This window comes from Exiguobacterium sp. SL-10 (assembly GCF_004337025.1).
GTDB lineage: Bacteria > Bacillota > Bacilli > Exiguobacteriales > Exiguobacteriaceae > Exiguobacterium.
In genome coordinates this window covers 113,131-216,935 of the sequence record NZ_SJUP01000005.1, presented here as the reverse complement: position 1 = coordinate 216,935, position 103,805 = coordinate 113,131, and the positions used below count along the sequence as shown (strand labels likewise).

117 protein-coding genes, 8 tRNA genes, 2 rRNA genes and 2 riboswitches (1 of these 129 running past the window's edge) are annotated in these 103,805 nt (G+C 51.1%); of the genes, 89 read left to right on the top strand and 38 right to left on the bottom strand.

Annotation, left to right across the window (positions count from 1 at the left end; genetic code table 11):
- From EVJ33_RS08245 to EVJ33_RS08115, 28 genes are all read left to right on the top strand, one after another.
- A 23S ribosomal RNA gene (locus EVJ33_RS08245) occupies positions 1-121 on the top strand; the annotation flags it as partial.
- A gap of 95 nt (positions 122-216) precedes the next feature.
- Positions 217-332, top strand: a 5S ribosomal RNA gene (rrf, locus tag EVJ33_RS08240).
- Positions 333-340: 8 nt separating this feature from the next.
- Positions 341-415, top strand: a tRNA-Asn gene (locus tag EVJ33_RS08235).
- A 5-nt stretch (positions 416-420) separates the two neighbouring features.
- A tRNA-Glu gene (locus tag EVJ33_RS08230) sits at positions 421-495 on the top strand.
- 3 nt (positions 496-498) lie between these two features.
- Positions 499-574 (top strand) — tRNA-Val (locus EVJ33_RS08225).
- Between the two features lie 28 nt (positions 575-602).
- Positions 603-675: transfer RNA gene (locus EVJ33_RS08220), tRNA-Thr, on the top strand.
- Between the two features lie 6 nt (positions 676-681).
- Positions 682-765, top strand: a tRNA-Tyr gene (locus EVJ33_RS08215).
- A 5-nt stretch (positions 766-770) separates the two neighbouring features.
- Positions 771-843 (top strand) — tRNA-Lys (locus EVJ33_RS08210).
- 8 nt (positions 844-851) lie between these two features.
- Positions 852-926 (top strand) — tRNA-Gly (locus EVJ33_RS08205).
- Between the two features lie 16 nt (positions 927-942).
- Positions 943-1,018 (top strand) — tRNA-Ala (locus EVJ33_RS08200).
- A gap of 199 nt (positions 1,019-1,217) precedes the next feature.
- Positions 1,218-2,120: an arginase gene (gene rocF / locus EVJ33_RS08195; protein WP_131436168.1), complete on the top strand. Its 903-nt coding sequence runs from the start codon at positions 1,218-1,220 to the stop codon at positions 2,118-2,120.
- A 137-nt stretch (positions 2,121-2,257) separates the two neighbouring features.
- Positions 2,258-2,833 (top strand): RNA polymerase sigma factor SigW, encoded by a 576-nt coding sequence (gene sigW, locus EVJ33_RS08190; protein ID WP_131436167.1) that lies wholly within the window; start codon positions 2,258-2,260, stop codon positions 2,831-2,833.
- Positions 2,830-3,465: a bactofilin family protein gene (locus EVJ33_RS08185; protein ID WP_131436165.1), complete on the top strand. Its 636-nt coding sequence runs from the start codon at positions 2,830-2,832 to the stop codon at positions 3,463-3,465. Before sigW ends, EVJ33_RS08185 begins: the two co-directional genes overlap by 4 nt.
- A gap of 135 nt (positions 3,466-3,600) precedes the next feature.
- The gene (cdaA, locus tag EVJ33_RS08180; RefSeq protein ID WP_024372448.1) at positions 3,601-4,461 is read left to right on the top strand and encodes a diadenylate cyclase CdaA; all 861 of its coding nucleotides are present in this window, start codon (positions 3,601-3,603) and stop codon (positions 4,459-4,461) included.
- Positions 4,462-5,742 (top strand): CdaR family protein, encoded by a 1,281-nt coding sequence (locus tag EVJ33_RS08175; protein ID WP_131436163.1) that lies wholly within the window; start codon positions 4,462-4,464, stop codon positions 5,740-5,742.
- Positions 5,743-5,777: 35 nt separating this feature from the next.
- Positions 5,778-7,136, top strand: coding sequence for a phosphoglucosamine mutase (glmM, locus tag EVJ33_RS08170; protein ID WP_131436161.1), 1,359 nt, complete (start codon positions 5,778-5,780; stop codon positions 7,134-7,136).
- Positions 7,137-7,495: 359 nt separating this feature from the next.
- Positions 7,496-9,292: a glutamine--fructose-6-phosphate transaminase (isomerizing) gene (glmS, locus tag EVJ33_RS08165; RefSeq protein ID WP_131436159.1), complete on the top strand. Its 1,797-nt coding sequence runs from the start codon at positions 7,496-7,498 to the stop codon at positions 9,290-9,292.
- Between the two features lie 187 nt (positions 9,293-9,479).
- On the top strand, positions 9,480-9,959 hold the full coding sequence (locus tag EVJ33_RS08160) for a DUF2975 domain-containing protein (protein WP_131436157.1): 480 nt from the start codon (positions 9,480-9,482) through the stop codon (positions 9,957-9,959).
- A 10-nt stretch (positions 9,960-9,969) separates the two neighbouring features.
- A complete protein-coding gene (locus EVJ33_RS08155) occupies positions 9,970-10,176 on the top strand; it encodes a helix-turn-helix domain-containing protein (protein WP_029594441.1) in 207 nt (68 codons plus the stop codon).
- A 96-nt stretch (positions 10,177-10,272) separates the two neighbouring features.
- Positions 10,273-10,959, top strand: a complete 687-nt coding sequence (locus tag EVJ33_RS08150; protein ID WP_131436155.1) for a DUF975 family protein — start codon at positions 10,273-10,275, stop codon at positions 10,957-10,959.
- A gap of 67 nt (positions 10,960-11,026) precedes the next feature.
- The gene (locus EVJ33_RS08145) at positions 11,027-11,959 is read left to right on the top strand and encodes an NAD(P)/FAD-dependent oxidoreductase (protein ID WP_236634572.1); all 933 of its coding nucleotides are present in this window, start codon (positions 11,027-11,029) and stop codon (positions 11,957-11,959) included.
- Between the two features lie 72 nt (positions 11,960-12,031).
- Complete coding sequence (locus tag EVJ33_RS15600; protein WP_236634571.1) at positions 12,032-12,124, top strand: YfbM family protein; 93 nt, start codon at positions 12,032-12,034, stop codon at positions 12,122-12,124.
- A complete protein-coding gene (locus EVJ33_RS08140; protein ID WP_161566916.1) occupies positions 12,112-12,615 on the top strand; it encodes a GNAT family N-acetyltransferase in 504 nt (167 codons plus the stop codon). The genes EVJ33_RS15600 and EVJ33_RS08140 overlap by 13 nt, the downstream gene beginning before the upstream one ends.
- 86 nt (positions 12,616-12,701) lie before the next feature.
- Complete coding sequence (locus tag EVJ33_RS08135) at positions 12,702-13,145, top strand: MarR family winged helix-turn-helix transcriptional regulator (protein WP_131436149.1); 444 nt, start codon at positions 12,702-12,704, stop codon at positions 13,143-13,145.
- Between the two features lie 3 nt (positions 13,146-13,148).
- Entirely contained in the window at positions 13,149-15,809 is a 2,661-nt protein-coding gene (locus tag EVJ33_RS08130) for an MMPL family transporter (protein ID WP_131436147.1), read from the top strand.
- A gap of 151 nt (positions 15,810-15,960) precedes the next feature.
- Positions 15,961-17,418: a methyl-accepting chemotaxis protein gene (locus EVJ33_RS08125; protein WP_131436145.1), complete on the top strand. Its 1,458-nt coding sequence runs from the start codon at positions 15,961-15,963 to the stop codon at positions 17,416-17,418.
- 102 nt (positions 17,419-17,520) lie between these two features.
- Complete coding sequence (locus tag EVJ33_RS08120; protein WP_131436143.1) at positions 17,521-17,805, top strand: putative quinol monooxygenase; 285 nt, start codon at positions 17,521-17,523, stop codon at positions 17,803-17,805.
- A 14-nt stretch (positions 17,806-17,819) separates the two neighbouring features.
- Positions 17,820-18,704, top strand: a complete 885-nt coding sequence (locus EVJ33_RS08115; RefSeq protein WP_131436141.1) for a VOC family protein — start codon at positions 17,820-17,822, stop codon at positions 18,702-18,704.
- Between the two features lie 20 nt (positions 18,705-18,724).
- Here the strand turns inward: EVJ33_RS08115 and EVJ33_RS08110 are convergent, their stop codons facing one another.
- The 7 genes from EVJ33_RS08110 to EVJ33_RS08080 all read right to left on the bottom strand — a co-directional run bounded on the left by EVJ33_RS08110 (position 18,725) and on the right by EVJ33_RS08080 (position 24,424).
- Positions 18,725-20,554, bottom strand: a complete 1,830-nt coding sequence (locus tag EVJ33_RS08110) for an LTA synthase family protein (protein WP_131436140.1) — start codon at positions 20,552-20,554, stop codon at positions 18,725-18,727.
- Between the two features lie 112 nt (positions 20,555-20,666).
- Entirely contained in the window at positions 20,667-21,065 is a 399-nt protein-coding gene (locus tag EVJ33_RS08105; RefSeq protein ID WP_131436138.1) for a VOC family protein, read from the bottom strand.
- A 412-nt stretch (positions 21,066-21,477) separates the two neighbouring features.
- Positions 21,478-21,744, bottom strand: a complete 267-nt coding sequence (locus tag EVJ33_RS08100; RefSeq protein ID WP_131436136.1) for a hypothetical protein — start codon at positions 21,742-21,744, stop codon at positions 21,478-21,480.
- A gap of 64 nt (positions 21,745-21,808) precedes the next feature.
- Positions 21,809-22,297: an energy coupling factor transporter S component ThiW gene (thiW, locus tag EVJ33_RS08095; RefSeq protein WP_131436134.1), complete on the bottom strand. Its 489-nt coding sequence runs from the start codon at positions 22,295-22,297 to the stop codon at positions 21,809-21,811.
- Between the two features lie 64 nt (positions 22,298-22,361).
- Positions 22,362-22,460, bottom strand: a riboswitch (TPP riboswitch).
- A 24-nt stretch (positions 22,461-22,484) separates the two neighbouring features.
- A complete protein-coding gene (locus tag EVJ33_RS08090) occupies positions 22,485-22,805 on the bottom strand; it encodes a hypothetical protein (protein ID WP_131436132.1) in 321 nt (106 codons plus the stop codon).
- Between the two features lie 87 nt (positions 22,806-22,892).
- Positions 22,893-23,639 carry a hypothetical protein gene (locus EVJ33_RS08085; RefSeq protein WP_131436130.1) on the bottom strand — a complete coding sequence of 249 codons (747 nt, stop codon included), beginning with the start codon at positions 23,637-23,639 and terminating at the stop codon, positions 22,893-22,895.
- A gap of 92 nt (positions 23,640-23,731) precedes the next feature.
- Positions 23,732-24,424: a hypothetical protein gene (locus EVJ33_RS08080; RefSeq protein WP_131436128.1), complete on the bottom strand. Its 693-nt coding sequence runs from the start codon at positions 24,422-24,424 to the stop codon at positions 23,732-23,734.
- A gap of 97 nt (positions 24,425-24,521) precedes the next feature.
- On the opposite strand from EVJ33_RS08080, the gene EVJ33_RS08075 reads away from it, so the two are divergent.
- From EVJ33_RS08075 to EVJ33_RS08030, 10 genes are all read left to right on the top strand, one after another.
- On the top strand, positions 24,522-25,442 hold the full coding sequence (locus tag EVJ33_RS08075) for an AAA family ATPase (protein ID WP_131436126.1): 921 nt from the start codon (positions 24,522-24,524) through the stop codon (positions 25,440-25,442).
- 2 nt (positions 25,443-25,444) lie between these two features.
- Positions 25,445-26,497: a DUF58 domain-containing protein gene (locus EVJ33_RS08070; RefSeq protein ID WP_131436124.1), complete on the top strand. Its 1,053-nt coding sequence runs from the start codon at positions 25,445-25,447 to the stop codon at positions 26,495-26,497.
- A gap of 68 nt (positions 26,498-26,565) precedes the next feature.
- Entirely contained in the window at positions 26,566-27,105 is a 540-nt protein-coding gene (locus EVJ33_RS08065; RefSeq protein WP_131436122.1) for a ribonuclease FAU-1 family protein, read from the top strand.
- Between the two features lie 49 nt (positions 27,106-27,154).
- Positions 27,155-28,282 (top strand): tetratricopeptide repeat protein, encoded by a 1,128-nt coding sequence (locus EVJ33_RS08060; protein ID WP_131436120.1) that lies wholly within the window; start codon positions 27,155-27,157, stop codon positions 28,280-28,282.
- 135 nt (positions 28,283-28,417) lie between these two features.
- Positions 28,418-28,849 carry a MarR family winged helix-turn-helix transcriptional regulator gene (locus tag EVJ33_RS08055; protein ID WP_131436118.1) on the top strand — a complete coding sequence of 144 codons (432 nt, stop codon included), beginning with the start codon at positions 28,418-28,420 and terminating at the stop codon, positions 28,847-28,849.
- A gap of 40 nt (positions 28,850-28,889) precedes the next feature.
- On the top strand, positions 28,890-29,882 hold the full coding sequence (locus EVJ33_RS08050) for a ring-cleaving dioxygenase (RefSeq protein ID WP_131436116.1): 993 nt from the start codon (positions 28,890-28,892) through the stop codon (positions 29,880-29,882).
- Positions 29,879-30,508, top strand: a complete 630-nt coding sequence (locus tag EVJ33_RS08045; RefSeq protein ID WP_131436114.1) for an NADPH-dependent FMN reductase — start codon at positions 29,879-29,881, stop codon at positions 30,506-30,508. The genes EVJ33_RS08050 and EVJ33_RS08045 overlap by 4 nt, the downstream gene beginning before the upstream one ends.
- 88 nt (positions 30,509-30,596) lie before the next feature.
- Positions 30,597-31,064, top strand: coding sequence for a hypothetical protein (locus EVJ33_RS08040; RefSeq protein WP_131436113.1), 468 nt, complete (start codon positions 30,597-30,599; stop codon positions 31,062-31,064).
- A 69-nt stretch (positions 31,065-31,133) separates the two neighbouring features.
- Complete coding sequence (locus EVJ33_RS08035; protein ID WP_131436111.1) at positions 31,134-32,201, top strand: saccharopine dehydrogenase family protein; 1,068 nt, start codon at positions 31,134-31,136, stop codon at positions 32,199-32,201.
- A 66-nt stretch (positions 32,202-32,267) separates the two neighbouring features.
- A complete protein-coding gene (locus tag EVJ33_RS08030; protein WP_131436109.1) occupies positions 32,268-33,065 on the top strand; it encodes a GNAT family N-acetyltransferase in 798 nt (265 codons plus the stop codon).
- A 31-nt stretch (positions 33,066-33,096) separates the two neighbouring features.
- On the opposite strand, the gene EVJ33_RS08025 is transcribed toward EVJ33_RS08030, so the two are convergent.
- Both EVJ33_RS08025 and EVJ33_RS08020 read right to left on the bottom strand, forming a co-directional pair.
- A complete protein-coding gene (locus tag EVJ33_RS08025; RefSeq protein ID WP_131436107.1) occupies positions 33,097-33,882 on the bottom strand; it encodes an SDR family oxidoreductase in 786 nt (261 codons plus the stop codon).
- 85 nt (positions 33,883-33,967) lie between these two features.
- Positions 33,968-34,282, bottom strand: a complete 315-nt coding sequence (locus EVJ33_RS08020; protein WP_131436105.1) for a hypothetical protein — start codon at positions 34,280-34,282, stop codon at positions 33,968-33,970.
- A 147-nt stretch (positions 34,283-34,429) separates the two neighbouring features.
- Here EVJ33_RS08020 and EVJ33_RS08015 point away from each other — a divergent pair, with 147 nt between their 5' ends.
- The 3 genes from EVJ33_RS08015 to EVJ33_RS08005 all read left to right on the top strand — a co-directional run bounded on the left by EVJ33_RS08015 (position 34,430) and on the right by EVJ33_RS08005 (position 36,531).
- A complete protein-coding gene (locus EVJ33_RS08015; protein ID WP_131436103.1) occupies positions 34,430-34,735 on the top strand; it encodes a hypothetical protein in 306 nt (101 codons plus the stop codon).
- Between the two features lie 66 nt (positions 34,736-34,801).
- Positions 34,802-35,815 carry a S66 family peptidase gene (locus tag EVJ33_RS08010; protein ID WP_236634570.1) on the top strand — a complete coding sequence of 338 codons (1,014 nt, stop codon included), beginning with the start codon at positions 34,802-34,804 and terminating at the stop codon, positions 35,813-35,815.
- 128 nt (positions 35,816-35,943) lie between these two features.
- On the top strand, positions 35,944-36,531 hold the full coding sequence (locus tag EVJ33_RS08005; protein WP_131436097.1) for a GNAT family N-acetyltransferase: 588 nt from the start codon (positions 35,944-35,946) through the stop codon (positions 36,529-36,531).
- On the opposite strand, the gene EVJ33_RS08000 is transcribed toward EVJ33_RS08005, so the two are convergent.
- On the bottom strand, positions 36,512-36,976 hold the full coding sequence (locus tag EVJ33_RS08000; RefSeq protein ID WP_131436095.1) for a GNAT family N-acetyltransferase: 465 nt from the start codon (positions 36,974-36,976) through the stop codon (positions 36,512-36,514). The two genes, EVJ33_RS08005 and EVJ33_RS08000, sit on opposite strands and share 20 nt — an antisense overlap.
- Before the next feature lie 70 nt (positions 36,977-37,046).
- Here EVJ33_RS08000 and EVJ33_RS07995 point away from each other — a divergent pair, with 70 nt between their 5' ends.
- From EVJ33_RS07995 to EVJ33_RS07985, 3 genes are all read left to right on the top strand, one after another.
- Positions 37,047-37,847 carry a GNAT family N-acetyltransferase gene (locus EVJ33_RS07995; protein WP_131436093.1) on the top strand — a complete coding sequence of 267 codons (801 nt, stop codon included), beginning with the start codon at positions 37,047-37,049 and terminating at the stop codon, positions 37,845-37,847.
- The gene (locus EVJ33_RS07990; RefSeq protein ID WP_131436091.1) at positions 37,847-38,026 is read left to right on the top strand and encodes a hypothetical protein; all 180 of its coding nucleotides are present in this window, start codon (positions 37,847-37,849) and stop codon (positions 38,024-38,026) included. Before EVJ33_RS07995 ends, EVJ33_RS07990 begins: the two co-directional genes overlap by 1 nt.
- Before the next feature lie 180 nt (positions 38,027-38,206).
- Complete coding sequence (locus tag EVJ33_RS07985) at positions 38,207-39,199, top strand: peptidoglycan DD-metalloendopeptidase family protein (protein ID WP_131436089.1); 993 nt, start codon at positions 38,207-38,209, stop codon at positions 39,197-39,199.
- Between the two features lie 39 nt (positions 39,200-39,238).
- Here EVJ33_RS07985 and EVJ33_RS07980 read toward each other — a convergent pair whose 3' ends face one another.
- Positions 39,239-39,706 carry a helix-turn-helix transcriptional regulator gene (locus tag EVJ33_RS07980; RefSeq protein WP_131436086.1) on the bottom strand — a complete coding sequence of 156 codons (468 nt, stop codon included), beginning with the start codon at positions 39,704-39,706 and terminating at the stop codon, positions 39,239-39,241.
- 138 nt (positions 39,707-39,844) lie between these two features.
- Complete coding sequence (locus EVJ33_RS07975; RefSeq protein WP_131436085.1) at positions 39,845-40,387, bottom strand: TraR/DksA C4-type zinc finger protein; 543 nt, start codon at positions 40,385-40,387, stop codon at positions 39,845-39,847.
- A 154-nt stretch (positions 40,388-40,541) separates the two neighbouring features.
- Here EVJ33_RS07975 and EVJ33_RS07970 point away from each other — a divergent pair, with 154 nt between their 5' ends.
- The 4 genes from EVJ33_RS07970 to EVJ33_RS07955 all read left to right on the top strand — a co-directional run bounded on the left by EVJ33_RS07970 (position 40,542) and on the right by EVJ33_RS07955 (position 42,275).
- Positions 40,542-41,066: a GrpB family protein gene (locus EVJ33_RS07970; RefSeq protein ID WP_131436083.1), complete on the top strand. Its 525-nt coding sequence runs from the start codon at positions 40,542-40,544 to the stop codon at positions 41,064-41,066.
- A gap of 56 nt (positions 41,067-41,122) precedes the next feature.
- Positions 41,123-41,443, top strand: a complete 321-nt coding sequence (locus tag EVJ33_RS07965) for a hypothetical protein (protein WP_131436081.1) — start codon at positions 41,123-41,125, stop codon at positions 41,441-41,443.
- Positions 41,440-41,904: a GNAT family N-acetyltransferase gene (locus EVJ33_RS07960; protein ID WP_131436079.1), complete on the top strand. Its 465-nt coding sequence runs from the start codon at positions 41,440-41,442 to the stop codon at positions 41,902-41,904. Before EVJ33_RS07965 ends, EVJ33_RS07960 begins: the two co-directional genes overlap by 4 nt.
- Before the next feature lie 68 nt (positions 41,905-41,972).
- Entirely contained in the window at positions 41,973-42,275 is a 303-nt protein-coding gene (locus tag EVJ33_RS07955) for a hypothetical protein (protein WP_131436077.1), read from the top strand.
- Between the two features lie 24 nt (positions 42,276-42,299).
- Here the strand turns inward: EVJ33_RS07955 and EVJ33_RS07950 are convergent, their stop codons facing one another.
- The 3 genes from EVJ33_RS07950 to EVJ33_RS07940 form a co-directional block, all read right to left on the bottom strand.
- Entirely contained in the window at positions 42,300-43,157 is an 858-nt protein-coding gene (locus EVJ33_RS07950; protein ID WP_131436075.1) for a pirin family protein, read from the bottom strand.
- Positions 43,158-43,291: 134 nt separating this feature from the next.
- On the bottom strand, positions 43,292-44,554 hold the full coding sequence (locus EVJ33_RS07945) for a hypothetical protein (RefSeq protein WP_236634569.1): 1,263 nt from the start codon (positions 44,552-44,554) through the stop codon (positions 43,292-43,294).
- 287 nt (positions 44,555-44,841) lie between these two features.
- Positions 44,842-45,738 (bottom strand): aldo/keto reductase, encoded by an 897-nt coding sequence (locus EVJ33_RS07940; protein ID WP_131436073.1) that lies wholly within the window; start codon positions 45,736-45,738, stop codon positions 44,842-44,844.
- 153 nt (positions 45,739-45,891) lie between these two features.
- Here EVJ33_RS07940 and EVJ33_RS07935 point away from each other — a divergent pair, with 153 nt between their 5' ends.
- The 4 genes from EVJ33_RS07935 (at position 45,892) to EVJ33_RS07920 (ending at position 47,948) form a co-directional block, all read left to right on the top strand.
- Complete coding sequence (locus tag EVJ33_RS07935; RefSeq protein WP_131436071.1) at positions 45,892-46,503, top strand: protein kinase family protein; 612 nt, start codon at positions 45,892-45,894, stop codon at positions 46,501-46,503.
- 83 nt (positions 46,504-46,586) lie between these two features.
- On the top strand, positions 46,587-46,916 hold the full coding sequence (locus EVJ33_RS07930) for a four-helix bundle copper-binding protein (protein ID WP_131436069.1): 330 nt from the start codon (positions 46,587-46,589) through the stop codon (positions 46,914-46,916).
- A 114-nt stretch (positions 46,917-47,030) separates the two neighbouring features.
- Positions 47,031-47,543: a GNAT family N-acetyltransferase gene (locus tag EVJ33_RS07925; RefSeq protein ID WP_131436067.1), complete on the top strand. Its 513-nt coding sequence runs from the start codon at positions 47,031-47,033 to the stop codon at positions 47,541-47,543.
- A 66-nt stretch (positions 47,544-47,609) separates the two neighbouring features.
- The gene (locus tag EVJ33_RS07920) at positions 47,610-47,948 is read left to right on the top strand and encodes a zinc ribbon domain-containing protein YjdM (RefSeq protein WP_131436065.1); all 339 of its coding nucleotides are present in this window, start codon (positions 47,610-47,612) and stop codon (positions 47,946-47,948) included.
- Between the two features lie 41 nt (positions 47,949-47,989).
- On the opposite strand, the gene EVJ33_RS07915 is transcribed toward EVJ33_RS07920, so the two are convergent.
- Positions 47,990-49,447, bottom strand: coding sequence for an aldehyde dehydrogenase family protein (locus EVJ33_RS07915; protein ID WP_131436063.1), 1,458 nt, complete (start codon positions 49,445-49,447; stop codon positions 47,990-47,992).
- Positions 49,448-49,615: 168 nt separating this feature from the next.
- Here EVJ33_RS07915 and EVJ33_RS07910 point away from each other — a divergent pair, with 168 nt between their 5' ends.
- The 3 genes from EVJ33_RS07910 (at position 49,616) to EVJ33_RS07900 (ending at position 51,816) form a co-directional block, all read left to right on the top strand.
- A complete protein-coding gene (locus tag EVJ33_RS07910) occupies positions 49,616-49,969 on the top strand; it encodes a PadR family transcriptional regulator (RefSeq protein ID WP_131436061.1) in 354 nt (117 codons plus the stop codon).
- Positions 49,944-50,699, top strand: coding sequence for an HAAS domain-containing protein (locus tag EVJ33_RS07905; protein ID WP_131436059.1), 756 nt, complete (start codon positions 49,944-49,946; stop codon positions 50,697-50,699). Before EVJ33_RS07910 ends, EVJ33_RS07905 begins: the two co-directional genes overlap by 26 nt.
- Before the next feature lie 172 nt (positions 50,700-50,871).
- Complete coding sequence (locus EVJ33_RS07900; RefSeq protein WP_131436057.1) at positions 50,872-51,816, top strand: alpha/beta hydrolase; 945 nt, start codon at positions 50,872-50,874, stop codon at positions 51,814-51,816.
- A 12-nt stretch (positions 51,817-51,828) separates the two neighbouring features.
- On the opposite strand, the gene EVJ33_RS07895 is transcribed toward EVJ33_RS07900, so the two are convergent.
- Positions 51,829-52,671: a GNAT family N-acetyltransferase gene (locus tag EVJ33_RS07895; protein WP_161566915.1), complete on the bottom strand. Its 843-nt coding sequence runs from the start codon at positions 52,669-52,671 to the stop codon at positions 51,829-51,831.
- Positions 52,672-52,744: 73 nt separating this feature from the next.
- Here EVJ33_RS07895 and EVJ33_RS07890 point away from each other — a divergent pair, with 73 nt between their 5' ends.
- Complete coding sequence (locus EVJ33_RS07890; protein WP_131436053.1) at positions 52,745-53,455, top strand: YjjG family noncanonical pyrimidine nucleotidase; 711 nt, start codon at positions 52,745-52,747, stop codon at positions 53,453-53,455.
- Here EVJ33_RS07890 and EVJ33_RS07885 read toward each other — a convergent pair.
- Positions 53,426-53,872 (bottom strand): NUDIX hydrolase, encoded by a 447-nt coding sequence (locus EVJ33_RS07885; protein WP_131436051.1) that lies wholly within the window; start codon positions 53,870-53,872, stop codon positions 53,426-53,428. The two genes, EVJ33_RS07890 and EVJ33_RS07885, sit on opposite strands and share 30 nt — an antisense overlap.
- A gap of 53 nt (positions 53,873-53,925) precedes the next feature.
- Here EVJ33_RS07885 and EVJ33_RS07880 point away from each other — a divergent pair, with 53 nt between their 5' ends.
- Genes EVJ33_RS07880 through EVJ33_RS15530 form a run of 3 tightly spaced genes read left to right on the top strand, consistent with a single transcriptional unit; the run spans position 53,926 to position 55,565 of the window.
- Positions 53,926-54,528: a pentapeptide repeat-containing protein gene (locus tag EVJ33_RS07880; RefSeq protein ID WP_131436049.1), complete on the top strand. Its 603-nt coding sequence runs from the start codon at positions 53,926-53,928 to the stop codon at positions 54,526-54,528.
- Positions 54,525-55,364 (top strand): aminoglycoside 6-adenylyltransferase, encoded by an 840-nt coding sequence (locus tag EVJ33_RS07875; protein ID WP_131436047.1) that lies wholly within the window; start codon positions 54,525-54,527, stop codon positions 55,362-55,364. The genes EVJ33_RS07880 and EVJ33_RS07875 overlap by 4 nt, the downstream gene beginning before the upstream one ends.
- Positions 55,365-55,412: 48 nt before the next feature.
- Complete coding sequence (locus tag EVJ33_RS15530) at positions 55,413-55,565, top strand: hypothetical protein (RefSeq protein WP_201739680.1); 153 nt, start codon at positions 55,413-55,415, stop codon at positions 55,563-55,565.
- A gap of 14 nt (positions 55,566-55,579) precedes the next feature.
- Here the strand turns inward: EVJ33_RS15530 and EVJ33_RS07870 are convergent, their stop codons facing one another.
- On the bottom strand, positions 55,580-55,981 hold the full coding sequence (locus EVJ33_RS07870; RefSeq protein ID WP_131436045.1) for an ion channel: 402 nt from the start codon (positions 55,979-55,981) through the stop codon (positions 55,580-55,582).
- A gap of 104 nt (positions 55,982-56,085) precedes the next feature.
- Here EVJ33_RS07870 and EVJ33_RS07865 point away from each other — a divergent pair, with 104 nt between their 5' ends.
- The 14 genes from EVJ33_RS07865 to EVJ33_RS07800 all read left to right on the top strand — a co-directional run bounded on the left by EVJ33_RS07865 (position 56,086) and on the right by EVJ33_RS07800 (position 70,396).
- Positions 56,086-56,913 (top strand): glycoside hydrolase family 191 protein, encoded by an 828-nt coding sequence (locus EVJ33_RS07865; RefSeq protein ID WP_131436043.1) that lies wholly within the window; start codon positions 56,086-56,088, stop codon positions 56,911-56,913.
- A 114-nt stretch (positions 56,914-57,027) separates the two neighbouring features.
- Positions 57,028-58,248, top strand: a complete 1,221-nt coding sequence (locus tag EVJ33_RS07860) for a GAF domain-containing protein (protein ID WP_131436041.1) — start codon at positions 57,028-57,030, stop codon at positions 58,246-58,248.
- A 4-nt stretch (positions 58,249-58,252) separates the two neighbouring features.
- Positions 58,253-59,191, top strand: a complete 939-nt coding sequence (locus EVJ33_RS07855) for a tetratricopeptide repeat protein (protein WP_131436039.1) — start codon at positions 58,253-58,255, stop codon at positions 59,189-59,191.
- Positions 59,173-61,020: a DUF2194 domain-containing protein gene (locus EVJ33_RS07850; protein WP_131436037.1), complete on the top strand. Its 1,848-nt coding sequence runs from the start codon at positions 59,173-59,175 to the stop codon at positions 61,018-61,020. The genes EVJ33_RS07855 and EVJ33_RS07850 overlap by 19 nt, the downstream gene beginning before the upstream one ends.
- Complete coding sequence (pelF, locus tag EVJ33_RS07845) at positions 61,017-62,435, top strand: GT4 family glycosyltransferase PelF (RefSeq protein ID WP_131436035.1); 1,419 nt, start codon at positions 61,017-61,019, stop codon at positions 62,433-62,435. The genes EVJ33_RS07850 and pelF overlap by 4 nt, the downstream gene beginning before the upstream one ends.
- On the top strand, positions 62,416-63,864 hold the full coding sequence (pelG, locus tag EVJ33_RS07840) for an exopolysaccharide Pel transporter PelG (protein ID WP_131436033.1): 1,449 nt from the start codon (positions 62,416-62,418) through the stop codon (positions 63,862-63,864). Before pelF ends, pelG begins: the two co-directional genes overlap by 20 nt.
- A gap of 61 nt (positions 63,865-63,925) precedes the next feature.
- Positions 63,926-64,030, top strand: a riboswitch (TPP riboswitch).
- A gap of 82 nt (positions 64,031-64,112) precedes the next feature.
- On the top strand, positions 64,113-64,787 hold the full coding sequence (gene tenA, locus EVJ33_RS07835; protein WP_131436031.1) for a thiaminase II: 675 nt from the start codon (positions 64,113-64,115) through the stop codon (positions 64,785-64,787).
- The gene (thiM, locus tag EVJ33_RS07830; protein ID WP_330857565.1) at positions 64,757-65,572 is read left to right on the top strand and encodes a hydroxyethylthiazole kinase; all 816 of its coding nucleotides are present in this window, start codon (positions 64,757-64,759) and stop codon (positions 65,570-65,572) included. Before tenA ends, thiM begins: the two co-directional genes overlap by 31 nt.
- On the top strand, positions 65,572-66,408 hold the full coding sequence (gene thiD / locus EVJ33_RS07825; protein ID WP_131436029.1) for a bifunctional hydroxymethylpyrimidine kinase/phosphomethylpyrimidine kinase: 837 nt from the start codon (positions 65,572-65,574) through the stop codon (positions 66,406-66,408). The genes thiM and thiD overlap by 1 nt, the downstream gene beginning before the upstream one ends.
- Positions 66,380-67,018, top strand: a complete 639-nt coding sequence (gene thiE, locus EVJ33_RS07820) for a thiamine phosphate synthase (protein WP_131436027.1) — start codon at positions 66,380-66,382, stop codon at positions 67,016-67,018. Before thiD ends, thiE begins: the two co-directional genes overlap by 29 nt.
- A gap of 23 nt (positions 67,019-67,041) precedes the next feature.
- Positions 67,042-67,677, top strand: coding sequence for an SDR family oxidoreductase (locus EVJ33_RS07815; protein WP_131436025.1), 636 nt, complete (start codon positions 67,042-67,044; stop codon positions 67,675-67,677).
- 133 nt (positions 67,678-67,810) lie between these two features.
- The gene (locus EVJ33_RS07810) at positions 67,811-69,376 is read left to right on the top strand and encodes a GGDEF domain-containing protein (RefSeq protein WP_131436023.1); all 1,566 of its coding nucleotides are present in this window, start codon (positions 67,811-67,813) and stop codon (positions 69,374-69,376) included.
- Positions 69,377-69,421: 45 nt separating this feature from the next.
- Positions 69,422-69,871 carry an OsmC family protein gene (locus EVJ33_RS07805; RefSeq protein WP_131436021.1) on the top strand — a complete coding sequence of 150 codons (450 nt, stop codon included), beginning with the start codon at positions 69,422-69,424 and terminating at the stop codon, positions 69,869-69,871.
- An 87-nt stretch (positions 69,872-69,958) separates the two neighbouring features.
- Positions 69,959-70,396, top strand: coding sequence for a GNAT family N-acetyltransferase (locus EVJ33_RS07800; protein ID WP_131436019.1), 438 nt, complete (start codon positions 69,959-69,961; stop codon positions 70,394-70,396).
- Here EVJ33_RS07800 and EVJ33_RS07795 read toward each other — a convergent pair whose 3' ends face one another.
- Positions 70,397-70,843, bottom strand: coding sequence for a DUF4385 domain-containing protein (locus tag EVJ33_RS07795; RefSeq protein ID WP_131436017.1), 447 nt, complete (start codon positions 70,841-70,843; stop codon positions 70,397-70,399).
- Between the two features lie 67 nt (positions 70,844-70,910).
- Between EVJ33_RS07795 and EVJ33_RS07790 the strand changes: the two genes are divergently transcribed.
- The 8 genes from EVJ33_RS07790 (at position 70,911) to EVJ33_RS07755 (ending at position 78,435) form a co-directional block, all read left to right on the top strand.
- Positions 70,911-71,465 carry a GNAT family N-acetyltransferase gene (locus tag EVJ33_RS07790; protein ID WP_131436015.1) on the top strand — a complete coding sequence of 185 codons (555 nt, stop codon included), beginning with the start codon at positions 70,911-70,913 and terminating at the stop codon, positions 71,463-71,465.
- Between the two features lie 97 nt (positions 71,466-71,562).
- Positions 71,563-72,546 carry a LacI family DNA-binding transcriptional regulator gene (locus EVJ33_RS07785; RefSeq protein WP_131436013.1) on the top strand — a complete coding sequence of 328 codons (984 nt, stop codon included), beginning with the start codon at positions 71,563-71,565 and terminating at the stop codon, positions 72,544-72,546.
- On the top strand, positions 72,543-73,427 hold the full coding sequence (gene rbsK / locus EVJ33_RS07780; protein WP_131436011.1) for a ribokinase: 885 nt from the start codon (positions 72,543-72,545) through the stop codon (positions 73,425-73,427). The genes EVJ33_RS07785 and rbsK overlap by 4 nt, the downstream gene beginning before the upstream one ends.
- Positions 73,427-73,816 (top strand): D-ribose pyranase, encoded by a 390-nt coding sequence (gene rbsD / locus EVJ33_RS07775; RefSeq protein WP_131436009.1) that lies wholly within the window; start codon positions 73,427-73,429, stop codon positions 73,814-73,816. The genes rbsK and rbsD overlap by 1 nt, the downstream gene beginning before the upstream one ends.
- 11 nt (positions 73,817-73,827) lie before the next feature.
- Positions 73,828-75,306: a sugar ABC transporter ATP-binding protein gene (locus EVJ33_RS07770; RefSeq protein ID WP_131436007.1), complete on the top strand. Its 1,479-nt coding sequence runs from the start codon at positions 73,828-73,830 to the stop codon at positions 75,304-75,306.
- A gap of 1 nt (position 75,307) precedes the next feature.
- Positions 75,308-76,273 (top strand): ABC transporter permease subunit, encoded by a 966-nt coding sequence (locus EVJ33_RS07765; RefSeq protein ID WP_131436005.1) that lies wholly within the window; start codon positions 75,308-75,310, stop codon positions 76,271-76,273.
- A 22-nt stretch (positions 76,274-76,295) separates the two neighbouring features.
- A complete protein-coding gene (gene rbsB, locus EVJ33_RS07760) occupies positions 76,296-77,207 on the top strand; it encodes a ribose ABC transporter substrate-binding protein RbsB (protein WP_131436003.1) in 912 nt (303 codons plus the stop codon).
- A 187-nt stretch (positions 77,208-77,394) separates the two neighbouring features.
- Entirely contained in the window at positions 77,395-78,435 is a 1,041-nt protein-coding gene (locus EVJ33_RS07755) for a type I phosphomannose isomerase catalytic subunit (protein WP_131436001.1), read from the top strand.
- Here EVJ33_RS07755 and EVJ33_RS07750 read toward each other — a convergent pair.
- Positions 78,356-79,693 carry a sugar phosphate nucleotidyltransferase gene (locus EVJ33_RS07750; RefSeq protein WP_161566914.1) on the bottom strand — a complete coding sequence of 446 codons (1,338 nt, stop codon included), beginning with the start codon at positions 79,691-79,693 and terminating at the stop codon, positions 78,356-78,358. The two genes, EVJ33_RS07755 and EVJ33_RS07750, sit on opposite strands and share 80 nt — an antisense overlap.
- Positions 79,694-79,737: 44 nt before the next feature.
- On the opposite strand from EVJ33_RS07750, the gene EVJ33_RS07745 reads away from it, so the two are divergent.
- Positions 79,738-80,340, top strand: coding sequence for a response regulator (locus EVJ33_RS07745; protein ID WP_161566913.1), 603 nt, complete (start codon positions 79,738-79,740; stop codon positions 80,338-80,340).
- On the opposite strand, the gene EVJ33_RS07740 is transcribed toward EVJ33_RS07745, so the two are convergent.
- Genes EVJ33_RS07740 through EVJ33_RS07730 form a run of 3 tightly spaced genes read right to left on the bottom strand, consistent with a single transcriptional unit; the run spans position 80,294 to position 83,498 of the window.
- A complete protein-coding gene (locus EVJ33_RS07740) occupies positions 80,294-81,172 on the bottom strand; it encodes a glycosyltransferase family 2 protein (protein ID WP_236634574.1) in 879 nt (292 codons plus the stop codon). The two genes, EVJ33_RS07745 and EVJ33_RS07740, sit on opposite strands and share 47 nt — an antisense overlap.
- A gap of 11 nt (positions 81,173-81,183) precedes the next feature.
- Entirely contained in the window at positions 81,184-82,323 is a 1,140-nt protein-coding gene (locus EVJ33_RS07735; RefSeq protein ID WP_131435994.1) for a glycosyltransferase family 4 protein, read from the bottom strand.
- Positions 82,320-83,498 carry a lipopolysaccharide biosynthesis protein gene (locus EVJ33_RS07730; protein ID WP_330857567.1) on the bottom strand — a complete coding sequence of 393 codons (1,179 nt, stop codon included), beginning with the start codon at positions 83,496-83,498 and terminating at the stop codon, positions 82,320-82,322. The genes EVJ33_RS07735 and EVJ33_RS07730 overlap by 4 nt, the downstream gene beginning before the upstream one ends.
- A 57-nt stretch (positions 83,499-83,555) precedes the next feature.
- On the opposite strand from EVJ33_RS07730, the gene EVJ33_RS07725 reads away from it, so the two are divergent.
- Complete coding sequence (locus EVJ33_RS07725) at positions 83,556-84,713, top strand: glycosyltransferase (RefSeq protein WP_131435990.1); 1,158 nt, start codon at positions 83,556-83,558, stop codon at positions 84,711-84,713.
- A gap of 115 nt (positions 84,714-84,828) precedes the next feature.
- Here the strand turns inward: EVJ33_RS07725 and EVJ33_RS07720 are convergent, their stop codons facing one another.
- The 5 genes from EVJ33_RS07720 to EVJ33_RS07700 form a co-directional block, all read right to left on the bottom strand.
- Complete coding sequence (locus tag EVJ33_RS07720; protein ID WP_131435988.1) at positions 84,829-89,265, bottom strand: hypothetical protein; 4,437 nt, start codon at positions 89,263-89,265, stop codon at positions 84,829-84,831.
- Between the two features lie 99 nt (positions 89,266-89,364).
- Complete coding sequence (kynB, locus tag EVJ33_RS07715; RefSeq protein WP_131435986.1) at positions 89,365-89,988, bottom strand: arylformamidase; 624 nt, start codon at positions 89,986-89,988, stop codon at positions 89,365-89,367.
- 14 nt (positions 89,989-90,002) lie between these two features.
- Positions 90,003-90,842, bottom strand: coding sequence for a tryptophan 2,3-dioxygenase (gene kynA / locus EVJ33_RS07710; protein WP_131435984.1), 840 nt, complete (start codon positions 90,840-90,842; stop codon positions 90,003-90,005).
- 11 nt (positions 90,843-90,853) lie between these two features.
- Entirely contained in the window at positions 90,854-92,131 is a 1,278-nt protein-coding gene (gene kynU / locus EVJ33_RS07705; RefSeq protein WP_131435982.1) for a kynureninase, read from the bottom strand.
- 121 nt (positions 92,132-92,252) lie between these two features.
- On the bottom strand, positions 92,253-93,767 hold the full coding sequence (locus EVJ33_RS07700) for a glycine betaine uptake BCCT transporter (RefSeq protein ID WP_131435980.1): 1,515 nt from the start codon (positions 93,765-93,767) through the stop codon (positions 92,253-92,255).
- A 162-nt stretch (positions 93,768-93,929) separates the two neighbouring features.
- Between EVJ33_RS07700 and EVJ33_RS07695 the strand changes: the two genes are divergently transcribed.
- Positions 93,930-94,787, top strand: coding sequence for an HAD family hydrolase (locus tag EVJ33_RS07695; protein ID WP_236634567.1), 858 nt, complete (start codon positions 93,930-93,932; stop codon positions 94,785-94,787).
- Positions 94,788-95,343: 556 nt separating this feature from the next.
- On the opposite strand, the gene EVJ33_RS07690 is transcribed toward EVJ33_RS07695, so the two are convergent.
- Positions 95,344-95,676, bottom strand: a complete 333-nt coding sequence (locus tag EVJ33_RS07690) for a hypothetical protein (RefSeq protein WP_131435978.1) — start codon at positions 95,674-95,676, stop codon at positions 95,344-95,346.
- Between the two features lie 95 nt (positions 95,677-95,771).
- Here EVJ33_RS07690 and EVJ33_RS15525 point away from each other — a divergent pair, with 95 nt between their 5' ends.
- Positions 95,772-95,933 (top strand): hypothetical protein, encoded by a 162-nt coding sequence (locus EVJ33_RS15525; protein WP_201739678.1) that lies wholly within the window; start codon positions 95,772-95,774, stop codon positions 95,931-95,933.
- Positions 95,934-95,951: 18 nt separating this feature from the next.
- Here EVJ33_RS15525 and abc-f read toward each other — a convergent pair whose 3' ends face one another.
- A complete protein-coding gene (gene abc-f / locus EVJ33_RS07685; protein ID WP_131435976.1) occupies positions 95,952-97,799 on the bottom strand; it encodes a ribosomal protection-like ABC-F family protein in 1,848 nt (615 codons plus the stop codon).
- Between the two features lie 332 nt (positions 97,800-98,131).
- Between abc-f and EVJ33_RS07680 the strand changes: the two genes are divergently transcribed.
- On the top strand, positions 98,132-99,049 hold the full coding sequence (locus tag EVJ33_RS07680) for a DMT family transporter (RefSeq protein WP_131435974.1): 918 nt from the start codon (positions 98,132-98,134) through the stop codon (positions 99,047-99,049).
- 37 nt (positions 99,050-99,086) lie between these two features.
- On the opposite strand, the gene EVJ33_RS07675 is transcribed toward EVJ33_RS07680, so the two are convergent.
- From EVJ33_RS07675 to EVJ33_RS15430, 5 genes are all read right to left on the bottom strand, one after another.
- Positions 99,087-99,272, bottom strand: a complete 186-nt coding sequence (locus tag EVJ33_RS07675; protein ID WP_131435971.1) for a hypothetical protein — start codon at positions 99,270-99,272, stop codon at positions 99,087-99,089.
- Positions 99,273-99,287: 15 nt separating this feature from the next.
- Complete coding sequence (locus EVJ33_RS07670) at positions 99,288-100,199, bottom strand: Gfo/Idh/MocA family protein (protein ID WP_131435969.1); 912 nt, start codon at positions 100,197-100,199, stop codon at positions 99,288-99,290.
- Between the two features lie 83 nt (positions 100,200-100,282).
- Positions 100,283-100,996 (bottom strand): anti-sigma factor, encoded by a 714-nt coding sequence (locus EVJ33_RS07665; RefSeq protein ID WP_131435967.1) that lies wholly within the window; start codon positions 100,994-100,996, stop codon positions 100,283-100,285.
- Positions 100,993-101,553, bottom strand: a complete 561-nt coding sequence (locus tag EVJ33_RS07660) for an RNA polymerase sigma factor (protein WP_131435965.1) — start codon at positions 101,551-101,553, stop codon at positions 100,993-100,995. The genes EVJ33_RS07665 and EVJ33_RS07660 overlap by 4 nt, the downstream gene beginning before the upstream one ends.
- A gap of 114 nt (positions 101,554-101,667) precedes the next feature.
- Positions 101,668-101,919 carry a hypothetical protein gene (locus EVJ33_RS15430; RefSeq protein ID WP_161566912.1) on the bottom strand — a complete coding sequence of 84 codons (252 nt, stop codon included), beginning with the start codon at positions 101,917-101,919 and terminating at the stop codon, positions 101,668-101,670.
- A gap of 62 nt (positions 101,920-101,981) precedes the next feature.
- On the opposite strand from EVJ33_RS15430, the gene EVJ33_RS07655 reads away from it, so the two are divergent.
- On the top strand, positions 101,982-102,770 hold the full coding sequence (locus EVJ33_RS07655; RefSeq protein WP_161566911.1) for an HAD-IIB family hydrolase: 789 nt from the start codon (positions 101,982-101,984) through the stop codon (positions 102,768-102,770).
- A 6-nt stretch (positions 102,771-102,776) separates the two neighbouring features.
- Here the strand turns inward: EVJ33_RS07655 and EVJ33_RS07650 are convergent, their stop codons facing one another.
- Both EVJ33_RS07650 and EVJ33_RS07645 read right to left on the bottom strand, forming a co-directional pair.
- Positions 102,777-103,049, bottom strand: coding sequence for an RNA polymerase sigma factor (locus tag EVJ33_RS07650; RefSeq protein WP_131435961.1), 273 nt, complete (start codon positions 103,047-103,049; stop codon positions 102,777-102,779).
- A gap of 165 nt (positions 103,050-103,214) precedes the next feature.
- Complete coding sequence (locus tag EVJ33_RS07645; protein ID WP_236634566.1) at positions 103,215-103,430, bottom strand: hypothetical protein; 216 nt, start codon at positions 103,428-103,430, stop codon at positions 103,215-103,217.
- Between the two features lie 128 nt (positions 103,431-103,558).
- Between EVJ33_RS07645 and EVJ33_RS07640 the strand changes: the two genes are divergently transcribed.
- Positions 103,559-103,792, top strand: a complete 234-nt coding sequence (locus tag EVJ33_RS07640) for a hypothetical protein (protein ID WP_131435959.1) — start codon at positions 103,559-103,561, stop codon at positions 103,790-103,792.
- A protein-coding gene (locus EVJ33_RS07635; protein WP_236634565.1) for a helix-hairpin-helix domain-containing protein crosses the window boundary here: on the top strand, positions 103,785-103,805 show its 5' portion. It continues 183 nt past the right edge of the window; only the first 21 of its 204 coding nucleotides appear in the window; the start codon lies at positions 103,785-103,787; its stop codon lies beyond the right edge, outside the window. The genes EVJ33_RS07640 and EVJ33_RS07635 overlap by 8 nt, the downstream gene beginning before the upstream one ends.

The window sequence follows — 103,805 nt, the reverse complement described above, 5'->3', positions numbered from 1 at the left end:
TGAGATTTCCCTTTGAGCAATCAAGAAAGACCCCTCAGAGACGATGAGGTAGATAGGTCATGGGTGGAAGCACGGCGACGTGTGGAGCTGAATGATACTAATCGGTCGAGGCTTTGATCTAGTCTAAGGTTTGTGTGAATTGATGAGTCTTCAGTTTTCAGGGAACAATCCTGAAATGAATTGACATGCCCTCAGGGCGATGTTAATATTCTTTTGTCTGGTGGCGATAGCGAAGCGGCCACACCCGTTCCCATGCCGAACACGGAAGTTAAGCGCTTCAGCGCCGAAAGTAGTTGGGGGTCTCCCCCTGTGAGGATAGGACGCTGCCAGGCAAAATCGTTCCGCAATAGCTCAGTGGTAGAGCAACCGGCTGTTAACCGGTAGGTCGTAGGTTCAAATCCTACTTGCGGAGCCAATTAAGGCCCGTTGGTCAAGCGGTTAAGACACCGCCCTTTCACGGCGGTAACACGGGTTCGAATCCCGTACGGGTCACCATTCGGAGGATTAGCTCAGCTGGGAGAGCACCTGCCTTACAAGCAGGGGGTCGGCGGTTCGATCCCGTCATCCTCCACCATTTAATTTTAATTCATCAAACCATATATGCCGGTGTAGCTCAGTTGGTAGAGCATCTGACTTGTAATCAGAGGGTCGAGGGTTCGAATCCTTTCGCCGGCACTCCTTGGGGGGGTAGCGAAGTGGCTAAACGCGGCGGACTGTAAATCCGCTCCCTCGGGTTCGGCGGTTCGAATCCGCCCCCCCCCACCAGGTTTGAGCCATTAGCTCAGTTGGTAGAGCATCTGACTTTTAATCAGAGGGTCGCAGGTTCGAGCCCTGCATGGCTCATTTTTTATGCGGAAGTAGTTCAGTGGTAGAATACGACCTTGCCAAGGTCGGGGTCGCGGGTTCGAATCCCGTCTTCCGCTCCATATTATTCCCTTTAATGGGGCCTTAGCTCAGCTGGGAGAGCGCCTGCCTTGCACGCAGGAGGTCAGCGGTTCGATCCCGCTAGGCTCCACCATTTGTTTTTTTCTTAAGTTACTTACGACTTAAGTTTTTTTTTGCCTAAATCCATGAACCATTCACTTGAGAGTACAGAGAAAGGCAGCCTGCCACCATTCAGGCTGCCTTTTTGTATGTTTATTCATCATTGTGTGAAGTTGAACCACGAGTTTGGTAGCGTTTACAATGAAAGTATAAACGTTCAAGGGGGAATGGGGATGAATTGGTCATATATTGAAGTGCCGCTACGCTATGGACAGGGGAAACATGGTGTAGAGCAAGGTCCATCAAAATTACGGACACTCGGATTGGAAACACTATTGCCAACGGAAACGAAGCAACAGACGATTCGTGTTTTACCTGAATCTGAAATGATTAACAGCGAAGAGCACTTGAAACGGGTGGATGGAGTCTTATACACGGTTCAAGAACTCGCTGAGGTCGTCGATGCAGAAATTCAAGCGAAGCGATTCCCGTTGATTGTTGGGGGCGATCACAGCATGGCGATTGGGACGCTCGCCGGTCTTGCCAAAACAGGTCCATACGGCGTGATTTGGGTCGATGCGCATGCTGATTTAAACACAGGTGAAACATCTCCATCGGGCAATATTCACGGTATGCCGCTTGCCGCCGCTATGGGGATGGGGGATATCCGTTTGACGGAGGTCGGCGGACGTGAACCGAAACTTACGCCTGAGCACTTGGTCTATATGGCACTTCGAGACATCGATGAGGGTGAGATTCGAGAGATCAATCGACTCGGCATTAAAGTGATCACGGTCGAAGAAATTCGAACGCGGGGCGTCGATGTCATGATGAAAGAGGCACTCGCTTATTTGCGCGCACGTGTCGATCGTTTCTACCTCAGCTTCGATATGGACAGTTTGGACGCGCAACTCGTCCCAGGTACCGGCACGCCGGTCGAGCAAGGTCTTACGGCCGCGGAAGGGAAAGCGATTTTGGCCGAAGCGATGAAGGCAGACGATTTGATAGCGATTGAGCTAGTTGAATTGAACCCAGCGCTTGACCATGATGATACGACGGCCCAGTTGGCGTTCGAGTTGTGCGAGACAATTTTGAAATCCAAAGAAAACCTGTTATTGGAAAGTGAAACTGTCTGATGACCTTACAGTTTCCAAGTCCCTTTGTTACAATGGACTTGGAAACTTTTTTTGTTGTCATATTTTTTGAAACCTACATAGAAATTGATTCGTATAGAAAGATGACCGCATAGGTTGCGGAGAGGGGAAGTGGATTGATGGAACGGCTGACCACCCGTTTAGTAGACGAATTGAGGTCGGGGAATCATGATTCGTTTGCTGAGCTGGTAGAACTGTACAAGGATGGTGTCTTTGCTATCGCTTATAAGATATTGTATGATCGTGGCGAAGCAGAAGATGCTGCCCAGGAGACGTTCATTCGGGCGTATACCCGAATTGATACGTACGATCCGCAGTACAAGTTCAAGACGTGGCTCTATCGCATTGCGACGAACGTCGCAATCGATCGTCTCAGAAAGCGAAAGCCGGAATATTCGATGGATGCCGAGATTGCGGGCACCGACGGCTTGACCTATCAGGACCATTTGGCTGATGAAGCACCCCAACCCGATGCCCAAGTCGTTCATCGCGAAATTCGAGGCGAGATGCATGAAGCGATTAAGCAGTTGCCCGATAAGTATCGGATTCCGCTTCTGCTGAAATACGTGGATGATTTATCGCTGAAAGAAATCAGTGTCATGATCGATATGCCGGTCGCTACGGTTAAAACAAGGATCTTCCGGGGAAGAGAAATGTTAAAGACAATCTTTCAAAACAGGGAGGGGTTCAATTGACTCCTGAAGAAAAAGTACAACAATATTTGGAAGATGGCATCCTGCCCGAAGAATCTGACGAACTACGTCATTTGTTGGAGGACGACGACTTATATGAAGCGTACCTTCAATACGAACGAATAGATGCCGAACTGAAGGCTTTACCACGGCCGAAATTATCCGATGATTTTACAGCCCGTGTGATGGCGTCCTTACCGGAAGCGAAAGCACGGGTAGAGGTCACACCGGTGACTCGATTTGAAGACAAAGTCCGGACAAAACAGAGACCACAATCCAAATGGATGACTTGGTTCCGTAAGCATCCAGGACTGATGGCAGCAGCCTTATTCTTCAGTTTGATGTCGAGTGCGACACTCGGCCTATGGAATGAGTCGACAGAGACGATGACGTACACGAAAGTGCCGGGCATCGTTGTCACGTCAAACGAGGTCGTTATCCCAGAAGGCGTTACCGTCGATCGAGATATCACGGTCCAAGGCGGTGACCTTCGAATTGAAGGGACGGTCAATGGAAACGCGACGGCTGTAAATGGCCGGGCTTATCTAGCTAGCGCTGGAGAAGTAACGGGAGAACTCGAGCAGATCGATCGGATGTTTGAGTGGATGTGGTATTCGTTCAAACAAATCTTCTAACGGAGACGCCGGAGACGGCGTCTTTTTGTGTTCGTTTCAATCTGGTTTCGTTTTATCGTCTAGCGATGCGTGGTTTCGGAAATGTGATATAATGTAATTTGCACGAATTGGCTAGGTAGTTGAGGAGGGGAGCATTTGCCGCTACTTGAACAAGTATCATTCTTATCATTTTTTAGTCTTTCAGAGAACGTACATTGGTACGATTATTTGAATGACGTTTTAGATATTGTCGTCGTCACGTATGTCATCTATAAATTGATGATGATTGTACGTGGGACAAAAGCGGTCCAATTGATTAAAGGGATTTCCATTATTCTTGTCAGCTGGTTCCTCAGCGGGTTCTTTGGGTTGAAGACATTACAGTTCTTATTGAATCAAGTCATCACATATGGACTACTCGGAATCATTATCATCTTCCAACCAGAACTTCGACGAGGACTCGAGCATTTAGGACGAACGAGCAATTTGTTTGGCCGGACAAGCACGAGCGATGAGGATAAGCAACGTCAAATGATTGAAGCGATCGTCAGTTCAGCGCAATATATGTCAAAACGTCGCATCGGCGCATTAATTGCGATTGAACGCGATACAGGCTTGAATGAGTATGTCGAGACCGGTATTCGCATGGATTCACATATTACATCACAACTGATCATCAACCTGTTCATTCCGAACACCCCCCTGCACGATGGGGCGATGATTATTCAAGATGGGAAAATTGCGGCAGCGGCTTGTTATTTGCCGTTGTCCGAGAGCCCGCACATCGATAAAGCGTTAGGAACACGACACAGGGCTGCGATTGGCGTCAGTGAAGTGACCGATAGCGTGACCCTCACCGTCTCTGAAGAAACAGGTGCCGTGTCGCTCGCGATCGCGGGTCGTCTGTATCGAGAGTTGGATGAGGAGGCACTTCGCAATAAATTGATCCAAGAACTCGTTATTGAAGAAAAAGAGACGACGCTCTCGTTCTTTAATAAAAAAGGGGGGGACAAGTAAGTGATTGATCAGTGGTTACAACATAAATGGTTTCTCCGCATCATCGCACTTGCTTTAGCCATCCTGCTTTATTTCATGGTCGCCGAGACGAGCTCGTCGACGAACTCCACGAATGCCCTCCCGATTGTCGGACAAAGTTCGATGTCGCTCGACGTACCGGTCGAAGTGTTCTTCGATGAGGTGCAGTACGTGGCTTATAACGTTCCGGAAGAAATGAACGTTGAACTTCAAGGACCATCTAGCAGTTTAACGATGACGAAGTTGGTGAAAGATTATCAAGTCTTCGTCGATTTGACGAATCTAGGGACCGGATTCCATCGCGTTCCGGTCGAGGCGCGCGGCTTTGGCGGCGACGTCAACGTCAAGCTTGAGCGGGATACGGTAGAAATCTACATCGACCGCAAACAAACAATTGAAGTGCCGGTATCCGTCAACCTATTGAACAAAGACCAGTTGCCGGACGGGAAAGTTGTCGGTGACGCCGAAATCGAACCGGCGACGGTGAAAGTCTCGGGCGGTGCGAGTCGGATTCAAAACGTCAAAGAGATCACGTTGAACGTCGATGTCACCAATCAAAGTCAAACGTTCACGCGAGAATTGACGCCGACGATTTTAGATGCGAACGGCAATCCGCTCAACGTGACCGTCGAACCGAATATCATCAGTGTGACGGTTCCTGTCTACGAACAGAGCGCGGTCTTCCCGATTGAAGCGGTCACGTCCGGGGATGTGGCTGAAGATTATAGGCTTGTCGATACGTTGCTGGACGAGATGGAAGTCCGTGTCTTTGCGCCACAAGACGTGCTCGATACGATTGAAACCGTTGAGACAGAACCAATCGATGTGGACGGCATCGACAAGACCGGAAAAGTGACCGCCACTCTCGTTTTGCCGGAAGGCGCCTCGTCGCTTGAGACGAAGCAAGTGGAAGTCCAATTGCTCGTCCGGGCTGCAGATGAGTCGAGAGACGATACGAGCGAGTTGACGGAACGGGTTCGTTTGACAATACCTGTGACCGTGCGAGGATATGACCGGACGAACTTTACGCTCCAAGCACCCGAAGTGATTGGAGTGACGCTGTCCGGGAAACGGTCACTCTTAGAGAACATCACGTCGAACAGCGTGAGTGTGACCTTAGATTTGACTGGGCTCCCGAGCGGATTGCATGGGGTCGACGTCGATTATGAAGTACCTAAAGGTGTGACCGTCGTCTCACCGAAGACAATCGACATCGAGTTAACGAGTGTCGATGAACAAACCGAAACGTCCTCGATTCAATGAGGCGTTCAATCATACAAAAGTGAGGAATTGAATTTATGGGTAAATATTTTGGAACTGATGGAGTCCGCGGTGTCGCGAACTCAGAATTGACAGCAGAATTAGCATATCGTTTAGGTCGTGCGGGCGGCTACGTGTTATCGAAACACTTGCCAGCCGGCGAACAACCAAAAGTCTTGATTGGCCGTGATACACGCATTTCAGGTCATATGCTTGAAGGTGCGCTCATCGCGGGTCTCCTATCAATCGGAGCCGAAGTGATGCGTCTCGGTGTCATTTCAACCCCAGGTGTCGCTTATTTGACGAAGTCGCTCGATGCGACGGCTGGTGTCATGATCTCGGCGTCGCACAACCCGGTCGCAGATAACGGCATCAAGTTCTTCGGTAGCGACGGCTTCAAACTCGACGACGCGACCGAAGCGGAAATCGAAGCGATTTTGGATGCGGCAGAAGACACGTTGCCACGCCCAGTCGGAAAAGACCTCGGCTTCGTCTCGGATTACTATGAAGGTGCTCAAAAATACCTTCAATTATTAAAACAGACGGTCGACGAAGATTTCGATGGTCTCCATATCGCCCTCGACTGCGCCCATGGTGCGACGAGTGGATTGGCAGCCCGTTTATTTGCGGACCTCGAAGCGAACGTCTCGACGATCGGCAACTCGCCTAACGGCTTGAACATTAACGAAGGTGTCGGTTCGACTCACCCTGAGCACTTGGCACAATTCGTTCGTGAAAAAGGAGCGGACATGGGTCTCGCCTTTGACGGCGACGGCGACCGCTTGATTGCGATCGATGAGAACGGTGATATCGTCGACGGCGATAAAATCATGTACATCTGCGGGAAGTACTTGAGCGAGAAAGGCCGTCTCAAAGACAACACGATCGTCGCGACGGTCATGAGTAACCTCGGTTTCCATAAAGCCGTTGAAGATGCAGGCATGACGGCGCTCCAGACGGCGGTCGGTGACCGTTATGTCGTCGAAGAGATGAAGAAACACAACTACACACTCGGTGGCGAGCAGTCGGGTCACCTCATCTTCCTCGACCACTCGACGACAGGAGACGGCATGCTATCTGGCGTCCAACTCGCTCAAATCGTGAAGACGACAGGCCGCAAGTTGTCAGAACTCGCAGCTGAGATGCCGGTCTACCCACAAAAACTCGTCAACATCCGTGTCACGGACAAAAACGAGGCGATGAACGGCGACCGTGTCCTCGCGACGATTCAAGAAGCGGAAGCCGAAATGAACGGCAACGGCCGTATCCTCGTCCGCGCTTCTGGTACGGAGCCGCTCGTGCGTGTCATGGCGGAAGCACCGACATCGGAAGAATGTGACCGTTATGTTGAACGAATCGCACAAGTTGTCCGCGAAGATTACGGCGTAGAAGGATAATTCTGTCGAAATAGGGAATAAAACAAGGGAATCCGTCCTCGGGTTCCCTTTTTGTTTCCGTTTTGTCACTGTGAAATTATGTGATTTTCTTGACGAATGGAGGTGTGATTTGTACTATTAAGAGCGTGCCCTTAGAAACGGAAGGACACCCAGTACGAACCAAGCGCCAGAACTCTTCGGAGTTGACGAGGTTGGAGGTTATCGAGTTTTCGGCGGATGCCTCCTAGTCGCCTGTCACGACTACAAGCAAACCCTCAAAACGCCCGGGCGACCGGACGGCCAAAGGGGAGCGCGTTGACAGATCTTAGAAAAAGCCCGTTTCCTTTTTCGAGAAATCGAAGATAAAGGGAGAATTTTGTATGTGTGGAATTGTAGGAATGATTGGGAACACCGGAGCGAAGGAAATCCTTCTCAAAGGTCTTGAAAAACTTGAGTACCGTGGTTATGATTCGGCAGGTCTTGCTTTGATGCACGATAACGTGAACGTGCATAAAGAAGTCGGCCGGATTGCTGCGCTACGCGAAGTCGTCCCAGCAGAAGTAGACGGATTGATTGGAATCGGTCACACACGATGGGCCACACACGGTGTGCCAAGCGTCCCGAACGCCCACCCGCACCAGAGCACGACGGGCCGCTTCACGCTCGTCCACAACGGTGTCATCGAGAACGACGAGCAGATCAAGGCGACGCTCGACGTGCCGTTCCTCTCGGAGACGGACACGGAAGTCATCGTCCAGTTGATGGAGAAGAACTTCGTCGAACTCGGCGACGTCGAGGCGGCGTTCCGCAAGACGTTGTCTGAGCTCCACGGCTCGTATGCGATTGCGATGATCGACTCAGAGGACCAAGAGCGCCTCTACATCGGTAAGAACAAGTCACCACTCCTCGTCGGACTCGGCGACGGTACGTTCAACGTCGTGGCGTCGGACGCGATGGCGATGCTCCAAGTGACGGACCAGTACCTCGAGCTCCACGACGGCGAGATCGTCATCTTGACGCGCGAATCGGCGACGATCAAGACGCTCGACGGCGAGATCCTCGAACGTGCCCCGTACACGGCCGAGATCGATGCGTCAGACATCGAGAAGGGCACGTACGCGCACTACATGTTGAAGGAGATGGACGAGCAACCGGCCGTCATCCGTAACATCATCCAACACTACCAGAACGAAGCCGGTGACATCGAGCTCACAGAAGGCGTGCGCTCGCTCGTCTCGGAAGCCGACCGCATCTACATCGTCGCTTGCGGTACGAGCTACCACGCCGGTCTCGTCGGCAAGCAATTGATTGAGCGCGTCGCAGGTGTGCCGACAGAGGTGCACGTCGCGTCAGAATTCGGTTACAACATGCCGCTCCTCACTGAGAAGCCGTTGTTCCTCTTCATCTCACAATCAGGTGAGACAGCGGACAGCCGGGCCGTCCTCGTCGAAGTGAAGAAGCGCGGCTACAAGGCGCTCACACTTACGAATGTTGCTGGTTCGACACTCTCACGTGAAGCGAACGAGACGATGCTCCTCCATGCCGGCCCAGAGATTGCGGTCGCATCGACGAAAGCATACACGGCCCAAATTGCTGTGCTCGCCATCCTCGCCTACGATATCGCTCGTGCGAACGGCAAAAAGCTTCCGTTTGACCTTATGACAGAACTCGCGCGTATCGCGACGATCATGGATTCGGTCATGGCTCAAAAAGAAATCTTTGAGCAATTGGCAGACAAGTTCTTGAAAGAGTCACGCAACGCGTTCTTCCTCGGTCGTGGAATGGATTCATATGTTGGTCTCGAAGGTGCCCTCAAGCTCAAAGAGATCTCGTATATCCAAGCAGAAGGCTACCCAGGTGGAGAACTCAAGCACGGACCGATTGCCTTGATTGAAGACGGCACACCGGTCATCACGCTCGTCTCGCAACCGAACACGCACCTCAACATCCGCGGGAACATCAAGGAAGTTGTCGCTCGTGGAGCCGTTGCCTGCACGATCTCGATGGAAGGAATGGAACACGAGAGTGATGCATTCGTCTTGCCACGTGTTGAACCACTCCTTACACCGCTCGTGACGGTATTACCACTTCAACTCATCTCGTATTATGCGGCACTTGCGCGTGATTGCGATGTCGACAAGCCACGTAATTTGGCGAAGTCAGTCACAGTAGAATAAATAATGGGCCAAGATCTTTCGGGATCTTGGCTTTTTTGTATCAAACGGATAACAAATCATCGCAGGGATTTCAAGGATAAACCTCAGAATATCCTGAGGTTTTTATTTATTAACGATGATTATTTATTGATAAACAATAAAAAGAGGATTATGATGAAGGCATCAAACGAGGTGAGGTGTCTGCATCATGAAACGAGAGACGGTTTTTTTACGGTTGGCCGTATTCGTTCTGGCTGTCCCAATTGTGGCAGCCTGCTTGTTTTTGCTTCCGTACATTTGGCGCGAGGCGGTCGAGAGTGGGAGTTGGATTGAAGACTCGATTCGTCCAATCGTGATCGGCATGTATGGATCGGCCATCCCGTTCTTTATCGCCCTGTTCCAAACGTTCAGGCTGCTCCGGTTGATTGACCGCGACGAAGGGTTCTCCTATCGGGCTGTTCAATCACTCCGCGCGATCAAGTTTTGTGCGTTGGCGATCACCGCCGTCTACATTGGGACGCTCCCGTTTTTCTACTGGTTCGCCGAACGAGATGACGCGCCGGGGTTCCTCCTGATCGGGCTCGTCCTCGTGTTTGCCGCGTTTGTCGTCGCCGTGTTTGCGGAGCTGTTACAGAAGCTATTGAAGCGAGCCATCGATTTGAAGCAAGAAAATGATTTGACGGTCTGAGGTGAGACATATGGCGATTATCGTAAATCTTGATGTGATGTTGGCAAAACGAAAAATGAGTGTGACCGAGCTGTCTGAAAAAGTGGGCATTACGATGGCGAACTTATCGATTTTGAAGACCGGCAAAGCGAAAGCAATCCGCTTCTCAACGCTTGAAGCAATCTGTCAGGCGCTAGACTGTCAGCCAGGCGACATTTTAGAATATCGGGAAGACTGATGGACAGGGCGCTTGCCCTGTTTTTTCATTGGACTTGAAACATTTTCCATCGTGTTGCGTATAAGACAAGAAAGACGAATGAAAAGAGGAAGCGATATGGTGCATACATGGAATGAACGGGCGCATGAAGCGTTAAAAGGAAAGACAGGATTGTTACTCATTTGGTCGTTTGCCTGCTCCGTGATGTTAGAGCTGGGGTTGATGGTAGACCCGACTTATTACGGTTTGACGGTGGAGTCAGTGCCGTTGGCTATCCTCAGCCTAGGTGGGATCTTATTTTATATCGCCCTCTATCCAATTAATGTCGGATACAACTGGCTCATCTTAAAGACGGTACGAGAGCAACCGGTTCGCTGGAGCGATGTATTGGATCCGTTTCGTCACCGCTATGGAAAGCATTTGCTCGCGACAATTCTCATCCTATTTTTCCAAGTGTTGTGGACATTGTTGCTCGTCATACCAGGAATCATGAAGTATTTCTCGTATGCGTTCACATACTTCATCTTACGCGACGAACCAGAACTGTCTGCTACAGAGGCGATCACAAAATCGAGAACGATGATGCGTGGACAAAAGTGGGATGCGTTCAAACTCATTTTGCCATTCGTCCCGATGTATCTAGTCGGTTTGATTTTTTATATACAACTCGACTTGGTCATCCTCGGGTCATGGATTTTCCTCGTCGCACTAGCACTCATCCGCCCGTTCATCGTCAGCCGTTTCGCCGTCATGTATGAAGACGCGCTCCGGACGTATGACGAGCAGTGGAATCGCTCGGCGTGAAGCGCATCGGTTCCGGCGACGAGTCCTCGAGCATGATACAATCTTCCTGACAGAAGGGGGAATGGATATGAATATCGGCATTATTGGTGCAGGACTGAGCGGGATTGTCGCAGCACGCGACCTCGTGCGTCACGGCCATACGGTTGAACTGATTGAAAAGAGTCGGAGCGTCGGGGGACGCTTGGCGACGAGACGGATTGGAGACGGAAAAGCCGATCACGGAGCGGTCTATTTCACTGTACGAGGGGAAGCACTCAAACAAGATGTCGCCGACTGGATCGAACGGGAGTTGGTCCGCGTTTGGTACGCCGATCCGTATCCGCGCTATGTCGCCATCGATGGGATGAACACCCTGGCCAAACATTTGGCTGAGGGGTTGACCGTCCATTTGAGCGAACGGGCCGAGGTGGTCATGCTTGAGAACGAGACCGTCGTCGTCAAGACGGATGTGACAACACGTCACTATGACCGTCTTCTCATCACGTCGCCGCTCCCGCAGACGTTTGACTTGCTCACTGACTTTGCAGTCGATCCGGCGTTACGTGAATTAACCTATGCTCCGACGTTCGTAGGTTTGTTCGAGTTCGGAAGCGAAATTACCATCGGTCATGAAGGGATTCTTGATACGGATTTGGCGCCGGGTGTCTTGAAAGTCATCAATAACCACCAAAAAGGGATCTCGGCGACCGAACTCGTCAGCGTCTATATGGACGAGTCGTGGAGCGAGGAGTGGTATGAGCGAGCGGATGAAGATACGCTTCGTGAGATTGAGCGGCTGTTGCAATCGGTGACAGGTTCAGCCGTGATTCGATCGAGACAGTTGAAACGGTGGCGCTATGCACAGGCGACCGACGTCTGGGCCGAGCCTTACTACCCATTGCGTGACGCGCCGATTTTCTTGGCCGGTGACGTTTTCCTCGAGCCGGACGACGCCTCAGGTCGAACGCGGTTCGAGAGCGCGTACGTCTCAGGACTCCGCGTTGCGGAAGCGATGCGCTAAACCTTCTTCGGAAGTTTTTTTTCATGACCGTGCCGAATAGTCAGACATATGAATTGGAGAGGGGAATCAGGTATGGGGATGATTGGCGCATACATGCGGGTATCTGTCGAAGAGCTGACAGCACTGCTTCAAGAACGGGAGATGCTCGTCACATGGATCGGATAAGCGTAAAGGCGATCCGTCTTCAAGATGAGGCGTTGCTGTATGTGTTCGAGTGCGAGAATCGCACGTATTTCGAGCGTTCTGTTCCGAGTCGAGGCGACGCCTACTATGATCCGGAATCATTCCATCAGGCGTTGCAGCAACTATTGAGCGAGCAGACGAACGGGGACGGGTATTATTACTTGATTTGGCGCGACGACACAATCGTCGGGCGTCTGAACGTTCATCATACCGATACCGACACTGGCGAGGTCGGTTACCGGGTCGGAGCGGAGCATGGGGGACGCGGGTATGCCACGGCGGCCCTGCGACAATTGTTGACGTTCGAGTTGCCTGGCTTCAATCGATTGAGAGCCGAGACGACGATCGACAATGTGGCGTCCCAGTGCGTATTATTGCGTGCGGGCTTTAAACGTGACGGCGAGGCACGACAGATGGAATGGGCAGGACAAACGCTGACGTTTTATACATATGTGTATCAAAACGACCGATGAAGGAGCAACTTCATCGGTCGTTTTAGTTGACGTCTATTAGTTTAGGGCATAAACTATCCTTATCTAGTTTAGGGGGTAAACCAATTATGAAAGAATTGATGCGGGAAGCCGTCCAACTGTTCGAGGAAGTCATGTTCCAAGGTGCAGAGCATGTCATCGAGGCGATGGAAGGTGACGTCTGGCATGACTATTCGCGAGAACAACTGCAGCTGCTCAAGTTACTTGAACAGTTCGGACCAATCCCGGCTGGACAGCTGGCACAGAAACAAGGTGTGCATAAGAGCGCCGTTTCGAACCGCTTAAAAAAACTCGTCGACAAAGACCTTGTCGTCAGTCGGCGTGGTCAAGACCAACGCGAGCGATTGATTGAATTGACGGAGGCCGGACATCGCGTTGTCGAAGAAGCGGATGCTGCCGTCTACCGTTACGTCGAGTCGCTACTCGACGGGAAAATAGATGAGACAGAAATCGAACAGTTCGTCCGGACGTTCCGGAAAATTAAACAGCTGCTTCGAATTGGGGAGGAATAACACGTGCAGAAAATCATTCAATGGCGCTGGGGAATCTTAATCGGTCTCATCGTCTTGACGGCCGCCTTATTTGTGGCGGCACCGAATTTGACGAAGCAGGCCGAGCAAGCCGGCAGCTTCCAATTATCCGAGGACATGGACTCGCAGCGGGCGCAGGACATCTTGAACGCCGCTGGAAAGAGCGACAAGACGATTTCGCTCGTCTATGAGTTCGAAACGCTCGGTGACGCCGAACGGGATGATATTTCCCGGGTCATCGATGAGATGAAGCAGGCGAGTCCAATCGTCAAAGATGTGCTCAATCCGTTTGAAAACGAAGAAACGGAAGCGCAACTCGTATCTGAGGACGGACGGATCGTGCTCGTTCCGATCACGGTCGAGGGATCAATGGAAGACATCAATGCTTTCGCGGATGACGTGCGAGCAGACATTCTCCCGGAAGATGAGACAGTTTACATCACCGGTGAAGAAATCATCAACAACGATGTGAACTTGAGTGCACAGGAAGGCTTGAAAAAGACGGAGATCATCACGGTCGTGCTCATTTTTGGCCTGCTTCTACTCGTGTTCCGCTCAATCGTGACGCCGTTCATCCCGCTCATTGCGGTCGGATTCACGTATCTCTTAAGCCAATCATTCGTTGCATTCTTCGTCGATTGGTTCGGCTTCCCGGTCTCGAACTACACGCAAATCTTCCTCGTGGCCATCTTGTTTGGAATCGGGACCGACTATTGTATTCTTCTTCTCAGCCGCTATAAAGAAGAACTCAGTGCCGGTCACGCGATTGAAGATGCCATCGTTAACACGTACAAGACGGCAGGGCGGACGGTTTTGATCAGCGGTCTCGCCGTGTTCGTCGGTTTCGCGGCCATCGGTTTTGCCGATTTCCCAATCTTCAAATCGGCCGTCGCCGTCGCGGTCGGGATTGCCGTCCTCTTGCTCATCTTGTTCACGGTTGTGCCGTTCTTTATGGCGACGCTCAAGCATCGCTTGTTCTGGCCATCGAAGAAGGCGGGCGAGCACCACGACAGCCGCCTTTGGGCCGGATTCAGCCGCATCTCGGTCAATCGACCGTTCGTCTCAATCCTCGTCGTCGCATTGATTACCGTACCGGTGCTGTTCACATATGATGACGCCCGTTCGTTCAATACGGTCGATGAGATTGGTGACGATTACGATTCAGTGCGCGGCCTCAACTTGATTTCGGAAGGGTTCGGACAAGGCGAGTCACTTCCGGTCCAAGTCATTTTGAAACAAGAGAGTGCGCTGTCTGAAGCCGATATTCCGTACATCGAGAAGTTCTCGAATGAACTTGAACAGATCGATGGGGTGAGCGGTGTTCGTTCCGTGACGCGTCCGACCGGTGACGTCATCGATGACTTTTACGTCGATACACAGCTCGAACAGGTGAGTGCTGGGCTGACAGAGGCTGAGACTGGTCTCGGTGATGTTCAGGACGGACTCGCGCAAGTCGAATCTGGGCTTGAGGCGGTCGTCGGACAATTGCCGGCCGGTTCAACAAACGCCGGCGCCCCGCTCGCGGAAGCGGCAGCAGGACTCGGCCAGTTGAACGCGCAACTCGGGTTGATTAGTCAAGGTCTCACGTCTTCGCAAAACATCCCTGCGGCCGTGGCGGGACTCGGACAAGTGTCTGCCGGTCTCGGTCAAATCGAGGCAGGCATCAATGAAGCTGCTACGGCGTTGACGGCACAAGGTGCCCAAGCCGGAGAACTCGGGACAGGACTCGGACAACTCGCTGCGGGTGTCGGAGAAGCAAACGCGGGGCTCGCTCAAATTGAGGCGGGTATCAATGACGCGGCGGCATTCCTATCAGACTTGAGTAGTTCTGATAGTCTGCGCGACACAGGCGTTTACCTACCGGAAGGGACGCTTACGTCAGAGGAGTTCGCACCGGCGATCGAGCGCTACGTGTTTGCCGACGGGACGGCGACACAGCTCGAGGTTATCCTCGAGATGGACCCTTACTCACCGGAAGCAATCGATACGGTCGAGACCGTGAAAGCGACGATGGACCGGGTCGTCACAGATACGCCGTTCGCGGACGCGACGATCGGATATGCCGGCATCTCGAGTATTAACAGCGACTTGAACGAGACGTCGACGAACGACTTTAATCGGACGGTCGCCATTATGCTCGTGACGCTGTTCGTAGTGTTGACGGTATTGTTCCGCTCGATGATCATGCCGCTGTATATGATTGGTTCGCTCTTACTGACGTATTACACGTCAGCAGCCATCACGGAACTCATCTTCGTGGAAGGGCTCGGCTACGACGGCATCAGTTGGGCCGTTCCGTTCTTCGGGTTCGTCATGCTGATTGCCCTCGGCATCGACTATTCAATCTTCTTGCTCGATCGATTCCGCGAAGAATCGATCAATGGGATGACGGTACGTGATGCGCTCGTCCATTCGATGACGAAGATGGGCACAGTCATCATGACCGCCGCCGTCATCCTCGCCGGTACGTTCGGAGCGATGATCCCGTCGGGCGTGCTCAGTCTCGTCCAAATCGCGACGATCGTCATCACTGGACTGTTGCTGTACGGATTGATCGTGTTGCCGTTGCTCATCCCAGCGATCACCGTATCGTTCGGCGACGGTGTCTGGTGGCCGTTCAAACGAAAAGTTAAAGATAGGGAATAGGGTTTAGGATGCACGGACAGCACAACGACGGTTGTGCTGTTTTTTTACGTTTAGTCAATGTCAACAAAACGGAGAAGAGCGAGCTTAAGATTTTAAAAAATGGACCGAAATATAAGATAGACCTTAATTTTATTGAAAGTAGGCAACAAGTATGGTGAATCATTTTGAAAAAATGAGCTCGTTACTCGTATCACGTATGTTGATTGTTTTATTTTTTCTTTCTTATCCGATTATGGGTGCTTTGTACTGGATTGGAGAACTAGCTGGACAAGACACAGTCCGTTTTATTGTGACGGGATGTATCATTCAGCTTGCTTCATGGGTTGGTTATCGTTTCTTTGTCGAACGTACTTGGTTAAAGTACGGACTTGTCACGTTAATGTATATTGCGGCTTCAGCGATCATCTTGACGTTGCCGGGTGACGCGATTCAAAACATCGTCTTTCTGTACATCGTCTTGATGTTGATGTACTTGAACCGCCATCTTGTGTTATACGGTAGCGTTCTCGCTCTAATCGTATCAGTCGTAGCTGTAGGCCTGGGCCGATTTTCATTTACAACGCCAGTTGACCTCGTCATTTGGTTCACGGTGCTCACGATGGCGTTGTTTGGCGCATACTTTGTCTCATTTTTTGGCGGAAAGTTATTGCATGAGACGTTCACACAACAAGAGAAAGCAGAACAACATGCGAGTGAAGTGGAACTCACGATGGCGAAGACGACAGCGAGTGCGACTACACTCCACGGGGCTGTATTCACGATGAGTGATTCCGTCGACTCTGTCACACATGCCTCAGAACAAGTGACCACACAAATCGGTTTGATGACGAACCGGACGTCTGAACAAGCAGGGTTGATTCAAAACGTAGCATCACAAATCCAGTCAACGGTTCAAGCGTTTGAACGCATGCAACAGCAACTTCAAGAGACAACTTCCCAAGTGAACGGTGTCTTACAAGATGCCCAAGTTTCACATGATAATATGGATTCGACGGAACGATCGCTTGCTGAACTGAATGTAAGTATCGGCGAAGTGAATCAAGCGTTTAAAGGATTGACAGAAAGATTTCAAGAAGTACGAAGTATCACCGGTACGATTCAGCAAATTTCGTCTCAAACGAACCTGCTGTCGCTCAACGCATCGATTGAGGCGGCACGAGCAGGTGAACACGGGAAAGGGTTTGCCGTCGTCGCGACCGAGATTCGAAATTTGTCGGCCCAAACCGCGCAAGCTTCGGCTCAAATCAATGACATCATCCAGCTTGTCATGCAAGAAGTACAAGTGACAGAACGGGCGATCGATGGCAGCACAGAGCGTTTATCGGCACAAGAAGAACAAGTCCGTAAGAGTGGGACATCGATTCTTTCGATGATCCAGACGACAGGTACGGTCGCTGGGACAGTAGATGAAACATCGACACAGCTTCAAGTCGTCGCTTCACAACTGAACAAAGTCCATCAAGTGACCGGCCAAATGTCGGCGTTGATGAATGCGCTTGAAGTGAACAGTCAAGATGTTCATGTGTTGACGATGTCGCAACAAGAGGCATTGCTCTCATTAAAACATCAAATTGAAGAATTGAACGAGATTGCGAACGAACTCGTCTAAACGATGGATACGCCTTTACAAATAGGCGTGTCCATTTGCGTATACATCTCTTCTAAAACGGGAAAAGTCTTGCGTCAGTCAGAACATGAGGAGGAACAAGCTATGGAAATTGTCATCACTGCTGTCTTAAAGGCACATCCGGGGAAAGAAGACGAGTTACGGCAAGCGCTCGATGAAGTCATTCCCCCATCGAGAGAAGAGGAAGGGTGCTTGACGTATGTACTCCATGAGTCAATCGATGCACCAGGTACGTTCGTGTTCTATGAAAAATACGAAGACGAGACGGCACTCGACCATCATATCAACTCCCCACACTATCAAGCATACCGAAAGGCAGCCGAGACACTGCTCGCTGTCCGTGATGTGTATCGTCTGCGTGAAGTCTGAAAGGAGTCAATTCGATGATCACCCAATCGATTATCCCGTGTATTTGGTTCGAAGGCGACGTCGAGGAAATTGCGGAGTGGTACGCGTCGACGTTTCCTGATTCATTTGTCGACTATACGACGAAACTTGCAGATACGCCGTCGGGTGAAACGACGATTGTGACCGTCTCGCTGTCGGGGCAGTTCTTTCAACTGCTCGGCGCTGGTCAGCTGAAAGAACGTAACCCATCCATTTCCTATATGATCACGTTCCCGACGTCGGAAGAAGTGGAGACGCTTTGGAACAAACTTGTGGACGGGGCAGACGTGCTCATGCCGCTCGATACGTATGATTTCAGCGAGCGCTATGGCTGGTTGACAGACAAACACGGTGTCTCCTGGCAAATCATGCATAGTGGCGGGATGGATATCCAGACGGTGACCCCGTGCTTTTTGTTCGTCGGGGACGTGTTCGGGCGCGCCGAAGCGGCGATGAACGATTGGATTTCCATTTTTCCCGATTCATACGTGCTCGAAGATCATATGGTCCGTTACGAAGCGACAGACGGTCCGGAGTTGGAAGGAAAGCTCAATTACGCTCGCTTCGTCTTGTCCGGACGCGAGTTTGTCGCCATGGATAGCGCGGAACATCATCAATTCGCCTTCAATGAGATGCAATCGCTCATTGCATTTTGTGAGTCGCAAGATGAAATTGATGAGTATTGGGCCAAGCTGTCGGCCGTTCCGGAAGCGGAACAGTGCGGGTGGCTCCAGGACCGTTATGGCGTCTCCTGGCAAATCGTGCCGTGGGAGATGGAAGAGATGTTGACGACCGGTACAAAGGAGCAGTTGGCGCGAGTGACCGAGGCATTCTTGCCGATGAAAAAGATCGATATCGCCGCGTTACGAAACGTCTACTGACAAAAAACAAGCCGTCCCGATTACTTCGGAGCGGCTTGTTTGTCGTTTTGTTGGAAGTTGGACAGTGCGTCCTTCTCGATGATCGTATCGGATAAACGGAGCTGTTCGACGGCCTCGTCAATATACGGTTCGCATGCTTGAAGCGGCAAGTCATCGCCGGTCTCGACCGAATAACACATACCGCTGCCGACCGACTCCGTCAAATCCGGTACGAAATAGAGGTCTTCGTAGCGGAATGAGCCGTTTCGGAACACGGTCAAATTCGGATCATCGTCGAGGAGTGAACTTCCGAGCATATAGGTCGGTGTCATCCCGAGCAAATCGAGGATGGTCGGGGCCAGGTCGACTTGACCGCCGTTCGCCTCCACTGTCTGCCCTTGTTCGAGCCCAGACGGTTTAACGAATAACGGGACGGAGCGATCGAGCTGAAACAAGTCGACCGTGGAGTCGGCGTCCGCTTTCACGACCATCTCGTCTCCTGCCATGGTAAGGCCGCTATCGTGATCACCGTAAAAGACGACCAAGGCGTCATCCCATATTCCGTTGGCTTTCAGTCGTTCGACCATGAGACCGACGGCGGCATCGGTGTAGTGGACGGTGTGGTAATAGCCTTGTAGGAGCGGATCGTCATATCCCGATAGATCCAACCGTTTCTCTTCGTCCGGAATCTCATACGGTGTGTGGCTCGTCAATGCGACCATGAACGAATAGAACGGTTCGTCCAACGTGTCCAAGTGGTCGACCGACGTCGTCAGAAACTCTTTGTCGCCGACAGCCATGCCGATGACAGGCTCGGACGGATAATCGTCTTGATGGAAAAAGTGGTTGTAGCCGATTTGCTCATAGAAATTAGAGCGATTCCAAAACTCCTTGTCGAACGCATGCATCGCGGCCGTGTCATAGCCGGCTCGTTTTAACTGTGCAGGCAAGGCATCAAACATGTTCGTCGCATACTGCGTATACACGGATCCAGATTTGACGGGATAAAGCGAGGCGTTGACGGTAAACTCCGCATCGGACGTACGTCCTTCATGCGTCTGATGGTAAAAATTCGGGAAGTACAGCATCTCATCGCGAAGCGCGTTCAAATGCGGTGTCAGCTCTTGACCGTTGACCGTCTGGCCAATCACGGACGTTTGGAACGACTCGAGCTGGACGACGATGACGTTCGTATCGGCTGTGGCCTCAACCGGTTTGGTCGCGAACGCTTCAATTTGGTCGCGCTCGCGTTCCGTGAGATTGTCACCGAAATCAAAGGCATCCTGAATACCGCGAAATGCATCGAGCCCGTGATAACCCCAAAACCCGAGCTGATAATACTCGCGCATGTTCGAGATTGGAGTTTGCCGATTGTCTGTGTCCGCGTAATAAACGGCAGTCGGGACGGTAAAGACGAGGAGGCCGATGAGAAAACCAGTTACTGCCAAGCGACGACCAAGACGTTTCGACTCCGTGACCGGGTGTCGCTTCATATAGACGAGGACAGCCGCATAGACGAGCAAATCCGTGAACAAGAGGAAGTCGGGTGCTTGAATCAGCGTCAAAAAGCCGCCACCGACGTCTCCCATCTGGCCGATGTCCGAGAGCAAGGCAGCCGACAACAAGTTGCCGAAATAGCGGTAGTACCAGACGTCCGAGATGAGGAGCGTGCTGTGCAAAAATAAAGACGCGAACAAAATCCAGCGACGTGTTTGCGGTTTGACGAGTAGCGCCCAACTCGTCATCATCAAGATGGTCGCGAGGTTGATGAATAGAAAACTGACATCGAACGCGCTCGCGGTCAATAGGCTGAAGAGGAACAGCTTGGCGAGGGAGAGCGATAAGTAACTCCAATAATCGAGATATTTCATAAAAGGCCTCCAAACGGTACGGACAAAGTGTATTCTCTGTCATGTACCTGTTCGAAGGCGGCAAAAAACATGAGGGTGTGCGATTTTGAAAATAAAAAAGCGAGGCAGCGCCTCATTTGATTAAAAATGTGTCCCGCAGCTCGATGATTGTGCCTTCCGGGGCTTTCAGTTTACTTAAATGGCCATCGACGACGAAGTAGATGTTCCCGCCGTGCTTCGGTAAGAACGTCACACCAAGGTCCTCGAGGCGCTGTACTTCCGCTTCGAGGTCATCGACGTAAAGCGCGAAGTGGACTGGACCAGCCGCGTGTTTCGAGTATGGTGACAACGTCTCGTCGACTTTGGCCGTTTGGAGCTCGATATAAAAGTCGCCGAGTTTGAGCCAGCTGTTGAACGCGCGCGTATGAAAGTCGGGCGACTCCTGAACGAGTTCGAAGCCGAGTGCTTCATAAAATTGTTTCGACGCCTCATAGTCGGGCGTCTGGATGCAGAGATGGTGGATTTGTTTCATCGTGTCACTCCTTTGTTTCATTTTATCGAATCGACGTTCTAAACGGAACACCGGTTCAACTTACACCATCACTAGCGTATTGAGTAGTAAGAAAAGCAGGAAAATGGATCCTGAAAATATTAATACGCCCAATAATATGTTCCCTTTTTCGTCTTTAAATTTTTTGATATAAAAAATGGAAAAAATAAGTAGTACAGCCAACAGAATGGTCAAAGAAAGAAAGAGCAATGTAATCGAGTAATTCGATATGATTCCAAAATTGAAAAAGAATTCAGATATGAAAATGAATAGAAAAACTAAAGTCCCTACTAACAATGAGTAAAAATAAAGATTGCGATTAATGTCCATAACTAAACACTCCTTCTTCACTAGAGTTATAAAACTATAACGTCACGTCAAACAGAGACAGCCGTCATAAGTCGGCCGTCCCTGTTTTTTTGGTCGTTGTGTGTTGGACAGCGTTGCCCGCCCTGAAAAAGAGGACGATCGCGGCCACCCCGAAAATCGAGATGAACACGTTTTGTAGCAGCACATCGATGAACATCGGCTCGATGGAAAACGTGCCCGTCGCAATTTGAGCATTCCAGCGGGTGAACGTGGCGATGCGTTCAAGCGTATACAAGAGACCGGACATGAATAGGCAAGCGGTGGCAGCCAGTAATAGCGTCAATCGATTCAAGAAATGACCTCCTTGGATGTGCTATCCTGATTTTACCATTTTCTTTAGCGGGGGGAACTCCTATTTATCGTTTCACCGTGAGCGGCCGCAATTGCTTGACCCGAGTCAAGACGATCCAGCCGAGCACGGCTCCGGTCACACTTGAGGCGAGGAAAGCCGGGAAGAAGAACAGCGCGCCGAATTCGCTCCCCATCAACACCTTGGCGTACGGGACGGCGATGAGCGAGGCGATGAGGCCGGTCCCGATGACTTCACCGAATGCGGCGAACATGACTCGATTCGTTTTCATGAAAAATAAGCCGGCCAGAAGCGCTCCAATCATACCGCCAGGGAACGCCAAGAGAGACCCGGTCCCGGTCATGACACGGACGAGTCCGGTCACGAACGCGACAAGAACGGCGCCGATCGGCCCGACGGTGACGGCGGCGATGACGTTCACCATATGTTGAATCGGATAGGCACGGGCGACACCGGTCGGAATCGAGATGAACAGGGAACCGATGACGGCGATGGCGATGAGCATCGCCATCCAAGTGAGTTGTTGAATACGCATAGATAGTCTCCTTTCAAAATGAAAACGCCACTTCTCCAAGTGGAGAAGTGGCGTGGAAAGACAGACGAATCCCACACCACTTCCCTACGCTGGTATGAGCCAGATCAGGTTCGAAGGGTCCGGCGCGTGCCGTCTCAGCCCGAAGGCTCCCCTAGTGGTCGTTTATTAACATGAGTATAGCATACCGTCATTTGATGCGGTCGAGCTTTCGCGGTCGGAACGTGACATAGATGATGCCGACGAACAGGCCGTACAGCAAAAGGGAGAAGACGAGATTGATCAACCATGGCAGTGTCCCCATGAACACGGCGACGGAAGCGTTTTGAAACCAGACGAGCGAGAGCGACAGCCCGACAAAGCTGAGAACGAGCGTTATCCAAAAGCCGACATCCCGGCGCTTGAACAGACGCCAAACGAGCAGCCCGATGATGAGACTGACGACGGCGGTCGCCCCTAAATACATATATAAGATGGCATCGACCGGGTATGAGTAATACACAACGTCCATATCGTTTCCTCCTAGAATCAATAAATGAAAGAGAGCGTGCCTGATATGAGACACGCAGTCCGATGGTGTGACTGAGTGTCCCGTGAGTCATTCATACTTCTCGAGTAAGTTTTCATAATCCGTCTCGCTCCAAAACAGTGGGGCAATCGACTCTGGCCCTTTGAAAATCTCCCCGTCTTGGTCGTAGACGATGGCGTAGCCGTCCTCGACTTCAAAGACAATCAGGTCGGCTTTCACTTCCTTGACTCCGTTTCCAGCGATGATGACGTTCTCGAGCGGGTCGCGTGCGACTTGCACGCCCCATTCGTCGAGCTCGACGATGAGCGCGGACGTGTAGGCGTGGCGGTTATAGAGCGCCTGGAACTCGTCTTCGGTCAGGACGACGTCCGTCGGTGGGGCACTCGTTCCATATTTCCGTTTCTCAATCTCTTCGACGAATTGAAGGAACGACGCTTCTTGCCAAAACAGCGGGGCGATCGACTCGGGACCATTAGCGATATCTCCGTTCTCGCTCTCATAGACGGTGGCGTACGTGCCGTCATCGAGTTTGAATGGATGAATGTCGGCGTATGTATGATGGATGCCATCGCCGGCGATGACGACGTGCTCGAACGTCTCGCGGAACGGGGTGAGTCCATCGTTCTCGAGTGCCTGCAAGAGTGGCGGGACTTTTTCATATTGGTCGAAGACGTCTTTAAAGTCTTCTCGCGTCCAAGCGGTGATGTCTTCGGGCGACGGCTCATTTGTGTCGGCCGGGACGATGGGTTGCTCAACTGGATCGGTGCAGCCGGTCAGCAAAAACAGACTGAACCCGAGCAAGACTAGGCGTTTCATCAATCCAACCTCCTAAAAAAGTTACAGTTTTTTCCTATTACCAATAAGCGTAGCATGTATGCCGGCTATTGAGAACCCGGGTACTTTCTCGCTCAGGGTTGCCGCTTCAAGTAACGGTCGAGTGCCGCGTGAAAGCGTTGTTGTTGCGCCAACGGGATATCATGATTGGAGGCTGGACCATATCGAATCAGATGATAAAGCGAGGCGTCGATATCCGTCAGCTCGATGCGTTCGAACCAGTCGACGACCGTCTCATTCGTCCGAAGCTTTAGCTCAGGGGCGAGCGACGCGTTGAACGTGATCAGCCAATCCCTCAGTTCGATATTCGTGAGCATCGGGAACGTCTGTGCCTTAATCGATGTGTCCGCGTTGAGCGACAGTGGCGCAAAGGCATTCTGTCTACTAGAGAACGTGAATCCTTTTCCCCGTTGACGACGCAGCCATCTACGCACGCCATAGACGGTCAACCCGACAGCAGCGAGGAGAGCGAACAACGTGCCGAGTCCGCCGGGGTCATTGCCATTCCCGCGACCGAACTTGAATTTGAGCATCTTTTCCTTCGGGCGAGGGTCTCCCTCAAATTTGGGCCCTGTCGTTTTCCCCATATCGATGCCGCCTGTTTGCCGCTTATCCTCTTCTTCTCTGTTCACTTCCGTCACGTTAATTGGAGCAGGTGTATTGATCGTTTGAAACCAACTGAACGTCGTCTTGCTGACAAAGACGAACGTCACAACGAGACAAGCTGTCACAACAAGAAATCCTATAAATCGAGACGACCACTTCATCTTTTCCCTCCTTATCGGAATGTTCAGACTATTTATTGTCTATATTACCATAAACAGGTAAACTGCGAGTAAGACACATGTAACGGAGGGGAACGAAATGGGAATCGAAGCGGTCATCAAACAGTTGAACGAAGTGTACTTAGGAAAGAGTGAGGTCGTCCGGCTCTGCTGCACGGCGCTTCTCGCCGAGGGACATATTTTGCTCGAGGACGTACCTGGGACGGGGAAGACGTTGCTTGCCAAAGCGATCGCTGGAAGTTTTGACGGATCATTCTCACGCATTCAATTTACGGCTGATTTGCTCCCGTCCGACGTCATCGGGACCGACTACTTCAACATGAAGACGCAAGGATTTGATCATCGGCAAGGTCCGATTTTCGCGAACATCGTCCTGATTGATGAAATCAATCGGGCCGTCCCGCGCACCCAGTCGGCGCTACTCGAAGCGATGGAAGAACGACAAGTGTCAATCGGCGGAAAGACGTATCCGATGCCGAAGCCTTTTTTCGTCATCGCGACGCAAAACCCGATTGAATCGGCCGGGACGTTCCCACTGCCGGACGCACAACTCGACCGGTTCCTCATCTCGATTCCGGTAGGGTATCCGGACGCCGCCGAAGAGCGAGAACTGTTGCTGCAAGTGCTGACCGAGACCCGCAAACACATCGAGGCGGTGACGTCACTTACCTCGCTCCAAGAAGCGCAGGCCGAGACGAGACAAGTCGCGATTCAAGACGATGTCCTCGACTATATGCTCGGTCTCGTCCATGCGACCCGGGCCCACGCGTCCGTCGAGGTCGGGGTCAGTCCACGCGGGGCGATTGCACTGCTCCGCGCTTGTCAAAGCTATGCCTATTTGGCCGGCCGACTGTACGTCATCCCGGAAGACGTCAAAGCCGTGGCGCCGTACGTGCTCGCCCATCGGATCAGCTTGACGCTCGAAGGCGGCATCAAGTCGACGAAAGCGAACGTCATCGCACACATTTTAGACACCGTGCCCGTGCCGGTCGAGGGCTGACGATGATCCTCTCCACGCACGCTTGGTTGCAGCGCCGGCTCCTCCCTATATATCTCGTGAGCGGAGCCATGCTCGTGTTCTTCCCGTACGTCTATGGGTTCGGCTATCTATGTTTCATTGTAGCGAGTGCGATTTGGATGCTCGAGCGGACGCGGCAACAACTTGAGCGGCACATCGATCTCCGGTTCACGCAATACGAAGAATTGCTGTTTGTCGGAGATGAGAGTCGACTCGTGTTGGTGGTTGATGGGGTGGACGAGTTGGACCGGCTCGGACTTCCGCTGCGCATTCGTTTGAAGGTGAGCTCAGGAATCAGCTTTCCGGCGCATGAGCGCCTTCCGAACGTGCTCGACTATGAGGTCGATGTCGGTCGAGCCCGCTACGAATTGGTCGTGCGCGCCGAGTATCGCGGTCCCGCCGCATTTGAGGAATGCGTCATCGCCGTCACGCTCCCGTTTCGACTCGGAACGTATTTATATGAGCGACCGGTCGATACAGCGTGGACCGTCCTCCCATCACTCATTCTTCATCCACCGGTCGGGACGAAACGGCTCGCGCTCGGGGACCGGCCGCTCTTGGCGTCACCACTCCAAAATCCGTTACAGCTGATTGGGTCGAAACCGTATGAAGGGGAACCGGTAAAGGAGATCGATTGGTATGCGACGGCGAAACTTGGACGATTGCAGTCGAAAGTGTTTCAACAGACGACGCTCGATACGTTCACGTTCGCCTTGGATTTGAACGGTCCTTCCGGTTATACGCTCCATCACGACTTCGAATCGCTCATCAGTCAAACCGCTTTCGTCACGTCGCGTCTGTTAAAAGAGGACTGTAAGATTGAGTTATTCTTGAATCGATTTGACGAGGATGGGACGATGGTTCACATCCGGCTTCAGGAAGGCGAGCGCGGCATTCGATTCATCTTGCTGCAGTTGGCGACCATTCACCCAGGCAATCGCTTCATCTCGACCGACGCCTTTACACGGATGGTCGAGCGAAAACGATTGAAGCAAAGCCATCTCGTCTGGTTCAATCAACACAATCTGTACGATTGAACAGGGAAATGTCGGATTTTGGCGAACTCTTTCTTTATGTATGAATTGGGACAAAAGGAGAGAGACATATGCCAAAACGGAAATTTGCCAACCGCCGGGATTGGGAACGAATCTTGCAACATCGCTACGCGCAAATGGAGGTACATGATGACCGTTTCTCCGGGACCGTCGCCTTGTTTCAAATCGATGTGGTCCGCGCACCTCAATATAAGATACACAAAGGAGAAGAGTTCATCGTCGCCGATGCCGGTTACAGCTGGCTCCAATATTTCCCGGACGACGAGCCGTTCGGTGTGACCGTCATGTTTAATGATGAAGGGCACATCGTTCAATGGTACATCGATATCGTCGAAGCGATCGGATATGAGGACGGAATCCCGTATATGGACGACTTGTTGCTCGACATCCTCATCTTCCCGAACGGCGACGTCGTCCGCAAAGACGAGGACGAGTTCGAGGAAGCGACGGAAGCCGGGGAATTGACGCCGGAACTCGTCGAGAGAGGATGGCGTGATTTCAAAGCGACACTCGATCGGATTGAACGTCGTGACTTTGTCTACTTCGAGTTGGCGAACGAGCATTACGCCGAGTTGAAACAAAAACTTTGAACGGCCTGTTCCCTTTGGTACAGTGAAAGAAAAAACAGGGGGACGAATTATGAAAACCATCAATACCGAGACGTGGTCGCGCAAGAAGCACTACGAGTTCTTCAAGGCGTTCGACGCCCCACATTTCAACGTGACAGCGAGCGTCGATGTGACGAAGTTACATACGCACGCCAAACGGACCGGCCAGTCGTTCTTTAAGCTGTTCTTGTACGGTGCCGTCAAAACGGCGAACGCCATCCCGGAACTTCGCTACCGCATCCGCGGCGACGAGGTCATCGAGCATGACGTCGTGCATCCTTCCTTTACTGTCATGATGGACGATGACGTCTTCAATTTTTGTACGGCGACGTATAAAGACGCGTTCCCGGACTTCATGGAAGAAGTGACGGACCGGATGAGCGGGGCGAAACGGGAAGTCGTTGTCGGCGACGATGAGCCGGACAGCCTCCTTTATATCACGAGCGTGCCTTGGGTCACGTTCACGAGCATCAGCCACCCGACACATGAGCAACAGCATGATACGGTGCCGCGCATCGCCTGGGGCAAGTTTACGGAGACGGGTGACCGGATGACGATGCCGCTCTCAGTCCAAGCGCATCATGCCCTCGTCGATGGCGTCCATGTCGGCCGTTATTATGAGTTGTTGCAAACATGGCTCGATGACTTGAGTGACTTGGAAGTCCAAACCCCAGAAGAGAAAGGCCTCGACGAAGCGATTCGTCTCCGTGAGAACGGGGAGCTCGAGCGGGCGAAGCAGCTGTTGCTCATGTTGCTCCGTCAAGACGAGAAGAATCCACGCCTACATGCCCATTGTGCCTGGTGTTATGATTCGCTAGGGGAAGAACGTCAAGCCGTCCTGCATTACGAACGGGCAATCCGGCTCGGACTCTCGGGTGAAGAGCTCCGGGAGACGTATATCGGACTCGGCAGCACGTATCGGGCGCTCGGCCGCTATGAGGACGCTGAGGAGTTGTTCGCCAAGGCGATTGAACAGTTCCCAGACATCGGGGCGCTCAAAGCGTTCCAGGCGATGACCCATTACAATCTCGGACGCCACAGTGAGGCGACCGGTGCGTTGCTCGAATTGCTCGCAAGCCCGGAGCCGGATGACAGCATCAAACGGTATCGTCGCGCCATCGCATTTTATGCGCGGAATCTTGACGAGACGTACGACTGAAATGACGAGACGAGGCAACTCGTCTTTTTTTGAGTTAAATGGATTGACCAACAGAAATTGTCATGTTATATTTATCTCGAATTAAAGATATTTAAATTTAAAGTATTGTTTTCTCTCAGCAAAGGAGGGGAACACATGGAAGAACGGAAAACCTTAAAAGCCATCACAGTGTTGCTTCGAGCCTCGCAGTCGATACAAGACGTGGTCAAGCATGAAGTCGCTGAGTACGGGCTGAACCCGACCGAGTTCTCGGTCCTTGAACTGCTCTACCATAAAGGCGACCAACCGATTCAAATCATCGGGAAGAAGGTCCTTCTGTCGAGCGGGAGTATGACGTATATCGTCGATCGGCTCGAATCGAAAGGTTACTTGATTCGAAAAGCGTGTCCGAGCGACCGTCGTGTCACGTATGCGGCACTGACTGAGGAAGGACAGACACTTATGTCATGTATCTTTCCGGCCCACGAAAAACGAATGGACGAGTTGTTCGATGGACTCGATCTAGATGAAACGATCACTCAATTGAAGACGATTGGCAAACGTGCTGAGGCGTCAAAAATTTTTTAATCAATTATCTCGAAATCAAGATTTTGAAGGAGCGATTTTAATGAACCATGTAAAAGGAATTCACCACGTGACGGCGATTACGAGCAGCGCCGAAAAGAACTACGATTTCTTCACGAACGTCCTTGGAATGCGTCTCGTCAAAAAGACGGTCAACCAAGACGACATTCAGACGTACCACTTATTTTTCGCCGATGACAAAGGCAGCGCCGGGACAGATATGACGTTCTTTGATTTCCCCGGCATCCCAAAAGGCGTGCATGGGACGAACGAGATCGCCAAGACGTCGTTCCGCGTCCCGACCGACGAGGCACTTACGTATTGGGTTCGTCGCTTCGACCGGCTTGGTGTGAAGCATGAAGGCATCACCGAGCAGTTCGGCAAGAAGATACTCTCGTTCGTCGACTTCGACGAGCAGGCGTACCAGCTCATCTCGGATGAGTTCAACGTCGGCGTCGCGTCAGGCGAGCCGTGGCAAAATGGCCCGATTCCGCTCGAGTACGCCATCACAGGTCTCGGTCCAATCTTCATCCGCATCGCGGACTTTACGTATTTCAAACAAGTGATGGAGCAAGTCATGTTGTTCGAAGAGATCGGACAAGAAGGTGACGCGCATCTTTTTGAAGGAGGTGAGGGTGGAAACGGGGCGCAAGTCGTCGTCATTCATGACGAGACGTCACCAGTCGCGCGCCAAGGGTTCGGAACGGTGCACCACGTCGCTTTCCGTGTCGATGACCGCAGTGTCCTCGATGAATGGACGGCACGCTTGCAACAGTTCGGGTTACCGACATCAGGTTATGTCGATCGCTTCTTCTTCGAATCGTCGTATGCACGGGTCGCGCCGCAAATCCTGTTCGAATGGGCAACGGACGGACCAGGATTCATGGGCGATGAGCCGTATGAGACGGTCGGTGAAAAATTGTCACTCCCGCCGTTCTTAGAACCGAAGCGGGAACAGATTGAAGCGATGGTTCGACCGATCGATACGGTCAGAAGTACAAAAACGTTCGAGAAAGAATATGAGGGAATGAAATGAGCTTTTTGAATCGTTTGTTCGGTAAACAAGAAGAACCAACCAACTCACAAGGAGGAACTAACATGTTGAAAATTGGAATCGTACTCGGATCTACTCGTGAAGGACGCGTCAGCCCGCAGGTCGGAGAATGGGTGAAAGAACTCGCGGACAAACGCGGTGACGCCAACTATGAAATCATCGACATCGCAGACTACAGCCTTCCGCTTCTCGGCGAGCCAGGCGGTGACGCAACAGGTGCTGGCGCCTGGTCTGAGAAAATCGCTGAGATGGACGGTTTCGTCTTCATCGTTCAAGAATACAACCACTCGATCACAGGCGCGCTCAAAAACGCCCTCGACTACTTGCGCAACGAATGGCATAACAAAGCAGCCGGAATCGTCTCATACGGTTCGGTCGGCGGCGCACGTGCGACGGAACACTTGCGCGGCGTGTTGAGCGAGCTCTTGATCGCCCACGTCCGTGTCCACCCAGCGCTCTCGCTCTTCACAGACTTCGAGAACGGCACACATTTCGCACCGAAAGACGTGCAAATTCAATCGGTCAACGACATGCTCGACCAGCTCGTCCCATGGACAGAAGCGATGCAGACGGTCCGTACGAAAGCAACTGAAGCTACGAACAACTGAGCATTCGACCAGCCTTTAACCAGGCTGGTTTTTTTGTGCGCTTTTTTGTGCAGTCGTGTAGAGTGGGAGGAGAAGAGGGGGAATGGACATGTGGACTCGGAAAATCGTCGCGGCGTCGCTTACTGCGCCGATTTATGCATTCTTGTTGGCTTGTTGGATCGTCATCCCGCAAGGTCCGGACAGCAGTGAGATCGGTGACACGGTGAACGGGCTTCTCATGTTGACGGCCACTTATTTGGTGGTCAGTTTCCCCGTGATCGTCACATATAGCGTCTTGATGTCGATGTTCAGCGATTGGATGGCACGCCGAATGTCGAGGCGGTTCGAGCCGCTCGTCTCGTTTGGCTTACATATTGGGTTCGGACTCGTCTTGCTCTGGCTCAGTGTAGGGGCGGCGGTTCTATATTGGATGATTGACCGCTACTTGACGTATAAAGATCGTCGATTTGCAACGAGACAGGCGTGGTCCAGTCTGGTCATACCCGTTGGCGTCGCCTTGACCGCTGTTGGCGTCGTCTATTTGATTGGGGTGATGCAAGACGTGATGCATCGCTGATACGGGTGAAAGTTGGTAGGATAGGGAACAAAGAAAAGACATGTTTGCAGAGTTGAAGGAGGAATCGTGATGAAATGGATGATTTATGGGGCGAACGGTTACACGGGTGAATTGATTGCCCGCCAAGCTGTGAAACAAGGGATGACACCGGTGCTCGCGGGTCGGCGTGCGGACGCGATCGCCAAGCTTGGGGAAGAACTCGCGTGTGAGACGCGCGTTTTCAACTTGTCATTCGATAAGGCGACACGCCAATTGGAAGACATCGACCTCGTATTACATTGTGCCGGACCGTTCGCCGATACGAGTCGGCCGATGGTCGAGGCGTGTCTCGCCACGAAGACACATTATTTAGATATTACCGGGGAAATCGAGGTGTTCGAATACATTCACTCGAAGAAACGGGCCAAGCTCGCGCAGGAAGCGGGCGTGTTGCTCTGTTCGGGTGTCGGCTTCGACGTTATCCCGACCGACTGTGTGGGCCGAAAGCTGAAAGAGTTGATGCCGGACGCGACGAATCTCGCCCTCGGCTTCTCGGCGGCTGCCGGTATCTCGCGCGGGACGCTGAAAACGGCCATCCGCGGACTTGGATCGAGCAGTGCCGAGCGGAAAGATGGTGAACTGACGCCGTTCCCACTTGGGGCGAAACGACGTCACATCGATTTTGGACGCGGCAAGAAAACGGCCATCGCCATTCCGTGGGGCGATGTCTCGACCGCCTACTATACGACAGGCATCCCGAATATCACGACGTGGGTGCCGGTTCCGCCTGTCTATGCCTACGGAGCGAGGCTTTTGTCTTGGTTCGGTCCGATTCTCGGCAGTGACGCGGTGCAAGGAAAGTTGCTCCGTTATGTCGATGAACATGTGAGTGGGCCGGACGAGTCAGAACGGGAACGTTCGTCGACGTACGTCTGGGGTGAGGCGACGAACGAATCGGGTCGTAAAGTAATCGTCCGTATCAAGACGGCTAGCACGTATGCCTTCACTGTGTACGGGGCGCTTGAAGTCGTGTCACGACTTGTCAGTGCAGGCCGCGTCATCCCTGGCAGCTTCACACCGGCGATGCTGTTTGGGTCACACTTCATCGAAGAAATCGAAGGATCATCGTCCTTTGTCGTCGATGAGGTCCGGCTGTAACGGAATCACAATCTGTTCGCAATCGAAGTGTGGTAAACTCAGGGAAGATTAGAGGGAGGGAATGAGATGAGACGCTTAGAACTAGCCAGGCGGATCGAACGCATCAAAGCGGAAGGGACGTCTGCCTATATTCGGCATCGTAAGCAGACCCCTCCCTATGAAGGTTCGGAATTGATTGTTGAAAACAAGGGCCATGTCTTCCGAATGGGGAATACGAGTTTCGCGGTCGGATTCGGATTGAATCGTCCGACCAGCTTTTACGATTTGCACCAGATGGAGAAGTGGGTGCGCGGGAAGAACGTGTCCCGCCTACATATCGAGGTCTGTCCGCTCGCGGACATGTCACTCCTTCGGTTGCTCCAAGAACGCAACTATACGCTCGATCACTTTTTGGATGTCTGGTTGCTTGACGTGAACGCGTTCGTGTTCCCGTCAGACGAACCGGATGCGGTCGAACGCGTGCACGCCGATAACGTGAACGAATGGGCCCGGGCCATCGCGGCTGGCTTCGCCGAAACAGGGACAATCATGCAAGAGACGATCGATACCGCAAAAGGTTTCTACGCGCTGCCCGAAAATCAGGCGTTTCTCGTCCGTGAAGGTGAGACGGCTGTCGCCGGCGGTATTCTTGCTATCCAAGATGGGATGGGCGAACTGTTTTTGACGAGCACAATCCCAGCTTACCGTGGCAAAGGTTACCAGACACAGCTCATTTTGGAGCGGATCGCCGCCGCGAAAGCAGCGGGTTGTCAGTACGTGACCGTCACGACGAAAGTCGATACGGCATCGGGCCGCAATATGGAGCGTTTAGGTTTTATCCCGTTCTATCAGAAAGCGGTCATGAAAAGCCCGATCCTCAAATGAACAGGTCGCCCCGCGGGGCGACCTGTTGTCGTTAAAGCAAGGATTCGGCGCCGTCGACGTACACCTCGGAACCGGTGACGTGGCTCGACATGTTGCTCGCGAAGAACAACACGACGTCCGCGACTTGTTTGGCCGTGCCTGACTTGCCGGCGAGTGGCTGATTCCCTTCCGGATACTCGATTGGGATGACGACTTCCTCAAGCAAGGCGTCGTCTCGGTTCGTCGAGTCATCGATGTTCGTATCGATGGCCCCGGGACAAATCGAGTTGACGCGAATGCCGAACTGGGCGAGCTCGGCTGCAGCCATTTTGGCGAATCCGGTCTGTCCGGCTTTTGTCGTCGCATAACCGCTGAAACCGAAGTTTTTGAAATAACGGTTCCCGTTGATGGATGACGTGATGATGATGCTGCCGCCTCGTTCCTTTAAATACGGGATGGCATGTTTCACCGTCAAGAACGTGCCCGTTAAGTTCGTCTCGACGACACCGTTCCAATCCTCGAGCGACAAATGCTCGATTGGCGTGATCGTCCCGTTACGACCCGCGTTCGCGAAGACGATATCGACGTGACCGAAACGTTCGACGGTCTGTTCATACGCTCGTTTCATCTCGTCTTCCTTCCCGACGTCGGCACTGATGCCGATGGCTCGTTCGTCTCCGATCAGGCTCGCGAGTTGCTGGGCATCCTCCAATTTTAAGTCGACGATGGCGACTTTTGCCCCCGCTTGGACGAACCGGATGACGGCGGCGCGCCCGATTCCGGATGCCGCGCCTGTGATGAATGCGACTTTCCCCGACAACAATGTATTTGAAATCATTCAATTCGCTCCTTTCAGCTTCCTGTTCTCATATTCCACCGTTCCCTAAAAACTATGCTCGTTTTCTGAAAAAAAGCCGTGTCGCTTAATCCGGCGTTACATGGATTGACACGGCAATTTTGAGTTTGGCGTCACGGTCGAGCTCCACCGTGACGACTTGACCGACCCGAAGTTCTTGCACGTCGTTCGCACCCCCGGTCACTTCGGTCTGATCATTGATTAAAATCGTATACAACTTGACTTCATTGCCCGAGACGTCACTTGGACCAATCATCAATTGGGGGATATCGATTTGCTCAATCCGTCCTTCGATTTGATGGTCGTCCCACGTACTAATCCAATACACCGCCACTAAACAAAGACCGATAAACGCGAGGGCAAAGATGAGTCGTGTCCTCATGACGTTCCTCCTCTGCGGTATTCCGGTACGATGGTTTCCATTAGTTATTTACCCGTATTACAGGAATTGTACAGGATTCTTTTGACAGGAATTTGAATCAATGTTGCGGAATATAACAAGACAATTTGATGAGTGGAGGTGCTGACGATGATGCTAGTCGGACTGATCGGTTTAATCATTTCAGGATTGGTGGCGTTCGGATGGTGGACAATCGGATTCCCACGGCGACGCATATGGGGCGGACTGATCATGTTAGGTGTCGCGTTCACCTGCTTCCCTTTCCTCCTTGTCTTGAGCGGGGAACGGTTTGGGTTCCATGGCATCATCGCGGGATTGGTCGGATTATTTTGTATCGTTGCGGGCGGATTCTTCTTTCTTGTGCTCGGTTGGATTGGCCGTCCGCAGAAAATTCGAAAGGTACGGACACTCTCGGAAGACCCTGATTTGTTTTAGGATAGGTTGTCAGCCGACTCTTGGAACCCGTACAGTGAATGAAACAAAGATGAGGGAGCGATGAGGTTGGGGACAAGTAAACAAGCGCCGACGTTACGGCCAGGGGATACGATTGGAATCATCACGCCGTCGTTTCCGGCACCGGACCGGTTTCCGGAACGGTATGCGCGAGGAATTGAACAGCTCAAGCGGATGGGTTTTCTCGTTCGGGAGGGACGGTGCACGCACCGATCAGAAGGATACCGTTCGGCCTCGATCCGCGAACGGGCCGAGGAGTTCAATGAGTTGCTGCGCGACCGCGACGTGAAAGCAATCATTAGCACAATCGGGGGGACGAACTCGAACTCGCTCTTACCGTATATCGATTACGAGGCGTTGCGACAACATCCGAAAATCATAATGGGGTATAGCGATGTCACAGCACTCCTCCTCGCCTGCTATACAAAGACAGGTGTGACGACGTTCTATGGTCCAGCCATCGTCCCGTCGTTCGGCGAATACGAAACGATGTTCGCCGACGGAGAACGTTACGTGCGAGAAGTACTCTGTTTGGAACGGATGGCACCGTATACACTCGATGTGCCCCGAGAGTGGACCGAGGAGATGATTGATTGGTCGACCCAGGACCGGGAGAAGACGTTCCGCCCGAATGATGGCTGGCTTACCCTTCGAGGTGGGCAGGCTCGTGGCAAGTTGATTGGTGGGAATATGAATACGATGACCGGCTTCTTAAAATCGGACTATTTTCCCGACATGGAAGGGGCTATCCTGTTTTTAGAAGACTCCTTCAAAACGATGGCGGACGAGGAGCGTTCCCTCAGTATGCTCAAACTGGCCGGTGTGTTCAATCAAATCAATGGACTCATCATCGGGAAACATGAACATTTCGATGCGGGCGGCGCGCCGTTCTCGTTTGAGGACTTGTTGCTCGAAGTGCTTGGAGACGTCGACTTCCCGATTTTGACGAACGTCGATATCGGGCATACGTTCCCGTCTCACGTGTTTCCGATCGGTATCAATGTCGAGCTCGATGCGACGACAGGAACGATCATGTTTTTAGAGGATGGGGTAAAACGATAGCAAAGATGGAGTCAATCTTTGGGGGACACGGGCTGTGACGTAGCAAAATTACGTGCCACATCCGGTAAGCTACTGGGAGAAAGTCTGTTGGTTTCGTATGTTTTCAATGGAAGAGGGGGAATGACGAGATGAACGTTACACATACAGATACACCGCTCCAGATTGAGACCGGACGGTTATACTTGCGGGCACCTCGAGCCGGGGAAGATGCCCGTGTCGTCAACGAGGCGATTCGGGCGTCGCATGATGAACTGAAGCGCTGGCTTCCGTTCGCACAAGAAGTACCCACGTTGTCCGAGACCGAAGAAAACTTGAAGCAGGCACAGGAATTATACGTGACAGGCGAGAATTTTCGGTATCTCATCTTTTTACGGGAGACGGGGACGTTCGTCGGGACGGTCAGCCTGTTTGGAATCGACTGGGACGTCCGGAAGGCTGCAGTCGGCTATTGGCTTCACACGGCACATACTGGCCATGGTTATATGAGTGAGGCGGTCGAGGCGGTCGTCCGTTTCGGATTCTCTCACTTCGGCTTTCAGCGGATTGAAATCCAATGCGAGTCGACCAATGAAGGAAGTCGAATGATTCCAGAACGACTCGGCTTTCAGTTGGAAGGCATGCTCCGAAACGAGGATTTGTCTGCGGACGGAACACACTTAACGGACACGGCTGTCTACGGCATCTTGCCAGGGGAACTTACACTTGTAACGACATGATGCGTTGTGGCCCGATTGGTCCGTCAATCAACCGGCCGGTGTCGACGAAGCCGACAGTCCGATAGAGCGAGCAGGCCGGTTCATTTTTGAGATTGACCGACAGGACGACTTCATGTTTGTCGGTGAAATGCTCCCGGACATAACTCGGCAAATGACGGAGCGCCGCTTTGGCGTGGCCATTTCCTTGAGCCGGATGATTGATGGAGAACATGGAGAGTAATAACGCATCTTTAGCCTCCGTATAAGAGGCGACTCGTTCCGTATCGTGTAGCAAAAAGAAGCCAACGGGCTCATCCGTCGTGATGACGACTGGATACACCCCGTCGGGTAACGTCGAATCGAGATCTTTTGGGAGCGTCGTATACTTCTCTTGTTCGAGCGGTAGGGTAAATGTCTCCAAGGCAGTCCAATGGGCGTCATGGAGTGGTTCGAGTCTGATTGACATGTGGATTCCTCCTCGGTGTAACTGGTCTCTTCTAGTATACTGAACTCTAAATCGAAAGGAACTGAGCAAGATGGCAACACCCTTGATTTCCTACGTTCGAAATCCGCCGCTCGCGGATCTTTACCGTGCCTTTATGGACGGATTTTCTGATTATATGATTCACTTTGACATGGATGAGGCCCGCTTCGAGGAAGTATTCCTCGTCCGCGATCAAAACCAGCCATCCCGTTCCATCGTCGCTTATGCGGACGAGCGACCCGTTGCCGTCATGCTGAGCGGCGTGGCGCATCTCGATTCGGGGTGGGTCACTCGTTGCGGGGGGTTAGCGGTCACGCCAGATTATCGACACTTCGGCATCGCGAACGAGTTGATGCGCCGCTTCGATGAACAAGCGATGGGCACACGTCTGCTTGAAGTCATCCAAGGGAACGAACCAGCGCTCACGCTTTATGAACGGCTCGGCTATGAAACAGTTCGAGAAATCATGTACTTCCAATCTGTACCGACAGAGACGAAGGCGTCACTCGAACCGGAACCGATCACCGAGCTATTCGAGACGTATTATCCGTCTGCGATCCACCGACCGATTTGGCAAGTCGACGTCCGTACGACCCAACAACAGACCGAGCTCATTCGAGTCGAGGAAGGCGAGACGACAGGCGCTCTTCTTTTCCGAGGCGAGCTGCTCCTTGATGTGTTTGGTCGGGATGAGGATGCGGAATGGTTGTTGCGAGCGGCAGGCGCGGCCGGTCCGATTAAACTGACGCTCACTTCGGATCGTCCGGCCTTGATCGAGGCAGCCCGGAAGCTCGGATTCATGCAGGATGAAATCGCCCAATTCGAGATGGTCAAACCGGGGAGGACCGTGTGATGCACCGATTTTTGCCTGTTTTGATGGTACTGTTGATTGTGGGCAATTTGTTCACGATTCTCGGGCTGACGACGAACTTGTCGTCAGGCAGCACTCGATTCTTTTTAGTCGGTGGCCCGACGTTGACCGTCTTCGCCGCCATCAGCATTATCGTCATCGTATTGAAACGAAAACGGTGATGGGGGATTGATGTATGAAGTTTGAATGAAGTTTGTGGAGAGCGTACTCATCGTTTTGACATGTTCGACATCTAAATGAAATGCTTCATATATTGAACTTTTCAAATATGGATGCTATATTCGCACTTGTAGCTTTTTATATAGCTAGCGAATCATCCTATTTGGAGGTTTTATCAATATATGTGGAAACAACTACTCGTAACCGTCGGTACAGGCGCCTTGATTTTAGCAGGGACTTCAGCCGTATCAGCGGATCAACTTACCCCGCAAGACCTCGTCAAGACGACGAAATCGCTTCAACAGACCGAACAACGGCTTCATACCTCGAAACAATCGGTCGCAAAAGCCAAACACCGCGCTGAAGCGGTTGAAGAAAAAGTGAACGCGATTCAAAAGGAAATTGATCACGCCAACGCACAACTTGCGTCTTACGACACAGCGTTGAATTCAGAGACAGACAACCCATCCCTGTTCAAACAAGTGTTATCGACTGTACTTCCGAGCGCGCAAGCGGAAGCGGCGACATCTGAAAAAAACGAGAGCGACTTGAAAGCGAAACAAGCGGCGACGACTCGATCGCTAGAACAACTAGAGAATGAACAGGCCAAAGTCGAAGCGGAGCACAAGAAGGCCCGCTCGTCCCATTCAGCCGCCTACAAGCAACTGAAAGGGCAAGCCGCACAGCTGAAAGATTTGAAACGACAAACGGCAGCGATGGCACCTGAGAAGTTCATGATGCCGGCGACCGGTCGTCTATCACAAGGTTATGGACCGGCGAGCGGCCAGTTCGGATATACGTTCCATAACGGGCTCGATCTCGCAGCGAACGTCGGCACACCGATTTATGCGGCGGCAGCCGGGACGGTCACTACCGTTAAATCGGGTGGTCCTTACGGCAAGCACGTCTTCATCGAACATGAAATCGATGGACAGAAATGGACGACGGTCTACGCCCATATGCATAAAATCGAAGTGAAAAAAGGCCAGACGTTGCTCCAAGGCGAAGGCATCGGCCAAATCGGTAACACCGGCAACTCGTCAGGTCCGCACCTCCACTTCGAAGTGCATCAAGGCGAATACGCTTATTCATCAAGTTCGGCCGGCAACACGGTCAACCCGATGGACGTCACTGAAGTGCTCGGTGGCGCGTCGCCCATTCAAGCGACGTATTGACGCAACGAATTTCGTTGCGTCATTTTTTCTGTCTATTTTTCAAGCCTGCTCGTCATGTGTGGTTCGCAGTTCGAACAGTTTTTGGAACGCCTCGTCGCGGTCGAACGTGCTGAACCATCGGAAATCGTCGATATCTAAAATTCGGTAATGCTGACTGATCATATTTTGTTGAATCCGATACTTCCCTTGGTGCTCGATCGTTGTCCACCAGACGTGTCCGCCTAACGTCTTCGTCGCCAACTTTGGGTCTGTATGCGCGACGAGACGGATGAATTCGATTGGGTGATCTCCAATCAATGAGTGGAGATAGGGACTTTGGTTGAACAAGGCACAGATGGCGACCGTCGTCGTCCAGTTCGCGTTCAGTCGTCGTTTCTCGATTTGAATCAATGTCTTTTTTGAGATGCCGACGAGCGTACAAAGTTCTTCTTGAGATAACCCTTGCTCGGTGCGAATCAGTTTGAGTTTACTAGAAATCAGTTCAGAAAACGTCTCTTTTGTATGCATAACTTCTCCTAAGATGTATTTTTACACATCGTATCATGTGGGTTTGCAATATGGAAGATATAGGATAGGGGATTCGGCTTGATTGAGCAATAAAAAAACGGAAGGAGACGAACTCCTTCCGCTCACGCGATGCCGATCTTATTCGCGGGTCGGGTCGTGATTGCCTTCACTATCCGCGATTGTATCTGAACTCCCGAAATCCTCGACTTGGCTGAACGCGTCCGTACTTTGACCGGATTCGTCCGTTCCATCGAGCTGTTTGCGGGCAGCTGTTTCGGATGGGTTGAGTACGTCCTCTTCAACCGGACGCTCGCGGTCGGTCTGATGTTCCTCTTCTTCTTGTTCACGCGCATGCTTGATGCAGAGCGTCGCTTCCGGGATGACTTCGAGACGGTCCAACTCGATATCTTCTCCACACACTTCACATTTCCCATACGTGCCTTTTTCGATGGCGAGCAGCGCCTTGTCGACGTCACTCAAAAAATCTTCATCGAGCTCTGTGAGTGCTTGGTCGCGTTCGCGCAAAAAGAGCTCTTCTCCAGAATCGGCCGGGTGATTATCATAATGTGACAGTTCCCCTTCATCGTATACTTCTTCCCGATTTTCCATGTATCCTTCGGTCTTCGCTTTTTCTTTTAATAAACGCTCCTTGAACGTATCGATCTGCTGTTGTGTCAACATACGGTTCACTCTCCAGTTCTGTTTTCATTAATATTAGCTTTTCCCATTTTGAGTCGGGACAAACCTTTCGAGTGGCAAAGGCGATTTCTAAACGTCTCGGAAAACGGGTATGATGATAGTGACGCAACGATGATCGTGAAGGAGGGAATGGAGCATGAGACAAGTAGAGGTTGTCCCGTATAATCCGATATGGGAGACGAAATTCGAGGAAGAGGCGGCCAAGCTCCAACGCTTGTTTGAAGGGGAAGTCGTCGCCATCCATCACATCGGAAGCACCTCGGTGCCGGGACTCGACGCAAAACCGATTATTGACATTATGCCGGTCGTACGGGAAATCGGGCGGATTGACGATTGGGTCGGTCACATGGAAGCGCTCGGTTACCGGAGTTTTGGTGAGCATGGGATTCCGAGACGGCGCTTCTTCGCCAAAGGGGAAGACGTGCGGACGATTCACGTCCATATGTTCGAGGACGGAGATGAGGGCGTGACGCGCCATCTCGCGTTCCGTGATTACTTGATGACGTTCCCGGATGTACGAGATGAGTATGCGGTCCTCAAACAGCGATTGGCGAGCCAGCATCCGGAGGATATCGAGAGCTACATCCAAGGAAAACAAGACTGGGTGTCCGCGACCGAGCAGGAGGCGACGATGTGGTATCTGTCTCGCCAACAAATTTGAAACGTTTTGCTGATTCATCTCGTAAAGGAAACTAATCAGTTGAAGGGGGTTACGAGATGAAACGATTTCTCGGAAAATGTATCGAGTACGCGTTTGTCGCACTTTTATTTGTCGGCTTATTTTTTGGATTGCGCTATGGAGTCAATTACTTCGTCGGCACAGACGAGATGCGTGCATACGCCTATCTGTTTCTAGGTACCGCCTTTATCGTCTTCCCGGCCTCCTTGTTCGGCGGCTATTTTCTGGCCCGTCCGATTCAACACCGTTTGCACGGGAAAGAGCAGGGAACGGCGAGTTATACGTTACGTGGACATGAAAAACCACATGGTGTCACGGAAACACGAGATCATGGAAACGAGGGCTCAGGGCCGTTATGATGCAGTTGAAACGAACCGATGATGCGGCATTGATTGCGACGTTGAATCGCCCGATTCATGAACACCATCTTCAGTTGGCGCCGACCTTCTTTGCGACTTATGATCACAAGGCGATGGAAACGGCATTTTCGGAAATGATGACGGGAGACGAGTATCATTTCTTCACGGCAGAGGTTGATGCTGTCGTCATCGGCTACGTCTGTTTTCAAGAGCGGGTGAGTGAGGCGAACGCATTTCGGCAAGCGGTGCGAACGCTCTATGTGCATCAAATTAGTATTAACCCGGAGGCGAAGCGACGAGGGTATGGACGCTTGGTTATGAAAGAGGTGGAGCGCTATGCCATCGCGCACGAGTTCCCGTCCATCGAACTGGATTATTGGTCGGTCAATGAAACGGCTGCCGCGTTTTATAACCAAATCGGCTTTCAGGCGAAGCGACAGTTCGTCATCAAGCAACTGTAAAACCGAAGATTGGTCTTGGCGTACCAAACTCACGCCACATATACGTATACGTGATGGAGGAGAAGTTGATGGAAACAGTCATTTTAGTCATCGGTGTCATCGGGACGATTTCGCTCCTGCTATTCATGTCGAACCAATGGTTGGGTTATGGCAAAGGAAACATCGTCATGACGCTCGATGAGCATTACACCAATTTAAATGAGTACGTGCCGGCAATCTTGACGAAGTTATATGAAGACGGGAAATCGGCTCATTATCTCGGCGACCGAAAATTCGAGGTAGAAGGGAAACGATACATCCTCGTCGAGCGGACCGTGCCAATCGATTTTATTCCGACGCAACAGACCGTACTCATGCCAGACAAAAAATAAGCCACGCCTCAGGCGCGGCTTATTTTATTTGACGGCCGGGGGACCAAACGCACCGGCATGATAGTCGCGGAACGCTTGACGAATCTCATCTTCAGTGTTCATGACGAACGGGCCGTGGGCGATATACTCTTCGCGGATCGGTTTGCCCGAATAGACAAGCAATTTCGCGCGTGACGTTGCTTCGATGCGCACTACACTCTCACTTTCTGCCGTCTCGTCGAACGTGAGCGTCGCAACGTGCGTCTTCTCGAGTCTCGTCGCAGACGTTCCGAGCTCGACCGCACCGGCGAGGATGTAGACGAAGCCGTTGTGGTTCGTCGGGATGACGTGTTCATAGACCGTACCTTCTCGTAAGCTGACCTCACTCATCGTGATCGGGACGAGGCTGTCCATCGGTCCTGTCGCGCCGGCGACCTCTCCTGAATAGACACGGACTTGTCCACCCTCGATTGGAACGACCGGGGCGTCTTCAACATAAACGTTTTGATAAGACGTCGTCGTCGTTTTGAGTGCTTTCGGTAAATTGAGCCATAATTGCAGCGTGTGGATCAAGTCATCGGCGACGGCCTCCTCGGCGTGTCGGGCCGTCCAACCCGCGTTCATGTATTGGACGTCTCCGGCATCCAAAATCGAATGTCCGCCATGATTGTCGATATGTTCGAGTCGTCCGTCAATGACGTAGGTGATTGTTTGGAAACCGCGATGGGGATGGTCAGAGAACGTGCCGCGTTTGAACCAGTCCTCGGCCATCAAGATGAACGGGTCGAACTCGTTTTTTCGTTCAGGGGGCAGGACCCATCCTTGTTGCACGTGTGGATATCCAGGTTGTTTATAGGCGACTGGCCAATGGGTGGCGACGTCGCGCTCGAATCGTTTCGTCATCGAATTTTCTCCTTTGCACCGTTTGCTGTCATTGTCGCATAGCGAACGATGGATGCTTCCCGATTTTGCCTAGAAAACGTGCAAAGACAGACCGGTACATACCAGTCTGTCTTTAAAAGGCGTTATTTGTCGTCTTACTTATTGAATAGGTCGTGCCAACGTTCGGCATCGGCGCGGAGCAACTTGAAGTGTGATCCTGTAAACGTATCCGTCAAATAGACATCGTCTTCGTCGTAGCTGACATCGAACGTCTGTGCACAAATCCCTTCGAAGACGGTCAAATAAGGGGTCGGGGCCGGGGTCCCGGCCGAAGCGACAGCTTTTGAACGATCGATCGCTTGAAACACGAACTGGACGGTCTCGGCATTGGCGTGATTCAGGAAGGATTCATCCTTAGACTCCGTGCCGAGTAGCGCCAATTCATGAGTCACGACATGCCGGCGATGGGCGAACTGTTGGCGCATTTTCGTTTTCAACTGATCGCCGCGAAGTAACGTCTCTTCTCGATAGGTGATTGAGACGACTTGCTTATGCGGTTTCCCGTCACGGATGAATGAAAAGCTGAACAAAGGATAACGTTCATTTGGGACGAGTGTCGTCGGGAGCGGGTTTGCTTGACGAGCCCCGAGCATGCGGTCGAAACTCGCATCTTTCGGTCGAAGGACGTCCTCATATAACGTTTGGTCAGGTGACAAATGAAGTCCGTACTGCTTCGCGTCTTGAGACACCTCGGTTCCTAAGCCTAGGGAGAGGAACGCTTGGCGCGAAGATTCGTCAATCGGCAACATGATCGTCTCATTCGTCTCGTGTGATTCGAACGTGAATTCGAACGCGCCGTTGAACGGCATCGTCACGTGAACGAGCGTCTGCTCGAAACCACTTCGTTTTGGATAAGGTTCGTTGCCGACAGGTTTTGCCATTTCTTCTGTGAAATGAACTTGTTCATGCGGTTGCGCGGTCCGAAGGTTGGACGTTTCAGGTGATGAGACGGCTTGTTCGCGATACGGAATGAGACTGTTCGGCAACGTGTCGATTTGTTTCACATACGAGATTGTATCGGCTTCGCACTGGACGTAGGTTTGATTCTCCACTTCAAAAAAAGTAGCGGTCGGAAAGACATCGGCTGAAGATGTCGTGATGAGCGGGCGGCTCAAAGTGACCGTCCCAATCAATTGACGCTCTCCGTTAGGAACACGGGATAGCGCGTCCTCTGGGTAACAGGCATCAAGGACGTTCGTCCGATCGGACTCAGTCATCTCGATTTGTTGTCCCGATGGAAGGATAGCGCGACCTTGATAGTACTCTGGAGCTGTATGTAAGCGAAAGGCATATTCCTCTTCACATCCAAAAAGGATGAACAACATGGCGAGTGTACAAAGAATTAAGTACTTTTTCACGGGGTGCACTCCTTTGATGATTAACTTTCATCATTTTAGCACCATTTTTTTGTGACTTTAGTCTTAGGAAAATTAATGTGTTTTTTTTAAAAAAAATCAAAAAACCCGCTCAACTTGAACTGAACGGGCTTGTTTTACACTTATGGATATGAAATGGGATTTCAATCTTTTGAACATGTCGATTTTTGACGAATAAACCTTTGAATGGCCACGTTGTCACAATGTGACGAAACTATTTAAAAAAACAAGTGTGGAACGAATAAGGGTTTATTTGTTTATTTTTCCCTTCAATCGACGTCGCGGCCGCGAGCTGCCTTCAAAATCTCGAACCATTCTTCACGAGTGAGTTCGATATCGAGCGCGTCAACCGCGGTCTTGACTCGGTCAATTTTCCCAGAACCGACGATTGGCATGATCTTGGCCGGATGCTTCAAAAGCCATGCGTAAACAACCGCATCGATGCCGCCCGCTTCATGACGGTCACTGATGTCCCCGAGTTTCTCGCGAAGAGGTGCATACTGTGACTCGGTAAACAGTTGTCCGCCAGCGAGAGGACTCCATGCCATGAGCGGCATCCGTTTTTCGTGACATAGGTCGACAGAACCATCTTCGAAGTGTTTCAATTGCATCGGTGAAAGCTCAAGCTGATTCGTCACGAGTTGGAATGGCAAGCGAGACTGGAGCAACTGCTGGGTCGCCGGCACGTGGTTCGAGATACCGAACGTGCGGACTTTTCCGCTTCGTTGTAACGTGATGAACGCTTCAGCGACTTCGTCTGGGTCCATGAGTGGGTCGGGACGATGAATTAACAGTGTATCGATTTGATCGATGGCGAGCTCTTGAAGTGAACGTTCGGCTTGATGGATGATATGTTCTTTTGTCGTATCGTAATGATTGATCGTTTGGCCTGGGTTAAAAGAGCCTGTCAGTTTGATACCGGTCTTCGTCACAATTTCGATTCGATCGCGAAGCGAAGGATCGAGACGAAGCGCTTCCCCAAATAACCCTTCACACGTATAGCCACCATATATATCGGCGTGATCGAACGTCGTGATACCGAGTTCGATACATTGCTCGATGAACGTGAGACGTTCCTGTGGGCTCATGTCCCATTCGGCGAGACGCCACATGCCGTGGATGATCCTTGAGAATGATAAGTCTTCTGTCAGTTCGATACGTTGCATGGTTGGTTCCTCCTCATTGTCTGTCGCTTTCATTATAGAGATAAACGGGAGATGCGTCACTTATCGGGCGTATGAGAAGGACACGGACCGAGTCAAACGAAAGTGATTTCAGTTATGATAGGAAAGAGATGAACTGAAAAAGAGGAGTGCTTTATGAATCATTATGAACAATATGCGGGCGTCACGTTTGAGCAACATGGGCAAGAAACGCGTGTGACCGCTTATCATCCCGATCTCGAACTGCACGGCATCGGGCGAAGTGCTGCCGTGTTCCGGATCAAAGCTACCCGACTCGTCATTAAGGTGTTTTTTCCGGGCTATACGCATATCGCGGCCGAGGAGGCCGTGATCTATCGGACGCTCGAAGGGTTGCCTCAATTCCCGAATCTGTACGAAGCAGGTCCGACTTATATCGTCATCGACTATATCGAAGGGAAGACATTGTTTGAATGTTTGATTGAAGGTATTTGGATCGACCCCGCGTACATCAAGCAAGTCGACGAGGCGCTCATGGCGGCCCGCCGACTCGGTTTGACCCCGTCCGATGTCCATTTACGTAACCTCATTCTCACGCCGGAAGGTCGCATCTATTTGATTGACTTGGCGCGGTTCCGACAAGGGCAACAAGTCGATCATCAATGGGAGGATTTGAAACGGATGTATCGCGTCTATCGCCTTCGCTTCATGCCGAAACGGTATTCGGAGCGCTGGTTGAATGGTGTCGCCTACTTATATCGTACGTTCGTGAACGACCCGAGACGTTAGTCGACGGTCGTTTTTCTTTTGGAGATTAGGGAACAACAGTAACGTATTGTCGTTGGATCATCATTCAAAAGGAGGAGATTTACATGGCTCATCAAATTTATGCGAACGAATTGGAAACGTTACACGATTGCGTGGAGACGTGCAATTACTGTCTCGAATCTTGTCTCGAGGAACATGATGTGAAGATGATGGTCGACTGTATCCGGCTCGATCGTGAATGCGCCGCAATCTGTTCGTTCCTCGCCGAGGCGATGACACGGGATTCGGCGTTCGTACCGGAACTTGCCCGGGCTTGTGCGGTCGTCTGTAAGGCGTGTGCCCAAGAGTGTGAGAAACATAAGCATGAACATTGCCAAGAATGTGCGCGCGTCTGTTTCGAGTGCGCGTCGATGTGTGATCGTTTGGCAGCCTAAGGTGAAAAAGTCAGTCGAAACGGCTGACTTTTTTATGTGGCAGCGAATCGTAAGGTGTATTTTGAAATCGAGATAAGTATAATAAAGAAAACTTATAGAAAGTATGGTGTCCTCATGATTCGCAACTGCCGTCGAGACGACCTTCAAGCCGTCTTACATATTTATAATGACGCAATCGTCAACAGTACCGCCGTCTACCATTACGAGCCGGTGACGCTCCAAAATCGAATTGCTTGGTACGAAGAGAAAAAAGCGTCCGGACTCCCGATCATCGTGTGGGAAGAAGGCGATGTCGTGATGGGGTTTGCCACGTTCGGCCCGTTCCGCCCATGGCCGGCCTATCATTATACGGTCGAGCACTCGGTGTACGTCCATCCCGGCTACCGGGGGAAAGGCATCGGGAATAAATTGCTACGTGAAATCATCCGCATCGGTGAAGAACGGGAAGTGAAGACGATGATCGGTGGTATCGATGCCGCCAATATCGCGAGCGTCAAAGCACATGAAAAGTTAGGGTTCGTCCATTCAGGAACGATCAAAAAAGCCGGATACAAGTTCGGAAAATGGCTCGACTTATCGTTTTATCAGCTCGATTTGAAAGGCCCCGACTCCCCGCAAGAAGGCTGACCGCTAGCTGTCGAACTTCTGAAATTGCGGTATACTGGGAACAGTGTATCGAATGGAGGAATCAGTATGACAGAACTACCAAATTGCCCAAAATGTGAGTCGTCCTATGTATATGAGGATGGGAATTTGCTCGTTTGTCCGGAGTGTGCCCACGAGTGGTCGCCGAGCGAGGCGGCCGAGGCAGAAGCGGATGCACAAATTAAGGATGCGAACGGGCATGTACTCCAAGACGGAGACACGGTCACGGTCATCAAAGATTTGAAAGTGAAAGGGACGTCGCTCGTCGTCAAACAAGGCACGAAAGTGAAAGGCATCCGTCTCGTCGACGGGGACCATGACATCGACTGCAAGATTGAGGGCTTCGGCGCGATGAAGCTCAAATCGGAGTTCGTGAAGAAAATCTAAAAAAAGCGTGTTGGTCCGCGGACCAACACGCTTTTTGCTGTTTATGAAAAGAATGGTTTGTATTCCCGGCGTTCGTGCATGACGGATACCCATTGGAGCGTCGTGAACTCCTCGAGCACCCACTCGCCGTTGAAGCGGCCAAGACCCGAATCTTTTTCTCCGCCGAACGGCAAGTGCGGCTCATCGTTCACCGATTGGTCGTTGACGTGAATCATCCCGGTCTCGACTTGGCGGGCGAACTCGGTCGCACGGTAAATCGAACCATGGACGGCACCACTCAGTCCGTATGGCAACTCATTCGAGATATGGAGCGCCTCGGCGTCGTCCTTGAACGACAGGATGACGGCGACCGGTCCGAAAATCTCATTTTTCGCAAGCGGCATGTCGTTCGTGACACCACTCACGACGGTCGGCTCGAGCACGTTCCCGTCTGCTTTCCCGCCGACCTGGAGCGTCGCCCCAGCTTCGACCGTCTTGTCGATTTGATCGAGGATGCGGTCGACTTGATCGTGATCGATGAGCGGTCCGACTTGCGTGTCGGCTTCATTCGGGTTGCCGAACTTCAAGGCGCGAACTCGCTCTACAAATTTTTCAAGGAATTCATCGTGAATCGACTCGGCGACGAGGATTCGGTTCGTCGACATACAGATTTGACCTTGATGGTAGAACTTACTGTAGACGGCCGATTCCACAGCACGGTCGATGTCGGCGTCGTCTAAGACGACGAAAACATTGTTCCCGCCAAGTTCGAGCGCTGTCTTCTTCAACAGGCGTCCGGCCTTCTCGGCGATTCCTTTGCCGACCTCGGTCGAACCGGTGAACGAGATGAGTTTTGGCACCGGGTGCTCGACGATAGCGTCCCCAATCTCCGAACCGCGACCGACGACGATGTTCAAGACGCCTTTCGGAAGACCCGCTTCTTCAAAGAGCGAGGCGAAGAGGAGACCGCCGGTGACCGGTGTCGCTGTTGCTGGTTTGACGACGACAGTGTTCCCCGTCGCGAGGGCGGAGACGATCGAGCGGACCGCAAGGTGGAACGGGAAGTTCCATGGGCTGATGACGCCGATGACGCCGAGCGGTTTCCGATACACCCGGTTCTCTTTGTTCGGGACGATCGAAGGCTTGATGAGGCCGTCCATCCGGAACGGGAACGTCGCCGCTTCCTTAATGATCGCCATCGAGGCTAAAAATTCGCCTTCTGCTTTAATGCGTGTGCTTCCCGACTCTTTCACGAGCCACTCGATGATCTCATCTTTATGTTGCATCGTCACTTCGGAAAATTTTTCAATCAAAGCACGTCGATTTTGCGGGAGCATCGTCGCCCATTCGGCTTGTGCTTCTTTCGCAACGGCATAAGCCTTGTCGAGATCGGACTCGTCGGCCGAACGAATCGAGAATAACGTCTCGTCCGTGAACGGGTTGGTGTTATCAATTAATTTATCGCTCGATCCTTCGACCCATTGGCCATCAATATACATCTTTGTAAAATCGGTATGCATATTCCAACACTCCTTTATTTTTTCTTCACCTTAAGAAGTATTCACCTGTTTTGAAAAAATAAACCTCTCGATGCGCAACTAACTTGTTTTACAAAGTAGTTGCAATTGGAAACGACTTCCATTACTATTATGTATAACAAGTTAGTTTAACGAAAGTGAGGTCACGCCATGGCGATGAGTCAGATGTTAAAAGGATTGCTCGAAGGTTGCCTGTTGGCCATCATCGATAAAGGAGAGACGTACGGCTATGAGATGTCAGAGAAGCTACAAGCGTACGGGTTCACGATGGTGAGCGAGGGCAGTATTTATCCAGTCTTACTCCGGATGAAGAAAGACGGCTGGGTCGAGACGATTCAAAAAACATTGCCTTCCGGAGGGCCGAAGCGAAAGTATTACATTTTGACGGAGGCGGGACAGCACGAGTTGCTGGCCTTCAAACAACGTTGGCTGGACGTGTCAAGCGGTGTCAATCGCGTACTCGGAGAGGAGAATGAAGATGGAACTTTCAAAAAAGAGTCGTGATTTTTTAGATGACTTGGTGGTCTATCTCATGTCGAGCGGGAAGTCGGAAGATGAAGTGAAAGAAGTCGTCGAGGAGTTGAAAGACCATCTCGAGGAAGCGGAACGAGCGGGGAAAGGGGTGGACGAGGTCGTCGGCCAGAGCCCGAAAGCCTACATGCAACACCTCGGGAGCGAGATGGCGTTTGATGTGAAAGGATTCGTCAAAATCATCGCGACGCTCATCCCGAACGTCTTCGCCTACATCATCATTTCCAACTTCATACAGGGAGAGATGACGTTCTCAACGGTCCAGTTGATCGGATTCCCGCTTGTGGCAATTCTATTTTTACTCGCCGTCTCACAAGCGTTCCGCAACATGTCGGTCCGCACTAAAGCGGGGAAACTCAAAAATGGTGTGACGTACATGGCGCTCGCCGCGATGCCGATGACGTTATTCCTCGGGCTGATGGTACTCGACATCTTCGTCGAGACCCCAACGATCGTGTTCGGTCCAACCGGTCAACTCGTATTATTCGGCCTTGCCGTCGTCACGTTGCTCGTCTTCTCGGTTTGGATGAAGACATGGATCAATGTGATTATCCCGATCCTCTTGTTTGGGCCGCAATTTGCGCTCGCCCAAACGAGCTTGCCGCTCGAACAACAATTGATTTTCTCGATGTTGATTTTATTCGTCGGGATGGGGATTTTCTTGTTCGTGTGGTGGAAAAAGAATCAAAACGAGCAGGTTTGATGTTGGAACGCTTCGGGTTATTTCTCTTCTTGAGCCTTCCTGGGGGCTATCCCATGGTCGTAACCGGCAATCAATGAGACACGTCGTCCGAAAAAGCACCTACGTCTGCTTAGAGTGTAACGCGGCTGGGAATAGGCAAATGTATGCCTAAAAGAGAAAGAAGGGATTCCCATTGCCAGTCAATCCGACGATTCAATTTTACTTGAACCAGTTTCAAAATCAGCTCTCGACCACATATGATCAATTGGATCCGTTCGAGTTAAGACGACAAGAAAATGCAATGATGACCCGGTTTCAACATAAAGAACACGTACATGACGTCGAAGAGCGCGTGATCGTGCTACCGGACCGGTCACTCCCAATCCGTATCTATCGTTCGAGTCGAACGCTTGCCCCGGCCCTCGTCTACTATCATGGGGGCGGATATGTCACGGGGAGTCTCGACACCCATGACGCGATATGTCGGACGATCGCGAACGAGGCCGATTGTACCGTCATCTCGGTCGACTATCGACTTGCGCCTGAACATAAATTCCCGACGGCCGTCTACGATAGCTATGAGGCGCTCATTTGGATTGCGGATCACGCCTCGGAACTCCAGATTGACGCCGAACGTCTCGCGGTCGGCGGAGACAGCGCCGGCGGTACACTCGCCACGGTCAGTGCCTTGATGGCGATCGAGCGAGGACGTCCGCTCGCCATGCATCAACTGCTGTTTTACCCGGTTACCGGGACCGAGGAGAACTTGCCGCTGTCATTGATTGATTACGCGAACGGTTATCTGCTCGATGAAGGGCTCATCCGGTGGTTCCGACAACAATACTTCCATGATGAGTCGGAATTGATGCATCCGTACGCCTCGCCGATTTTTTCGGACCATTTGGGAGGACTGCCCCCGACGACATTGTTGACGGCCGAGTACGATCCGCTCCGCGACCTCGGACGTGCGTATGCCAACAAATTGATCAGCCTCGGTGTTCCGGTGACATATCAAAATTACGATGGCTTGATTCACGGCTTCGTCAACTATTACACGTACGTCCCGGAAGCGAGACGAGCCGTCAAAGAAGCGGCTCATACGCTCAGAACGGCATTCATGAAAAAAACTCGCCCGTGAGGCGAGTTTTTTTCATGCTTTCGATAAACTCGGGAAACGGCAACCGTCCGGGAAGAGTTGCCCTTCACTCATCCGAATCATCCATTGGCCGTCATGTGACGCACGTCGTTCGACACCGACGAGGTCAGGCGTGAATTCAAAGACGATCTCCGTGATACCTTCGAAAGAGAGCCGTGCCACGACGTCCTGCATATCGACGGGCCGCGGCGACAGCACGGCGAACAGTCGGAGGCGCGTGCGCTCAATCAAATAGATGACGTGTACATCGTCGAAGCGATAGACGTTCTCGTTCATCCCTTGATAGTAGTAGAACATCCAAATGTGCATGTCGTCCGTCGCATAGAGGCGTGGCGAGAACGGAAGCGACTCCAGTTTGAAACGACGCCACTGTTCGGCATCGACATCGACCCGTTCGAGTGGGGGAGCTGCGCTTGACACAGAGACGAACAGCTCCGGTTCGGGTTGAACGGTGAACCCTTGCTGTTCATAAAACGGTTCAACCCCTTCGTCACACGCTAAAAAATACGACAAGCCATCAGCGTCATGTTGCTTGAACACGTGCTTGAAAATATGGGTGGCGAGCCCTTGTCCTTGTCGGTCCTCGTTCGTCATGACCGTCCCGATTTGGTACGCCTCGCGAGCGGTTCCGTCCGTCATCAGCGTCATTCGGCTCATCCCGACGTTCGAGATGACGTTCCGATAGGACGTCAACGAATAACAGCGATAGCGGTCGGTCCATTCACCGGACCGATACCAGGCCCGAAAATCGATGCCGAACATCTCATCGGCCAAATAGAAAAATGACGCGAGTTCTGAATCCGAATACTCGAGGTTGCTGATTGGCTTTTTAGGCATATGACGCACTCCCTGTTTTTGAACTTCTCGGCCCATTCCTGTACATTAGAGGCAGAGAGGGGTAATACAGATTATGAAACGATATGAAGCGATTTTATTCGATGTCGACGATACGTTGTTAGACTTTAAACAGAGCGAGCACGTCGCCTTGGAGCAGTTGCTCGCTGCGCACAACGTTCGGATGACCGATGAATTGAAACAACAGTATGTGACGATCAATAACGGATTGTGGCGCGCGTTCGAGCGTGGCGAGGTCGGGCGGGAAGACGTCTTGATGGGCCGGCATACGCAACTGTTCGATACGCTCGGCATCACGATTGATGCACATGAAGTCGAACAGCGTTATCGCGACCATTTACACGCCGGTGTGCACATCATCGATGGGGCACTCGAACTCGTCCGAACGCTCAGTGAACAGTATCCGCTCTATATCGTCACGAACGGGGTGACGGAGACGCAGTTCAAACGGCTCGAAGCCTCGGGACTGCTCCCTTACTTCCAAGACGTGTTCGTCTCGGACGCGACCGGTTCGCAAAAGCCGATGAAGCCATTTTTCGACTATGTATTTGACCGGGTGCCGAACGTGGCACCGGAACGTGGACTCATCGTCGGAGACTCGTTGACGGCAGATATCGCCGGCGGGCGCATGTATGGGCTCGACACGTGCTGGTATAATCCGCACGAGGTTGCGGCGTCGGTCGAGACGACGTATGAGATTCAAGACTTGCACGAGTTGAAGTCGATTTTGTCAGGCTCAGCGGTCGATAAAGTGGGGCGGCAGTGATTGCGGTAACGCATAGAGCGTCTCCGGGAAGAGTTTCAAATCACGGAGCGCGTCAAGCGGCTGCCAACGATAGATGAGGTGATCCCCTTCCGGTCCGTGGAAGTCTCCGTGACGGAGCGGGAGGTCACCCGTTACATAAAAGTACATGCCGATCTCATGCACCGTGCGCTCCAAATACGTGAAGAAGTTTTCGGAGACGAAAGCGAACGTCGTTCCCGTCAATGTCGCTTCGAGTTCTTCTTGTAGCTCACGCGTCAAGGCGAGCTCGGCCTCTTCGCCGATGCCGACGCGACCGCCCGGCAACGCCCAAAAGTCATCGTTCACGTTCCGATGAACGAGCAAATGACCGTCCTGGACCCAGATGCCGGCGACGCGATAATTGAACGTGCCGTGCGCGGTCGGAAATACGATATCCATTTTCATCACTCCATTCCTTAAACTACAACCAGTATACGCCAAGGAGGCCGATCATGTTTCAATCACATGCAGTCTATGAAGGAGAAGATTTTCGGGACGAGACGCTCCGTGACGTCCAACTCACCCAGACGACGTTCGAGAACTGTCGCTTCACCTATATCGATGCGACCGAGTGCGAGACCGAACAGTGCCGATTCATCAACTGTGACTTCACCGATTCGAAGTGGAACGCCTCACGCCACAGTGGCAGCTCGTTTTTGAATTGTCAATTCAACGGGGCGAATCTGTTTTTGAGCGAATTCGACCAATGCAAGATGACGGGTTCGTCCTTTGAGTCATGCACGTTCGAAGGGGTCGTCGTGCGTGAGGGGGATTGGTCGTTCGTCAATCTGCGTCACGCCCCGCTCCGGAAAATGGATTGGTCCGGTGTCCGATTGACCGAGGCCGATTTATACGGTGCGGATTTGAAAGAATCACGCTGGACGAACGCCGTCTTGTCCCGCGCCGTCTTGCAACACGCCGACTGCACCGGTGCCGATTTTGTAGGGGCCGAGATGGATGGGGTCGATTTCTCGGACGTCATTTTGAAACAAGCGACGCTTGACGTCATGCAGGCCGTCCAAGTCGCCCGCTCGCTCGGGGCGAACGTCATATGACCAATGAGCACGTGCTCGAGTACTTGACGTCCTTAGCCGAGGGGCGAGACGACATCCGTGTTCTTGTTCTAAATGGGTCGCTCGTTAATCCGAACGTGTCGACGGACCGTTTTCAAGACGTCGATGTCACCTGTTTCGTCGACGACGTGACCGCGTTTATCAAGGACCGGTCATGGATGGCGCCGCTTGGGGACGTGTTGATCATGCAGACGCCAGATGAAGTGCCCGCTCAATCCGTATACGAATGTTTCGCGTTCCTCGTGCAGTTTGCAGCCGGACATCGCGTCGATTTGACCGTCCGTCCTATGCGTGACGTGCAGGCGATGATTCATGAAGATTCACTCAGTCTCGTCCTCATCGATAAAGACGAGATTGCCGGTCAACCGATCCCATCTGATGACACGTACCGCATCAGACGACCGAGCCGATTCGACTATGAGCAGTGTTGGAACGAGTTTTGGTGGGTGTCGCTTTACGTCGTCAAAGGTATCAAGCGGGGTCAACTGTTATACGCTTTTGACCATGTGACGATCATGCGGACGATGCTCCGGCAGATGCTCGCGTGGGACGTCGGCTTTGCGACAAACTTTACGGCGAACGGAGGAAAGTCCGGGGATGGTCTGAAGAGGCATTTGGCTCCAGGAGTATGGCAGACTTATCTTGATACATACACTTTGGTCGAAGTGACAGCGATGGAAACGGCACATGCAGCATTGGTGGAACAATTTGAACGTGTCAGTCGTCGCGTGGCTGAACGAGCCGGATATCCGTTTGCGGAGATGGAAGCCCGACGAATTCGTGACGCTTTTTCGACGCTTTGGTGCTCAAACGATTAGTTTTTGGTTGAGTCGGGAAAAGCCCTTCTATAGAAGGGGGAATGACGCTTGAATCCGTATACGACGTTCATCGCGCTCCTAGTGGGGAGTTTACTTTTATTTGTCGGCATCCGGACGAAGAAATGGCCAATTGTCGTCGTGGCCTTATTTCCGCTTGGACTCGTCGCATTCAACATGTATTTGCTAATTACTGGACGCTAGAAGACTGTTTTTCCTCAGTCTTCTTTTTTATATATCGATTTCACAAAAAATGCCGTCGGCAATAAGATTCCAATTGCCGCTTCGAGCAAGGCGAATAACCGAGCCGGGCCGATCGGCAGCAAGTCGCCGAATCCAATTGACAGCAACGTGACTCCGCTAAAGTAGAGCAGGTTGCGCCAGCTTGGATCGACCGCGTTCATCGTCTCGAGTGACGTCACCAAGATGACGCCGTCACGTGACAGCGCGTAGTAAATCAAGGCGAACCCAATCATGACGCCGAATAGGCTGACGAACAAATGGCTGAACAAACGCATGTCAAAACCGGTTTGTTTATACGTTTGGCGTCGAAAGAAAGTAAACACGTTCAAGCCGACGAATAACAGGGCAATCGTCAATAAAATGGAATTCACGCTCATTTCTCCCTTCTGTGACAGTCTGTATGTTGTGTTTTCCCTGATTGTTCACCGTCAAACGGACCGAATCACACCAAGACGGATTCATTCAACGAGGAGGTGTCCGAGTGCGACGATGTTTAGTAGGCGGCCTATTGCTCATCTTCTTTTTAGGAGGATGTTCGACGAAAGAGCCGTTTGATTTTGATGAGATTCATTCTTATAAGATTTTTTACAATATGCCGACCGAGGCGATTATCGAAGACATGGCTCGTTATGACCTCGTCATCATCGAACCGATTTGGTATACGCCGGAGCAAATTGAGACGATCCGTTCAAACGGGACGAAAGTGCTCGGCTACATTAACGTGATGGAAGCAGACACATGGAATCGGGCGCTCATCGGTCAAATGGACAAAGACGATTTCTTTTATCGGAATGGGGAACGCATTTATTTTCCGAAATGGGATTCGTATTTAACGGATATCAGCTCGGCCGACTTCCGTAAGATTTTAATTCGTGAGATTCAAAAACAAGTCATCAATAAACACCTGGACGGAATTTTCCTCGACACGGTCGGTGATATCGATGATGTTCACCTCGACTATCCGGAAGACTTAGAAGAACAGCTGGCTGGGCTCGAGGCTTTTTTACAAGCGATTGAAAAATCGTACCCGGGCGTCCCTGTCGTCCAAAACTGGGGCATCGAGACGCTTGAACGAACGAGTGCGCCTTATGTGGAAGGCTTCATGTGGGAAGGGTTTAATTACACGGAAATCACGTCCGATTCTTGGTCGATGGAGATGCTCGATCGCATGAACGCGATTCAAGACAAATATGGAATTGCCGTCCTTACCGTCTCTGACCAAGAAGAGGCGACCAGTCGGGATATGGCCGAAGCGAACGGCTTCATCCATTATCACGAACCAACATATTACAATACGTGGGATTTTTAGGGGTTGATTGGGGTAAGGGTAAAGTAATGGATTGCGTGAGCCTCGGGAACGGCAGCCGTGAATCCGCATTACATGAAAAACTGAAAAGAGATTATCCATGAGGAGGGGATTATCATGCTGTACGCTCAAGACCGTCCATGGCTCAAATGGGTCGAGATTCTCGTTGTGTTCGCGTTATTGATCGGAATCGATGTATTCTTCAGTCTAGGCACGATTCAAAATGAGCTGAACTTGTTTTATGTGGCCGCTATCTTATTCGCCCTCAGGTACGGCACTATTTTCGGCGTAATCAGTTTCAGTATGTTGCTCCTCTATAAAGTGTTATACACCGGCTTAATAGGAGAGGATATCTTCCTGTTGTTCTACGATACAAACTCACTTCTTACACTGTTTTACTACTTCGCAATCACTGTCATCGTCGGGTTGTTCAGTACCTCATTTCGAGAGCGTTACGAAATCAGCCAGTTCCGCAACGAAGAACTGAAAGATGAAAATACGTATTTGAAAGAGACCGTCGATTTACTCAACACTTCGCAAACCACACTTCGTCAAAAATTACTTCAATCCGAGTATAGCTTGAACCAATTGTATGAACTCGCCGTATCGCTTGATTTACCACATCCAGAATTGATTCGGAGCGAGACGATTCGCCTATTGAAAAAAACGTTCCTAGCGAGCGATGTGGCGATTTACCACGTCGACCGCTCCCAGAAATCGATGCGTCTCTTGATTCGCCAAACGGACAAGAAAGAGTTCCCACAAACGATTTTTCTCGATGAGGCATCAAGTATGTTTAAACGGTTTTTCCAAGTCCAAGAGACGACGCTCCGTCAACTCGACGACGAGGATACGGACCCGATGCTACTCGCACCGATTATCGTGGACGGCACGACCCGTGAAGTCGTCGTCATCAAGCGGTTGCCGCTTCGAAAATTGACGACCGATGATTTGCACGTCCTCAATATCCTCTTCTCGTGGATCGGGACGCGCATTCAAAACGCCGAGAACCTGATTCGTAAAGAGCAGCACGAGAAGATGCATAAAGGCACTTCGTTTTATAAGAAAGAGGCGTTCACAGAACTTGTTGCGATCCAAGAACAGAAAAAAATTCACCATGGGCAGCCTTACATCGTGCTCGACTATCCGCTCGGGTATGAACCGGTCTCGCTCGAAAGTATCGAAGCAATCGTTCACTCCTACTTGCGAGAGATTGATGTCGTCGGGTATGACCCGGACGAGAATAAGTTGTTGCTCTTGCTTCCAGGTACGAATGAGGAGCACCGTCAACGGATCTATGACCGAATCGAAGGGATTTTGATTCAGAAAGGAGTGTGACGGCATGGAATCTACTATTCGTCTCGGATTGATTGGGATTTATGTCGCTCACGCATTGCTCGCCTTCGTCCTGTTGATCGTGTTGAAACGAAAGATGAAAGCACCAGATTATGGCGTCGCAGTCGCGGCCCTCAGTTTTGGTTTGTTCTTGCCGTTTTTGGCTGAACTGGCCGTCTTCGCGGTGTATCGGCTCGCTGAACGGTTCGGTCGGAGCGGTCTGATTGAAGACTATGACGACTATATCGATTTCAAGGTCGTCAACTATGAACAAATACGTCACGAAGCGAATAGCAGCACCACTCTGTTACCGCTCACCGACGCCATCAATTCGAAAGACCCGGCCATTCGCAAACATTCGATTTTAACGCACGTCAACCAGTCAATTGACCAGCAAGGGAAGTATTTGCAGATGGGGCTTGAAAGCACGGATAGTGAGACCGTTCACTATGCCGCGGCGACGATGAACATCTTGATTGATCAATATGAACAAGAATTGAAGCTTGCGAAACGCGAATATGATTTGGGGAACCCGGAGACGATTCGCCGGCTTGCGACGATTTATAAACGTATGATTCATAGCGAACTCATCACGGAGGTCATGTTGAAAGACAAGCGAGGTGCCTGGCTCGAAGAATTGTTGAAAGCCAAAACACTTTATCCCCCCTCACCTTGGATTTATGAAGATTTGAACGAGGTTTATTACACATTGGAACGTCCGAAAGAACAACTGAATAGTTTAAAGGAGTACGTCCATTATTTCCCGGAACGAATCGAGGCCCATCTCATGCTCATCAATTACTATTATGAGCGTGAGCGTTGGAACGAAGTGAAGGCGGTCATGTTTATGATGCAGACCCAATTTTCGATTGAGGACGTACCGTACGAGTACCGACTGTTGTTTGAAGAATGGAGTGACACGACATCATGGAAAAACGAACTGTAATCTCATTCTCACTCTTCATCGTCTTATTTTTAGTGATCGTCGGTGCGATTCAATACTTACGCATTCACTCGCTGCATACGTTATTGCCAAACGTTGCCGAGCAACAGATGAACATCGATCAATTGAAGAGTGATGCCTCAGCAAAAGCAGGTGCGCATCAGATTCAAGTTTATCTCGTCCGGGATGAAGGCGATTTGGCGGTCGAAACGGCGAACAACCTGTTATATGGACTGCAATACGCCAAACTCGATGTTCGTGAAATCAGTCCTCTCGCGGCAAGCTCTATCACCCCGTCACCATACACCATCATCATTTTCACAGGTGAAAATACGTCCGGATGGCCGTTCGCGGACATGAAACGCTACGTCGAACAGGGCGGGAATCTCGTATTCGCAAACCGGTTCAAAGACCCATCGTGGAATGAGTTGACCGGGATTGAAGAGATTGGTGACTTTGTGCCCGATGTGTATGGCTTGAATTTTGAAGAGACGATTTTCCCCGGGTATGTCGACTTGAACCCGCCAGATGATCTCTTTGTCCATAGCGTCGTCGATTTTTCGATTGCAGACGATGCCAACGTCATGTTGTCAGCCGAAGGATTTCCGATTCTTTGGGAATACGGTGTCGGAGACGGGAATGTCCTCTATTGGAACACGACGATCACCGATCAAAAGATGGTCCGCGGGTTGTTCGTCCAGACGCTCGGTACGATGCCGCCGGCGTTCGTCACGGCACAAGCAGCCGTCAAACTCATGTACATCGACGATTTCCCGGCACCAGTCATGGATGGGAAGATGAAAGACGTCTCTGCGACCCCCCTCGATAAATCGGTCAAAGATTTCTTCGCCGAGGATTGGTGGGAAGACATGGTTGATTTGGCGGAAGACGATGATTTGATTTACACGGGGGCGATGATCGGGACGTATGAAGAAGAGATGGAGCTCGTCGACGAACAGTTGATTAAACGTGGCGAGTTCCCGATGCTCTACTTCGGTCGAAAATTGATTGCCCACGGTGGGGAGATTGGACTCCATGGTTATAACCACCAGTCGCTCGTCACCGCCGATGAACCGATCGATCCAACGTATGGGTATATTCCTTGGAAGGATAAGGATGAGATGAAACGGTCGTTACTTCAAGCCGAATCCGTGTTTGCAAATTATTTCCCGGACGAGACGCTCAAGTCATACGTCCCGCCGTCGAACGCGCTCAACCGGACAGGGGTCGATGCGATCGCTGAGGCGCTGCCAGAACTTCGCACAATCGCCTCGCTCTATACGGGAGAGCAAGAGAGCGGGGACTTCGTCCAAGAGTTCGAATTTGATGCGACGCATCCGAACTTGTACCATTTCCCTCGCGTGACGAGCGATTACGGGGAAGAACGAGGATCGATTTTCCAAATGGTCGATGCAATCGCCAATTTCGGTGTGTTTTCCCACTTCATTCACCCGGATGATGTCATCGATCCAGACCGGGCCTTCGGTCGGGACTGGGATACGATGTTCGCGAGTCTGCGTAAAATCGTCCACGACGTGAAGGATCAATATCCACATCTTGAAGCGTACACGCAACACTACGCGACCGAAAAGATGATCACCTACCAACAAGCTGATTTAAACGTCACATTCGATGAGTCGACCGTCTATTTAGCTGGGGAAGGACTCGTCAACCCATCCCATTTCACGATCCGTCTCAAACCAGGCCAGTCACTCGAGACAGGGGAGTTTGACTTCGGAACGGTCGAACAGTGGGACGCCGATCGTCCGCTCTATCTCGTCAAACTGACGTCGGCGAATGCTGAAATCGCCATCAAGGGGGAAGTGCAATGAAAATCGGACTTGTCTTAGAGGGGAGTTATCCGTATGTGAGCGGTGGCGTCTCGAGTTGGACGCAGACGTTGATCGAGGCGATGCCCGAGGTGTCGTTTGAAATCATCTCGATTCAACCGACCGAAAAGCGTCTAGAAGAGATGAAATATGCATTGCCGCCCAACGTCTCAGGAATCACCCATTTGTATTTGAATGACGTGGGCGAGCGGGCGAAGGGGCGGTTGAAGTGGGACGCCGAAGAAGAACAGAAAGTATCCGATTGGCTCATGTTGAAGAGCCCGAACCGGCAAGCACTCCGCCTGCTCGGAAAAGAAGTGCCCTCGAGTCAGGCGTTTTTCGCAAGTGAGTTTTTTTGGAAAAATGTCAAATCGGCCTATTCCGAAGAAATGAACGGGGGCTCGTTCATCGACTATTTTTGGATGTGGCAAAGCATGTACACCCCGATTTTGCGGGTACTTCATCAACCGCTCCCGAAAGTCGACCTCGTGCACGCTGTATCCACGGGATATGCTGGCGTGGTCGCCTCGTACATGAAAGAGACGCAAGGGATCCCGTTCATCTTGACTGAACATGGTATTTATTCGCGCGAGCGGGAAGAGGAGATTTTGCAGTCGTATTGGATTCCGGCACCGTATAAGCCGAGGTGGGTCCGTTTCTTTCACCACTTGTCGCGCGAAGCATACAATGCGGCCGACGAAATCATCACGTTGTTCGAACGGAATCGTGAATATCAAGAATGGATCGGCGCCCCGAGCGAGAAGACGAAAATTATCGCTAACGGCATCGCCGACCGTCAAATTCAAGCGACGGTTAATCGTCCCGAACACGATCTCTTTCAAATCGGGGCCATCGTCCGCTTAGTCCCGATCAAAGACTTGAAGACGATGATTTATGCCGCCAAGATTTTGCAGGAGCGGAATCGACTTTTCAAGCTGACGATTATGGGTCCGCTCGATGAAGATGAGGAATATGCGGAAGAGTGCCGTCTGCTCATCGAACAGAGCGGGCTGACCGATTATGTCGAACTCGCCGGAAAAGTCGACGTCCAAGCCTATTTGCCGAAGTTCGATTTATTGCTGTTGACGAGCATCTCGGAAGGTCAACCGCTCGCGATTCTTGAGGGGATGGCTGCAGGCATTCCTTGGGTCGCGACCGATGTCGGGGCTTGTTCCGAGCTCCTGTACGGCCGAGAAGACGATCCGTTCGGGCCAGCAGGGTTCATTGTGCCACCGGTTCATCCGGAAGCGGTCGCGGACAAGGTCGAGTGGATGATGGATTATCCGAAAGAACGGATGCGGTTTGGAAAGAACGGACGGGAGCGGGTCCGCCAATATTATCGTCTCCAACAAGTTGTGGACCGCTACAAGGCCATCTATGAAACGAGGAGGGAACAGTATGGCGGGCATCGGGTTTAAGTTACAGAAGTTGTTTCAAGAAGACTACTACTCGTCCCGGCTGAAGGCGTACACGTTCTCAGGCCTCGTCACATCCGGACCGTGGTTGATCGTGATTTTGGTCGTCGGCACGATTCAATGGCTGGCGTTCCAAATGCCGACGTTGTCACTCGCCGAGCGGACGCTTTTCATGATCTCGGTCTCGTATGCGTTCATCTTCTCGCAAATTTTGTTCAGCTTCCAACAGCTTGTCGTCACACGATACGTGGCGGACTTGTTTTACGAAAAGAAGGTGCACGAGATTTTCCCGGTGTTCACCGGGATGCTCAAAGTGACGATTCTCGCAGCAACGATCCTGTACAGCATCTTTTGGTTATTGTCTCCGCTCGATTTCTTATACAAATTGACGCTGTTCGTCTTGTTCATGACGATCAACGTCATCTGGGTCATGTTCTTGTTTCTAAGTGCCGCGAAGTATTATCAAGCGGTGGCCTATAGTTTCCTACTCGGTGGCCTCATCTCGGTCGGGAGCGTCTATGCGATTAGTCGCCTCATGACCGATCCGTCTAGTCTCGAGCTGTTGCTCGGTTTCACGGCCGGGATGATTGTGACGTTGTTCGGGTTGTTCTTCGCGATGCTCCGGACGTTCCCGCTCCGCTATGCTGTGAAAGAGTTCTCGTACTTTAAGTACTTCGACCGCTATCCGGACCTGTTCGCCATCGGCGTGTTGTACGTGCTCGGGATTTGGGTCACGAACTTTATCATCTGGTTCGGGGAAGGGCGTATCATCATCGCGGACTCGTTCTTGTTCAACCCGTATTACGACACGGCCATTTTTTGGTCGTATTTGACCATTATCCCGACGCAGTTGTTGTTCGTCGTCGCCGTCGAGACAAGATTTTATGAGCGCTATCGTACGTTTTATGGATTGATTAACTACGGCGGAGCGCTCCATCAAATCGAGAAAGCGAAACAGACGATGACGTCCGTGTTAAAGAATGAGTTGATTCGACTCGCGCGCAGCCAAGGCGTCGTGACGCTGTTCGCCATCCTCATGGCAGGCATGTTCGTCGGCTGGATCGGTGTGCCGGACGAGATCGGGCAAATCTTTCGGATGACGACGCTCGCGGCGTTCGCGAACGCGATGATCCTTATTTTGACCCTGTTACTACTCTATTTCGAGGATCGGCGCGGGGCGTTGTTCATCACGCTGTCCTTCTTCACGCTGAACGCGTTGTTCACGCTCTTGCTCTTGCCGCGCGGCATCGATTGGTACGGCGTCGGCTTTGCCGTCAGCACGACCATCACGTTCTTCTTGGCCGGACTGCGTTTAATCTATTACATGGGGAAAGTCGATTATTATGTGTTCGCTGCGTCGAATCGGCGTAAGCTCGGCACCGAGCGGTTCTCGCAAATGGGAACGTTGTTGAACCGGCGCTTTTCGCGTTAAAGGGTTTTCAGTAAAGGGAAAGACTGATATGATGTGGTCGTAGACGACCGAATTTCATAATGTTTACCACTAGGGGAGTCGCGTGACGCGGCTGAGATGGACGAGGTCCAGACCCTTTGAACCTGATCTAGTTCACGCTAGCGTAGGGAAGTGGGCGAACCGATTGTTCTCGTACACTTTGTGTAAATCCGACGCCGCTTCCGTTATGGGAGGCGGCGTCTTTTTTAATCACAAAGGAGGAGACATGAATGACATTCACCGCACATCTTCGACAAGAGGCAGATGCTTTGTTTCAAGCCAGTTTTGATCACCCGTTCGTCCGCGAACTCGGAACGGGTGAACTTGATGAGGCGAAATTTCGGCATTACGTCATGCAAGACTCATACTATTTGAACCAGTTCTCAAAAGTGCAGGCGAAAGGGGCGACACTCGCCCCCAACATGGAAGTGGCGAGCCGCTTTTTAACACACGCGCTTCATACCATCGAAGCGGAACATGCGCTGCATCGTGAGTTCTTCACGTTGCTCGACGTTACGGAGGCGGAATGGGCGACGTTCGAACCAGCCCCGACAGCTTACGCTTATGCGCTCCATATGCAACAAGCCGGTCCGACGCTCGGTGATGTACTGGCGTCAATTTTGCCGTGTTATTGGGTGTATTACGAGATTGGCGAACGCATGAAAGACGCGACCCCGGATCACCCGATTTATGCGACGTGGATTGCGACGTACGGGTCGGAATGGTTCCGCGACCTCGTCGAAGAGCAGATTGAGCGGCTCGACGTGCTCGCCGGGCAAGCGACCGCGGAAGAACGATTCCGGTATCAGCAACTGTTCTTGAAGAGCTGCTATTATGAGCACGCCTTTTGGGAGATGGCGTGGACGCTCGAGTCATGGACATTGCCAACGGGGGTGAGACGATGAAACGCGACTTGTGGGACAAAGTTAGAGCCCAAAGACCACTCATCCACAATATCACGAATATCGTCGTCGCCAATTTTTCGGCGAACGGGTTGCTCGCCATCGGAGCGGCCCCGGTCATGGCGTCTGCTGTCGAAGAAGTGGCCGAGATGGCATCTGTGAGCGATGCGCTCGTGCTCAATATCGGCACACTCGATGCGATGACGGAACGTACGATGATTCGAGCCGGTCAGGCGGCGAATCAAGCGGGTCGCCCGGTCGTCTTTGATCCGGTCGGGGTCGGGGCAACCTCATTCCGACGCGACGTTGCCAAGGCGATTCTGCAACAAGTCCGCGTGACGGTCATTCGTGGGAATGCCGGGGAAATCGCGACATTGATTGGTCTCGACGCGGCATCACGCGGCGTGGATGCGGGCGAGACACGGGACGATTTGAATCAAATCGCGCGTGAGGCGGCCCGGCGCTACAACTGTGTCATTGCCGTGACCGGAGAGACGGACGTCGTCAGCGACGAGGACGTGACGATTGAAATCAAAGGCGGCACCGAAGCGATGGCCCGGACGACAGGGACCGGTTGCTTACTGAGTGCCGTCGTCGGTGCGTTTCTCGCGGTCGAACGTGATGCGGTCACGGCTACGGCGACAGCACTCGCCGGCTATGCCCGGTGCGGCGAACTAGCGACCGCTTTGGCTGACGGACCGGGCGACTTCCCCGTTCATTTCTTGAACGAACTCGGCAAGATGACAGCCGTCGAGTTGCCGAGTGATCGAATCGAGGTGGTGTCATGATGCGGCCCCAAGTATTGACGATTGCCGGTTCGGATTCAGGCGGTGGTGCAGGAATCCAAGCCGATTTGAAAACGTTCCAAGAGCTTGAGGTGTTCGGAACGAGCGTCTTGACGGCGGTCACGGCACAAAACACATGCGGAGTGCACGGAGTCGAGGCGATATCTCCGGAACTTGTCACGCAACAACTCGATGCAATCGGTTCAGACTTTACGATTGCGGCGTGCAAGACCGGGATGTTGTTCGATGCGGCGCGTATCGAGGTAGTCGCTGCCGGGGTGCGTCGTCACGCGTTGAACCGGCTCGTCGTCGACCCGGTCATGATTGCGAAAGGAGGGGCCTCGCTCCTTCAAGATTCTGCGGTCGAGGCGCTCAAGACGTCTCTTTTGCCGCTCGCGACCGTTGTCACACCGAACGTGCCAGAAGCGGAAGTGTTGACCGGGATGAGGATTCGGACTTTTGAAGACCGTCTTGAGGCAGCGGAGCGAATGTTAACGTACGGCGTGCGCGCTGTCGTTTTAAAGGGTGGTCACATGGAAGGTGAATCTGCGGAAGACTTAGTCATGACGGATTCGGGGGCGTTCATATTGTCGACTCCGCGCATCCAGACGAACGATACGCACGGCACCGGTTGTACGTTTTCAGCCGCACTCACGGCGGAACTTGCCAAAGGGTATTCCATCTTGGAAGCGACGGTGACCGCCAAGCGCTTTATCCAAAGCGCCATCTCTCACGGACTCGACATCGGCGCCGGGCATGGGCCGACCAACCATTGGGCATATGCGATGTATGGAGAGGAGGATGTGACGATTGAATCCATCACGACGAACCATCGCTGAACAGTTGCGTCTCTACTTTGTTTGTGGGACACCGAATACAAAAGATTTACTTCAGACGGTCGAAACGGCACTCCAATGTGGCGTGACATGTTTTCAATTTCGTGAAAAAGGTAAAGAGGCACTGTATGGGGATAAAAAAGAAACGATGGCGAGAGCGCTGCAGACGCTTTGTCGTTCGTACGACGTCCCGTTCATCATCAATGACGATGTCGCCTTGGCAGAACGCATTGATGCGGATGGCGTGCATATCGGGCAAGACGATGCCGAGGCTGCACGCGTTCGGGAACGGATTGGCCCGGGCAAATGGCTCGGCGTCTCGGTTCATACGATCGAAGAAGTGGCTGCGGCGATTGAATATGCGGATTACGTAGGCATCGGACCGGTTTACCCGACACATTCGAAAGAAGATGCCGGGGCAGTCAATGGTACAGTGCTCATCCGTCAAGTTCGAGACACGTATCGCGAGCTGCCAATCGTGGGGATTGGTGGCATTTTACCGGAACACGTCCCGCTAATTCGGAAAGACGGGGCGGACGGCGTTGCCGTCATCTCGTCCATCGCTTCTGCACCGGATGTGGCTTTAGCCACACGGCGTTTCGCTTGTCTCTGAATTCAAATCGAGGAGGAAGACAGATGAACGTATTTGTTATAGGCGCAAATGGACAAATTGGGAAACAACTTATGGAACGATTGCACGAGGAAGGGAAACATCAAGTCACGGCGATGGTTCGCAAACAAGAGCAACTTGATGACTTCAAGTCAAAAGGTTACCAAGCCGTGTTAGGCGACTTAGAAGGCGACGTCTCGTCACTTGAACAGGCGATGTCTGGCATGGACGTGGTCGTCTTCGCAGCCGGTTCGGGTGGCAGTACCGGGGCTGACAAGACGCTCTTGATCGACCTTGACGGTGCGGCAAAAAGTATCGAGGCGGCTCAGGCGAATGGGAACGTTAAACAGTTCGTCATGGTGAGCGCTTTGAAGGCGGAAGATCGTTCGGCGTGGCCGGAAGAGATGAAGCCATATTACGTCGCGAAACACCATGCCGATCGTCTGCTTGAGGAGAGCGGGCTCACGTATACGATTGTCCGCCCAGGTGCTCTCACCGATGACGCAGGTACCGACAACGTGAAGGTGGGGGACGTCGACACGGGCGAAGTCCCACGTGCGGACGTCGCAGCGTTCCTCGCTCACGTGATTGGGCACGACAACGCGAAAAATAAAGCAATTGATCTCGTCAAAGGCGACACGTCAATCAAAGACACATTATAAACGAGATGACGACAGCGAGTGGACTTGGTCCACTCGCTTTTTGTATGGAATTGTCCGTGAACTCGAGAAAGGAATCGTTTCGACCGATATAGAAAATATAAAGATGGATTTATCAGAAGAAAGGGGTCTATTCGTGACCACATTGTTCCTCTATATGGCCGTGTATTTGTTTCCGGCATTTTTATTGAGCCACCTTGCCCTTGATGTGTTACTCCGCAATCCACGCCGAGTCGAGCATCGGTTGCTCAGCTTGTTTGTGTTTGGCTATGCGATGTTGTTCTTGGCCGAGTTCGGGCGCCATTTATCCCCGATTGAAGCGAGTCCCGCCTTCGTCACCTATTGGTTCGGTAACGCCGGCATTTTGATTTTCGTCTGTTCGGTCCACTTCATCTTCAAAGTGACGGGTGTCGGGGCGAAACTGCCAAAATGGATGTATCCGTATGTCATTTATTTACCACTCGTCCCGGTCGCGTTGACGTTTATCCGCCAAGAGAACATCTTGAACAGTCAGCGTTTCGACCAAGTTGGTGTTTGGATTTACCCTGAGTTCAATGCGTCATATTTGACGACAATGACCGTCGGCAACGTCTTTCATTTCTTGATCATCCTGTTGCTCGTCTACGCACTCAAACGCGCCAACCGATTCGAACATCAACGCGTCTTGCGCATGCTCATTTGGACGGCTGTCGCCGTTCTCATCTGGGACATCATCTTCGGTTATTTCCAGTTCCGCGGAAGCATGCCACCGTATGGGTATATGTACGGTGGACTCGTCTGGGCGGTCGTTCTCGTAGTGGCAATGAATCGGCTTGACTTCCTTGCTTCATATGCTAAACGGTATAGCACGCTCTACAACTTGAACCCATCGGCAATCCTGCTCGTCGATGATACCGGTCGCATCGAGAGTGCAAACCCGGCCGCGCGCATGTTGTTCCATACGGTACGCGTCGTCAATGAACGCTTTGTCGACTTGTTACCTGAGAAGAAACGGGAAGAATGGTGTGATCACTACAGCCAACATTTCCAAGCACACAAGAAGTTTCTTGAGTTCGAAACGAAGATTCTGACGAAGTCAGGACAAGAGCGTTACGTTGTCATCGATGGTGATTTCGTCTATATCGACCAGAAAATCCACGGCATGATTTTGATTCGAGACGTCCACACATTCAAAGAAGCCGAGCAGTCGATTCGTTTCTTTGCCTATCACGACCCACTCACGAAACTTGCGAATCGCCGGGCGTTCTATGAACAGGCCGATCAAGCGCTATTGCACGCAGACTCGGTCGCTCTTGTTGTGATTGACCTCGATGGTTTTAAAGGAATCAATGACACATACGGCCACCAAGTCGGCGATGATTTTCTCATTCATATCGGCGCACTGCTCGAGACAGCGACACCTGACACGGGACTGGCCTCGCGCGTCGGTGGAGATGAGTTTTATATTTATTTGACGCACGTTGAGACCGAAGACATCGTCGCGTTCGTCGAGCGCTTGCAGTCGCTGTTGACGGAGCGGCCGTTCCGGCTCGGACGAGAGACGATTCCGATTCGCGCGAGTATCGGAGTCAGTGTCTCACCGGAGCAAGGGGCTGACTTGGACACACTCATTCATAAAGCCGACCAGGCGATGTATCAAATCAAGCAGCAAGGGAAAAATGATTATGCGATTTATGATGACGTGTTACACGGACCGAGATAACGGGAACGGTAAGGAAGATAGTGTGATGATAGAGGAGGAGACGAGATGACTGAAAAACCGTTAGTGACGATGCGTGCTGAAGGGGAAGCGACGAGTGTGAAGACGACAGTGCACGTGCGTGACCTCGAACCGTTCGTTGTCGATGAGCCGGAACGTCTCGGCGGGACGGACGCCGGTCCGAACCCGCTCGAATACTTACTTGGAGCGTTATCATCGTGTACGACGATCATGATCGCCTACGTGGCTCAAGATCAAGACTTCAACTACGACGGGGTGACGTTCGTGACGGAAGGGACACTCGACCCGCGCGGCTTCCAAGGCGTCGAAGGGGTGCGGACGTATTTTGAAAAAGTACACGTTAGCATTGTGCTTGACACGACCGAGTCGGATGAACGGATTGCGGCGCTCCAAAAAGGCGTCGAGGCCCGGTGCCCAATCAATAATTTGATGCACGCGGCCGATGTCGATATCACGGCGACGTGGACACGGAAGTGAGGATGGGGCGACCCATCCTTTTTTGATGCATGGAGGAATTTACGCCCCTGAACACGAACAAAAAGAGATGTGAGAAAGGAGGTTGTCATGGACATTCGCCCGATGACGCGACAAGACGCCCACGTGATTCAAGCGTGGACGTACGAGGCACCATATGATTTCTATAACCAAGAAGCCTCAGCAGAAGGGCTCGATGAACTGATGGCGTACCGAGCCGTCCATGACAGGGCGTTGATCGGCTTCTATTGTCTGGGCGTTTACGCTCAAGTGACGAATGATACATACGTCTACGACGACACCTATACCGATATCGGCCTCGGCATGCATCCTGACCGAACCGGCCAAGGGCATGGCCGCCAATTCGTTCGGATGGTGATGCGAGAAGCGGCGCGTGAAGGCAAACCACTCCGCTTGACGGTGGCCGCGTTCAATCGACGGGCCATCCATATTTATGAGCAGCTAGGGTTTCGACATGTCGCGTCGTTTGAAAAAAAGCAGACCTGTTTTCTTGTCATGAACCAATAATCAGCCGTACTGTTTCTGATGGACTTTCTTTCGTTTCAAGTAGTCCGCGTCAGCTCGAATCTCGTCCCATCGCTCTTTGAAGATGCGGGCCGATTCCGCTTTTTCCTCGTCGATTTGTCGGTCGTGGATGTCACCATCGTCTTTATATTTGCGGCCGCCTTTGTAGTTGGCGTAACGTCTCGCCCGGGTATAGCCCATTTGGATGAATTTGCGAGCCATATCCATGCCGACAAAATCATCAGCGGCTCGGTATTTTTCGAACAGTTCCATGATCTCATCGGCAGACTGTCGAGCGATGTCGGGCGTTTTGAAGCGCCAATGTGGCAAAATCTCACTTTTATAAGGTTCGACGAGCAACACACCTTGCTCGCCGCGTCCGACCCGATACAGGCCGGGTTGTTTGCGGAAATCAATCGTGTCAAAATCTAAATCATAATCAAACGGCATTGTGATCCCTCCTCATGGATTCATTCCCGGAACGAATCCGAGGGAAACGACAGAAAGGAAGAACACTATGATTCAACTTGTTACAGATCGACTCCGGCTACGGGCATTTCAACTCGAGGATGCCGAACCGATGTTTGACTATGCGAAAGACGAGCGGGTCGGGCCGAAGGCGGGTTGGGCGCCGCATCAATCGGTCGACGAGACACGCGACGTCATCCGACTATTTCAACAAGACCAAGATGTTTGGGCGATTACGTTAAAAGAGACAGGTGAGGTCATCGGCAGTCTCGGGTTGCATGATCGCCGTCCGGACCCAGAGATTCAGCATGACCGGCAGCGCGAGATTGGCTACGTGTTAAGCCCGACCTACTGGGGAAAAGGCTATATCCCGGAAGCTGTCCGTGAAGTGATGCGACACGGTTTTGAGGACCTCGGCCTCGAACGCATCTGGTGCGGTCACTTTGACTTCAACGACCAGTCACGTCGTGTCGTCGAGAAGACCGGTTTCACGTACGCGTTCACGACACCTCAACAGTTGACGCGCTTAGACGGGCGTACCGTCCAAAGCCTCATCTATGTCGTGATGAAAGAAACGTATGAGGAACGTCTGGCTCAACGATGAGTCAGACGTTTTTTGAATGCAGAAAAATTAATACTTGATATGTAACCGGTTACACATTATGATGTGTTTGTAAGCGTTACCAAAAGGAGGGGCCGAGATGGCGACAATCAAACAAGTGGCCAAACGGGCGAACGTTTCTGTCGCGACCGTGTCCCGTGTCATGAACAATAACGGCTATGTGAGTGCAGAGGCGCGGGAAGCCGTCGAGCGGGCCATCGCCGAGCTCGACTACGCGCCGAACCGGGTCGCTCGTTCCTTATTCACCAAAACATCGGGTTTGATCGGCTTGATTATGCCGGATATCACCAACCCGTTCTTTCCACAGCTGGCCCGAGCCATCGAAGACGTGGCGAATCAACACGGCTATCAAGTCGTCCTGTGCAACACGGACGAGCAACTTGCGAAAGAACAGACGTACTTGATCGCGCTCCAGACGATGCATGTCGATGGGCTGATCATCACGACGAACCATTCGGACAATCCGAACTATGAAAAGTTAGAGTTACCAATGGTCGCGCTCGACCGTATCGTCAAATCCGGGATCGATGCCGTCATCTCGGACGGGTACGAGGGCGGACGGCTCGCAGCCGAGACATTGTTGAGTTGTGGTGCGACAAGGCTCGCTCATATCGGGGGCCCTGAGCATCTTCAAACGGTAAAGCGCCGGACCGACGGCTTTCTTGATGTGGCGGGCGAGCATCTCGTTGGCATGACGCATTCGAGTTTCACGTTCAAAGAGGCACTCACTGCGTCCCAAACGTTGTTTGATGAGCATTGGCCGTTCGATGGGGTGTTCGCCGCCAATGATGTCATCGCCGCCGCCGTGTTGCAGGAAGCATTACGTCGGAACGTACGGGTGCCGGAAGACTTACAAATCATCGGCTACGACGGGATTGAGCTCGGCGAGATGACGTCGCCCCCGCTCACGACGATCGCGCAACCGATTTATGAGATGGGACGTCGCGCGACAGAGCGACTCCTTGATTTGATTGAGAAAAAAGAGACGGCGACGAAAGAAATCTTGTTACCTGTCACGTTGACGGAACGACAGACGACGAAACGAAAGGGGCATGACACATGAACCGGATTGTGGTCATCGGAAGTGTATCGATGGATTTAGTTGTCACGACAGCTAAACGTCCGCATGCAGGAGAGACTGTTATCGGGCAGACGTTCCAGACAGTACCTGGTGGAAAAGGGGCCAACCAAGCAGTGGCTGCCGCCCGACTCGGAGCACAAGTCGAGATAGTCGGTTGTATCGGGTCCGATGAATTCGGACAGCGTATAAACCAAAATTTTGAACAGAACGGAGTCGGAACGAGCCACTTACAGACAATCGATGACGAAGTGACTGGGACGGCGCACATCGTGCTCGCCGAAGGCGATAATTCGATTGTCGTCGTCCAATCGGCGAACAAACAAGTGCGTTTCACAGAGACAGAGCTCGACCAATTGCTTGATGAACACACACTCGTCTTGCTACAGCTCGAGATTCCGATGGAGACGGTTGAACAAGTGAGTGCATACTGCCGGTCCCGCAACATCCCGGTCCTGTTGAACCCGGCGCCGTCACAAGCGCTCACGGATACATTGTTTGAGAATGTGACATACGTGACACCGAACGAGCATGAGTGCCGTGACTTGTTTGGGGATATACCGCTTGAAGATCTATTGCGGCGCTATCCGAACAAGCTGATTGTGACGGAAGGCGTCAACGGCGTCCGTTTCTTTGACGGTGAGATGATTCAACACATCCCGGCGATTTCGGCCAACGTCGTCGATACGACCGGGGCTGGGGATACGTTCAACGGTGCTCTCGCAGTTTCCCTCGTGGAAGGGAACCAGTTACAAGAAGCTGCGCGGTTTGCCGTCGTCGCTTCAGGTTTGAGTGTGGAAGGGTTCGGAGCCCAAGGCGGCATGCCGAAACGAGATGATGTCACAAGACGATTGGAGCGAGTGTGATGAAAAAACATGGAATACTTAATAGTCATTTGACGAAAATTTTTGCCGACTTGGGGCATACGGACACGATTGTCATCGCGGACTGCGGATTACCGATTCCTAACGGTGTGGCGCGAGTCGATTTGGCGCTCCGACTAGGCGAACCATCATTTCTCGATGTGCTCGATGCCGTCGAGGCGGACATGGTCATCGAACAGATCACCGTAGCCGATGAAATGTTCACGGAGAACGAACCGATCGCAAAAGCATTGACTGAACGGTTCGACACGGTGAAAACGTGCTCGCACGAGGCGTTCAAACGCGAAGTCGAACAGGCGAAAGTCGTCATTCGAACAGGTGAAGCGACACCGTACGCGAACGTCATTTTGCACGCCGGCGTTTTATTTTAAGGAGGGGTTCGATGCACATCCAGTTGAAGCGCATCCATAAGTCGTTCGGTCCGGTCAGTGTATTGAAAGGCGTCGACTTCGAATTGTTACCCGGCGAAATTCATGCGTTGATGGGCGAAAATGGGGCCGGTAAATCGACGCTCATGAAAGTCATGACTGGTCTTCACGCACAGGATGAAGGCGAAGTGGTCATCGATGGGGCCATACGTCAGTTTAAACATCCGAAAGAAGCCGAACGAGCAGGTATCGCTTTTATTCATCAGGAGTTGAACATACTACCGGAATTGACGGTGATGGAAAACTTGTTCCTTGGTCGAGAATTGACGGGTCCGTTCGGTGTCATCAAACAGCAAGAGATGAAACGACGGGCACGAGAGTACTTAGCGGAACTGAACGTGTTCATGGAAGTCGATGAGCTCGCCAAGAACTTATCTGTCGGCCAACAACAGATGATCGAGATTGCGAAGGCACTCATGACGGATGCGAAAGTCATCGTCATGGATGAGCCGACTGCGGCCTTGACCGACCGAGAGATTCGCGCGTTATTTTCGGTGTCGCGGGCGTTACGGGACCAAGGTGTATCCATCATCTATATCTCGCACCGGATGGAAGAAATCTTTGAACTGTGCGACCGCATCACCGTCCTCCGCGACGGGGTGTCAATTGGGACACACCGCATCGACGACACATCGTTTGAAGAAATCGTGAAAGAGATGGTCGGACGTGAGATTGGCGAACGGTATCCGGATCGCAACGCGACCATCGGAGACGTTGTCCTTGAAGTGGATGGATTGATAGGTAACCGGTTCCACAATGTCTCGTTCGACGTTCGGGCTGGTGAGATTGTCGGGTTCTCGGGACTCATGGGAGCCGGACGCACCGAGGTGATGCGCGCCTTGTTCGGAGCCGACCGGGCCAAAGCCGGCATCGTCAAATTGAACGGTACAGAAATCCGGATCAAGCAGCCAGTCGACGCCATCCGACACGGCATCGCCTTTTTGACGGAAGACCGGAAAGGCGAGGGGTTGCTCCTCGACTTCTCATTGCGCGAAAACCTATCGCTGCCGACGCTCGACAAACGAGCGAAAGGGACGATCATCTCGCGTCAAGCAGAGGAGCAGTTCGCGGACGGGTATTTGAAAAAACTGCGCGTCAAGCACCATTCGATGGAGCAAAAAGTGAAGTCGCTCTCGGGTGGGAACCAACAAAAAGTCGTCCTTGGTAAATGGCTCGGCGCCGAGCCGGACGTCTTGATTCTCGATGAACCGACGCGCGGTGTCGACGTCGGGGCGAAGAAAGAAATCTATACGATCATGAGTGAACTCGCTGAATCGGGTGTCGCCATCATCATGGTCTCGTCCGATTTACCTGAAGTGCTCGGGATGAGTGACCGGATTGTCGTCATGCGAGAAGGCGTCGTCACGGGGACGTTAACGAAAGACGAGGCGACGCAAGAAAAAGTCATGACATACGCGACAGGGGGACAATGATATGGAATTGAAAGCAGCGACTGCATTAGGGCGACCGCAAAAGCTTGGTTGGGGGCAAAAACTTGGACCGTTGTTCGGTTTGCTCGCCATCATCGTTGTGGTGACCGCGCTCGAGCCAGGTTTTCTCTCATTGAACAACATCTTTAACGTCTTACGCCAAGTCTCGATCAACGCGCTGATTGCGTTCGGGATGACGTTCGTCATTTTGACAGGCGGCATCGACTTGTCGGTCGGTTCGATCCTGGCGCTATCGTCGGCGTTTGTGGCCGGTATGATGGTCGATGGGCAACACGCGATTATGGCGATTGCACTTGGATTGATTGCCGGAGCTGTGCTCGGTGCATTCAACGGTGCCGTCATCACGTACGGAAAAGTCGCACCGTTCATCGCGACACTGGCGACGATGACGATTTACCGAGGCTTGACGCTCGTCTATACGGATGGTCGTCCGATTACCGGTTTAGGCGACTCGACGTGGTTCGAGATGCTCGGCCGTGGCTATTTCTGGATTATCCCGGTACCGGCGATTACGATGTTGATCGCGTTCGGCGTCCTCTATTTCATTTTGAAAAAGACGACGTTCGGTCGCCACACGTACGCGATCGGTGGCAACGAGGAAGCCGCTAAACTGATGGGCATCGGGGTCAATAAAGTCAAAGTCATGATTTACTCGTTGTCGGGTATGCTGGCAGCGCTCGCAGGAATTATCTTGACGTCGCGTCTCAACTCGGCCCAACCGACGGCCGGGACGTCATATGAACTTGACGCCATCGCGGCGGTCGTTCTCGGGGGAACGAGTCTTGCTGGAGGGCGTGGTTGGATTGTCGGGACGCTCATCGGGGCGCTCATTATCGGCACGTTGAACAACGGTTTGAACCTTCTTGGCGTCTCGTCATTTTTCCAACTCGTCGTCAAAGGGGCCGTCATTTTATTCGCGGTATTGCTCGATCGGAAACAAAACGCTTAATCATCGAAAGGGGAAACGGAAGATGAAAAAATGGACAGCTTGGCTACTCGTATTGACAATGGTCGTCATGGCGGCTTGTTCGACGGAACAACCGGGGACAAGTTCGGAGCAAGAGACAAAAGATGGGGACTTCAAAATCGGGCTCTCGATTTCGACACTAAATAACCCGTTCTTCGTCGCATTGAAAGACGGGGCGGAAGAAGAAGCGAAGCAACTCGACGCGACACTCACCGTGGCGGACGCTCAAAATGACGCGGCCAAACAAGTGAGCGACGTCGAAGACATGATTCAAAAAGGGATGGATTTGATTCTCATCAACCCGACCGATTCGGAAGCAGTCGGCGCGGCCGTTCAAAGTGCGAACGATGCGGGCATCCCGGTCATCACGGTCGACCGGAACGCCGAGTCAGGCGATGTCGTCGCACACGTGGCGTCAGATAACGTCGCTGGCGGAAAACTTGCTGGTGAGTACATGGTCGAACTCGTCGGCGAAGGTGGGAAAGTTGTTGAACTTGAAGGGATTCCTGGGGCGTCAGCGACACGTGATCGCGGCCAAGGGTTTAACGAAGCAATCGATGGAAAGCTCGATGTCGTTGCCAAACAATCGGCGAACTTTGACCGCGCTCAAGGGTTGACGGTTATGGAGAATATCCTCCAAGACAATAAAGACATCGTCGCCGTATTCGCGCACAACGATGAAATGGCACTCGGTGCCGTGCAGGCGCTCAACAGTGCAGGATTGAAAGACGTGAAAGTCATCGGCTTTGATGCGACGGATGATGCGGTCAAGGCGGTCGAAAACGGAACGATGGCTGCGACGGTCGCTCAAAAACCGACCGAAATCGGAAAGCTCGGTGTCGAAGCCGCTGTGAACCACTTAAAAGGGGAGACAGTGGAAGAGAATATCCCAGTCGATCTCGAGTTAATTAAATAAATAGTCAGCAGACTCGCTCTCTTCAGATTTTTTAATCGATTGAGAGCGAGTTTTTTTTATTCATAAATTGTGTAATAAGCATATTGAGTTGGGAAAAAATGAGTAAAAGATGCCTTATTAAGGGTATATTTAGAATAATTATATTCGAAAGGAGGAGTCGTTTCTCTTTTATGGAAACGCAACTTGTATGTATAAACTCAAACCGGTATTCAAGCATCGTATTTGGGGAGGACGTCAATTAGAGACGCTATTTGATTTTGAACTACCGCCAGGCGATATTGGTGAATGTTGGGGCGTTTCAGCTCATCCGAATGGCATGACGGTGTTTGAAGACGGTCCGTATATCGGTCAGACACTTGCACATCTATGGGAAACGGAACGACTTGCCTTATTCGGTCATTACCCGTTTGAGACCTTTCCTCTTCATATCAAACTGTTAGATGCACGCTCATATTTATCGGTACAGGTTCATCCGAATGATGAGCAAGCTCAAAAATTGGAGCAAGAAGAATTTGGAAAAGATGAGTGCTGGTATATAGTGGATGCAGAACCGGGTGCTGAAATCATTATTGGACACACATTCCGAATGAGGCAAGAGGTTTATACGTGCGTTGACAATAAAGAATGGGCGACTCGCTTAAAAAAGCGCTCCGTAAAGAAAGGAGATTTTATTTATATTCCTAGCGGTACGGTTCATGCACTTGGGCCAGGGATTGTACTTCTAGAAATTCAACAAACGAGCGATCGCACATACCGTCTTTATGATTTTGAACGAACGGATGATGCTGGTATGCTTCGCGAACTTCACATCGATAAAGCAATTGAAGTCATGACAATTCCGGAATTACAGACTCGTGATTTAATTCAAACAAATTTACCAGCTGAAAGAATGACAGAGCTCATTTCGAAACCAGCTTTTACGATTCGCCGATATCAAGTTGATGGCGCTTCGTTCGCGTTAGAACAATCTGAGACATTCCAATTGTTATCTGTCCTCTCTGGACACGGGTACGTCCACAGTAAAGAGGGTGGGCGAAAAATCCAAGCGGGAGAACATTATTTTATCCCCAAGGGAAAAGGACCTCACTCGATTACTGGCCAGGTGGAAATAATCACAAGTGAAATCCCCGTTCCAACGACACATCGCGTCACGACCGTCTATCCTGCGGGAGTGGCACAGCGCAAACGTCATCAAGTGTCTGCGTCTCCGAATGTTGCACCTCAATAAGAATAAGGTTTTCATGTGCTTTGAGCGTGTGGGCTGCTCCTTTTTTGATCGTAATGACATCCGTCGGTTTGGCTTCGAACGTTTGTCCATCGATGGTTACTACCGCACTTCCTTGTAAGATTGTCCAAATTGTATCTGTCATTTCGTGATAGTGATAACTCAATTCTTTGTCCGCATGTACAAACATTCGGCGTGTGACGCTGTAGTGACCGGAAGCAAGTGTTTCGTGATGAATCACTTCCGACTGGCCCCAACGTTTCCATTTAAATTTCGGATAATGATCTGAGGCAGCTAAATAATCTTTTAATTGAGGAGTCGATTCCTTGGTTGCTACTAAAATTCCATCGGCGTTCACTGCGACGACAAGATCATTTAAGCCGATTCCCAGCAACGGTAAATTCAATTCATTAATTACATGTGTATTTTCTGAATCAAACAATTCGACTTGACCGTGGCTTGTTTCAGTCATTTCCTCAGTTAATGTATTCCACGTTCCTAAATCTTTCCAATATCCGTTATATCGATGAACAAACACTGATTCAGCGTGTTCGACCACGGCATAATCAAACGAAGTTTTTTCAAGCTGATCATAATGTGGCGATAGTTCGCTATACGTGAGGGGGAGCTGTAATTCATTTAATTGGTCCAATAACGTGTGGAGTTTACAAGCGAACACCCCGCAGTTCCAAAGCGCACCTTGTTGAATAAGTGCTTTGGCGACCTCTACATCAGGTTTTTCTTGAAAGAGTCGTACGGATGAGACTTGTGTTGTTTCGTTCGGAACGATATATCCGTACTTTGAAGTCGGATGGAGTGGGGTAACCCCAATCAAATGAATCGCCCCGTTGCTCTGTTGAACAGCTTTGTCGATTTGCGGAAAATATTTAAAGAAACGTGTATCCACATAGGCGTCCACCGGCATAACTAAAATGGTCTCGTCCGAATCAATCTGTTGTTCATTTAAATAACTGGCGCCTAAAACGATAGCAGGGAACGTGTCGCGTCGACTAGGTTCCGTGATAATGTTTACTTCCGTCCCAATCTGATAAACAATGGCGTCCTGTTGCTGGGCATTCGTCAAAATATACGCGTCTTTTGCAAAATCCATATCGTTTAACTGTTGAAAGACACGTTCGATCATCGATTGCTTTGCGCCATTCCCATCGTCTAACAGCCGGATAAATTGTTTGGAGTTGACATCATTTGAAAGTGGCCATAAACGCTTTCCGGATCCACCTGATAATAAGAGGAGTTTCATAGGCGAGACATCCTTTCTCATTTAAAATTATGGAGGTACTGATCATGGCAAACTATCTACTCGTCGAACCGCATGATGATACGAGAAAGACGTTGTCCCGTTTATTGACACAGCAAGGTGAAATTATGTTTGAAGCGACAGAAGCGACAGAAGCAGTAAAAATTTTAAAAATGAGCGATATTGATGTTGTCATCACTGAGCTGAGATTGCCACAAACGGATGGAGTCGAGTTGTTGGCGTATATTAAGAAAAATTATCCGCTGATTCACCAGATTGTGTTGACGGATTATACGCATACGCATACGTTGATTGCCTCGGTGAACTATGGGAACGTTAAACGGATTATGACGAAGCCCATCAAAATCGATCAGTTTATGATACGAGTTATTCAAGACATTGGAAAAGAGGCCGTGAACTTAAAAACAAACAAGCATCGGGTCGCAGAACTGTTGACGAAGTTTTTAGATGATTTAGGACATGCATATTGTTTGTTTTATGAAAATGGTGAGGTAATCAGTGCAGAGAGCCTGATAGTTCCTTTCAATGCACCTGAAACAAACGAAATGAAACGCTTTGCCATTCCGACACAGTATGGAGAATTTATTTTGTACCAGTCGCGGGGGCATTCTTCCCGAACTTATGGGTAATTAATTGATATACACCGACCCAAGTCAAACGAACATACATGTAGGCGACACCGATTGCTAAAATTGGATGTCGTCTATATTTTTTTAAGTTAGCCGAATGATACAAAACCGGCCTGAAAAAATACCAGCGCGAGATTGCTTTACGAAAGCCTCCTTCTTCTGTTTCAAGGGTTTGCGGCATGACCTGGAAGTAATATCTTTTCTTTTCGAGCAAATTGTGAAGTGTTACTTGTTTCTCGTTATGTTTGACAGACGTGAACGTTGCCCGTCGAATCGCCCCGCCGCTCTGGACGTAACGAATCGTGGGCTGTGTCTCTTCGAAACTAATCTGAGTCGGGTTAATGCCACCAGATGCTTCATATGCCTCAATTCGCCAAAATCGAGCTGCCTCGATTGAACGCCGATCAATCTGTTCTTCAGGGATTTGGAACAAATTTCGTTCAAACACTTTTACTTTCGTGAAGAAATTATCATACGTGCTATATGCTTGTTCAGGAATGACTAGTGCGCCGACATCTTCGTTGTGTTGAAGATAAAGGACGCAACTGGTCAACAGACCCTCTGATAGCACCATGTCAGAGTCGATGACGTACAAAAAATCGATAGGCAGTGATTTAAGTTTCCCAATCGCTTCTTTACGAGCAATTCCACGTTCACCGTGTGGAAGTGGCAAGATGATAAAGCGGTCGTCGTCTTTGGTCAATTGACGCATGACGTCTACCGTATGATCGGTCGAGCCGTCATCTGCAATCACACAGACAAATGCTGCGGTTTGTCGTTGAATAGATTCAATAGTCTCGTTGATTATTTCTGCGTTACAGTATGTGGACATCGCAATTCCAATCATGAGGTTCTCCCTTCTTGAGTCGAAATATTAAGTTTTCGAGTGAGCCAATGCTCAAAACAAGAACCGGTACGACTCCATTGCAACGTTTTCGCAAATGCATGAGCATCGTGCCTCACACGTTCATAATGGCCTGAATCGTTTAAACAACGTCGCATCTCTAAGGCAAGCGCGTCTGGTGTGTTTTGCATCGTCATATAACCGAGTTTTCCGTATTGGACAGCGTCACGTAAACCAGGAGCATCATAGACGATGGTCGGTGTTCCGACGGCAGCTGCTTCACTTACAGTCAAGCCCCATCCTTCGCGTCGAGATGGAAAGAGTAAGGCCGTCGCTCGACTCATTCGTTCTAGCTTTTCTTCCTCACTGACAAAGCCGAAATAGTGAATGTCACGTTGAACCTCGCTCGGGATGAGCGGGTTGAGATGTTGTTCAACGTATGCCTCATTTTTCTTCCCGATAATCCATAGTTGAGCGGTCGGAAAATCACGTTTGATAGACAAAAAAGCTTTAAACGCGTCATCAATCCCTTTGTAAGCGGACATCCTTCCGACGTACAAAAATGTTGGATTCAATTCTTTCGAGCGCCATTTTGTTTCAGGCCATGGTGTGAAATTCAATCCTTCGGGTAATATTTCGATACGATGCGCGGGAATTCCGACATCAATCAAGTCATCGGCGGTCGATTGGCTTACCGTTAAAACATCGTTATGTTGATAGAGACGCAATCGTGTCGTTTCACTCAAAGCCCCGAGCCATGAGACAGGTGGCGAGAGATTGATTCGCCAAATTTCACGTGTCAATTGGTGGATAAATAACACACGTTTAGACGCTGGGACATAAAGTGGTGTGAAGTAGTGGTGTGTGTTCATTTGGTCAATGACAAGGTCGATTTGCTTTTCGTGTGATTTATAATATCGACGTGCCTCGACGATACTCGTTACATTCGTTCCTTTTCGAATGTAACGTACCCCATCCGTCCATTCCTCATCTTCTCTCCCTTCAATCTGCGGAGACAAATGGATGATATTAAATCGAGATGAAACATACTTCAACATTTCATGGGTGAATACTTCGGCGCCACCGGCATTTGGGTGATGGATATCTCGCCAAGAAAGGCAGAGTAAAGTAGGTTTCATCGTGATTCCTCCTTGAGCAGTTGATGCCGTTCATAATTAAAGCGTGCACGTAGTAAGAGCGATCCGCCGAGTAAGACGACAGCTTGAGCGAGCAACCAGGTTTCAATGGATTGTCGGAATAAAAAGAGGGCTGTCAGGAAGACAATAAATAAAGCCCAATACCAACGTAAGTAACGATGATTTCGCGAAATGAACTGTAGCATCGCCTCGTACTGAACAATGATAATTCCGATATAAGTGAAAATCATATACCGGACGAAATAGCCGGCCTGGTCATATCCTTGACCGAAAAACAAAGGTACGATTGACGGAATCATGACATAATACGTCACGGTAACAATGACAAGTGCTGCAAGAAGCAACCGGAAAACAGTACGCTCAAAAGACAAAAAAGTAGGTGTTTCAGATGCCCGGCTAAGTCGAGGCAGAATAACTTGGAAAACAGAGAGGCAGACGAATAGGACGAGTTGACTGAAACGAAGACTGACCGAGTAGTCACCAACTAGGTCAGGAAAGAACAACGTGACGAGCAGGCTGTCAACCGAAAAAAATAACGTCATAACGATTTGAACGTGAATGAGCTGAAATAACCCGTGGAACTGTTTTTCACCAGTCGCTTCAGGGAAGTCAGCTTGTCTCGTACTCATGACATAGGTCAAAATCATTCCGATTAAAATCCCGATTAACGCTAACGTGATGTCTAACTGTTCAAGGAAAATCCAAGTGACCATTACTTTCGTGATGGCCTCTACATAGTAGGATAAGGTGAGCGCGTAAAACCGTTCATTCGCCTGTAAGACACCTCGTCGAAATGACACGAGAATGTGGAAAAACACCGTGACGAAAAGGAAAAAAAGGTTAATTCTAGATAAAGGAAGAATATATGGGATAAGTAAGAATAATACAACAGATATCGCTACAGCAAAAAGTAGAAGTGATCGTTGGATGTACCGATAATCGGTGGCAATTTGTTGCCCTAGATTTCTTGTGACAATCCATTGAACCGCGCTACCGATAATAAGTAGTAAGCCGAGGAGTGCGAGATAGGCATTCAATAGGCCATAATCTTGATTTGTCAGACCTCGTGCTAAAAAGAAGTGATAAGAGTAGTTGATAATATTCAGCAATGCGTCTAAAACGGGAAAAATGAGTAATATCGAGTAGCGGCTTATCATCACTTTCAATACAATCGCCTCTCTCTCTTAAATAACTGTTAAGGAGGACAATTCCAGATGGATAAAGGGAAAGTAGTTATTTTTACAGACCGAGAACGGAATATTCCCTATACATCAAGCATCCCACACTACGAATTGGTTCTGTCTGAATTAAATCGTAGTGAAGATCCAGTCATTTCACCCCACATTCGTGCTGTGAAAGATCAAGTGAAGGCTTATATTATTGACGTTACGAATCAGAGTAGAGGCATTGAAATCGTTTCAAAACTACGAAAGTACCATCCGCACGCCTCGATTATGTGGGTTGAAGATGTTATTCGACGTCATCGAGAGTTTCCCTTTAATCAACTGTTAGGTAATGGAATATTTAGAATATTTTATTACAGAAAAGAATATCCAGATGAATTGTTCGCTGAAATACAAAGTATTATCCATCCAGAATATTCAATAAAAAAAGGGACTGTAGCCTTTATATTACCAATTTTTAATGAAGAAAAACGGTTTTCACACATTCATGCTTTTTTGACTTCACTGACGAAGATGATTGAACGAAATTATTTACACAGTTCAATCTATTTTATTGATGATGCTTCTTCCGATCAATCAAAACGTCTATTGAATGAGTACCGGGATATCGTGATGAATGCGACCGATACACTATTTAAAATTGATTATTTGAAAATGTATGAGTTAGAGCAAAATACGAAAAAAGCCGGTCTTTTTATCGAAGGAATGACGCATATCTCGAGCGAATATTATGTGTTCGTCGATGCGGATAACTCCTTTAAAGTGGATGATATCGCGCAACTATTAAGTATTGCCGAGAACGATTATTATGATCTTGTCATCGGAACGAAAGATATGACGATTGAAGATCGAAATTTAATCAGAACGTTTGTCAGTTTTACGAAGCGGCTCATTACCAAACCGTTTTTACCGAAGGGCGTGTCCGATTCACAAACAGGTCTAAAAATCGTTAATCGTCGAGCGATTCCGCGCTTGCTGCCTTATTTAAGTGCGACAAGCGGGTTTGCCATCGATTTAGAGATGATGTATGCCGCAAAAAAAGAGCGTTTGCGTGTGTATCAGCAACCGGTAACCTGTATTGAGCGTGAAGGGTCACATGTGGATTTGGTTAAAGATTCAATTGCTTTTCTTAAAACGATGGGATCACTCATCAGACGGCAACGGGCGTTGAATCGAACAAAGCGTTAAAGAGCTGATCGACTGAAAAAGAGGACGACCTTCAACAGTAAATTGTTGAAGGTCGTCCTCTTTTAAATGGACAACCATATACCGGATACGCTTCATTCACAGTGATTTGGCCCAATTAGTCATTCGCTGAATCGCCTCTGGCTCGGGCGAAGTTTCTTCGGAGACGGCGAATAAATGGCTCTGGTTGACGTGCATTCCAATAAAAGACGAAAGACAGTGGGGTAGCCAACAACAGGAGGATCAAACCGATGAAAAAGACGGGACGTAACACGGCGATTACCTGTACATCGTTTTCAGAAGCTGTGTAAAGTTGCGTCACGCCGTTCAAAGCAATCTCTCCCCGCTGTGAAATCCCGTCCGCCGTCAGTCGAAAGAGCGGCGAGGGGGAATCATTCAATGTGAAGCGATCTAGTGCTTCGTCATGCGTGACTTGTCGTTTCATCAAATTGCGCTTTACATCTAAGGCCACAGGCTTTGTAGAAGAAAAGAGTGGCCGTTCCGTTATTTCCTCGACCATGACTTGATCTGTCAACATGAGATGGTCATAGCGGACGACGTTTAAATTCTTCATTTCGAGCCGTCCCGCTGTCTCGATATTTCCTCGTGCCCAAATATGAAGTTGCATCGAAGTGGTACCTTCTGGTGGAATCAAAATTTGCTCGTATCGATTCCATTCGGATTTACGATTTTCCTCGACCTCACTGATGAAGTCGGTACCGATGACGCGTCGTTGTTCGTCGAGGTAATACATTTTCACGTGACGATTTCGAACCGCTTCACTTCGTGCCTCGAATTCAACTAAGTATTCTCGATTAGGTAAGGCTTCGATTTGTTCAGAGGCAAATATATACCAGTCACAAGAGCATGTCGGTTCATAGGTGGCGACGAACGTGTCATTTTGAAGCGTCGCTTCGTACATGTCTTGTGTAATGGAGACGCACGTTGCACATGTTGCAGCTGCTTCGGGAGTGGCGAGCGGTTCGGTCACAACGATTTCATTCGGATCAAACTTTCGTAGATCTGCCAATTCGATGCGTGTAGGAACGGCGCTATCCACTGAAATTTCGAGCGTATAATGACCTGCCTTGAGCTTCACATCCGAAAGGGTCCAGCGCTTCAACGATTGATGAACGTCGTCGAGTGATTGTAACGCGTAAGGAAAGTCACGACGAAGCGAATCGTAGGTGACGGTTTGTTCGCCGATTTTCGTTTTCACATCAGGCAATTGACGAATTGCTTCAGTATCAACGGTTTGCTCATAAACAATGTCTCTTTCTTTCAAAAGACGTAATCGAACGGTGCCGTCTGCTGACAAAGGTGGCGTCAAGTTGAGATGAAGGCGATACGTACCGTTTTCCGCGAGATCGATGGACCGTTTTAATGTTCCGGACGTCAGCGACACGCCTTTCCCTAAACTGAATGACGGATAATTTCGCTCGGATTGAATGGTTCCAGCATAATCAAAGTCTTGTTCAGCCTCGAGCACCATAAACGTATTCGTCTGTTCGAGCTCGTTCTTCAATGACTGTTGAAGCGATGTCCATTCGTCTTCTGGGACGAGAACGATATTTTGCACGGCATTGAATCCAACCGTATTCTCGACGGTGATGGTTGTCGATTCTGACTCAATATCATATGTGCCGAGTGGAATCCATTCGAGTCGAGCACCACTTTGACGCTTCGTATCGACCACTTTATGCTCTTGATTGATTTGAAAATCAAGTTGTCCACCGCTTTGATTTAGCAATACACGTGCAAATCCGATATAACGGCCGGGTGGTGGATCTTTTGTGATTGAGAAAGTGTTTGGAATCATATGTGACTCAAAGCTCTCGATTTGAATGTCGTGAATCCACCAAAACGTTTTACGCTCGGGTTTTTGGTAACTCAATAAATCAATTCGCATCATTTTCGCCGCTTTTGGTGTCACATATTCGCCTCGTAAATGAATTCCGTCCAAATTCCCGGAGTCACGAGGTGCGACGACATAGGTCTGGTCAATCTCTTCACCGGATTCGTCAAAGAAACGTACTTTGACATGAAGCCGATCAACACCACGACCAGAAGCGACAATATTGAAACGATAGGCATTATTCGGCAAAGCTGGCAATAATCCAGACTTGGCAACTTGCCAAATATAGTTCGGGTCACCTTTGGCGACTTCTGCCTGTAGAAGGGGAAGTGTGTTATCCGACGAGATTGGATTTGGAGACAGTTCGATGACATCTGGATTGTCCGCTTTAAAAAATGTTTCGTCCTCAAGCATGGAGTTGAATGATGCGACTTGTTTTGTCGGCAAATCATTCAATGCGTACGGCGGGGCGTCGATTCGCGCTGAAGCGAACGAAAGTCCGACACCATCCCCGTAATCGAGATCGAATGCGGGATCTTTCACACCCTGTGTCTGTAGGTACCAACGCCAATCATTGTTAGCGAAGAGCGTTTTCCCCCATGTCAAAAACGGATTAGCAGAGTCAATCGCTTCGAATGGCTTCCAATAATACAGATCAGATACTTGGCTCAACAGCATGTCTTTTTGTTCAATCATCTCGATGGCATCTCCGGGACGTAACCATTTAAAGTCATCACTATGTTGTTGGGTCGTGTATAAAATAGATTGCTTCCCTTGTTCGTACTGAGGAAGTGCCGCATACGAGATGGAGCGTTCGAGACCGTATGGCGTAACGATGAGCTGTGGGACAGTTCGGTCCGGGAGCGGAGCAACGACATCAAATAATGTGAACAGTCCGATTTGTTTTGTTTTTAGCAAATTCTGCTGGAGTTCAAGCATCTCCAAATTAAACTGTTGACGCTCGTCCATTCCTAAATATTCATCTCGATACGCAAACTGATCGACGCCGAATACGTTGATTAAATGACTTGCTTCATCGGAACGTCCCGTATCAAGAAGGTACTGTAACAGGGAGAACAAATATCGAATCGCGGGTGTCGAAGCTTCATGATGGAAGACGGTGTTTTGGCGTGAACTGTACACCTGAAAGTCACCGGTCGGTTTTGCTGTCTCACCGAGTGCTGGATTTTGGTTCCATTCGGGTGTCGCGACACCAGTGATTGGCTGAATCATTTCATCTGCAATCGGGAACTGGAGCCACTTCCCTTCAATCTCATTTTGAACGAGCGCATATTCTTTTGGAACGTCCACTGGTTTATAAAATCCCTCCATATAAACGGCACGATACGGATAGATGAACAATGTCAAAGCTAAAAAGCTACCGAATAACAACGCTCCACGATAAAGCGGGCGCGGAATTGTTTTGGACTGACGCGCATCTAGCATGCCGAGCCCGAGCGCAAGCAGTAAACTGTAGCTTACGACAAGTAAGCCGACAAGTTTGTTCGGGTCACGGAACATAGGTCCTATGAGTGGAGTATACGTGACAAGAGCCACGAATCCAGGTGCGACCCATTCATACGTTCCGGTCGCAAACACAATCAAACCGATGGCAAGCAAACCAAAAAACAGATGAATCGGTCGTTTATAGCTTCCGATGAGCCCAATTCCGATAATCAGTAACAAGATGCCACCTGCGATCCAAAACGAGAGAGGTAACGTGTGCAGGTCAAACATCGGCCACCAATAACTAATCGTATACAGAACGTTTTCAACCGATGAATGGCGACTGAACAGCATGAGCGTTTCCGTGACATTAATATTATGTTGGGACGCTTGAGCACCAAAGAGAATCGATCCCACATACATGAAAAACCAGTACCCGTTGAATAAAATAAAGACGATCCCGAGAGCCGTGATGAGTCGAAGATAATAAGATACGAGCGAGCGTACGCGTAATGATTTGCGCTCTGTCCACCACGTTTTTAATAGAATGAGGATGAACATAATGCCCATGTAGAGTGCTGAGAAGAAGAAATAATGAATCCCGGCCGACATGAACATGAAGATCACTGACAAACCGACAGCATCCAACCAAATACGAGGGGATAGGCGCTGCTCGAACGAAAAATTGGTGTCCAATTGTCGTCGGAATTTCGGGTCGAACAAGTTAAAAAATAGCAAAAGAGCAAATGGGAACAACGCGTATCCACACAATAAATAAATGTGCTGAATACGTGTGATGATCCATGGGTTTAACGCATAAAATAATCCGGCGAGTGTGAACGACATGAGTGTCATCAAGTGGAAATGTTTGGTGATATAAATGGAGTGAAGTCGTTTCACAAGCGCATACATGCTCAAGGCGGACAAGACGAGTAGGAGCAGGATGAACGATTTCACTAATAACGGACCTGAGGCGCCGAACAGCAAACTGATGCCATAAAGTGGTGCGATGAAAATCAGTCTGGGTACGTTCAACAAAGTAGTCGTACTCCAACGCTCATTCCATGCCCCGAAGATTTCTTCGATATAGCGCTCGGAAGATAGACCGAAGGCGATGTCACTAAAGACAACCATTCCAGGGGAAAATAATGGATAGGCATAGATGACGATACACCCAATCATGATAGTCAGGGCGATGAGGTCGTAACGATACGTATGCAGTTGACTTCGAATGCTAGATGGGATACGACGCAAATCAGGTTTGCCCCCTTTCAAAAAGCGTATGTCACCTATTTCGCCAAACGTTGTCCTATCCCTCTCTATAAAAAAGAGACAACCGGTTTGGCTGTCTCTTTAGGTGAGGTGACGCAATAGTGCGCGCACCGGACTCCCGTCACCTTTGACAATCGGGAGCGGCACGGCGTTCAATTCGTAATCGCCGGGTGCGATATGGTCGAGGACGAGCCCCTCGAGAATATGGACGCCGTTCCGGGCGAGCGCATGATGCGCCGCCATCTCTTTACTGTCGATCGCGTCGACCGAGGGCAAATCGAGACCAATCAAATAAATCCCAAGTTCACCGAGGCGATCGGCGAGCGATGGCGTGAGTTCAGGGATGCGGCTCGGAAATTCTTGTTTATTCGGCCAGCCGTCGGTCTTTAAAATCAACCGCTCGACGCCGGTCAAGTCAAAACCGTCCAAGTCTGTCGCCTCGATGCGTTCACGGCCGGGCAGATGGATGACTCGGGCCGGGCCGATATAGAGACCGGGATCAAGGTCGATGACGCGCTGTCCGGCGTCGTCGAAATGGAACGGGGCATCGATATGCGTCCCGGTATGCAGGCTCATCGTCACTTTCCCGACGTTGACCGAACCGCTGTCGGCCATCGGCCAAGCGATTTCGTAACGGAACGTCGTGTCACCTGGCCATGTCGTGATTGAATCTTCGAGCGGTTGCGAAACATCAATCCATGTCATCGTGTTCGTCCTCCTCACAGTTTTGTCCGGACGGTCCAAAGTTCAGGGAAGAAGCGGTGGTCGAGGACGCGTCGCAAATAGTTGACGCCGGACGAGCCGCCGGTTCCCATCTTTTGACCGATAATTCGCTCGACCGTGCTCATATGATTGAAGCGCCACATCTGTTGTTGGCTGCCGATATCAAGCAATTTCTCGCCGAGCTCATACAAGTCCCAATACTTGTCGACGTCACGATACACTTCGGCCCAAGCCGCTTCGACGCTTTCATTCCATTCCCAGTCTGTCGTCACGTCCCGGTTGAGTACGGCGTCATCGATGGCAAGACCACGGCGATGCATTTCGCGGACGGTCATGTCATAGATGCTCGGTGCTTGAAGCGACGTTTCGAGAAGCGGATATAGTTTCTCGTCATGCGCATAGACGCTGAGCGTGCGCGCGTTTTTAAAGCCGAGCGCGAACTCGATTTGGCGGTTTTGGTACGATTGGAAGCCTGACGATGAACCGAGTTTGTCTCGGAACTCCAAATACTCGGCCGGGGTCAATGTCGCGAGGACGCTCCACGACTGGATGAGCTGTTGTTGAATTTTCGAGACGCGGGCGAGCATCTTGAATGAACGCTCGAGCTCGCTAGTCTCGATGGCGGTAACGGCCGCGGTCAGTTCGTGCAAAATCAATTTCATCCATAGTTCACTCGTCTGATGGATGATGATGAACAACATCTCGTCGTGATGGTCCGACAGGCGGTGCTGACTCGATAAGATTGGATCGAGTTGCAAATAGTCCCCATACGACATGTCTTTCGAAAAGTCTGTCTGAATCGATTGCTCGACGTTGTGTTCAATCCGTTCACTCATATTGATTCTCCTTAGGCCACGACTTCGCGGACGTTCTCGAACGCCTCGTATTCTTTGTTTTCCATGATTGTCCGTAACGTCATCACGACGTCATACACATCGGTGAACGTGTTATACAGGGCGACCGGTGCCAAACGGATGATGTTCGGGGCCCGGAAGTCCGGAATGACGCGATGTTGTTTGAGCGCTTTACAGATGCGGGCCGCCTCGGGGTGTTCGAGACTCAAATGGGCACCACGCTGTGTCTCGTTACGTGGACTGCCGATGACGAAGCCGTACGGTGCGAGCACTTCGTCAATCAGTGCGGCCATATACGTCGTCAAAGCGAGCGATTTCTCGCGGATGGCGTCCATCCCGATTTCGTTGAACATCTCGAGCGCACCGAGTTGCGGAGCAAGGCTCAAGACGTGTGGGGTCCCGATTTGGAACGCGCCGGCATCATCGGCCGGTGTCATCGTGTGATCCATATCGAACTGTTTGTCTTTACGTGAACCGAACCAACCAGCCAAGCCCGGCGTCGTCCCGAAATGACGTTCATGGACGAACAGACCGCCGACGCTGCCCGGTCCGCCGTTCAAATGCTTATAGTTGCACCAGTAGGCGAAATCGACGCCCCAGTCATGGAACGCGTGCGGGATGGCGCCGACCGAGTGACAGGCGTCAAAACCAATCAAAATAGCACGTTCATGTGCTGCTTTGGCGAGGCGCGCCATATCGAGAATTTGTCCGCTTCGATAGAGGACGGTCGGTAAGACGATGAGCGCGATATCATCTGTCATCGCCGCGATGATGTCGTCCTCATTTAAATAACGTCCATCTCGGCTCGGTACTTGCACCAAATGTTCGGCCGGGTCGAGTCCGCGGAGCTCGAGTTGACTCTTTAAGGCGTAAATGTCAGATGGGAATGTGAGCGTGTCGGCTAAAATCTTCGTCCGCTTGCCTTCCGGTTTAAAGAACGAAGCGACGAGTTGGTGCAAGTTGACCGTCGTCGACCCGGTGACCATCACTTCTTCGGCTCTCGCTCCGATGAGCGGGGCGTTGAGCGCGGCCAATCGTTCTGACAAGTTGAACCATGGGTGGCGTCCCGACATCCAACCATCAATCCCGAGCTCTTTCCAATCGTTCAGCGATTCAAGGAGCGTCTGCTCGGCCCGTTTTGATAACAGACCGAGCGAGTTCCCGTCCATATAAATTCCGTCTTGCGGCAAATAAAATTCTCCCCGGTATGGTGCGAGCGAATCGCTGGCGTCGCGTGTTTCCGCGTACGCTCGTGTGAAATCTTGAGCCATATCATTTCCCCCTTTGACTTGCGTGTCATGCTGACAAAAGCGTAGCAATCGCCTTTGCACGTGTCAATATGAAGGAACGCATCCTCAAAAGAAAAGGCCGCCTTTGCGGCGACCAGCATCCTTATTTGATTTTACGGACGTTCTCTTTTCGTAACAGGCTGAACAACGTGTACACCATCAAGATGAGGATGACGGTGAACGGGAGGGCGGAGATGAGCGAGGCTGTCTGCAACCCTTCGAGCCCACTCGCAATCAGTAGAACGGCGGCGATCCCACCGAGCAAGATTCCCCAGACAATCCGGACGCTGAGCGGCGGGTTCAAACTTCCGTTCGTTGTCATACTGCTGATGATGTACGTCGCCGAATCGGCCGACGTAATCAGGAAGGTGAGAATCAACAGAATCGACAGGACGGATAAAATGAAGCTAAACGGCAGTTCGGCGAACGTGACGAATAAAGCGCTCGTCACATCTGCGTCGACAGCTTGTGCGATCGATGTCCCTTCGAATAAGTCGAGGTGGAGGGCCGTTCCACCGAACACGGCAATCCACAAGAGCGCGATCAATGGCGGCACGATGAGAACGCCGACGATGAACTCACGAATTGTTCGACCACGTGAGACGCGAGCGACGAACGCACCGACAAACGGCGACCAGGCGATGGCCCATGCCCAGTAGAAGATGGTCCAATCACGCACCCACGTCCCTTGCTGGTATGGTTGCAGGCGGAGACTATAGCGGATAAAGTTCTGTAAGTAATCCCCTAATCCGAGCGTGAACGTCTCTAAAATAAAGATGGTCGGTCCGGCGAAAAACACGAACACCATCAACACGAGCGCGGTCCCGAGATTGATGTTACTGAGCCATTTGATGCCGCGGTCGAGACCGGTCGTTGTCGATGTCAAAAACAAGACGGTCAGGACGACGATAATCAACACTTGGACGAGTGCCGTGTTCGGCAACCCGAAGACACTGTTCAATCCGCCGTTGATTTGGAGCACACCGAGACCGAGTGACGTGGCGACACCCATGACGGTCGCAATGACGGCTAAAATATCAATCGTTTGATTGAGCGGCTGTTTGTAAGGTCGGTCTTTGATGAGCGGAGAGAGACTCGTCGAGATGAGACCGTCCGCGTTTCGGCGGAATTGGAAATACGCGATAATCAAGCCGACGATGGCGAAGACGGACCATTGGCTGACCCCCCAATGGAAGAACGAATACGCCATGGCCAATCGAGCCCCTTCGACGGTCAGCTCGGTCGTATCCGCATATGGAGGGGTGATGAAATGACTCATCGGTTCGGCAACACCCCAAAAGACGAGCCCGACCCCGAAGCCAGCGGAAAATAGCATCCCGATCCAAGTGAAGAACGGATACTGTGGACGGTCCTGGTCTTTCCCGAGTCGAATCTTCCCATACTTGCTGAACGCGAGAAAGATGAGGAAGACGACGAACAAAAAGACGGCAAGTAAATAAAACCAACCGAACGATCGGGTTGTGAAGTTGAAGATGTTTCCGGCAATCGTCGCGAACAACGTCGGTCGAATCGCACCGAAAAGGACGAGGAGAGCGATGAGACTCGCCGAAATGTAGAACACGCGATTCAAGCGTGGTTTTTCAGGTGAAGTGTTCATGAGGACTCCTTTCCAGACGCACAAATTATTATTTAGAGCTAATAAATATTTCCCTATTTGCGTGAAAGGAAAACGCCTATATGCCAGAAGGGTATCTTCTTTGCGTTGAGATGCATGAATTCGGGGAATGGGATGATGAGACGAGCTTGAAAGGAGATTGGAATGATGAAATTGATTGCCATCGATTTAGACGGGACGCTATTGTCTCGAACAGGTATCATCACAGAAGCAAACCAAGAGGCGATTCGACGTCGCCAAGCAAAAGGTGACTTGGTCGCCATCTCGTCAGGACGCTCGATTCACGATATCGAAGAGTTGTTGAAACGGAGCGACTTGACGTGTCCGATTCTTTCTGGGAACGGAGCCATCGCGTTTTATGAAAATGAACGGATTTATTATCACGCGCTCCCGAAAGACGTCGTACAGGAGTTATGGGACGTGGCCCATGAGCACGGGGCGTATGTTGAATTTTATACGAACGCCGGGGTGAAAGTGCTCCGTTCGGGCACCGATTTGTTGAAGGGCGAATTGGATGAGGTGTTACCACACGATCAATCGTTCACGCGGGAGTGGGGCGAGCGAGAGATTGAAATTCAAAACGAGCAGTATGGATTGACGTACGTTGATGCGATCGAGGAAATCGACTTCGAGGCCGACGAAGTGTACAAAGTGTTCGTTTATTCGTTCGACCGACGTAAGTTGCACGAGCTTCGGAAGCTGTATGAACCTCGGACCGATATTTTGATCACGACGGCCGGATGGACGAAAATCGAAATTGGGCATCCGAACGCGAGTAAGGGTATGGCCTTGACGCAGTTGGCGGAGCATCACGGTATTTCGCAATCAGACATCGTGGCCATCGGCGATAATTTGAATGACATCTCGATGTTCGAAGTGGCAGAAACGAGAATCGCGATGGGCAATGCGGTCGATCCGTTGAAAGACATCAGCACCCATATCACGAAAGATGTAGAGGACGACGGGGTCGCTTATGCACTCGACCATTATATCGACAACTGAATTTTGGAGAAATGGTGAACAGGGATTCGACGACACGTAAAACGGTTAATGTATAAGTGTAGTCCTCATTCACGTGTTGAGCTGAAAGGGGGCAACGGATGAAACGAAGATTCAATCGTTGTTTGACTGAGGCCGGCTCGGTGAAACGAGAGACAAGTAGGTAGATAGATCGGCTGACTAGATTGCCCTCCTGATTAACCTGTCGTCCACCTGACCTCGTTCGAGAGGTAAGGGGCAGACTAAGAGGATGTGTGGGAGACGAGACGTCTGGAAAGTCCGATGTGTCAGCAAAGGTGGGCATGATGAGGTTCATAATGGATTTCAACCAGATCCGTCAAAAAACGTAGCCAGGTCGTTGTGGAGAAATCTATGTATACAGGACCTGATTGATGTTAAGACGAACGTACGCCTCGAAATCACGTTCTGAACCGGATCCATTTTCTAGACGTATCATTCTATTGCATGGGACGGTCGATCGGGAGATTTCTCGGTCGGGTGAAAGTCCGCTCTACTAGAAACGCTCACCGTTAAGCGCCACGATACGTGGCGCTTTTTCTCATGGAGCGAACGTGGTGACCCGGGCTGGCTGTTCGCCGTCTGCTTGTTCGAACTTTACACGATGGCCGTCCGCGGCCTGTTCGACTTGAAACGTGTAGGCGGCATCGGGCTCGTCTTCGAACGTCAAATCATAGACATAACCGCTTAAGGAGAGGCTGCCGTCAATCGAATAGGTGTCCGCCGGAATGTTATAATGAGTGGTGAGGTACTGCTCTAAGGCACGTTCGCGTTCCTCGATTTCAGTCGAGTAGCGGACGTAGAGGAAGGTGGCAAGCGTGATGGTGACGACGAGAGTGGATCGGAGAATCGTCTCCCAGTTTCGTGTTGGCATGAGCGCATCTCCTTTCGATACAAAATAAGAATTTCAGAATATTTTACGAAATATTCTGACTAATTACAAGGCGAACATAGTAAAGGAGTGATGACATGCCGAAAATATATTGGCTCGGGACGTTCTTAAGCGGATTGATTCTGATGACGATGGGGGAAGCAGGTGCTGTTCCGCGCGTCGTTCCCTATTTTTTGATGGCACTCGGCGTGACGGGTTTTCTCGTCCAGTCTTGGTTCGAACAAAAACGACGCCGCTGAGCCGGCGCCGTTTTTTCGTTATATGGATTCGAGCAGTTGGTGCAGCAACGTGTCGATCTCAGCTTGGAGCGTATCGCTTTGTTGCTGTAACGTCATCAACGCTTCTAAATCATTCGTCTCATTCATTTGGTGACGCACTGCTTGATGGGCGGCTTCGAGCTCGACCAGACGAGCCTCATCCGCTGATGTGTCTCGAACATGGATCGCTGTCACGGCCGTTTGTGTCGACTTCCTCTTGTTGGGCACAGCGACGATTGTTTCCGTTTCGTGTTGGCGTTTCTCGAGCGCATACGTCACATTTCCGGGGAAACGTGTGGCTGTCCCGTCAAGCCAATACGTGATCGGGAACAGCTTGTTCAAGAAATAGCGGTCGTGCGAGACGGCGACGAGCGTTCCGGTAAAGCGGTCGAGCGCGTCTTCGAGTGCCTCGCGCGCTTCAATGTCGAGATGGTTCGTCGGTTCGTCTAACACGAGCACGTTCATGTCCTCGTGCATGAGAATGGCGAGCATGAGTCGCATCTTCTCGCCGCCGCTCAAATCTTTGACTGGTTTGAAGACGCTCGCGCCATAGAAGAGGAATTGGGCCAGCAATTGACGGGCTTTCCCTTCATCGACGGCGATGCGGTCGCGGAACGCCTCGATGAGCCGATGGGAATCATCAAAGTCGATATGTTGGGACAAGTAACCGATTTGGGCTCGCTCTGCTCGTCGCACCTCCCCTGTCGTTGGTTCGAGGCGACCGAGCAACACTTTCAACAATGTCGACTTGCCGCTCCCGTTTGGGCCGACGATGGCGATGCGTTCGCCATGACCGGCGTAGAACGAGACGTTCTCGAAGACAATCCGGTCGTAAGTGACCGTCACATCTGTCGCCTCGAACACATCGCGACCGGTCCGTCCCTGGGCCATGAACTGAATATCCGGTTGGACGGCCTCGAGTCGTGGTCTTTTGATCGTCTCGATTCGGGCGAGCGCTTTCTCCATCGATTTGGCACGGCGGTAAAACTTTTCGTTCGGTGGGTTGCCTTCGTTCGCCCACTGCCTTAGCTGGCGAATCGTTTCCTTCATCTTCTTGACTTTCTTCTGTTGCTCCGTATAGGCGTGGAACTGATCGAGCAACCGCTTTTCTTTTTGGGCGACGAAGGCGCTGTAGTTGCCATCAAAACTCGTCAACTCCCCGTCTTCACATTCGACGATGCGCGTGGCGACGGCATCAAGAAATACACGGTCGTGTGAGACGAGGAGGAGAGTGGACGGGCTGTCACGCAGAAACGTCTCGAGCCAAGCCATCGCCTCTAAATCGAGATGGTTCGTCGGTTCGTCCAAGATGAGGAGTTCTGGCTCTTGGAGCAGCGCCAAGGCGAGGCCGACTTTTGTCCGTTCGCCGCCGCTGAGCGTATCGAACGGTCGGTCGACGAAGCGGATCAGGCGCAGCCCGTCAATCATCGCGTTCACTTTCGAATCGATGGCGTACCCGCCGCCGTTCTCATAGCGCGTCTGCAAGGCGCCGTACGTCTCGAGCAACGCTTCAATGTCGTCGCTTGAGGCCATACTTGCCTCGAGTCGTCGCATTTCGTCGCCGAGTCGCGTCAACTCAGCGAACGCGGTATAGAGCACGTCTCGACCGGACTTACCGGGGTGGGCCGGGATTTGGGCCAAATAGCCGATGTGTAACCGTTGCTTGCGGTAAATCGTCCCTTCGTCTGGCGAATCGGCGCCGACGATGAGACGCAGAAGCGTCGTCTTGCCGCTCCCGTTCCGTCCGACGAGCCCGATTCGTTCGCCGGCGTTCACATGAAGATTCGCATCGATCAAGACCGCGTGGCCGCCAAATTGTTTTTGGATGTGTTGTAACTCGATTAACATGAGTGATTCCTCCTAAAGTAGAGGCCTATCTATCAAAAAAGCCGAGCGCACAGAAGCGCTCGGCAAGAGAGAGAGGCGCTTTGTCGGTTTTCAGCAATGTCTAAAAAAGGACAGACGGGTCCTGTGATTATGCGACATCGTGAAAAATCGCACGCAAAATGTACAAATGTTCTGTTGACCAATGCGTACGTCCGACAAAGTTCACCTTTCTCCCTCCTTTCCATACATCATTACGGTAAGTGTAAGCGATTTCGGTCGGTTCGGCAACTAGGGAAACAGGAATATCAAGCACCGGTGTCGTATTGTTTTAGGAATCAGGAAGGAGGGACGCCATGCGCAAGGAATGGCTCGGTGCCATCAGTTTAACGCTCGCCGCCAGCATTTGGGGCGGGATGTACGTCGTCAGTAAATATGCGCTCGGCTATATCGAGCCGTTCACGCTCGTCTGGATGCGCTACGCCGTCGCTTTTGTCGTTTTGTTCGTGACATGGTTTGCAATCGGGCGCGAGCGCATCGGGCGGCGCGACTGGAAATGGATCGCGCTCATCGGAATCGTCGGCTACGTCGTCTCAATCTCGTTTCAATTCATCGGCACGAAACTGTCCGACGCCCATACGGGTTCGCTCGTCACAGCGGCGACGCCGGCGTTCATGGTGCTCTTCGCCCGTTTGCTTTTGAAAGAGAAGCTGACACCGGTGAAAATCGGTTCGCTCATCTTGGCGACGATCGGGGTCATCGTCGTCGTCGGTTGGCACGTCGAAGGGACGTATTTCATCGGGAGCTTGATTTTGGTCGGGGCGGCGATCACGTGGGCGCTCATGTCGATATACGTCAAAATCGCGTCGGCGACTTTGTCGTCGTTGACGATCACAACGTTCGCCATCGGCATCGCTTTCATATTGATGACACCACTCATGGGAATGGAGGTGGCCGTGTCCGGTTTGCCGAATATGACCATGGTGCTCTGGCTCAGCGTGCTGTACGTCGGCATCATCTCGACAGCCGGCGCGTTCTTCTTTTGGAACAAAGGGCTCGAGCTCATGGATGCGAGCGTCGGGTCGTTATTCTTCTTCTTCCAACCGCTCGTCGGAGGATTCCTCGGCTGGCTCGTCCTCAACGAACGGCTTGACCGGAACTTCTTTATCGGTGCCGCCTGTATTGTCACCGCCGTCACCTGGTCGACCCTCACCGAACGTCGGCAAAAGCGGGTCCGCGAGACACGTCAAGCTGAGACACGTCATATTTTATAAACGAAGACGGTCGACCCGATGCGGGACGACCGTCTTTTCAAAATCCGTGATGATCGAGTTTGTCTTCGTCGCGCTTCATCTCGAGTTCGAGCCGCTGGATGGCGAGTTTTTCTTGTTCGACTTTTAGCCGCAGCTCCTCGACACGTGCCTTTCGTGTCTTGTTGAAGCTGTCCGCGACGATGGACACGACGACGATAACCATCATGTAGAAAAAGAAATCCATGTGCTTTTCCTCCTTTTAACGTGAGCTGAACAAATCTGTCACCAGTTGTTGTGTAACGAGCGCCTCGCGACCGTCCGTCACGATTGGGGTATCGTCGGTCAACGCTGTGATGAAGTGATCGATCGCACCTTGGAACCCGCGTTGGGTCAAGAGCGTGTCCCATGACCCGAACGTCTTCGTCGAATGGGTGCCGCGCTCGAAACGTTGGAGCGTCACCATCTCGTCGACTGTCAACCGGAGACCGTCCCGGATTGCACTGAGCCCTTCATGATTCGTCCCGGCTTTACGGTGCATCGATGTCGTATGTAGTCCGTGTTCGTCTTGCCAGATGTGGCGGGCGAAATGTAGTCCGTTTGTCTCGGTTGTCGCGATCTGGCCCGTCACTAAGCGCAACTCGCTTCCGCTGAGATACCGGAGCGTGTCGACGACGTGCAGATAGTCATCGAGCAACGTGAATTGATAGTCGTGGCCGCGCAACCCGTCCCCGCGATGCTTGACGAAGTCGAGCGTGTGGAAAGGGGCCGCTTCTTTCACGTGCTGATACATCGGGGCGAAGCGACGATTGAAACCGACCATGAGCTTCCGGTTCGTCTGCTCGGCCAGCTCGACGAGACGTTCCGCCTGTTCGATCGTCGCGGCGAGCGGTTTGTCGACATACACATCAATGCCGTTGGTGAGCAGATAGGAGACGACGTCGAAATGTGTGTCGGTCGAACTATGGACGAACGCCGCGTCGACGGACGCCGCGAGTTCAGGCAGTCCCCTAAATGACTCCATCCGGTGGGCCCGACAGATTGCCTCACGTTTGGAGGCGGTCGGGGAGTAGGCACCGACGAGTTCGAACGATGTGCTGTTTGTTAAAATCGGTAAGTACGCTTTCTGAGCAATGCCGCCGAGACCGACGACACCAATTTTAGGCTGACGCATGTGTACCACTCCTTTTCTTCATCATAACGAAAAAAGAACCGAATGACACGTACGCGCGGGGCGTCAGGTCATTCGGTTCTTGCTTATAGGCTGGCACTGAGCACCATTTCGCCTTCAGGTACCGTGTTGCCGCGTTCGGGTTCTTTCGTGACGGCGACGGTATCCCAGTCTGTCTCCGACTCGGTCGAGTCGAGTGTATAGATGACCGTCCCGTTGCCTTTGTCGTCCGTGACGAAGGCGCCGGTCGGAATCGGGGAGCCGTCCTTCAACAGCCACACTTGATACACTTCGTTCGATTCAAGGGCATCGAGTCCGTTCGTCTGAACGATGAGCTGGCGCTGGCCGTCCTGTTCGGCCAGATAAGCCACGCCTTCCGAGTCGCCTTCGAGCGGTACGGTCTCGGTCAAAGCGATGCCGCTCGGGTCATCTTGGTTCAACAACAGATAACCGTTCCCGACCAAGGAGAGCATGAGTGCGGCGGCGAGAGCGAGCGCGCCCCATGACGTCTTCTGGTTCTTCTTCGTGGCAGTGAAGGGTGTGATCGGGGTCGGTTCGTCTGCTTTCGACTCCTTCTCCATATCGTCTTCAGCGAACACGTTGTCGAGGATGCGTGCCTTCATGCCGCTTGGCGGTTCAGCCGGTTCAGAGAGGAACGCGACGCCGCCGACGAGGGCTTCTAGTTGTTCGAGCTCTTCTTGACATGTTGGACATGTCGCGAGATGCGCTTCAAATTGGAGGCGTTCGTCTTCCGTTAAATGCTGGTTGAAATAATCAATCAATTGGTCACAGGCGTTCATCGTTCCACCTCCTTATCTATCAAATCATGGGATAAATGTCTTCGTAACTGTTTCAACGCTAATCGAATCCTTCCTTTTACGGTGCCGAGCGGGATCCCGCACGCATCAGCGATCTTTTGTTGGCTGAGCCCTTGGAAATACATGAGACGGACAACTTGTTGTTGTTCGACCGGCAGCTCGGCCATCGCCGTCTCGATTTGCGTTCGCTCTTCTTGCCACTCGACTTCGGTCTCGACGGACGGTGCCGGAGAAGGGATGGCCTCGGCGTAGGACTCATCAAGTTGCAGGTCAGGTTTTCGTTTGCGAATCAAGTCAATCGTGACATGACGGCTCATCGTGAACAGCCACGATTTGAATTTTCCTTTTGAGTCATCATATATGCCGCCACCGCGCCATAGTTTGATGAACACTTCTTGCATCGCTTCTTCAGCGAGGTCACGATCTTTTGTCAACTGCATGACGAAAGCGTAGAGGATACGCTCATAGCGGTCATAAAGTGTTTCGAGCGCTTGTTTGTCTTTTTGCCTGACACGCTCGTACAATTCAATATCAGTCATGGCTTTCTCCTTTACCTATAAGGGGAATCCCTTGTATTGATCTAACGGATGAAACCGTGAAATGGATGCCTATTTGACGTGACTATTTTGTGAACAGTCAAGATTTTCCCGCATCTAACGAGAACAACTGGACGCTATCCCTCCGATACGGCGGAACAGTCGTAAATGTAAAGCGCTGAGCAATCGGTACGTCACATAACTAATGAACGTCGCCGTGAGGATTGTGGCGAGCAAGGCGACTCCGCCCGACAGCCACTGTTGCCAAAATGAATATGTCCGTACTCCGAACAAAAAGGCGAAGACAAGTCCGAACCCAATCACGATTCCGCTATACTGACAGTAATAGCGGCTTAAACGATTTTTCATGTCGCACGTCCTTTCTCCTTTTACTATACGAGAAGGGGTATGGCGACACAAGGAGGATGACGATGAAACGATTTACAAAGGAAGGTCGGACGCTCGTCTGTTTTGACTTTGACGAGACGTATTTCCCACACGCGTGTTCAACTGAGCAGTTGAAACAGTTGCGGCAACTCGAAAATTTTCTCGAAGCTCATTCACAACACTTGTCAACGATGTGGGTGACCGGGAGTTCACTTGAAACGATTCGAGAAAAAATGACACGAGCCGGCATGCGTTATGTCCCTCATCGGATTGCGGCGAGTCTCGGGACAGAGCTGTATCAAGTGACGGCATCTGGGCAACTTGAGCTCGATACCAGTTTTTCGTCACGATTCCCTCATGATTTTTCGGGCCGTGTCCACCAAGCCGTCGAACGACTGAAGCGGGTGCTCACGATTGAACCGCAGACGAATCTCGGTACGTCCGAATGGATGCACAATTATTATTATTTCGGCGAGAGTGAAGCTGAGATCGGACTTATTCGTTCAGCCGCCCGTGACATCGGGATTGCGGTTAACGTGAGTCGCTGCAATCCGCTCGCCGGAGACCCGGAAGAAGCCTACGATATTGATTTCATCCCACAAGGGGCGGGGAAAATTGCTGTGGTCGACTATGTATGTGACCGATATTCGTTTCAGACCGAGTACGCCTACGCGTTCGGTGACAGTGGGAATGATTTAGGGATGTTGCGATATGTCGGCAACGGCTATGTACTTGGCAACGGGACGGAAGAAGCCAAACGAGAACATGGTCGTGTCACCGAGGGCATGTATGCGGATGGGATTCTAGAAGTGTTACATCGAGCGGTGCGGTAGACGGGTTTAAGCGCTCGTAATTAGACGTAGCGCTGCGGTCTCCACACGTTCGAACAAATACGTTTTCAGCCGATGGGTCGTCAAATCGAGCGGGAGACGATGCTTCCAAAGCTCGGTGAACACCTCGGAGAGGACAGCCTCGGCCAAGTCGGCTCGCGTCGTCAAGCGGAGGGCGAGCGAATATAAGATGCGCTCATAGCGGTCGTAAAGCAGTTCGAGCGCTGAAGTGTCGCGATTTAACATGCGTGCGTATAAATCATGATCGGATATGAATGACATGGTGAACTCCTTTAGAAATGAGACGGTCTCGTGGTTGGTTTGCGGGCAAATGACGTAATCTTCTTATTTCACTTATGGGGTAAACGTAAACGATTACTTTCCAATTCGAGCACATTCGAAAACACCCAACGTTCCGCATTCGGCGGTCGATTGGGTGTTTCGTGGTTAAAACGACGTATAACAGTGGGGACACGTCTGCGTGTTCCCACCGGACCGTTTGAACGTCTTCTTACAGTTCGGACAGGTGACGGTTTGACTGTCTGTCCCGAAGAGACTGCCACGGTTGAATAAGACATTTCTTAAATTTGGTAAGGCCTTGGCGGCAAAAATCATGGAGATGAATAAAACGATGGCCAAAACGGCCAACATGACATACGTCATAACGGGCGTGCCCCTTTCGTAAAACCTTCATTTCTTCTAGCATACGTGAAATCGTTCAAACGTACACCTCCAGACTGGAATTACGAACAAACGTTCTGTATACTGAGATTAACAAAGGAGGGGATAGGATGAGGCAAGAAGTCATGCGTTGGATGCAGAACGGACGGGTCGTAGAAATGATGTATATCGATCGAAACGGGGTCATTTCAAAGCGATGCGTCAAACTGATAAAGCTACAAGGCGATCGACTTGTCGCGTGGGATATACGCAAGAAGGCCCGTCGGACATTTTGTATGGAACGTGTCCTCGCCTGTCTCCCGACGATCGAACGTGCCTCAGGACGAGAGGAGGGAATTGGATGACACCACTTCCGAA

Coding starts and splice junctions, on each gene's coding strand:
- rocF (WP_131436168.1), top strand. CDS start 1,218: ATGAATTGGTCATATATTGAAGTGCCGCTACGCTATGGACAGGGGAAA.
- sigW (WP_131436167.1), top strand. CDS start 2,258: ATGGAACGGCTGACCACCCGTTTAGTAGACGAATTGAGGTCGGGGAAT.
- glmM (WP_131436161.1), top strand. CDS start 5,778: ATGGGTAAATATTTTGGAACTGATGGAGTCCGCGGTGTCGCGAACTCA.
- glmS (WP_131436159.1), top strand. CDS start 7,496: ATGTGTGGAATTGTAGGAATGATTGGGAACACCGGAGCGAAGGAAATC.
- EVJ33_RS08160 (WP_131436157.1), top strand. CDS start 9,480: ATGAAACGAGAGACGGTTTTTTTACGGTTGGCCGTATTCGTTCTGGCT.
- EVJ33_RS08155 (WP_029594441.1), top strand. CDS start 9,970: ATGGCGATTATCGTAAATCTTGATGTGATGTTGGCAAAACGAAAAATG.
- EVJ33_RS08150 (WP_131436155.1), top strand. CDS start 10,273: ATGGTGCATACATGGAATGAACGGGCGCATGAAGCGTTAAAAGGAAAG.
- EVJ33_RS08145 (WP_236634572.1), top strand. CDS start 11,027: ATGAATATCGGCATTATTGGTGCAGGACTGAGCGGGATTGTCGCAGCA.
- EVJ33_RS15600 (WP_236634571.1), top strand. CDS start 12,032: ATGGGGATGATTGGCGCATACATGCGGGTATCTGTCGAAGAGCTGACA.
- EVJ33_RS08140 (WP_161566916.1), top strand. CDS start 12,112: ATGGATCGGATAAGCGTAAAGGCGATCCGTCTTCAAGATGAGGCGTTG.
- EVJ33_RS08135 (WP_131436149.1), top strand. CDS start 12,702: ATGAAAGAATTGATGCGGGAAGCCGTCCAACTGTTCGAGGAAGTCATG.
- EVJ33_RS08125 (WP_131436145.1), top strand. CDS start 15,961: ATGGTGAATCATTTTGAAAAAATGAGCTCGTTACTCGTATCACGTATG.
- EVJ33_RS08120 (WP_131436143.1), top strand. CDS start 17,521: ATGGAAATTGTCATCACTGCTGTCTTAAAGGCACATCCGGGGAAAGAA.
- EVJ33_RS08115 (WP_131436141.1), top strand. CDS start 17,820: ATGATCACCCAATCGATTATCCCGTGTATTTGGTTCGAAGGCGACGTC.
- EVJ33_RS08110 (WP_131436140.1), bottom strand. CDS start 20,554: ATGAAATATCTCGATTATTGGAGTTACTTATCGCTCTCCCTCGCCAAG.
- EVJ33_RS08105 (WP_131436138.1), bottom strand. CDS start 21,065: ATGAAACAAATCCACCATCTCTGCATCCAGACGCCCGACTATGAGGCG.
- thiW (WP_131436134.1), bottom strand. CDS start 22,297: ATGCGTATTCAACAACTCACTTGGATGGCGATGCTCATCGCCATCGCC.
- EVJ33_RS08090 (WP_131436132.1), bottom strand. CDS start 22,805: ATGGACGTTGTGTATTACTCATACCCGGTCGATGCCATCTTATATATG.
- EVJ33_RS08085 (WP_131436130.1), bottom strand. CDS start 23,639: ATGAAACGCCTAGTCTTGCTCGGGTTCAGTCTGTTTTTGCTGACCGGC.
- EVJ33_RS08080 (WP_131436128.1), bottom strand. CDS start 24,424: ATGAAGTGGTCGTCTCGATTTATAGGATTTCTTGTTGTGACAGCTTGT.
- EVJ33_RS08075 (WP_131436126.1), top strand. CDS start 24,522: ATGGGAATCGAAGCGGTCATCAAACAGTTGAACGAAGTGTACTTAGGA.
- EVJ33_RS08070 (WP_131436124.1), top strand. CDS start 25,445: ATGATCCTCTCCACGCACGCTTGGTTGCAGCGCCGGCTCCTCCCTATA.
- EVJ33_RS08065 (WP_131436122.1), top strand. CDS start 26,566: ATGCCAAAACGGAAATTTGCCAACCGCCGGGATTGGGAACGAATCTTG.
- EVJ33_RS08060 (WP_131436120.1), top strand. CDS start 27,155: ATGAAAACCATCAATACCGAGACGTGGTCGCGCAAGAAGCACTACGAG.
- EVJ33_RS08055 (WP_131436118.1), top strand. CDS start 28,418: ATGGAAGAACGGAAAACCTTAAAAGCCATCACAGTGTTGCTTCGAGCC.
- EVJ33_RS08050 (WP_131436116.1), top strand. CDS start 28,890: ATGAACCATGTAAAAGGAATTCACCACGTGACGGCGATTACGAGCAGC.
- EVJ33_RS08045 (WP_131436114.1), top strand. CDS start 29,879: ATGAGCTTTTTGAATCGTTTGTTCGGTAAACAAGAAGAACCAACCAAC.
- EVJ33_RS08040 (WP_131436113.1), top strand. CDS start 30,597: ATGTGGACTCGGAAAATCGTCGCGGCGTCGCTTACTGCGCCGATTTAT.
- EVJ33_RS08035 (WP_131436111.1), top strand. CDS start 31,134: ATGAAATGGATGATTTATGGGGCGAACGGTTACACGGGTGAATTGATT.
- EVJ33_RS08030 (WP_131436109.1), top strand. CDS start 32,268: ATGAGACGCTTAGAACTAGCCAGGCGGATCGAACGCATCAAAGCGGAA.
- EVJ33_RS08025 (WP_131436107.1), bottom strand. CDS start 33,882: ATGATTTCAAATACATTGTTGTCGGGGAAAGTCGCATTCATCACAGGC.
- EVJ33_RS08020 (WP_131436105.1), bottom strand. CDS start 34,282: ATGAGGACACGACTCATCTTTGCCCTCGCGTTTATCGGTCTTTGTTTA.
- EVJ33_RS08015 (WP_131436103.1), top strand. CDS start 34,430: ATGATGCTAGTCGGACTGATCGGTTTAATCATTTCAGGATTGGTGGCG.
- EVJ33_RS08005 (WP_131436097.1), top strand. CDS start 35,944: ATGAACGTTACACATACAGATACACCGCTCCAGATTGAGACCGGACGG.
- EVJ33_RS08000 (WP_131436095.1), bottom strand. CDS start 36,976: ATGTCAATCAGACTCGAACCACTCCATGACGCCCATTGGACTGCCTTG.
- EVJ33_RS07995 (WP_131436093.1), top strand. CDS start 37,047: ATGGCAACACCCTTGATTTCCTACGTTCGAAATCCGCCGCTCGCGGAT.
- EVJ33_RS07990 (WP_131436091.1), top strand. CDS start 37,847: ATGCACCGATTTTTGCCTGTTTTGATGGTACTGTTGATTGTGGGCAAT.
- EVJ33_RS07985 (WP_131436089.1), top strand. CDS start 38,207: ATGTGGAAACAACTACTCGTAACCGTCGGTACAGGCGCCTTGATTTTA.
- EVJ33_RS07980 (WP_131436086.1), bottom strand. CDS start 39,706: ATGCATACAAAAGAGACGTTTTCTGAACTGATTTCTAGTAAACTCAAA.
- EVJ33_RS07975 (WP_131436085.1), bottom strand. CDS start 40,387: ATGTTGACACAACAGCAGATCGATACGTTCAAGGAGCGTTTATTAAAA.
- EVJ33_RS07970 (WP_131436083.1), top strand. CDS start 40,542: ATGAGACAAGTAGAGGTTGTCCCGTATAATCCGATATGGGAGACGAAA.
- EVJ33_RS07965 (WP_131436081.1), top strand. CDS start 41,123: ATGAAACGATTTCTCGGAAAATGTATCGAGTACGCGTTTGTCGCACTT.
- EVJ33_RS07960 (WP_131436079.1), top strand. CDS start 41,440: ATGATGCAGTTGAAACGAACCGATGATGCGGCATTGATTGCGACGTTG.
- EVJ33_RS07955 (WP_131436077.1), top strand. CDS start 41,973: ATGGAAACAGTCATTTTAGTCATCGGTGTCATCGGGACGATTTCGCTC.
- EVJ33_RS07950 (WP_131436075.1), bottom strand. CDS start 43,157: ATGACGAAACGATTCGAGCGCGACGTCGCCACCCATTGGCCAGTCGCC.
- EVJ33_RS07940 (WP_131436073.1), bottom strand. CDS start 45,738: ATGCAACGTATCGAACTGACAGAAGACTTATCATTCTCAAGGATCATC.
- EVJ33_RS07935 (WP_131436071.1), top strand. CDS start 45,892: ATGAATCATTATGAACAATATGCGGGCGTCACGTTTGAGCAACATGGG.
- EVJ33_RS07930 (WP_131436069.1), top strand. CDS start 46,587: ATGGCTCATCAAATTTATGCGAACGAATTGGAAACGTTACACGATTGC.
- EVJ33_RS07925 (WP_131436067.1), top strand. CDS start 47,031: ATGATTCGCAACTGCCGTCGAGACGACCTTCAAGCCGTCTTACATATT.
- EVJ33_RS07920 (WP_131436065.1), top strand. CDS start 47,610: ATGACAGAACTACCAAATTGCCCAAAATGTGAGTCGTCCTATGTATAT.
- EVJ33_RS07915 (WP_131436063.1), bottom strand. CDS start 49,447: ATGCATACCGATTTTACAAAGATGTATATTGATGGCCAATGGGTCGAA.
- EVJ33_RS07910 (WP_131436061.1), top strand. CDS start 49,616: ATGGCGATGAGTCAGATGTTAAAAGGATTGCTCGAAGGTTGCCTGTTG.
- EVJ33_RS07905 (WP_131436059.1), top strand. CDS start 49,944: ATGGAACTTTCAAAAAAGAGTCGTGATTTTTTAGATGACTTGGTGGTC.
- EVJ33_RS07895 (WP_161566915.1), bottom strand. CDS start 52,671: ATGCCTAAAAAGCCAATCAGCAACCTCGAGTATTCGGATTCAGAACTC.
- EVJ33_RS07890 (WP_131436053.1), top strand. CDS start 52,745: ATGAAACGATATGAAGCGATTTTATTCGATGTCGACGATACGTTGTTA.
- EVJ33_RS07885 (WP_131436051.1), bottom strand. CDS start 53,872: ATGGATATCGTATTTCCGACCGCGCACGGCACGTTCAATTATCGCGTC.
- EVJ33_RS07880 (WP_131436049.1), top strand. CDS start 53,926: ATGTTTCAATCACATGCAGTCTATGAAGGAGAAGATTTTCGGGACGAG.
- EVJ33_RS07875 (WP_131436047.1), top strand. CDS start 54,525: ATGACCAATGAGCACGTGCTCGAGTACTTGACGTCCTTAGCCGAGGGG.
- EVJ33_RS07870 (WP_131436045.1), bottom strand. CDS start 55,981: ATGAGCGTGAATTCCATTTTATTGACGATTGCCCTGTTATTCGTCGGC.
- EVJ33_RS07860 (WP_131436041.1), top strand. CDS start 57,028: ATGCTGTACGCTCAAGACCGTCCATGGCTCAAATGGGTCGAGATTCTC.
- EVJ33_RS07855 (WP_131436039.1), top strand. CDS start 58,253: ATGGAATCTACTATTCGTCTCGGATTGATTGGGATTTATGTCGCTCAC.
- EVJ33_RS07850 (WP_131436037.1), top strand. CDS start 59,173: ATGGAAAAACGAACTGTAATCTCATTCTCACTCTTCATCGTCTTATTT.
- pelF (WP_131436035.1), top strand. CDS start 61,017: ATGAAAATCGGACTTGTCTTAGAGGGGAGTTATCCGTATGTGAGCGGT.
- pelG (WP_131436033.1), top strand. CDS start 62,416: ATGGCGGGCATCGGGTTTAAGTTACAGAAGTTGTTTCAAGAAGACTAC.
- tenA (WP_131436031.1), top strand. CDS start 64,113: ATGACATTCACCGCACATCTTCGACAAGAGGCAGATGCTTTGTTTCAA.
- thiM (WP_330857565.1), top strand. CDS start 64,757: ATGGACATTGCCAACGGGGGTGAGACGATGAAACGCGACTTGTGGGAC.
- thiD (WP_131436029.1), top strand. CDS start 65,572: ATGCGGCCCCAAGTATTGACGATTGCCGGTTCGGATTCAGGCGGTGGT.
- EVJ33_RS07815 (WP_131436025.1), top strand. CDS start 67,042: ATGAACGTATTTGTTATAGGCGCAAATGGACAAATTGGGAAACAACTT.
- EVJ33_RS07805 (WP_131436021.1), top strand. CDS start 69,422: ATGACTGAAAAACCGTTAGTGACGATGCGTGCTGAAGGGGAAGCGACG.
- EVJ33_RS07800 (WP_131436019.1), top strand. CDS start 69,959: ATGGACATTCGCCCGATGACGCGACAAGACGCCCACGTGATTCAAGCG.
- EVJ33_RS07795 (WP_131436017.1), bottom strand. CDS start 70,843: ATGCCGTTTGATTATGATTTAGATTTTGACACGATTGATTTCCGCAAA.
- EVJ33_RS07790 (WP_131436015.1), top strand. CDS start 70,911: ATGATTCAACTTGTTACAGATCGACTCCGGCTACGGGCATTTCAACTC.
- EVJ33_RS07785 (WP_131436013.1), top strand. CDS start 71,563: ATGGCGACAATCAAACAAGTGGCCAAACGGGCGAACGTTTCTGTCGCG.
- rbsK (WP_131436011.1), top strand. CDS start 72,543: ATGAACCGGATTGTGGTCATCGGAAGTGTATCGATGGATTTAGTTGTC.
- rbsD (WP_131436009.1), top strand. CDS start 73,427: ATGAAAAAACATGGAATACTTAATAGTCATTTGACGAAAATTTTTGCC.
- EVJ33_RS07770 (WP_131436007.1), top strand. CDS start 73,828: ATGCACATCCAGTTGAAGCGCATCCATAAGTCGTTCGGTCCGGTCAGT.
- EVJ33_RS07765 (WP_131436005.1), top strand. CDS start 75,308: ATGGAATTGAAAGCAGCGACTGCATTAGGGCGACCGCAAAAGCTTGGT.
- rbsB (WP_131436003.1), top strand. CDS start 76,296: ATGAAAAAATGGACAGCTTGGCTACTCGTATTGACAATGGTCGTCATG.
- EVJ33_RS07755 (WP_131436001.1), top strand. CDS start 77,395: ATGTATAAACTCAAACCGGTATTCAAGCATCGTATTTGGGGAGGACGT.
- EVJ33_RS07750 (WP_161566914.1), bottom strand. CDS start 79,693: ATGAAACTCCTCTTATTATCAGGTGGATCCGGAAAGCGTTTATGGCCA.
- EVJ33_RS07745 (WP_161566913.1), top strand. CDS start 79,738: ATGGCAAACTATCTACTCGTCGAACCGCATGATGATACGAGAAAGACG.
- EVJ33_RS07740 (WP_236634574.1), bottom strand. CDS start 81,172: ATGTCCACATACTGTAACGCAGAAATAATCAACGAGACTATTGAATCT.
- EVJ33_RS07735 (WP_131435994.1), bottom strand. CDS start 82,323: ATGAAACCTACTTTACTCTGCCTTTCTTGGCGAGATATCCATCACCCA.
- EVJ33_RS07730 (WP_330857567.1), bottom strand. CDS start 83,498: ATGATAAGCCGCTACTCGATATTACTCATTTTTCCCGTTTTAGACGCA.
- EVJ33_RS07725 (WP_131435990.1), top strand. CDS start 83,556: ATGGATAAAGGGAAAGTAGTTATTTTTACAGACCGAGAACGGAATATT.
- kynB (WP_131435986.1), bottom strand. CDS start 89,988: ATGACATGGATTGATGTTTCGCAACCGCTCGAAGATTCAATCACGACA.
- kynA (WP_131435984.1), bottom strand. CDS start 90,842: ATGAGTGAACGGATTGAACACAACGTCGAGCAATCGATTCAGACAGAC.
- kynU (WP_131435982.1), bottom strand. CDS start 92,131: ATGGCTCAAGATTTCACACGAGCGTACGCGGAAACACGCGACGCCAGC.
- EVJ33_RS07700 (WP_131435980.1), bottom strand. CDS start 93,767: ATGAACACTTCACCTGAAAAACCACGCTTGAATCGCGTGTTCTACATT.
- EVJ33_RS07695 (WP_236634567.1), top strand. CDS start 93,930: ATGATGAAATTGATTGCCATCGATTTAGACGGGACGCTATTGTCTCGA.
- EVJ33_RS07690 (WP_131435978.1), bottom strand. CDS start 95,676: ATGCCAACACGAAACTGGGAGACGATTCTCCGATCCACTCTCGTCGTC.
- EVJ33_RS15525 (WP_201739678.1), top strand. CDS start 95,772: ATGCCGAAAATATATTGGCTCGGGACGTTCTTAAGCGGATTGATTCTG.
- abc-f (WP_131435976.1), bottom strand. CDS start 97,799: ATGTTAATCGAGTTACAACACATCCAAAAACAATTTGGCGGCCACGCG.
- EVJ33_RS07680 (WP_131435974.1), top strand. CDS start 98,132: ATGCGCAAGGAATGGCTCGGTGCCATCAGTTTAACGCTCGCCGCCAGC.
- EVJ33_RS07675 (WP_131435971.1), bottom strand. CDS start 99,272: ATGGATTTCTTTTTCTACATGATGGTTATCGTCGTCGTGTCCATCGTC.
- EVJ33_RS07670 (WP_131435969.1), bottom strand. CDS start 100,199: ATGCGTCAGCCTAAAATTGGTGTCGTCGGTCTCGGCGGCATTGCTCAG.
- EVJ33_RS07665 (WP_131435967.1), bottom strand. CDS start 100,996: ATGAACGCCTGTGACCAATTGATTGATTATTTCAACCAGCATTTAACG.
- EVJ33_RS07660 (WP_131435965.1), bottom strand. CDS start 101,553: ATGACTGATATTGAATTGTACGAGCGTGTCAGGCAAAAAGACAAACAA.
- EVJ33_RS15430 (WP_161566912.1), bottom strand. CDS start 101,919: ATGAAAAATCGTTTAAGCCGCTATTACTGTCAGTATAGCGGAATCGTG.
- EVJ33_RS07655 (WP_161566911.1), top strand. CDS start 101,982: ATGAAACGATTTACAAAGGAAGGTCGGACGCTCGTCTGTTTTGACTTT.
- EVJ33_RS07650 (WP_131435961.1), bottom strand. CDS start 103,049: ATGTCATTCATATCCGATCATGATTTATACGCACGCATGTTAAATCGC.
- EVJ33_RS07645 (WP_236634566.1), bottom strand. CDS start 103,430: ATGACGTATGTCATGTTGGCCGTTTTGGCCATCGTTTTATTCATCTCC.
- EVJ33_RS07640 (WP_131435959.1), top strand. CDS start 103,559: ATGAGGCAAGAAGTCATGCGTTGGATGCAGAACGGACGGGTCGTAGAA.